The sequence below is a fragment of the Polynucleobacter asymbioticus QLW-P1DMWA-1 genome (assembly GCF_000016345.1).
GTDB classification, from domain to species: Bacteria; Pseudomonadota; Gammaproteobacteria; order Burkholderiales; family Burkholderiaceae; genus Polynucleobacter; species Polynucleobacter asymbioticus.
In genome coordinates this window covers 169,772-283,363 of the sequence record NC_009379.1, presented here as the reverse complement: position 1 = coordinate 283,363, position 113,592 = coordinate 169,772, and the positions used below count along the sequence as shown (strand labels likewise).

Genomic DNA, 113,592 nt, shown 5'->3' with positions numbered 1-113,592 from the left:
GCACTCATTAGTGGCAGTAGGTGGTGGCGTGAATTGGCATGACTTTGTATTGTGGTCGCTAGACAATGACTTACCTGGCCTAGAAAACCTGGCCCTGATTCCAGGAACGGTTGGCGCTGCCCCCATTCAGAACATTGGTGCATACGGCATTGAAGTAGCAGACTACATCGACAGTATCGAAGCCTTTGATGCACACACCGATTCCTTTGTCACCCTTCCAAAATCAGCATGCCACTTTGCATATCGCGATAGCTACTTTAAGCAACATCCCCACCGCTTTATCGTGACAAAGGTCGTTTTTAAACTCCCTAAGCAATGGCAGGCACGTATTCATTACGCAGATTTAGCAAATCAGTTTGCTGCTAATGCGACTCCTTGCCCAGAAGAAATCTTTTTAGCCGTGTGCAAAATTCGGACTCGCAAGCTGCCGGACCCTAAGGTCATTGGCAATGCAGGCAGCTTCTTTCAGAACCCGATTGTTCCCAATGAGCAACATGAAACCCTTTTGGGCAAACACCCAAACTTGGTTTCTTACCCAGATGCCCCAGGTAAACGAAAGCTCGCTGCTGGTTGGCTTATAGACCAGTGTGGCTTTAAAGGGGAGCGCATGGGCAATGTGGGCGTTTACGAAAACCAAGCCTTGGTATTGGTCAACCATGGTGGTGGCACAGCACAAGATATCTTAGGTCTTGCAAAATGCATTCAAGAAAAAGTGCGAAAAGAGTTTGGTGTCAGCTTAGAGATTGAACCCAATATTTTGTAATAGCAGTTTCTAACAATGCTTACTCATTAGCCAAAGCCAATAATTCCGGGTAGCGTTTAAGTAAAGCAGCCCTCCCCTGATTCAGTCTTTTAACCCAACCAGGCCCTCGTGATAGGGCATCTGACCACGCAGATCTCACAAGGTCTCCATTACCCATATCAAATAGTGCTTTAAAAATTGCTGCAGCCTGCCCCAAGTCTTTATTTGCTTTAGCGTGCTCATTTAATGGACGCTCTCCATAGATAATCAGTTTGTGAACAGCATAACGCTCAGGAGCTGGGATATTAACCATACAGGCGCCCTCTTTCGAAAGTAGAACAGTTTGAGTTGTACCCACTAAGGAATACTCCATAAACTTTAAGCATTCCAAAGTTAAACCCAAATTTGGCAATATCACGGGTCCACCATCGCGGGTTTGAGGAGTCACAAAATCCAAACGTAATTCTGGGTCTTTCGGATTGCGGTATTGAGCACCCGTCTTACCCGAAAATTCTGCAATAGGAAGTAAACCCATCTCCAGGGAATTGAGAGCGTCGTGTACTGAAATTTTGACATTAGCGCCCAGTGCAATCGATACATTTTTTCCAGCATGCGCAAAATCGACATCCATTGTTAAATTAGATGAAAGCCATTTCACGCCAAGCATATTGCCCATAGCAAGAAAAGCATGGGTTCCAATTAGAATGCTACCCGCTCTAAAAAAACCATACTGATCAAGACGATTAACCACTCTAAAATGCTTAGTTAAGGTGCTAGCACAACCCAATGCCTCAGCAGATTTAGCCAAACCCTTGATCTTTTGACTTAACTCATCACCCTTTAACGCTTGATGCTTTTGAATTAACTCATTTACACGCTGATCCTCTGGGCCCACATATGCCATCCGCCCAGAACCATCTAAATCACGATAGCCATAGTAAATGTAAGACTTCCCTTTTTGAGTTTGCTTGTGAAACGCACCAGGCAAGACTCTAAGACGATCAATATTGTGTATACGTAGCTGATCCTGTAACTCCGCATAAGCAGTTTGTGCAGTTAGGGAGAGTGGCTTATAGAATGAGTTTATCATCTAGTTATTATACAGAAAAATATTTGTATAATAACTAAGAAAATACCACTATTTACTATCTGAATTAGCCTTCGCCACCTCAGCAACTCTGATATCCACGCGCCCACCAGCTAAACGTATCTGGTAAGTATTTTGGGTATTAAGCTCAGCAGGATTACGCACTGCATGTAGCTGATCATTTTCCTTATTCAAGATCACTGCATATCCACGCTCTAGAGTTCTTTGTGGATTAAGCATCTCTAACTGCGATTGATAGTATGTTTGATTTCGTTTCCAGTTTTCCATACGCACTGACCAAGCTTGATTTAAGCGCTGTTGCCAACCAGCAATCTGCTCTCGCATGCGATCCGGATTTGGCAACGCATGACTCAAACGAAGTGCCAATTGATCTAAAGTCTGAGCCTCACGCTCTATACGCTGGTTGATGCGCTGTAGCAAAGCTTGCTTGATAGCCTCGAGCTCTTGCAACATCTGGTCCTTGCGTGGGGCAGCCAGCTCTGCAGCCCCTGTTGGTGTGGGTGCACGTAGATCTGCTACGAAATCGGCGATCGTGAAATCCGTTTCATGTCCAACGCCGCTCACCACCGGAATACTAGATTGTGCAATTGCATATGCTAATTGCTCATCATTAAATGCCCAGAGATCTTCAATGCTACCCCCACCACGCACTAACAAAATGACATCAACTGCTTGCTCTTTTTCGGCAGCCTTTAATGCTTTAATAATTCCGGCAGATGCATCAGGGCCTTGCACAAGAGTTGGATAAATCACAATTGGAATATGCGGTGCGCGTCTTGCTAATGTACTAAGTACATCTTTTAATGCTGCTGCTTGTGGTGAAGTGATGATGCCAATCGAACGGGGATGCGTTGGAATCTCACGCTTACGCCCCTCGTCAAACAATCCTTCTTTAGCAAGTTTGGCTTTGAGTTTTAAAAAGGCTTCGTATAAGCCACCCATACCAGCACGTCGCAAGGTTTGAATCGTGAGCTGAATATCACCGCGCGGGACATACATGCCCAAACTGGCGCTAACTTCGACTAAATCTCCTGATTGGGGCATAAAGCCTACTTGGCCATTGCGCCCTCGGAACATGACACAACGAATCTGGCCTTCTTCATCCTTCAACGAGAAATACCAGTGCCCGCTGTCATATGCCTTGAAGTTGGAAATCTCCCCGCTAACCCAAACGGTATCGAAGCGATCCTCTAAAGAGGCCGCAATGGCACGGTTTAGATCGCCAACACTCAGAATTTCCCTAGTCATTTCCGACATTTTTTCTCTTTATTCCCAGCACCGCCTGCCTTGGCGAGCAATAAATATCCACAGAGGCCCATTGACCCTTGGTTTAACGACAAGAAGTAAGTAATTACTGACCCAAAACGTCTCATAAATCCAACAGATAATTTTCAACCCATTGATTTATATCGGTAATTTTTTCCATCCATTGATGGGACTTTGGGCATCTTCCCGCCCCTTTCACCATCAATCAAGGACTTACACCACCTATAACAAAAAGTTTTGCACAGAGTTATCCACAGGCTAGCTTTCTGAAATGGGCATCTCAATTCAGCTAAAGTACTGACCTTATGTACTCAATCTTACTATCTGCCGGTTGGCCCATTTGGCCTCTTTTGATCATCTCTATTATCGGCCTAGCGATTGTGATTGAGCGTAGCTGGTACCTGCGCCAAATTCATATTTTTCCAAAGGGTAGTCTAGAACTCACTTTTGGCATGTGCAATCAGATCGCCAACCAAAAAAACGTTTCTGAAGCCCAAGTTACCGAATTAGCACAGCTTTCTCCAGCCACTCCTTTGTTTGCCTGTGTATTAAAAGAAAAGCTTAGTGGTAGTAGTGCTGCTGTCGCACTAGAAGAACTACAAGCACTTGCACAGGCTACTTGGTTAAAACTTGATCGTTATCTAGGTGCGCTGGCTACCATTGCTACTGTTGCCCCTCTATTAGGTTTATTTGGCACAGTAGTAGGCATGATTGAAATCTTTGGCAGTCAAGGGGCAGTCAATGGCGTAGCGGGCAGCCCACAAGAACTTGCGCACGGCATCTCAGTAGCGTTGTACAACACAGCCTTTGGTTTACTCATTGCTATTCCTGCTTTAGCCGCATGGCGCGGTTTACGCGCAATGGCAAATCAGCGTCAACGTGAATGCGAAGAGTTCACCCGTCAATTATTCAAAAAACTCTATCCAAGTGATGCTGCGCAGTAAGTCATCCATGATGAGCTCTTTGCAATGAGTTGGTTAGATACCCACCCACACTCCAGAAAAAGATTTTCTTTAGGGGCGAGTTCTGTCTCTACAGAACCAGAAATTAATCTGATCCCGTTTATTGATGTGTTGTTAGTCATTCTCATTTTTTTGATGATTTCAACGACATTTACTCGCTATCAAGAATTAGCCATTAGCCTTCCTAGTGCCAACGGCAGTGAAAATCAGGCAGAGGTAAAGCAAATTCATATTGCCGTTAGTCGTGATGGGCGCTTTGCAATTAACGGCAAGGTGATTAACCCAACACAAATGAGCACCGCTTTAATGCAGCTCACCGAACAAGGCGGCAACAATCTTCAAGTCAATATTGATGCCGATGCCAAAGCACCACATCAAGCAGTCATGACTGCCCTAGAAGCCGCAAGAGATGCTAATCTGAGTAATATCGTTTTTAGTAGTCAAACGAAAAAATAAACTCAGGCCAAAAACCCATCATGTCATTCTCACTCTTTCGTAAAGCACCCAAGTTTTGGGAAAGACGTGGGCCAACCAGTCTGCTGCTTTGGCCTCTATCCTGGCTTTATGGTTTGATCCTGCGCGCCCGCAAACTCATCCACGATTTAGGTATCGTTAGAACCAAACCTACACCAGTACCCATCATTATTGTGGGCAACATTCGCGTAGGTGGCACAGGAAAAACGCCGATTGTGATTGCCTTAGCTAAGCGCTTAAGTCAATTGGGATGGAAACCTGGAATTATTAGTAGAGGCTACGGTTCTTCTTCCCAAACTGCCCCGCTATTAGTACGCAGCGATTCCAGCCCAAGCTTAGTCGGTGATGAGCCAGTGTTAATCGCCAAGCGTACTGACAATCAATTCCCGATTTGGGTTTATCCAAAGCGTCAACAAAGTATTCAGGCTTTACTCAAACATTCACCTGAGGTGGATGTCATCATTAGCGATGATGGCTTGCAGCACCGAGGGCTAACTCGCTGGCCAGCACGTGAAGGCGGCCGCGATATTGAATTTGTTGTGCGCGATAGCCGCGGCGAAGGAAATCGTTTTCTACTTCCAGCGGGGCCATTGCGTGAACCTGCCACTCGCGACCGTGATGCAACCCTCTTTACTGGTAACCCAAGTTTTAATGAGAAAAAAACTGGCATTCTGGATGAGTATTTCTTGGGGAGACGTGCTTTTTCTTTAGGCACTTACTTGGGTAGACCTTATCAGCTGATTGATCATGCCAATACCCAGTCCTTAGAGCAGATCGCTGAGCAATTTTTACCAAAGAGCATGACAGCGATCGCAGGTCTGGGTAATCCACAGCGCTTTTTTGATGACCTAGCAAAACAAGGTGTCACCTGCAAACAGATTCCTTTGCCTGATCATGCACAATACACGCCAGAGTTTTTCGCCAAAGTGAAAGCCCAGTGCCTTCTGATTACAGAAAAAGATGCGGTTAAATGCGCCGAAATATCAGATGAACGGATCTGGGTAGTACCGATGTCACTCCATCTGCCAGAAAACTTCGTCGAGTGGCTGCAATCCATCTTACAAAGACCCGATCCCCATCGGTATACCCTATAGCTATATAGCGCTAAACTAGTTTAATAATTACGGACTACAAACTAGGCTCACACTGTTCACGGAAGAAAATGATGGATAAACGCTTACTCGACATTTTGGTTTGCCCTCTATGTAAAAGCCAACTGCATTTAGATACTGAAAAGCACGAGCTCATTTGCAAAGCAGATCGCTTGGCTTACCCCATTCGTGACGACGTGCCTGTCATGTTGGTAGATGAAGCTCGCAGCCTCAGCGCTGACGAAGTTGCCTAGATTTATATTGCTATGAGCACTGCACCTAAAGCGCCTGATTTTTTAGTGGTCATTCCGGCCAGACTGGGATCTACTAGACTGCCTCGAAAACCTTTAGCCGATATTGGCGGTAAACCAATGGTAGTACGCGTTGCAGAACGCGCTAAACAATCACTCGCACACAGTGTTATTGTGGCGACAGACTCTCCGGAAATACAAGCAGCCTGTGATGAGCATCGCATTGAATGTTTACTCACTAGCCCAGATCATCCTACTGGTACTGACCGCATTGCAGAAGTTGCGCAACTACTCAAACTTCCTAGCAATGCATTAGTAGTCAATGTGCAAGGTGATGAGCCGCTTATTCCACCAGAATTAATTAACCAAGTTGCGCAGACCTTAGCTGAACATCCTCAATGCGCTATCTCGACAGTTGCCGTTCTGATTAGCGAACCATCAGAAATTGATAATTCCAATGTAGTCAAAGTAGTACTGAACAGAGAAGGCGAGGCATTATATTTTTCTCGCGCCCCTATTCCATACGTTCGAGACCCTCAAGAATTGATCAAAACAGAACATCTTCGGCACTTGGGCATTTATGCCTATCGAGCTGACTTTTTGCAGGCCTATACCCGACTTGACCCTGCTCCACCTGAGCAAGCTGAGGCACTAGAACAGTTACGCGCCCTCTGGAATGGGTACCGAATCGCTGTTCATACGGCCCCAGAGGCCCCTCCAGCAGGGGTGGATACCCTTGATGACCTAGAAAGAGTCAGGCAGCTTCTAGGCAATACCTAGTCTCTAGAGGAGTCTCCGGCCTACTCGGGGATAATCCTAGGCGTTAGTCAATAAGGATCCCCACAAAATACGGGACAATGTCAGCTCTTCTAAGGGGAAAACAATGCGGTTGATTCTGCTCGGTGCACCGGGTGCTGGAAAAGGCACACAAGCTCAGTTTATTTGCGAAAAATTTGCGATTCCACAAATCTCGACAGGCGATATGTTGCGCGCTGCCGTGAAAGCAGGAACCGAATTTGGTGTCGCAGCTAAAAAAATTATGGATGCGGGCGGCTTAGTTTCTGACGACATCATTATTGGTTTAGTGAAGGATCGCTTAACTCAACCGGATTGCAGCAAAGGTTATTTGTTTGATGGTTTCCCAAGAACCATTCCTCAAGCACAAGCCATGAAAGATGCTGGCGTTCCAATCGATTACGTTTTAGAAATCGATGTTCCGTTTGATGCGATTATTGATCGCATGGGTGGACGTCGTGTTCACCCTGCATCAGGCCGCACTTACCACATCAAATACAACCCACCTAAGGTGGAAGGTAAAGATGATGTGACTGGTGATGCATTGATTCAGCGTGATGACGATAAAGAAGAAACCGTTCGTAAGCGCTTGCAAGTGTATGACGATCAGACTCGTCCACTCGTTGAGTACTACTCTTCATGGGCCGCACAAGCCAATGCAGCTGATAAGGTCAAGGCACCAGCCTATCGCAAGGTCAGCGGCACCGGTAGCGTAGAAGACATTACCACTTCAATCTTTGCCCAATTGAAATAACAATCATCTAGTCATAACAACTAGCAAAAAAGGACTGCAATGCAGTCCTTTTTTATTTCCGCTCTTTAGCGATCACCGTTAGTTATTTCAATTCTTTAAGTGCGCTCTCAAAGGATTCAATATCTGCAAAGCTGCGATAAACCGATGCAAAGCGGATATAGGCCACTTTATCAAGACGCTTGAGCTCACGCATGACCAACTCACCAACGCGTTCGCTAGGGATCTCTTTTTCACCTAGGCTGAGGAGTTTTTCTTCAATGCGGGCAATGGATTCATCAACAGAATCCGATGAGACTGGGCGTTTCCTGAGAGCTAGCTTCAGAGAGCTTGCTAACTTATCATGACTGTATTCCACACGACTGCCGTTCTTCTTCACAATCGCAGGCAATACGAGCTCAACCCGCTCATAAGTAGTAAAACGCTTGTCGCATTTGGCACAACGGCGACGGCGACGAATGGTATCGCCCTCATCCGATACCCGGGTATCTAGAACCTGGGTATCGTCGTTATGACAAAAGGGGCAGCGCAAGGTCGGATCTCTAACTGATCGCTGTTTAACCGTAAACCGGGAAGCGCTTCGTTAACTCAGCAACTTGAGCGCGTACCTTAGCAATATTCTCTGGATCATTTGGGTTATCTAAAACATCAGCAATGAAGTTGCCCACTTGAACTGCTTCAGCTTCTTTAAAACCACGCGTAGTCATTGCTGGTGACCCTAAACGAATACCACTAGTCACCATTGGTTTTTCTGGATCATTCGGAATGCCATTCTTGTTACAAGTGATATGCGCTTCACCCAAAACATGTTCCGCTTCTTTACCAGTCATTTTCTTAGCACGCAGATCAACGAGCATCACGTGAGAGTCAGTACCACCTGAAACAATGCGCAGGCCGCGAGCAATTAATGTCTCAGCCAATGCTTTGGCATTCGCTACAACTTGCTTTTGGTAATCTTTAAAACCAGGCTCTGCTGCTTCTTTAAATGCTGCCGCTTTACCCGCAATCACATGCATCAAAGGCCCGCCCTGCAAGCCTGGGAAGACTGCAGAGTTAATGGCTTTCTCATGCTCAGCCTTCATCAAGATGATGCCGCCACGAGGGCCGCGCAAACTCTTGTGAGTAGTCGATGTGACGATGTCAGCATGTGGCACTGGGTTTGGATAAACGCCTGCAGCAACTAGACCAGCATAGTGAGCCATGTCCACCATAAAGATTGCGCCCACTTCTTTAGCCAACTTACCAATGCGCTCAAAATCAATTTTTTTAGAGTAAGCAGATGCACCAGCAATAATCAATTTTGGTTTGTGCTCACGAGCTAAACGCTCCATTTGCTCGTAATCAATTTCTTCATTTTTATCTAAGCCATAAGCAATTGGGTTGAACCACTTACCACTCATATTCAGAGCCATACCATGAGTCAAGTGACCGCCTTCAGCCAAGCTCATACCCATAAAAGTATCGCCAGGTTTTAAGAAAGCCAAGAACACCGCTTGGTTAGCAGATGCTCCGCAATGAGGTTGAACGTTGGCCGCCTCAGCACCAAACAATGCTTTAACGCGATCAATTGCTAATTGCTCAGCTACGTCGACAAATTCACAGCCACCGTAATAACGCTTGCCCGGATAACCTTCAGCGTACTTATTGGTCAATTGGGAGCCTTGGGCTTCCATGACAGCTGGAGAAGTATAGTTTTCAGAAGCAATCAGCTCAATATGGTCTTCTTGACGCTTGTTTTCGTTCTGAATAGCTGCCCAGAGTTGCGGGTCGGTTTTGGCAAGGGTGTTTTGACGGTCAAACATAGTAATAATCCTGAATAAGTTCGATTGCTGAGTTAATTAACTTAGTAAAATCAACCTACATCATACAAAATCCACCATGACCTCCACACAAGACCTCTCATTCCTCTCCCTCGTCCTCAATGCCAGCCTATTAGTCCAGTTAGTAATGTTGTTATTACTAGGGATGTCGGTTGCCTCTTGGACCATTATTTTCAAGAAAACCGCTGTTTTACGAGGGGTTAGGCAAGATACCGAGCGTTTTGAGCGGGATTTCTGGTCGGGCGGGGATCTCAATACCCTTTTAGAGGCGGCTCAGCGCAATACCCGCAGTGATGCCGTTTTGGAGCATATCTTTGAAGCCGGTATGCAAGAGTTCATGAAAGTACATGAAATTGATGCCGCCCGCCGCGCAATGAAGGCTACATACCAGCGAGAAATGGATACCTTAGAAGCTAATCTACCTTTCTTGGCTTCCGTTGGCTCTGTCTCTCCTTACATCGGCCTCTTCGGCACTGTGTGGGGCATTATGCATTCCTTCCGCGGTTTAGCCAATGTGCAGAACGCGACACTCTCTGCTGTGGCTCCAGGTATTGCCGAAGCATTGATTGCGACAGCGATTGGTTTGTTTGCTGCGATCCCTGCAGTGGTTGCATACAACCGCGCAGCAACAGATGTGGATCGTCTCTCGATTCGCTTTGAAACTTTTATTGAAGAGTTCACCAACATTTTGCAACGTCAAAATTCAGGACGCTAAGCGAACATCATGGCCGGTTCTTCTTTAAGAAAAAATAAACGTCGGGCAATGTCCGATATCAACGTCGTACCTTACATCGATGTGATGTTGGTATTGCTGGTGATCTTCATGGTGACTGCACCAATGGTGAACCCTGGAGTCGTGAACCTGCCGACTGTTGGCGGTGCTAAGGTGCAATCTTTGCCGCCCGTGTTTCTTACTATCGATGCCAATGAAAATGTGATTGTTCGCAAAGACGGTGATCCCGTGCAAACCCTGAACAAATTTGAGCTTGGTGCTTTTGCTAGATCGCAAGCAGAGAAGTCTGCTGATCAACCGATTGTGATTGCCGCTGACAAAACCATTAAGTATGAAACCGTGATGGATGTCATGTCCAAGCTGAAAGAAAACGGCATTAAACGCGTTGGCCTAGCAGTCAAGACTCAATAAGGATTGGCCAGTCTTTAATTGCACATGAATAGCGCGCAAACTTTCCCATCATCTTCTGCTCCGTTTAAGCGGGGACGCTTTACCAAACAAGAAAGTACAAAGCGCGCATTTACATTTTCACTAATCGCGCACTTAGGTTTACTCGCGTTTCTCATGATTGGTATTAGCTGGAACAACAGCACACCCGCTGGTGTTGAAGTTGAACTGTGGGACTCTGCTCCACAAGTGGAGACTCCGCCAGAGCCAGAGCTCAAGACTGCTATTAAAGAAGAGGCCGCAGATATTGCTTTAAAGAAAAAACCGGTAGAAAAAGAGCCGCCTAAAAAGGTAGAGGCAGCTAAAGAGACTCCAAAACCAGTTAAACCAGTCCCGCCAAAGGAAAAAGAAAAACCTAAGCCGGTGGAAAAGGTAAAGCCTGTAGAAACACCCAAAAAAGCGGAAGCCCCTAAAAAAGTAGAGGCAGTATCTCCAGCCGAAACCAAAGCTAATGCTGCGGCAGAAAAAGTACGCGCTGATCAATTAGCCCGTTTACGCGCCGCTGCGGGCGCTGAAGGCGGCAAAGGTGGTACGGTTGGTAGCGGTGTAGGGGGCGGCGGTAATGCCCCTCCTGGCTGGACAGACAAAGTCATTAAAAAGGTGAAGCCTTTAATCGTCTTTAATCCCGAATCTGTCAGCGGTAATCCAGCCGCAGTCATTCAGGTAAGCCTTGCTCCTGATGGGGCTATTTTGAGCACCAGTATTTTGTCTTCCAGCGGTAATGCCAGTTGGGATCGCGCTGTACTATTGGCGCTGTCACGTGCTGAAAGCTTGCCGAAAGATGACAATGGCAAAATTCCACAGCGCGAAGTCAAATTGACCTTTAAACCCAAGGACTAAAGCATGTTGCAGTCGATGAATAAGATGATCTTGAAGTTACTGAGCTTAAGCGCAATCGTTGCCGCTCTACTATGTGGCTTTGCTACACCTGCATTGGCTCAAATGAATATTGAGATCACCGGGGTAGGTCAATCTCTTTATCCAATTGCGGTAATGCGTTTCAAAGATGAAAACAAATTACCTACCAACATCACTGAAATTATTCGCCAAGACTTAGCACGTAGTGGTTACTTTAAAAATACTGAAAATGGCAACGCCACTGAAAGTGATGAGGGCACACCGAATTACAAATCTTGGGCTGCACGTGGTGCCGATGCCTTAGTAGTGGGGTCAGTAGTGCAAACGGGCAATGGCCAATTTGATATTCATTACAAGCTGTTTGATATTCGTAAATCTCAAGGCTTGGGGGGCTTAAATCTCAATTCCAGCGCGGATAATCTGCGCGCTGTCGCTCACAAAATCGCTGATGACATCATCTTCAAATTATTGGGTGAGCGTGGCGTGTTCTCTACCCGCCTGTCTTACGTCATCAAGGATGGTAAGCGCTATCGCTTAGTCATCTCTGATGCTGATGGTCAAAATATTCGCAATGCCATGAATAGTAGTGAGCCTATTATTTCTCCATCCTGGTCACCTGATGGCAAGAAAGTAGCTTACGTTTCATTTGAAGATCGCAAGCCAGTCATCTACGTTCATGAGTTAGCTACTGGTCGTCGCATTTCTCTTTCCAATCAAAAAGGAAATAACAGCGCACCCGCTTGGTCACCAGATGGTAAAAAATTGGCCGTTTCCTTATCAAAGGATGGCAATACTCAAATCTACGGCATCAATGCTGATGGCAGTGGTTTGCATCGCCTCACTCGTGGGAATACCATTGATACCGAACCCCAATATTCTGCTGATGGTCGTTATATTTATTTCACAAGCGATCGTGGTGGAAACCCACAAATCTATCGCATGAGTGCTGAAGGTGAGCAAGTAGAAGGTGCTAAACGAGTTACCTTCAAGCAAGGCTTTGTCACATCACCAAGAATTTCACCAGATGGCAAATATTTAGCCTACATTGCCAATGTCGGAGGCGCTTATCGTCTCTACATTCTGAATTTAGCTACTGGCGACTCTCAAGCGTTAACTGATGGCACTAGCGATGAATCCCCCTCTTTTGCTGCTAACGGTCGTTACGTTCTTTACTCCACCAAAGTGGGCGGCAAAAGGGTCTTGGCAGCAGTTTCAGTAGATGGAAACTCTAAACAAGTGCTCAGCATTCCAGGATCTGACGTCCGTCAGCCTTCCTGGGGTCCATTTATGGACTAATGACCCTTTTATAAGAGACCCTGCTCTCAAAAACCGCATTCTGTAGGTCAAATACGTACTTTTAGTGCGCTTGGGGGCATAATATTGTCTATTGGCTATATGCCTCTCGAGCAACTTAATACAGTTAGTAGGAAAAAGGAAAATCATGAAAGTGTCTATCGCACGCCGTGCCGCAACATTCGCCCTGATTGGAGCTACCGCATTTTTAATGGCAGCCTGTTCAAGCGTGAAACTAGATGACGTTGATGGAGCTAACGGCAGTGGTGGCAGCGGGAGTTACGGCTCCCAGCCATGGAATGATCCTAAGAGCCCACTCTTTGAGAAGAGTGTCTACTTTGGCTTTGATGAATACACCGTGCAGACTAAATATCAAAAGATGTTATCTGCACATGCTAGCTACTTAAAGGCTAATCCAAAACAAAAAATCATTATTCAAGGTAATACTGATGAACGCGGTACAGCTGAATACAACTTGGCACTTGGCCAACGACGTTCAGACGCTGTTCGCAAATCATTGAACTTGATGGGTGTTTCTGACGATCAAATGGAAGCGGTCAGCTTTGGTAAAGAGAAACCAAAAGCTGAAGGTGATAGTGAAGCCGCTTTTGCAGAAAACCGCCGCGCTGACATTGTTTATATTACGAACTAAATGAAAACTTCTTCACAAGCTTTCAAACAAACGCTCTCACGAGCGTTTTGTTTAAGTGCCGCCGTCATTTGCTTGGGCGCATCCAATAGTGCATGGGCACTCTTCTCAGATGATGAAGCACGCAAGGCCATTCTCGACTTACGTAAGTCACTGGCTACCACGCAACTGGAATTACAAGGCGAGATTGACAAGCTCAAAACAGAAAATGCTGAGCTGCGTGGCAAGCTTGAAAATCTCGAAAAGCAAGGTGAAGACATCTCCAGTAGCCAAAAGACGTATTACCAAGATCTGGATACGCGTCTAGGTAATTTTGAGCCTCGCACAATCACCATTGAAGGTCTGAGCGGCACCGTGCAGCCTGGCGAGAAAAAAGCGTATGACGATGCCTTAAAAGCATTCCAGGCAGGCAATCTCAAAAAGGCAGATGAAGGTTTTTCCGCCTTTGCAGCAAAGTATCCTAAGAGTCCTTATTTGCCTCTCGCACTTTACTGGAGCGGCAATAGCAAATACGCCAACAAAGATTATGCTGGCGCGATTAGCCAACTTCAAAGCCTCATTAAGCGCTATCCCAACCATCCTCGTATTCCTGCGGCCATGGTGACATTAGGCAATTCGCAATTAGAGAGTGGCAACAAAGCAGCGGCCAAAAAAACCTTTAGTGAAATTATTGCTAAATACCCAGACACTGATGCAGCTAAAGATGCGCAGCAACTGATGGCTGCTACGAAGTAATCTGTACTATGTCTTCGTTATCAGCTGCATATCAAAATCTAGCGCCACGTAAAGATGGCGCGCCAGCTGTTATTTTATTTTCTGGTGGTCTAGATTCCACTACGGTTCTAGCTCTTGCAAAAGATTTGGGTTACACCCCTTATGCGCTCTCCGTAGGCTATGGTCAGCGTCATTCATCTGAATTAGCTGCTGCTAAACATATCGCCAAGCAAATTGGTGTCGCTCGTCATGAGGTGGTAAATTTAGATTTAACCCGCTTTGGTGGCTCAGCCTTAACTGACTCATCCATTGCCGTTCCTACGACCCCAGGCAAAGATCAAGAGATCCCTGTCACTTATGTCCCTGCGCGTAATACGATTTTGCTATCACTTGCTTTAGGATGGGCTGAATCACTAGGTGGCTTAGATGTGTTTTATGGGGCTAACTCAGTGGATTACTCGGGCTATCCAGATTGCCGTCCCGAGTATGTAGCCTCTTTTGAAACCATGGCTAATCTAGCAACTAAGGCCGGTGTTGAGGCCATTAATAATGAAAATCGCTTTCGGGTACACGCCCCGATCATCAGCTTAACTAAGGCTGAGATTATTCAACTAGGCAGCACGCTTGGGGTAGATTACTCGCAAACAGTATCGTGCTATCAAGCCAATGACTTAGGTGAAGCTTGTGGTGAATGTGAATCTTGTCGCCTTAGGCAAATTGGCTTTAAGCAGGCCAATGTGATTGACCCAACTCGCTATCAAAAAAAATAAAGTAGAGGCTTTAAAGATTAGAGCGTATTACTTTGCTTGAGTTTCAAGCATACGTGCAACATAACGCGCAATTAAATCCACCTCAAGATTCACTGCATCACCTTGCCTTAACATACCCAGGGTGGTGCTTTGTAAGGTATGAGGAATGAGGTTGATATCAACAACACAAGCACTGGCACTGTCTGCTGTTTTATTGACCGTCAAAGAAACGCCGTTGACTACGATCGAGCCCTTATAAGCCAAAAACCCCGCTAAAGATTTAGGTGCCTCTATTCGCAGTAGCCATGAGCCATAGGCATCATTTGCTACTTGCGAAAAATGAGTCACTTTTCCAACGCCGTCTACGTGCCCGCTCACCAAATGACCGCCCAAGCGATCATTTAAACGGAGTGCTTTTTCGAGATTCACTGGACCTGTTTTGTCTAGGCCAATCGTTTTATTTAAAGACTCTCGAGAAATATCAAGCGCAAAAGTATTGCCCTCAAAATTCGTTGCCGTCATACAGGCACCCTGTATCGCAATGCTATCGCCCAAAGCAACGTCATCCAAATAGCCGTCTGGCACCTCAACGACCAAATGTAAGCCATCGCCCTTGGGTTGGGTGCTTTTGATTTGACCTACGGCAGTAATGATTCCTGTAAACATACGGGGATTTTAATTCTTTATTAGTCTAATGCGTAGATCAGTACCGATCATGCTTTGATCGAGAATGCGCCAGTCTTCTCGCGTACTTAAATTAGGCAATGTTGGCACGTTAGCCATCCCTATACCCTCACCCATGAAAAATGGTGCGTAATAGAGTAAGAGCTCATCCACACAACCTTCTCTGAGCATCGATCCGTTGAGCTTGAAGCCGGATTCAATATGAATTTCGTTCATCTCACGTTCTTGAGCAAGATAAGTAAATAGTTTGGGCAAATCAACTTTGCCTTGAGGGTTTGCAAAAGCAATGACCTCAATGCCACGCTTCTGAAATTGCTTTGCTTTTGCTACTTTATCTACGTCATCCAAAGCGGCGCAAACAATGATGACTCCCGAATCTTGAAGATCATTCAAAATCTGGGCATTGGGTGGGGTCTCTAATTTGGAGTCGACGATGATGCGCCAAGGTTGACGATGCGTGCTCACCTCTCTCACATTGAGACTAGGATCATCCTCTTTAACTGTACCAACGCCTGTAACAATCGCACAGGCTTGTGCGCGCCAATGATGTCCGTCTGCTCTCGCAAGCGGACCGGTAATCCACTGACTTTGACCATTAGGCAATGCAGTCTTGCCATCAAGACTGGCAGCGATCTTCATGCGCACCCATGGCAAGCCCCTGGTCATCCGAGAAATAAATCCTCGATTGATTGCTTGTGCTTCAGACTCCAATAAACCACATTGCACTTCGATGCCTGCATCTGTGAGTCTTGCTAATCCCCCGCCAGAAACCAATGGGTTCGGATCCAACATGGACACAATCACCTTGGCTGGCCTTGCAACCACAAGCGCATTAACGCAGGGCGGTGTACGACCAGTATGGCTACAAGGCTCTAGAGTGACATAGATGGTTGAGCCGGCAATATCTTTTCCGTTAGCTTTTGCATCGGCAATCGCCTGAATTTCTGCATGCGCGCCACCGACCCTTTGAGTGTGCCCGCGTCCTATGACTTGCCCATCTTTAACGATGACACAACCCACTCGTGGATTAGGATTAGCTAAATAGAGGGCCTTTTGAGCCTCGCCTAAGGCCTCGCCCATCCATTGGTGATCAACAGCGCTGTACATGGGTCTATTAAACCATTCAATGGCAACGCTTTGCATCTCTTTGAGGATCACAGATGCGCCAACGTCCTCCACTCCCCAAGATCAACTGGCGCTCCAAGTCCACAAGGCGGTGATGACCTAAGATCAAGCGATTTGCTACAAACCCACCCTGCGCCGTCTTGGCTGCCCCGGCAGCATTAAATAAAATCCCAAGCTTTCCAGTGTGAGGGTCAGTAAATTGCTTACCCCCTCCCTTAAAGTAAACGGGGTCTATCTTTCCTTGAGAAAACCAAGGTTTTGGAATACATCTAGCGAGAACTGTTTTACCTATGCATCCACTAGAGACGACCCAGCCGCTTTCCCAATGATTTAATGGATGTGGCGATAGTCGTACCGGCTCACCTAGATGAAGAGCTTGCTGACGGGCGAAGTGGGCATGAGCAATAAATCGGCGTGCAACAGTATCGATTTCTCGAACAGCAATTTGCTGCTGAAGTAAGGGCATAGTGATGACGGCCAATATGGCAATAATCAAAATCACTGCCATGAGTTCTAGCAAACTTGCTCCAGAATCACATAAAGAAAAGTGCCGTGGTTTATTCAAATACTTGACGCCAATTAAGGCGAGTAATAAACCCAGTAGTTTCATCCATATTCACATATACCTGAATGGTCGGTTTTTCCTTACTAGAAATGCGCCACTGATTTTTTCCTGTAGGCTCGATAAAACAAGCATTGTCTTGGAGCTGAGATAAATGACTCAAATTATTTTGGCAATCCAATATGGCCTTTTCTGATGCCATCAATTTTTTCTGTGAGAATTCGATAGTGTTTAATTCAATTATTCTTAAAGCAGTCAACTTTTCGAGATGTATCACCAGCGATGAGCACAACAGTAATAAAGAAATGACCCAAGCCAAGATCACAATAGATTCCTGGTCCTGAAGGTCCGTTCTAGCCTGAGGTTTAATGAAGCCCCATCTGTCATCTCTAGCCCCACCTTGAATAAGCGCTCCCCGCTGTCCTTGGCTACATCAAGCTCCTCAATTAACAGGGTGTTCACGCCATTCATCAAAGTAGTGTTTTGTAAGCGTCCCTGGCGATCTAGTGACTGGCATATCAATGAACCTCCGTTCGCCTTCACTCCTTTTGGAGCCGATGCTTGCCTATCCACCAAAAAACCCTGAAGGGCTAAATGATTTTTTGTGCGATCCACTGTTAAGTTATTTCCAATGCAATCAAAATCAATGCCATCAGATAATTCATGTCTCACTGTTATTGCATCAGACCCACGAAAGCCCACTCTCTTACTTAGTTCTATCCATTGAATTTGGGCTTTATTGCTAGCAAGATGTGATGACTTGATGTTGCGGTAACCTGCAATACGAATAGCGCGACCGATTATTTCAAATGCCCGATCTGCCTCTGAAATCAGTAATTGCTTTTTTTCATACTGAATTTGATGGACGACTAAATCAGCGGCGGATTGGAGTAACGGAGTGAGCAGAATTGTGCACAGCGCGATTCCGACTAGACACTCGAGAAGACTCATTTTTTGCGCCTTTATGAATAAGATTGCCGCTATTTGAATGACTACTCGAAGTCTCGTAAGCATCGAAAGCCTTTCTCAACTCGTGTCGCCTAGCCTCATCTTGGGTTGAGCGAAGGGCTAGGCCTTGGAAGACCCCCACCGATACCATCCAGGACCCTAGAATCAGACTCATCGCAATTAACACTTCTAACAAGATGAAGCCATTCGGTATGGGTGGGCGCATGAGCTATTTTCCAAGACCCTAAAAACCATCAAAACCCCGTTCTCAAGCTTTTACCGTCAGAAAGCGAGATTTTCACTGTAGGAGGACCACGATTTTGACCTCATCAGCTTAAAATAGAGGGCTATGCCAAATAAGCTCGCCCCTACTGAAGAAATCATTGCCGAACTCCGTGCCGGCAAGATGGTCATTCTCGTTGACGAAGAAGATCGTGAAAATGAAGGGGATCTAGTTCTGGCTGCAGATCATGTCACAGCCGAAGCAGTCAATTTCATGGCCAAACATGGCCGCGGCTTAATCTGTCTCACCCTCACACGTGAGCGCTGCCAGCAACTCAATCTTCCGCTGATGGTGCGCGACAACGGCACATCGATGGGTACCAATTTCACAGTCTCTATTGAGGCAGCAACTGGAGTAACGACTGGAATCTCTGCTGCAGATCGCGCCCTAACCATTAAAACAGCGGTCGCGCCCAATGCCAAACCGAGCGATCTAGTGCAACCTGGCCATATCTTCCCTTTAATGGCACAGCCCGGTGGCGTACTCATCCGTTCCGGTCATACCGAAGCAGGTTGTGATTTGGCTGCCATGGCTGGATGCTCTCCTACTGCTGTCATCTGCGAAATCATGAAAGATGATGGCAGCATGGCACGCTTGCCTGACCTTCTCAAATTTGCAGAAGAACATCAACTTAAGATTGGCAGCATTGCGGACTTGATTCAATACCGCAGTCAACATGAAAGTATTGTGGTTCGAGAAGGCCAAAGAGAATTTGTAACGCCTTGGGGAAAGTTTCAAGGAATTATTTACCGCGATACTCCCAGCTCTTGCATTCATATTGCACTCGTGCACGGCCAGCCATCTGAAGCACAAGAAACCTTGGTACGAGTTCACGAGCCCGTTACCGTATTAGATTTTTTAGATGCCGATGTCAGCACCCATTCATGGCCCCTGGCTAAGGCCCTAGAGCAGTTAGCTAACTCTCCAGCTGGTGTAGCAGTACTCCTTAATGCTTCAGGCATTGCAGCGCCTAACGATGCAGATTGGTTGGCGCAGTTTCAAAAGCTAAATCAAACACAAGATGAGACCAAAATCCCATTAACCCGCAAAACTGATTTCAGAAGTTATGGAATTGGCGCGCAAATCCTCAAGGATATTGGTGTTGGCAAGATGCGCTTGCTAGCAAACCCAAGCCCTACACCAAGCCTTTCCGGATATAAATTAGAAGTGACAGGCTACGCTCCTTATCAGCCAGTTACCAAACCCGCTTAATTTTTTGTACAGATAAATAGAAATCCATCATGACCAATTCAAACAATGACTTTGTAGGCGTATTAGAAGCTGACTTGAATGGCCAAGATTTACGTATTGGCATTGTGCAAGCCCGCTTTAATGAAGAGCACTGTGTTGCTTTAAGCACTGCTTGCATCACTGAATTACTTGCTTTGGGTGTGACCCAGGCAGACATTAAATTAGTAACTGTGCCTGGCGCGCTGGAAATTCCATTTGCACTGCAAAAGCTGGCTGCAACTGGCGAGTTTGATGGCTTGGTTGCATTAGGGGCTGTCATCCGTGGTGAGACTTATCACTTTGAATTAGTTTCTAATGAATCTGCTGCCGGCATTACCCGCATCTCGATTGACTCTGGCTTACCTATTGCCAATGGCGTGCTTACTTGCGAAACTGATGAACAGGCTAGCGTTCGAGTTAATCTCAAAGGCGCAGATTGCGCTAAAGCAGTAGTAGAGATGGCCAATCTTGCTTTGGCACTGACACCTGATTTTGATATTGAAGTTAACGCTGGCGAAGAATAAAAACATGAGTAAATTGATTCCAACACCCAGCCAACTAGCAGTAGGGAAAGAAACTAAGGTAGACGCTAAATCAGCGGCGCCAAAGCGCTCCCTCACTCCACGTCGCCGTGCGCGTGAATACGCCTTACAAGGCGTCTATCAAAGCCTAGTGATGCGCCGTGCAGGTAGCCTTCCTAATGCTGCTGCAATTGCCAAGCAATTAGGCGAAGATCCTGCATTTCGTCGTTGTCAGCTCGATTTATTCCAGGGAATTTTTGATGGCGTTCTAGAGCGTACAGATGAGTTAGAGGCGATTATCACTCCCGCTTTAGATCGTCCCATCAATGAACTATCGCCAGTGGAGCATGCAGCCCTCCTCATTGGAGCCTATGAATTGGCGATAGACCTCTCAGTTCCATATAAAGTCGCTATTAATGAGGCTGTGGAGCTAGCCAAAACCTTTGGCGGTACAGACGGTCATAAATACGTCAATGGTGTTTTGGATCTGCTGGCACAGAAATTACGAAGCGCAGAAATACAGGCCGGCTAAACCAAACAAAGCCGCCTTAAACACATATGCCCACCTTTACCAGCTGGGGCATTTTTATTCCAAGAGGGATAAAATCATTTCTACCGCAGTATTAACTTCAGCATTACTTTGGCAGTTCATCATTATTTGCCTTTAAACGATTGGTAGAGCCCCTATGCAAAAGATTGACATTCGCAGTTTCTTAAAAGATCCAAGCCTATTTAAAGAACAGGCGTTTATTAATGGGCAATGGGTTGGATCCAAAGAAAATTTTAATGTTCAAAATCCAGCGACTGATGAGCTTATTGCTTCAGTAAGCAACCTTGGGCCGCAAGATGCGGAACTCGCGATTGCCGCGGCAGAAAAAGCGCTTCCAGCATGGCGCAATAAAACGGGCAAAGAGCGTGCCCACATCATGCGCAAGTGGTTTGATTTGATTACTGAGAGTACTCAAGACTTAGCGACAATCATGACCTTAGAGCAAGGTAAGCCCTTGGCAGAAGCTGCCGGTGAAGTCGCTTATGGCGCCTCATTTGTTGAATGGTTTGCTGAAGAAGCAAAACGAGTCGCTGGCTCAATACCTGCCACTACCTGGGGTGATAAGCGCATGATGGTACTCAAACAACCGATTGGTGTTTGCGTTGCCATCACCCCCTGGAACTTTCCAATAGCCATGATCACCCGCAAGGTAGCGCCAGCGCTAGCGGCTGGCTGCACGATTGTCATCAAGCCTGCTGAACTCACTCCGCTGTCCGCATTGGCACTTGCTGAATTAGCTATTCGTGCAGGCATTCCGGATGGCGTGATTAATATTTTGACTGCGGATGCCAATCAATCCATTCTCATTGGTAAGACGCTTTGCGCCTCACCCACAGTAAGGCATCTCTCCTTTACAGGCTCTACTGAGGTAGGTCGCATTTTGATGGGGCAATGCGCGCCTACTGTTAAAAAATTGGCTCTTGAGCTTGGTGGGCATGCGCCATTTATCGTGTTTGATGATGCTGATATTGATGCTGCAGTAATTGGCGCTATTGCTTCTAAATTTAGAAACTCTGGCCAAACCTGTGTTTGCGCCAATCGCTTTTATGTTCACAAGAAAGTGCATGACCAGTTTGTTGAAAAATTTGCTCAAGCAATTACAAAAATTAAAGTAGGCAATGGTATGGAGCCAGGCGTTACTCAAGGCCCGCTGATTGAAACGGCTGCTTTAGAAAAAGCGGAGAAGCACGTAGCCGATGCCATTAGTAAAGGTGCCAAATTAGTCACTGGCGGAAAACCTACCACCCAAGGAAAAAACTTTTACGAACCGACCATCTTGGCCAATGTAAACAGTGACATGCTCATTACCCAAGAGGAAACTTTTGGACCTGTTGCCCCCATTATTCCGTTTGAGAATGACGAAGAAGCGGTTGCCTTAGCAAATAACAGCCCATTTGGACTGGCGTCCTATTTTTATAGTCGCGACATTGGCCGTATTTGGAAGGTAGCCGAAGCTTTGGACTATGGCATGGTAGGCGTGAATACCGGCCTCATTACTAATGAAGTTGCGCCATTTGGAGGGGTAAAGCAATCCGGATTAGGTCGAGAAGGCAGCGCTTATGGAATGGATGAATACCTAGAAATGAAATATGTTTGCGTAGGCCTTTAAATCCTTCACAGAGCGGCACGTCTAGAACTTATTTCTTGCGGTAAACCAAATCCCAAACACCGTGGCCCAGCTTGATGCCACGGTTTTCAAACTTCGTCGTAGGTCGATAAGCAGGGCGCTCGACATAACCAGGATGCTCAGAGCTTAATTGCTCAGCGCTTGGTTTAAATTCTTTTAAATCTTTTTCAGATCCTTCCGGGGCGATATCTTCAGGGGTAAAGGTTTCGACTTTTACTTTTTCAGCTGAAGTATTTTGAAGGGTGGGTTCGGCATTTAACACTAAAAGCATTTGCTCGGCATAGTTATGCCAGTCTGTGGCTAGGTGGAGATACCCACCGCTTTTCAAACGAGACACGAGCAACTTTACAAATTCCGCCTGAATGAGGCGACGCTTGTGATGGCGCTTCTTATGCCAAGGATCAGCAAAGTAAATATGAATACCATCTAAAGAATTCGGGGCAATCATATTTTCAAGGACCTCAACCGCATCGTGGCGTATGAGTCGTAAATTAGTCAGTTGATTTTCGCCAATCAACTTCAGAAGAGCCCCAACTCCAGGGGGATGCACCTCAATCGCCAAGAAATCATCCTCGCTACGCAAGGCGGCAATTTTGGCAGTGGTCTCACCCATACCAAAACCAATTTCCAGAATCTTAGGCTTGGTGGATCCAGCAAAAGCGTCAACCAAGTTCAAGATCTGATCTTGATAGGGCAGCAAAAATTGAGGGCCTAATTCATCTATAGCGCGCTGCTGACCGGCAGTTGTTCTTCCAGCCCTGAGAACAAATGAGCGAATCCGCTCAAAACGCTGTACTCCTGGCTTACTGTTTACTTGCTCTGTCAACTTAAGCTACAACTTTCCTAAAGTAAGCAATTGTCTCTTTCAGCCCATCCTCTAGATTAACTTTAGGCTCCCAGCCGAGTTTTGCTTTAGCCAACTCGATATTAGGTTGGCGTTGCTTTGGATCATCAGAAGGCAATGGCTGGTGAATGATCTTGGATTTACTGCCTGAGAGTTTAAGAACTGTTTCGGCTAATTGCAGCATAGTGAACTCACCTGGGTTACCAATATTGACTGGGCCGGTAAAGCCATCTTCTGAGTTCATCATTTTGACCATCGCATCAATCAGATCATCGACATAGCAAAAGCTACGCGTTTGCTGACCATCACCATAAATCGTGATGTCCTTGCCTTGTAGTGCTTGCACAATGAAGTTGCTCACTACGCGCCCATCGTTAGGATGCATACGGGGGCCGTAGGTATTAAATATTCTGACTACTTTGATGTCAAGATTGTGCTGACGGTTGTAGTCAAAGAACAGGGTTTCAGCGCAGCGCTTACCTTCGTCATAGCATGAGCGAATACCAATCGGATTGACCTTTCCCCAGTACTCTTCTGGCTGGGGATGCACTTCTGGGTCACCATACACTTCGCTGGTTGATGCTTGCAAGATACGCGCCCTAGTTCTCTTGGCAAGGCCGAGCATATTGATCGCGCCATGCACACTGGTCTTGGTTGTTTGCACGGGATCATATTGATAGTGCACCGGGGATGCGGGGCAGGCCAAGTTATAGATCTGATTGGTTTCTACATATAGAGGGAAAGTCACGTCATGACGCATGAGCTCTAACTTTGGGTTAGGCAGCAAATGCGCTAAGTTCTCTTTGGTGCCTGTAAAGTAGTTATCCACTACCAATACATCATTGCCTTCTTTGAGTAACTTTTCAGTCAGGTGAGAACCTAAGAAGCCAGCGCCACCAGTGATGAGGATTTTATTCATAGTTTTAGTCGAAAGAAGCTGTAATTAATAATGTCTGGAAATATTCCAGCCAGCCGATCTATAGGCATACACCACCTCGGCTAGAACGATAGATAGAGATGTCATAAAGGATATCAGACCCAATACAAAGGTCCAAATAACATAAGAAGTTTGTAGAGAGCGTACCGCCCCTGCTTGAAAGAAAAACAGTTCAAGAACAGTGAGAGAGATGAAGACACCACTCAAGACATCAAAAAAGATAGCAGCAGTACAGAGACGCCCGCGTGTCTTTGCTTCCTCGGCTTCTTTGCGCATATTTAAAAGGGTTTTTTCGTCTTTTACGCTGCCCACATAAATTGCTGTATGAATGGAGCGCATCCGATCCACTGTTCTGGCAAGCCGTCCAGAAATGGCATTAATTAAGGTTGCGACTGCCGTCAATAAAAACACTGGTGCTAGTGCCAGCTGAATATTATTGGTAATAGCGTCTATTGATACATCCATGGGAATTTCCTATATTGGGTTAGTGATCGATGAGATCAATGCGACCAAGCGATTAAACCGCTATATGAAGTGACTAGCACTAATAAGCCAAACACAATTCTGTACCAGGCAAATGGGATAAAGTTGTGATGGGCAACATAATGAATCAGCCAGCGCACGCAGATGAACGCGGAAATAAAGGCTGCAACAAAGCCCACACCAATCGCCAAACCATAATCACCAGAAATTGTGACAGGCGCTTTCCATAGCTTCAGCAACTCATATGCCGTTGCCCCACCAATAACGGGTATAGCCAAAAAGAATGAAAATTCAGTAGCCACCACACGAGGCAAACCAAACAACATGCCACCAATAATGGTGGCGCCAGAGCGAGATGTCCCCGGAATTAATGCGGCGCATTGGGCAATTCCGACCTTTAAAGCATCTAGATAAGAAAGGTCGTCAACAGTATGAATGTGGGTTGAAGTAGTGCCTATTTTTTCTTGACGCCGCTCTGCCCAAAAAATGATCAATGCGCCTACGATGAAAGCGGTTGCCACCGGCACAGGAGAAAACAAAATGGCCTTGATATGTTTACCAAAAACAAATCCGAGTCCCATTGCTGGGGCAGAAGCAATTAATAAATTGAGAAAAAAGCGGCGGGAGTTGGCATTACTGGTTAATGAGCAAGCAACCTTAAGTAACTTTTCTCTAAATTCCCAGCACACTGCTAGGATGGCACCGAACTGAATAATGACCTCAAAAGCTTTGCCCCGCTCATCATTAAAGTCCAGTAAATCACCGACTAGGATCAGGTGCCCAGTACTCGAGATCGGCAGAAACTCTGTCAGACCCTCTACCACCCCCAAAATCACTGCTTTTATCAACAAAATAAGTTCCATAGGGCAAATTTTATAGGTATATGAAGATATGAAGAAGATTTGGCAAAATTGATCCAAATTAACCATCAAATAGGATTTGGCCTTAAACTTCAGGCACCTTAAAAGTAGATGAATTTGATGACCCCAGCCCGTTTTCGCCACTCCAGACTAACCATCTTTGGTTTGCTCCTGAGTCAGGCGCTCGGCCTCAATTCTTGGTATTCGAATGCTTTGGCCCAGACCCCTACTGGAGCAGCTAGATCAGCCTTGCCCAGCCTGGTTAGCCCATCTTCATTAACCGGTCTAGATCAGCCCCCGCAGATTGCACCCTTACCCAAGCAAGCGCTTCCGAGCCAAGATGCGCCTTCTTACCTGGGTAATGGCAAACAAAACAGCCAAGGGCAGTTAACCGATTTAATTGCCTTGTATCAAGATGCTGCCTTTAGTGATCCAGTTCTCACTGCGGCTCGCTTTAATTATCAAGCTAGTAAAGAGTTGTATTGGCAAGGTCTGTCTCTTTTACTTCCTCAGGCTATAGCTACGCCAGGAGCCACGCGCTACTACCAACATGGCGCAGGTACTACTGTTGTCTCGACTGGGCCAGGTAACTCCCGAGTATTTGACCAAAAGAGTTACACCGTCACACTTACTCAACCCGTGTTCAATGTAGGTGCATTAGAAGCTTTCAAACAAGGTGATCTGAATACCAAGATTGCTGATATGAATTTCTTTCAAGCTCAGCAAGATCTGATCTTAAGAGTGTCACAAGCGTATTTTGATGCTTTGACGAGCCAAGACAATGTGACTTTATATCGCAACAAGAAAGACCTGATTAAGCAGCAATTAGATGTGGCTCAAGCAAAATTCGATGCCGGCCTCGCAACGATTGTGGATGTGAATACCGCTCAAGCCAGCTATGACCTTACTGTGTCGCAAGAGATTGCAGCACAAGCTGATTTGGTTGTGAAGAAAGGGATTTTGGAGCAGCTGGTTGGACATCCAGTTGGGCCGCTAAAGCCATTGGTTAAGCAAGCAAAGATTGATGGTGTTCTCAAGGATCCACGCAGCAAAAGCAAAGACAACAAGACTACTCCTTTGGTAGAAAGCGTTAATCCACAGCTACCTCCAGGGCAAACATTGGAAGACTGGATTAACCAAACTGAAGCGGCTAATTTCAAGGTATTGGCGAGCCAACTATCGGTGAGTCTTGCCGAAAGTACTTATCGCGCCTCTATGGCTCTCAACTACCCCTCGTTAAACTTAGTAGGTACTTCGGGCTATAACACCTCTAATGGCACGCCAAATAGCTACACCCCTTCCCAAACCAATGTGTACAACAATACCTTGGGTTTACAACTGAGCATCCCATTGGTTTCTGGTGGCTACAACACCTCAGTTATCCGTCAAAACTCTGCATTAGTCGATAGCGCTAAAGCAAACTATGACAATGCAAGACGCACGGCAGCACAAAATACCAGGGCGGCATTTACTGGATTTTATGGTGGCCTAGCGAGCGTTAAAGCATTTGAGGCGGCTGAGAGATCATCTGAATCTGCTGTTGAATCTAGTAGACTAGGATTTCAGGTGGGGACCTTGATTAATATTGATGTATTAATTGCAGTAGATACTTTGTTCACTACCCGCTCTCAGCTTCAGCAAGCCCGTTACAACACCATTCTCAATGCGCTGCGCCTCAAAGCAAGTGCCTCTACTTTGACCGATGAGGATTTGCTAGCCATCAACTCTTTGATGCGCTAAATCATTTCTATAGTTGTAAAGATTACTGCAGCAACTCTGTAGCAGCGGCTAAAACCACAGCACCTGATGGGGGATCCTGAATATCACCCACATTACGAATGTGGTTTGACCAATACCCTTCAGTTTTCCAACGTGGTGAATCGCAATAAATTTCAATGGTTGGCTTATTCATTACCGCCGCTAAATGTGTAAGGCCTGTATCTACCCCAACCACTAAAGCTGCATTCCCAACAATCAAAAAGGCTTCTTGCACGGAAAATGGTTTGGGAACCATGGCGCCTTTTATTTTGCTTGCCAGCTCATTACTCACCACTTTCTCACTAGCATTACCCCATGGAAGAATGACCTGATAACCTTGGCCGGCCAACTCATTCCCCAAGTAAATCCAGTTCTCGTTAGACCAGCGTTTTGCCTCTCGCGCAGTCGAATGAAAGAAAAGAATATAGGGCGATTTAAAGTTCGAGGGTGATTGGTGTAAGACTGCATCAACGTAGCTCGACGGATAAAACTGGGCTCGCTCATCACGATTGATTAATGGCCAATTTAGTGCGGAACAGAGAACATAACGAGAGCGGTCTACTGCATGACACTGAAATGGCACCTGTACAGACTGGTTGTAAAACAACCTGGCTAGTGGTTCATAACCCGAATACTCAGTAGCATTCGCCAGGCCAGCAACTACTGCGTCGGATGTCTTTTTGGCTAGCGCGCAAACAAAAGCGGACTTTAATAAGCCTTGGGTTTCGATAACAACATCGTACGTAACCTTTTGGAGCTCTTTTTTAAAGGAAAAGAATTGCCTCCAAGAGGTCAAACTGAATAATGATTTTTTCCATCGACGTAAGCTAAAAGGAATGATTCGGTCAATCCCTTTGAAATTTCCTCGACTCAGAAGAGGTTGCAACAAATGAACGTAAGCCTCTTCAACCACCCAGTCAATTTGCGCATCTGGCAAACGAGCTCGTATGTCCCACACAATCGGTAAATTGTGAAGCACATCCCCCAAGGAGGAAAGCTTTACTAGCAGGATTTTGGGGGGCAAGCTCTTCAAATTAAAACTTTGGTGCCGCATCCCATGCAAGACCAGACATGTCTTTAGCATTCATATTGGGGTTCACACCTTCAGGTAGAGGCCATGCAATAGCCACCGTTGGATCATTCCAGACAAGGCAAGCTTCGCTTTGAGGGTGATAGTAATCCGTTGTCTTATAAAGAAACTCTGCTGTTTCTGAGAGAACTAAAAATCCATGAGCCAATCCAGGTGGAACCCATAACTGCTTATGATTTTGAGCGCTGAGTTCAATTCCAACCCATTTGCCATATGTTGGTGATTCTTTACGAATATCTACTGCCACATCAAAAACACTACCTGCTACCACTCGAACCAATTTGCCCTGAGTTTTCTCGAGCTGATAGTGCAAACCGCGCAAAGTCCATTGACGAGAAAATGAGTGGTTATCTTGAACAAAATTGACGGTTAATCCAGTAGCATCTGCAAAGTCAACGGCATTGAAAGACTCCGTAAACCAGCCACGCTCATCACCAAAGACTGTCGGCTCAATCACTAAAACATCATGAATAGCAGTCGGTGTAACTTTCAACTTCATTTATTGGCCTTCTTTGTAGAAAGTGAAATAGGCTGAGCACTATTATTTAATTCATTCACTATTTTGCTAAGGTATTGACCGTAACTATTCTTACTCAATTGGGCGGCAACCTTTTGGACGGTTTCAGCGCTAATCCAACCCTGACGATAGGCAATCTCTTCCGGACAAGCAACCATGAGGCCCTGACGTTTTTGTAGGGTGGCAATAAAACCAGCGGCATCCAATAATGAATCATGCGTACCCGTATCCAGCCAAGCAAAGCCGCGACCCATAATCTCGACACTCAATTCATTCTTTTCTAAATAGACGCGATTTACATCTGTGATTTCAAGCTCACCACGTGCGCTTGGCTTGATCGAGGCGGCAATATCGCAAACTTGATTGTCATAGAAATAAAGGCCGGTCACTGCGTAACTACTTCTTGGCTTTAATGGCTTTTCTTCAATAGAGAGTGCTTTGTAGTGTTGATCAAACTCTACGACACCATAACGTTCCGGATCGTTTACATGATAGGCAAATACCGTTGCGCCTGAAGCGCGATCGTTAGCGCTATCAAGCTGATCAACTAACTCATGGCCATAAAAAATATTATCCCCAAGCACGAGAGCACTTGGATTATTGCCAACAAAGTGTTTACCTAAAGTGAAGGCTTGTGCCAAACCGTCTGGAGATGGCTGTACGCAATACTCAATATTAAGACCCCATTGAGAGCCATCTCCCAATAGCTCAGCGAATCGCGGCGTGTCATGCGGGGTAGAAATTAACAAAATATCGCGAATACCCGCAAGCATTAAGGTAGTAAGTGGGTAATACACCATTGGCTTGTCATAGACGGGCATCAATTGCTTAGAAACAGCCTGTGTCACAGGATAGAGTCTAGTCCCAGATCCACCGGCCAAAATAATGCCCTTACGATTTACAGTCATGATAGCCCTAACTTATTTCAGAATCTTTAAATTTCGCCTCTAGAGGCAAGCCTACTTACATACTCTTGCACCATCTGTTCCCACTGCGGAAATTCTGGGCTTTGCTGAGCTTCATTATAAGATCTAGAACCACCTAGGGCTGATTGCAATTTATCGGTAGACATTCTTGAATTGGCAGGCCTAGGGGCTGGAAGTGGATATTCAGTCGCTGGAATTGGTTTAATCAAACCCGGCTGTACTTTCAGAGCAACCCCCGCCTTTATAGCCGCACTTACAGCCAAGGTCGCCAGACCATGCCAAGTGGTTTCGCCAGCAGGAACCGCGTGATAAATCCCCGAAGGAAAGTGTTTAATACTGCCATCCTGATTTAGAGTGAGGCCTAAACTCACTTGAGCCAACCACTGGGCACTAGTAGGCACACCATACTGATCTGCGATGACTTTCAGCTCTTCTCGTTCTTTAGCTAATCTCAAAATGGTTCGAATGAAATTCCCACCGTCACCATATACCCAGCTTGTTCTCAATATTGCGTATTGGCCAAGCTTACTATTGGCAAAAATTCTTGCAATACCCTCTTCGCCAGCAGCCTTGCTTTTCCCGTAGACGCCCAAAGGACTGCGTACATCATCCTCTAAATAAAATCCGTATTTTTCGCCATCAAATACATAGTCAGTTGAGTAATGCAAGAATGTTGCGCCATGCTCTGCGGCATAAGCAGCCATCAATTCTGGAGCTCTAGCATTAATAGCGTAAGCTAAATCTACTTCAGTCTCCGCCTTATCCACCGCCGTATATGCAGAGGAGTTGATGATGATATTTGGTTTGAATTTATCTAGCGTCGTGGCAATAGCTTCTGGGTTGCATAAATCACACTCAGCTCGACCCAAGAACTCTACATGGATTGGATGAGGGGGTGTTAGAGCGGAAAATACCTGCTGAAAGGCTTTGCCAAGCTGCCCATCTTTTCCAAAAACTAGCACTTTCATATTAGTTGTACTGCTTTTGCAACCAGTCACGGTATGAACCACTCACTACGCCTTCGATCCATGCTGGATTTTCGAGATACCACTGCACCGTTTTACGGATACCAGTGTCAAAGGTCTCTGCTGGACGCCAGCCTAAATCACGCTCGACTTTACTAGCATCAATCGCATAGCGACGATCGTGCCCTGGCCGATCTTTTACAAAGGTAATTTGCTCAGCATAAGATTTACCATCAGCCCTTGGTTTTAGCTGGTCTAATATTTGGCAAATTATTTTCACCACATCAATATTGGCTTTTTCATTCCAGCCGCCAATGTTATAGGTCTCTCCCAACTTGCCCTTAGCTAAAACTTCACGAATTGCAGAGCAGTGATCACCAACATACAGCCAATCTCGCACTTGCTGGCCATCACCGTAAATAGGTAAAGGCTTGCCATTGAGTGCATTCAAAATGACCAATGGGATTAATTTTTCGGGGAAATGATAAGGTCCGTAGTTATTCGAGCAATTGGTGGTCACCACAGGGAAGCTATAGGTATGAAACCAGGCGCGCACTAGATGATCAGAAGCAGCCTTTGAGGCAGAGTATGGGCTATTAGGCTCATAGGAATTGGTCTCAGTAAACGCAGGATCTGCTGCTGAGAGTGAGCCATAAACCTCATCGGTTGAAACATGATGAAAACGAAATTGCTCTTTTTCAGCACCATCTAATGAGTTCCAATATTCGCGAGCGCACTCGAGCAGATTAAAAGTACCCACAATATTGGTTTGCACAAATTCTGCCGGCCCATGAATAGAGCGATCCACGTGGCTTTCAGCCGCAAAGTTTACGATGGCTCGGGGTTTATATTGAGTTAGTAGTTTTGTTACAAGCTCTTTATCACCAATATCACCATGAATAAATACATGGCGAGCATCATCTTTGAGTGAATCGAGGGTAGCCAGGTTGCCGGCATAAGTTAATTTATCTAAATTGACTATTCCTTCAGCATTGGAGTTAGCCAACCAATCCAATACAAAATTCCCTCCAATAAAGCCAGCACCACCGGTTACTAAAATCATTTTTTTACCTTAATTCGCTCTATTAATTTTTTATCGGCTATTGTTAAAGCTTGTTCTTATTTTCTAAATAAAAAGATTCATAAGGATATTGTTTTTCATCCTCTAAAATTTGATTTACCTTCTTATCAAACATACCGCGATAACCACCCAAGAGAGTATTCTTATATTTCTGAGTCTGTAAAAAATCGCGGTTGAATTTAGAGGCTGTCCTAATACCCTTGGTATAGCCATCATCCGCTAAATCAGACTGAACATTATCAATTAAACCTATGTCCACACTTGGAATTTCTTTTTTGTATTTTTTATAAAAACGCCAGAAGAAATCACCATCTTCTTCACCTAAGCCTAAAAGGCGCTCATCAAAAAATCCGACGTCAATTAATTCTCGCTTATCCAAAATGAAATGAGAAAAGCTACCATTAATTTTAAAAGTACCCGCTTGACTTGCTAATGCAGTTTCCAGGCCATCAAAGAAACTGACGCCATTCTCAGTCTTCAGTTCCAAGTCGTCATTCAAAACGAGGGCGCGATTATGACTGGTATTCAAGGCTCCACGATTCCACATCTTGGCTAATGATTGAAAGCTAGGAAACATTGTTGGAAAAACTTGCGGGAACTGCGCAAGATAAGACAAGATGTGAGCACGATAGCCCTCATCAAAAGAACTTTTGGCTGGCCCATTGATAGTAACAATGACCTCAATATTAGGCCGCTGCGATTTGATTTGAGCCAATAAGGGTACAAAAAAAGCATCAAAGCGCTTATCAAAGGTGGTGATAACTACCGAATAGGGATCTAAATGCTCAGCCATAAAAATAAATTAGTATTAAGGAATGAGAAGTGTACGAATTTCGACAACTGGATGCCCTAGCGACTATTCGCGTGGCTTGTTTCCGATTATCGCTCAAAGTCTGGGCTATCAACTTCACTGGGTGAAGCCTACAGAGGCTGATTTACTCATATTGGGTCCCTTTTTGAACGGGGGTCGTAAGAAGCTGAGTTGGTGCCCAAAACCCTTGCGTCCTACCATGCAATCCATGATCAATCTAGTTCCAGCAAGAAATCATGAGCCCCTTAGGGTTTTCCATAGCGCAGAAAATCTTCGTCATGACACGGTGGCAAGTGATTACAGCATCACCTTTGAGCTCAATATCACCTCAAGCAATCATTTCCGACTTCCATACTGGATGGAAATGATCGATTGGTCCCATGAGGGAGTGGTCGGCAATGCAAACCCTCGTTATGGTCACCTCATGAAAATTGAGCGCCTCATGCAGCCACTTGGGGAGCGCTTTCTTGAAAAACCTAAAGCCGCCGCTTTTTTAAGTTCACACATTCGCGAGCCTCGAAAAACGCTTTTTGAAGCCGTGCAGAAAGTAATGCCCGTAACTGGATTTGGCGCTCATTTCAATCGGAATATTAAAAATCATCATCTGAGCGGTTTTTTAAAACAAGAGCTCTTGCAAGAGTTTGGCTTTAATCTTTGTCCAGAAAATGGCATGTATCCCGGCTATTACACCGAAAAAATTCCAGAAGCCTTCTTTGCGGATTGCCTTCCAATTTCCTGGACTGATGAAAATGTTAAAGTGGACTTTAACCCCAATGCTTTTATCAATCTGGCTCCGATGTCATGGTGCAATTACACACCTTTAGCTGAAATTATTAATACACCAAAACTACTCGAGGGCTATAGCTCCCAAGCCTTATTGCTTAAAGCCCCCAGCATTGAACCTTTTAAGAATTTCGTAAAGAACATTCTCGAAGACGCCTGCTCTTAAATCATGAAGATAGGCTTTCACACAAATGGTTTATCTCTAAGGGGAACTGAAATAGCCCTCTATGACTATGCTCGAAACAATCAAGATATATTAGGAAATCAATCGGTTGTTTTTTATAGAAAAAATAGTTCTGTCGAGCAATCAGTTTATGAAAAATTCTCTAAGCAATTTTCTCTGCGGCCTTATGACGGTCAAACAGAGCTGAATCACTTAATTGAGCAAGAAAAAATTGATTTAACTTATTTTATTAAGTCTGGAGAGCGTGATGACGCCATATGCGAAAGCTCTCCATCCGTTATCCATGCAGTATTTCCTACCAAGCCCGAGGAATTCCATGGTGATAAATATGCGTTTGTTTCGCAGTGGCTTTCAAAAGAATATTCAAATAATAAAATTCCTTTTGTACCCCATATGATTGAATTGCCTAACCATGATGGCAATCTTCGTAAAGAACTCAACATCCCAGAAACAGCTACCGTTCTCGGCTGGTATGGGGGCTCAGATAGCTTTAATTTGGATTTTGTCAAAAAAGAGGTGCTTGCAGCCGTTCAGAAGAGAAAAGACCTGTATTTCTTATTTATGAATATGGCACCATTTGCCCAACATGAAAGGTTGTTATTTTTACCGGGTAACTCTGACTTGATTTACAAGGTGAATTTTATTAACACCTGTGATGGAATGCTTCATGCACGGGGTATTGGCGAAAGCTTCGGCCTAGCCTGTGGTGAGTTCTCCATTAAAGGTAAACCCGTCATTACGTACGCCCTTTCACCCCAACGCAGCCACATTGAAATCCTGGGTGATAAAGCGATTCTTTATAAAGGGAGAAAAGATTTGGCGTCTATTTTTGAACACTACAGTCGTGATGTTCAAAGAGAGAAAAATTGGGATGCCTACTCACAAAATTTTTGCGCAAAAGAAATTATGCGCAAATTTGATGAGGTATTTATTCAAGGAGGGAAAAGAGAGGATATTTCTATTTCTTCGTTTGACCGCCTAATCATTCAAAAACATCGTTTCGAACGAAAGATTCGCAATCTTCAAAAAAAGCTTTACCTATAAACCACTAAAGCTTACTTAGGGAACCAGGGATTCTCAGAAAACTGACGATCTAGTGTTCGCAAAATAGATCTCTTTAACTTTGCCCACCCCTTGATGGGCAACCTCTCTGGCCTATCAGCAATCGTGCTTTGCACTCGAGTGATATCAACTGGGTATGGGCTGATAGCTAAAAATTCTACATGGTGCTTCTGATAATGCTCAAGAAAATGATCGAGAGGCTCATAAATATCATTCGAAGCAGCGATCAGTTTTTTTGCAGCGGTGGGCTTCAGAAGGTAGGCCGTCGCCCCCACCGCATCCCCCACATTCCTAACCAAACTCATTTGACCATTTTCTAAAATGCACTCCTGAGGGACATCACTTAAACCTTGAAGTCTTATCGCATCCCAATCATTGCATTGCGTAGATAAAAAATGTATAGCTTCTTCAAAGTGTGGCAAGAAATAAAAGTCATCTTCAAAAATAATGGTTGGAATATTTTTATCTACGCATTCTTGCCAAGCTTTTTTATGCGATAAAAAACATCCTAGTTCGTTTGGAGTCAATTCAAACCCCAATAAGGCTTTTACTTTCTCGGGCTTGTATTCCGCAGGAACTTCCACAAGGGCCGACCCCCTCACCGCATCTAAAAATCGCCATTCTAGGTGAGTTTTCCCAAGCTCAGCCCTGACCTTCTCTTGGCGAGAATCAGATCCTGCTAATGAGATAACTAAAGCTTGAATATCAGACATTTACAAATAACTTTGAAGTTGACGAAGAGTGCGTTTAATATTTTTTAAGATACGGGATGGCAATGATTTTTGCTTTTCCCCGAAGCTTAAGTTGGACTCCCAATTCGATTGGTATAGAACTCCAAGAAAATTTGTCTTTAACTTTTCTTCTGTCTCGCCGAGACGCTTTAACAAAAAATATTGCCAGTCATAGTGATACACCCTAAAGAGGGGCTCAATCGCCAGTAGTGGGATAGCGCGATACTTTAACAGCGCTTCTCCATAAATTAACGTTTCTGGATATTGCGGAGTCACCATATCCCATAGCGTTATGCCCTTAGGCTGTAAACACTCTCGATCCAGAGATTCCCACACTTTTGCCGACCAAATAAATGGTGCTGGAGCGCAATAAAATTCCGGTCCCACGCGACCAAATAAACCTTGTACCCTCTGGGCTTCTTCTTGCAAGTTCTGCATAACCTTTAATTGCCCACGATCCACGGACAATTGAAAGTACTCTTTATTTTGATGTAGGACTGTCAATGGCACGCCTTCAGGGGTCATAAAGTCAGCCCTACCAAATGGACGAATAAATACGCAATCGGAATCTAAGCATAAATAATTCTCAGCTAAACCTAAGCGCCAAAATTCAGACTTCACAATAGCCTGAGATAGCCCTCCGGGCATCGCTTGATATTTTTCGAATGGCGCTCTTGGGTTTGCCACTACGATATCTTCATCAGCAACCCATAGATAACCGGCATTGCCAATCGCTTGAACTAATTCTGCTTTATCAGCACGTGGAGTAGAAATATAGAAGGGTAATTTCTCAGAATTGAATTGCTCAATTGAAGATAACAATCTTTTAAGACGCAAAAAATCATTGCGATACGATTTGCAATAAAGAACTAAGTCTTTCAATTCGCTTCCCATTTCTTCTATGACTGCCACTGAATTTCAGTGAGAATTTTTCGGACTGCTTGATCAACCCCCATTGGCGATCCTAATGGCTGATGCAGTTTTTGTTGCTTCCAGTCTAACCAGATTCTCTCGAGTGCTGTAGCAATTCCTATTGCGTCACCTTCTTGACTCAGGTAAGCGCCCCGTTCCTCGAGCATTTGGTCCAACTGGGGGTTGCGATGAGTGATTCCCCAAATCGGCCTTCCTGTCCAGAGGTATTCATAGAATTTAGAGGGGATATATTCTGCGCACCACTCATCATTCCCGTGCAGCAAAATCAATACATCAGCTTCTTGCATTTTTTCAAGCACCTGCTCACGCCCAGACTTGCCTGTAATGGGGTCTTTTTCTAAGCGCCCATGAGCCAATAACACATCATTAAATCCCAAAGTTTTGATAGCTTGGATAGTCAAGGGATCTAAGGCTGCACCATAGGCATGTACTTGAATATGATCCCTTGCTACAGGGTACTTTTCTAATAGAGGGACTAATGCGTTCAAGATGGTAGACAAAGAACGATCGTTTGCCAAAGAGCCAAAATGACACAAATTTAATTTCTCTGAATATCTATGAGGCTTTTCTGCAGTTACTCCGCCCGGAGGCTCGGCGCCTGGCAACACCATAAAACCATGGGCATTTTCAGGAGTATTCAGATTAGGATTGCGAACTTTTGCATAATGCACGGCGCCATCTGTAAACCACCAGACGTGATCAGCATATTTCGTTAACTGCCGCTCTAGATAATGTCGAAAGCGCGCATCACGATTTTTGGGTTGCTCAAAACCCTGGTCATTTGGATTCTTACGGATAACCAAAGGATCATGAATTTCTGCAATCCAAGCAATTCCAGTCCATTTTTTTAACCAAAGACCTGCCAAGTGAGCAGACCAAGCGCCGCCAGTACTAAAAACTAAATCTACTTTGCCGGAGCGAACTAATCCCAAGCCATGAATAAAGGCAGGCATCGCCCAGGACCACTGACTGGAGTAACCCAGAATCAGTTTCTCCAAGCCGATAAAAGGTGCGAGAACAATGGAAACGGTTCGAGTGAGGAGCTTATAAATAAAACCGCGACCATATTGATTAGCAATCCAGTGCCGAAAATCAAACCTAAATGCTGCTGGGCCCCACGCCAAAAAACGGCGATGCGGAAAACGTTGATCCTGAATACCGGTGATTGCGCTAAATACAATCGGCTGAATACCAGCTTCTAATAAATAAGGAATCTTGTCAGTAATGGTCTGGCTAGACGCCCTGCCATCCATATTGAATCCATGTGACAGAATCAACCAGGATTTTTTTTCAGACATCGGACCTTTTGTTTGACTCACGTGCAATTACTATTAATTACCAGCAACGATTGACATCACTGCCATACGAACTGCAATGCCAAATGTCACCTGATTCAAGATGACTGATTGAGGTCCATCTGCAACAACGGAATCAATTTCTACGCCACGATTCATTGGGCCAGGATGCATCACGATTGCATCAGACTTTGCCAATGCTAAGCGCGTCGGTGTCAATCCATATTGATTAAAGAACGCATCCCCTTCGGGCACTTGGCCTGCCTCCATGCGCTCCTTCTGAATACGCAGCGTCATCACAACGTCTACGTCTTTTAAGCCTTCTTCCATGCTGTGATACACCTTAACCCCCAGCATGTCGAGATCGCTTGGCAACAAGCTTTCAGGACCGATCACACGAATATCTTCACAACCTAAAGTAGTCAGGGCATGAATGTTCGACTTGGCAACACGGCTATGAACAATATCACCAACGATAGCGACTTTGAGGCCTTTGAAATTTTGCTTAAAGTGGCGCATCGTATACATATCCAACAAACCCTGTGTTGGATGCTGATGACTACCATCGCCCGCATTCACTACGTGTACATGAGTAGGTACATGATTGGCAATTTCAATGGGCGCACGCGAAACACTATGACGCACTACAAAAATATCGGCCTGCATTGCTACTAAGTTATCAATCGTGTCGAGAAGACTTTCACCTTTCGCAGTTGAGGATGTAGAAATATCTAAATTAATCACATCTGCCGATAAGCGTTTTGCTGCAATCTCGAATGTAGTTCTAGTGCGCGTAGAGTTTTCAAAAAAAAGATTAAAAACACTTTTTCCACGCAGCAGGGGAACTTTTTTAACCTCACGAGATGGATCAGTAACACTGACGAACTGCTGGGCAGTATCCAAAATATGCAAAATTTGCTCTTTTGGTAGTCCTTCTAGAGTCAGCAGATGGGTCAACTCCCCGGCTGCATTAAATTGATTCACCAAGTTAGCGCCGGCATTGTTTTCTGAGCTCATTCTGCTCGCTCCTCAAGTTGGAAACTGAATTTTCCAGCATTGTCTTTTTCTAAAACCAAAATTTGATGGTCAGGCACTTCAATGTTCTCGCCCACAAAATTGGCTACTACTGGCAACTCGCGATTTCCACGATCAGCAAGCACCATGAGTTCGACTTGCGCAGGTCGACCAAAATCAAATAATTCATTTAAGGCGGCGCGCACTGTTCTGCCGGTAAACAGAACATCATCAATCAAAATAATGTGAGCCCCATTGACATCGAAAGGTAGATGCGTAGACATTGTGCTGGCTGTTCGCAAAGCAGTCATCCCCTTTTCCGCATAATCATCCCGATGAAAAGCCACATTAATTATTCCGTAATGCTGCAAACTCAGATCTTGAGCTAAACGTTCAGCTATCCATGCACCGCCCATTGCTAGACCAGCGAGCTCAAAAGAACCCCGTTCTAATCTTGTGCGCAAAACGCCTAATAATTTGTCATACAACGGTTCAGCATTCATTCTTTAATTCCAAGCATTAATTAGATTCATTAGTATTTGGTTGCTCTGCAAAATATTGCTCCAAAATAAGCGCAGCAGAGTGGGCATCTAGATTGTCCTGCATCTTGGCATCGCCCTCCAAAATTGCAGAGGTATAGCGCTCATCAACCCAAGAAACTGGCAAGGCAAAGTGACCATGGAGCTGATTTCCAAATCGGCTAGCTTTAGCGGTCATCTCATGGGGGGTTCCATCAGGGTGAAGAGGGCGACCAACGACCAATTGATCGGGCTGCCACTCCTTTAGAAGGGAGGCAACTTCCAGAAAAAGAATCTCGCTATTGGCTGCCGCAATTGTTTTTAAAGCTTGCCCTAATTGCGTTACTGAATTTCCAACTGCAACCCCTACTCGGCGCGTTCCATAGTCAAAGGCCATCACCGTTATAGATTTAGGCATGCCCCGCCTCACCAGAGAGGTGCGACAAATCAAATCCCAGATGATTCATTGTCTTTTCATAACGCTGACTTGGTGGGGTATTGAAAATGATCTCCATCATCTGTTCGCGTGAAAGCGGAACATTCATCCAGCCATTTAAAGTAATTTCCTCTTCAAGCTGACCAGCGCTCCAGCCCGCATAACCCAAGGTCATCAAGAATTTACGTGGGCCATTTCCAATAGCGACAGCTTCGAGAACATCTTTGGAGGTAGTCATTGTCAACCCCCCTGGAATAATCAGGGAAGAGCTATAAGAGAGATTTTTATTGGATTCATGTAAGACAAACCCACGTTCAATTTGAACGGGGCCACCAAAATACACTGGCTGCTCGAGCAATGGCGCTATCTCTAACTTCAGTTCAATCTTGTCAAACAAGGTGGCTAAATCTACTTCAGTAGGTTTATTGACTACTAACCCCATTGCGCCTCTGGCATTGTGCTCAAACAAGTAAATGACTGAACCAGCAAAATTGGCATCGACCATGCCTGGCATAGCAATCAAAAATTGATTTGCTAAATGATCTGCAGAATAGGAAATCAAAGACCCGGGGTCTGAATCATAGGGGGCTTTATTGGCCGTAGACATATGGGTCTATTTTACCGAATATCTATAGTTTTCCAGTAATCCAATAAGCCAGAAGACCAACCACCTCATGAACCAATTTATGCCAGTTTTGAGTACCATCTTCCAGATCAAATGAGGTCCAATTCAAACTATTGGCAGTTTGGTAATCCACTGGAACAGGAATAACTTCAATCCCCTGCATCTGAAAGATCTTTTCAGCACGATACATATGACTAGCGGAAGTAATTAATAGCCAGGGCTGTATTGCCCCAGACTCGCTCCTCGCACCAAAGTCTTGCATCATTGGCCTTAAATACAGCACATTTTCATAGGTGTTACGAGATTGATTCTCATAATGCGCAGTCTTTTCAGTTTCTTGACTCAGGCCCTGCTCTGCAATTAGCTGTTTAAATGCGTCTGCTTCAGATAAGCCCTTTGGGTTGAGACGACCAGAGTAACCGCTGAATATAAAGGGTAAGTTGGGGTACTTTCGAATCAACTCAAGAGCTTTGGTAACCCGTTCTGCTGATGACTGCAGTGGTACCTCCCCTCGATCTAGTCCAATCATGCCGCTTTGTATGGCACCACCCAAAATAATAATTCCCCCGATATCGCTGTCTGCTATCTGAGAGAGGTTGGTTTTTGGTACCGCATTCTCAAGGGCTCTTAAAAACACTTCAGAGCTCGGTAACCAACCAACAATAAGTAGATCAAATAAGGTAAGCAGCAAAAAACGCTTACATAGATGGGGTTTTCTGAGTGATAAAAAGAGGAGGCTCAATGAAACAAAAATAATTACCCAATTGAGGGGCTCAATACAGAATTGCACTACCTTCGAAAAAATAAAAAAGATCGTATCCATAGTTAATAAAGATCTTAACTCTTTTACATGGGGTCTCTTTCAACAAATTTACTCAATTAGCCCTAATATATGGGCTATGCAAAAAGGACTTGTTTGGCTTCGTCGAGATCTTCGCCTGTATGACAATGCAGCGCTCCATTACGCCCTCAAGGAGAGTAAACAGGTTTGGGTAACCTTTATTTTTGATGAAGAGATTCTCAAGCCCCTACTCAAGGGAGAGCTAGATGCTCAGAGATTAAAACATGACCGCCGAGTCGACTTTATCTGGCAAGGTCTAGAGCAAATCGATGAGGAACTCCGCAAACAAGGAGGTGGTCTGATTGTGCGCTTTGGTAAGCCCGTCGAATGCATTCCCCAAATTGCCAAAGACCTTGGTGTTGATACCGTATTCACCAATCATGATTACGAGCCATCTGCTATTGCCCGTGATGAAGCAGTAAAGACATTGCTAGCAAAATCTGATATTCAATTTGAGAGTTTCAAAGATCAAGTCATTTTCGAGAAAAAAGAAATTTTGACCAACTCGAATACGGTTTTCTCCATCTTTACGCCTTATAAAAACAACTGGCTTAAAACCCTTCAAGAAAAAGATTTAGTGGCTTATGAATGCTCTGCAAAGCCGGGACAATTCGCTGCCATACCAAAAAAACTGGCTCAAGAAATTCCCACCTTAGAATCTATGGGCTTTTGCAAGACTGGTATAGAAGCCTATTTACCGCCGGGCGCAGAGGGTGGTCAAGCTTTTTTAGAAGACTTTCTTCCGCGGATTGATCAATACCAGGTTGGGAGAGACTTTCCTGCTATCAAGGGAGTTAGTTATCTCTCAACTCACCTACGCTTTGGCATGCTATCTATTAGAGGCTTGGTTCGCGAAGCACATCGCAGAATGTTAGCGGGCAGCATGGGTGCAACGATTTGGTTAAGCGAATTGATTTGGCGTGATTTCTATTTCATGATTTTGGCAAATCATCCACGTCTTGCAAAAGGCGCGTCTTTTAAACCCGACTACGACAATATTGTTTGGGAACAAGGCAGTGTTGCAAAGAAATTATTCGCCGCCTGGTGTGAAGGTAAGACTGGCTACCCGCTAGTCGATGCAGCTATGCATCAACTGAATCAAAGTGGCTATATGCACAATCGTCTGCGTATGGTGGTAGCTAGCTTCCTCACTAAGGACCTAGGAGTCGATTGGCGCTGGGGTGAGGCGTATTTTGCAGAACACCTCAATGACTTCGAGCTCTCATCCAATAATGGGGGATGGCAATGGGCATCTTCTTCCGGCTGTGATGCACAGCCCTATTTCCGCATCTTTAACCCCATTACTCAGTCAGAGAAGTTCGATCCTGAAGGTAAATTTATTCGTCGTTATTTACCTCAGCTCAATCATTTATCGAAAAAATCCATTCATGCGCCCTGGAAAGCTGGCCACATTGAGTTAGAGGCGGCAGGTATTACTTTGGGACGCGATTATCCACTTCCAGTTGTGGACCATGACGAAGCCCGTAAAAAAACCTTAGTGCGTTATAGCGTCGTTAAAAAAGTTACCGAGGCATAGAACCATCTCCCTCATTCGGCTTTAAGATAGCGTATGAGCAAGATCTATGCGGTGGGTGACGTTCAAGGATGTGGACCCTCTCTTAAAAACCTCGTTAAAAAGATTCCAAAAAAATCAAAACTGATTTTTTTGGGAGATTTAGTTAATCGCGGACCCGACTCACTCGGGGCACTTCGCCAACTTAAATCCCTTCAAGAGGCTGGTCGCGCCGAATGCGTTCTTGGAAACCACGATCTCCATTTGCTTGCGATTGATGCGGGCATACGAAAAACTAAAGGATTAGATACTGTTGAATCCATTTTGAAGGCTCCCGATCGTGCCGAGCTTTTGGATTGGGTCAGAAATCGTCCTCTAGCCCTGAGTAATGGAAAAGTACTGACCGTGCATGCCGGTGTTCTTCCGCAATGGGATTTACAACAAACCATTGAATGCGCTCACGAAGTAGAAAAAGTCCTTCGTGGCAAATCCTACAAACGCTTTTTAGAAAATATGTACGGGAATACGCCCAACCAATGGAGCAACTCCCTTAAAGGGTATGAGCGACTGAGAGCCATTACCAACTCACTCACCAGAATGCGTTTTTGCACTCCCAACGGAAAAATGGAGTTTGAAAGCAAGGAAGGTTTGAATGCTGCGCCCAAAGGTTACGTTCCTTGGTTCAAGGTGCCCAAACGAAAAACCCGTGACACCTTGGTTTACTTTGGCCATTGGTCAACCTTGGGGCTATTACGTGAACAAAATGTTATCGGCCTAGATACTGGCTGCGTCTGGGGTGGAAAGCTCACTGCCATGGAAATTCCAGACTCTAATAAAGACAGCAAAGATTTAGAAATCATTCAAGTGGACGGTTATGACCATCCACTCAGAATGTAAGTTCTATTTGAAATTTTTAACGCAGTTGCGGGAAGGACTTTTCTGCAGCATCAATAATCACTTGCAATACCGCATCATCATGTGCAATAGAGGTGAAACCAGCCTCATAAGCGGATGGAGCTAAATACACACCTTCATCTAACATGAGATGAAAGAATTTCTTAAAGGCATCAATATTGGTTTTGGTAACTGCCTCATAGGTGCTTGGCACAGCATCAGCAAAATAAAATCCAAACATTCCACCAACACTATCTACAGCAAATGGAATTCCTGATTTATCGGCTCCTTGCTTTAAACCCAACATTAACTTTTCTGTTTGAGCGCTTAAGCATTCATAAAATCCAGCACGAGAAACAATCTCCAAGGTCTTCAGTCCCGCAGCAACTGCTACTGGGTTGCCCGACAAAGTTCCCGCCTGATAAACATTGCCTAATGGGGCAAGTTTAGACATGATCTCTTTTTTTCCACCAAACGCAGCCATCGGCATACCACCGCCCATGACTTTGCCCAAACAGGTTAAATCAGGAACTATTCCTTGTAATGATTGAGCACCGCCCAGAGCGACTCTAAAGCCAGTCATGACTTCGTCATATATCAGAACACTACCGTATTGACTCGTTAAATCTCGTAGGGCCTTTAAAAATTCTGCTGAAGGCTTAATTAAATTCATATTGCCCGCAATGGGCTCTAAGATCACTGCTGCAATCTCATTGCCTTGCTTTTTAAACACAGCCTCAATTGCCTCTACATCGTTGTAAGGCAAGACTAAGGTGTGCTTGACCAGATCTTGAGGTACACCACCAGATGAGGGTGCATTTTGAGTCGAGTCCGCAAAGGTCAGCAAACCCGAACCTGCTTTTACTAACAAGCTATCAGCGTGTCCGTGATAACAACCTTCAAACTTAATGATTAAGTCGCGATTCGTATAACCACGCGCTAAACGTAATGCACTCATGGTCGCTTCGGTTCCACTTGAAACCATTCGGACTTGCTCAATACTGGGCACTAAGGCACAAATACGTTCTGCCAGTTCTATTTCACCTTCGGTAGGTGCACCATAACTAAAACTGGTTTCAGCTGCCTTCTGAACTGCTTCTACTACCTCAGGATTGGCATGGCCAGCAATCATGGGACCCCAAGACATAATTAAGTCGATATAACGCTTATTTTCAGCGTCCCAAAAGTAGGGGCCTTTTGCTTTAGAAATAAAACGGGGTGTACCGCCCACCTGACGAAAGGCGCGCACTGGAGAATTCACGCCACCGGGAATCGTCTTTTGCGCACGCTCAAATAAAACCTCGTTTTGATCTCGTTTTGTCACTATTTACTCCGATTAGATCGCCATCATTTCAAAATCTTCTTTGCGGGCACCGCACTCTGGGCATGTCCAATTCATTGGAACATCCTTCCAAAGTGTCCCTGGGGCAATACCTTCTTCCGGCAAGCCAGCAGCCTCATCGTAGACCCAGCCACAAATAAGACACATATAGGTTTTAAATTCCATTGCTTTACTCTCCACTCTGATGGGCTATTGAACTACTGTATTTCATTTTAAAACGCCTATTCTTTCTCAGAATCATTTGCTACAGAACGTTTGGCATGCATTTCAAATTTAAATAAACGACATTCCAAAGGACCATTAAATAATGGGGTGCGCTTAGACTCTTTAATACGTAACTGTCCTGGTAAAGCCATATCGGCAGTTAATACAAAAATATTCCACCCGCCAAATGCCTCTTTAAGATGCTGCCCAAACTGACGCAAGAACTCTACAAACTTAGGATCTTGCTCTTCTTGAGCCTGCAATTTTTTCAAAGACTCTCGACTAGATCGTTTAGCGCTTTGACGTCCTGTTTCTAGATTGAGCTCAAAACGATTTTCAGGCTCTTCAGATTCATCATATGATTCTTGAGCGTTGCGATCTTGACCGCGACCACCCTTGATAACCAAGCGCTCACCATAAGGCGGGTTTAACAGCATGACTCCAGAATCGGAGTTCACTGGGGGTCTAGAAGCTAAAGCATCAATTTGGCGAACCACTGGCTGTTCTGGTAATTGGGCTCTTTGCCAATTCCCCTTAAACATAGCAACCAGCTTCTCATTAATGTCACCACCGCTAATTCTTAAACTTTCAGCGCTCGGATATTGCTTGCGCTGAGCCAAAATTTCATTGAGCGAGCCTTCTTTTAAAGCAGCCCAACGCTTTTGCTCAGCAACCTCATTAAATGGCTTCAGTCTCTGAAAGCCAAATCCATGAACTGAAGTCACTAACGGGCGATACGCCAGACGGCTAGGTTTAGCGTCATCACCATACATTCCAGCACGAATAGCACCAGGCGGAATCGCAAGCGTCTTTTGAGCAGCCTCAATTAAAAAAGTGCCGCTTCCACACATGGGATCAAATAATATTTCGCCAGACTTCCACCCAGTAATTGACAAAATACCTGCAGCTAAGTTTTCTTTAAGGGGTGCGTCCCCTTTTTCATCACGCCAACCTCTTTTGAATAGCGCTTCACCTGAAGTATCTAAATAAATCGTCACTTGAGTAGCAGTGAGATGGGCTTGCACGCGCACATCTGGAAAAGCGGTATCAATACTGGGGCGATCGCCCGTGACATCGCGCAAACGATCCACAATCGCATCTTTTATTTTGAGTGTCGCAAAATTCAGACTCTTTAAAGGTGAGCGATGTGCTGTTACGTCGACTCGCAATGTTTGCTTAGAAGTAAACCAGTCCTCCCAAGCCAAGCCACTAGCCAGTTTATAAAGATCTTCTTCCTGCCTGTAGGGTGCTTGCGCCATTTGCAGCAATACTCGACTCGCAATACGGGAGTGCAGGTTCAAAGCCATTGCTGCTGATAAAGGTCCTGCTAAGCCAACTCCACCTGTAGGGCTTGTCGGGGTGGGGTCGATAACCCAAGCCCCCAATGCTTTGGAATCGGGGCGCTGAGCAATCTCTGCTAGCTCCTGTGCGAGCGGCACTTCTAGGCCGCCTGGGCAAACAACGAAAAATCTCATGGGGCTAACAATCTATAAAAGGAAACAAAAAAAGTCTCTGATGGGTTTAAGGCTTAAAAATGACTAAAGCAACAATCACCAGCAACAAGATGACGGGAACCTCATTAAACCAGCGATACCAGACATTGGATTTGGTATTCACACCAGCGCGAAACTTTTTCAATAAGCTCCAGCAAGCATGGTGATATCCAATTACCAAAATGACAAACAGGAGCTTGGCATGCATCCACACCTCGCCCTTACCAATGCCAAAACCCAAAAAAAGTACTAACCCCAACAATACCGCGGGGATAGCCAAAATAGTCATAAATCGAAAGAGGCGATCTGCCATACCCAAGAGACGTGCGTAGACCTCGGGATTTTTTTCCTCTGCCAAATTGACATAAATACGAGGCAGATAAAAGAGTCCAGCAAACCAAGATGTGATCAACACAATATGAAAGGTCTTTACCCAAAGATATGAATTTGTCATCGCTTATAGCTTCTTTTTATCTATTTATTTACTTGTAAATGCATTAAGTGCGAATTTCGCCATGGCCTAAGACCACATACTTTAGAGAAGTAAGGCCATCCAATCCGACTGGTCCACGAGCATGCAACTTATCGTTCGAGATTCCGATCTCAGCACCTAGCCCATACTCAAAACCATCTGCAAAACGCGTACTCGCATTGACCATCACACTAGCGCTATCGACTTCACGCAAGAAACGATCTGCCTGAGCTTTGTTATTCGTAATAATGGCGTCCGTATGTTTACTACCGTAATGCTCAATATGGTTCATGGCCTCATCTATATCCGCTACCGTCTTAATCGACAAAATAGGAGCTAAATATTCTGTCTGCCAATCTGCTTCAGTAGCATCTACTAAATTTTGAAAGCCATTCTGCTCTAGAGTTTGACGCGTCAAAGCATCTACCCTCAGCTCTACGCCTTTATCCTGATATACCTTACACAGACTTGGTAGCACCTTAGGAGCAATATCGCGATTAACCAGAAGGGTTTCCATGGCATTACAAGGTGCATACCTCTGAGTTTTCGCGTTATCGCAAACCTTGATGGCCATGGCAATATCGGCATCGGCGTCAATATAGGTATGACAGATGCCATCGAGATGCTTAATCATGGGAACACGTGCCTCCGCCATGAGCCTGGCAATTAAACTCTTGCCACCACGCGGAACAATCACATCAATGTATTGAGTCATCGTGATCATTTCACCAACTGCAGCGCGATCAGTAATGGTGACTACTTGTACCGCATCCTTGGGAAGTCCTGCTGCCGCAAGACCTTCTTGAATAATTTGCGCCAATAAAGTATTGGAATCAATCGCCTCAGACCCGCCCCGCAAAATCACTGCATTGCCAGATTTGAGGCAAAGGGCAGCTGCATCAATAGTGACGTTTGGGCGAGATTCATAAATGATGCCAATGACGCCTAAGGGCACACGCATTTGGCCAAGCTCAATTCCCGAGGCCTGTTTTTTTAATGTGCCAATCTTTCCAATAGGGTCATCTAATAAAACAATTTGCTCAAGTCCTAAAGCCATTGTTTCGATGGTCTTTGGAGTCATAGTCAGGCGATCAATAAAAGCAGCGTCCTGGCCATTTACTTTGGCGCGCTCAACATCTACCTGATTGACCTGCTGAATTTCTTCAGACTTTTGACGCACTACTTTTGCAATGTGTAGCAAAGCTTGATTCTTCTGCTCACTAGATGCGCGAGCCATGGCACGAGAAGCGCTACGAGCGCACTTGCCAATGTCTTGCATCATTTCTTTAATTGCAGAAGTCTTTTCTGTGCTCATCACTTAATTTCCATTTCACAATACTGTTCTTTAATTCTTGAATTACTTAGCGCAACAAATTCCCCACCAGGCGTAAACCATCCCAAGGGTCTGCGGGCAATTCAGCAGCAGAAAGGCCTTTCACCTGACGATCTAAGCCTGCGGCAACCTGCATAGCCCTTCTTAGTTTTAAAGGTTGAATACGCTTTAAGGCGCTTGGGTATAAACGCTCTTTATTTCCCCAAATGCGATTCGCGCGCATCAACTGTTGCATGGACTCGCCAGCATCACTAGCCATCTTTAGTTTAGATAGTAGCCTAAGCTCTTCAGTTACGCTCCACAGAATCAGCACCAGCGGCTCACCCTCACCTTTTAATCCATCCAACATGCGATTTAATCTTGGTAAATCGCCAGCAAGCATTGCTTCAGTTAGCTCAAAGACGTTATAACGCGCGACTTTCAAGATGGAAGAGCGTACTTGCTCTTCGGTTAAGGTACCACTAGGATATAGCAGGCCTAATTTCAAAATTTCTTGATGGGCAGCAATCAGATTGCCTTCAACCTGATCTGCAATGAATTCCAAAGCACGCTGACCCTCTGGTCCGCCCTCTACTTCTTGCTCTTGCTTTTTTAATCTGCCCGAAATCCAGTGAGGTAAATGGCCGCGATCCAATGAATCAATCTGTATTGCCATCCCCGCATCATCAAGAGCACTAAACCATGCGGAAGTTTTTGTTTTTCCATCTAAACGAGGCAACACAATGCATACCACCGTGTCCGGCCCATCTGATGAATTGGCCTGGGATTCCATTTGTGCTGCAAATTGTTTTAGAGCATCCGCCCCGTCACGACCAGGCTTGCCCGTTGGAATTCTGAGTTCAACCCAACGTTTATCTCCAAATAAAGACATCGTTTGGCCGGCATTTAACAAAGCGCTCCAATCAAACCCACGCTCCTGGAGTAACACTTCTCGCTCAGTAAAGCCCAATTTTTTGGCCACAGAACGCAGCTGATCCATTGCCTCCATCATAAGCAAAGGTTCATCGCCACTAAAAATATATAGAGATCCCATGACCCCACCCGCATTTAAAGATTTGAGATGTGTTTGCAGGGCATCCACTTTAACCATGCGAGTCTGTCTCTATTAAAAGGCTTTTGTTTGTGGCGCTCGCGCAGAAGCGGAAACACGACGCAAAATTTGAACAGCCAAGTCTTTGCGCATTTGCGTTAAGAATTGTGCCTGCTGAACATCGGTTGCCAACACAGTGGAGTTCGAGAAGTCCATATCCCGAGTCATATAAATTTCACTTTCAGGAACAATATCTGCACCAGATGTGTCGTAAGCTCTAAATCCAACGCGAATACTCAGGCGATAGGCAGAAACCTGTCCCGTTGATCCATAAGCTAAGATTTCGCGACCGCTTACATCATTTGTAATATCCAAAATGAGATCAGCATCTTTGGGGTTGATTGCTACCTTCGCATCCGTACCCGTCAAGATCGCAGTTTGAATATCCCCCCGTAATGGTGGTGACACACTACCAGTAATCGCTATAGCTTTAAAAGGCAAATCTACCATTCCACGGATACGAAAACCACAGGCAAGCAAACCCGCTAGAGGCACTATTGCGATAACACCCAGTAATCCACGTCGAGGTAGGTTGATATTCATCTTTTCTCTCTCGTGACCTTAGGCCACAATATTAATGAGGCGGCCAGGAACAACAATCACTTTTTTAGGTGCACCACCATTGAGTGCTTTTGTTGCTGGTTCACTCTGCAAGGCAATTGCTTCTATCTGCTCTTTGCTGGCATCTGCCGGAACCTTTAATTCACCGCGCAACTTGCCATTAATCTGCAACATGAGAGTGATCTCAGTTTGTATTAAAGCAGTCTCATCGACAGTGGGCCATGGTGCATCTAAAAGGGATCCAAAGTTCTCCGAATACCCCATGTCTTTCCACAAGACATGCGTTAAATGAGGAACTACGGGATATAACACGCGCAATAAGATGCTAAGGCATTCACGCAAAACAGATGCGCTAATTGGCGAATCTTGACCCAGCTTAATAGGCTCAAGCACATTTAACATCTTCATCGCAGCAGAAACCACCGTGTTGTACTGACGACGTTGATAGTCAAAGTTGGCCTGCTTCAAAATAGCATGCACCTCACGACGCAATTCTTTTTCGGCATCATTCAAAGTGCTTGGCAATGCATCCTGCGCATCCTTAATGGCACTCGCTTGGCTGCTGGAGTACATCCATACCCTGCGCAAGAACCGAGATGCGCCATCAACCCCAGCGCCAGACCATTCCAGCTGCTGCTCTGGAGGAGCTGCGAACATCACAAATAAGCGTGCTGTATCTGCGCCATATTGATCTATTAAAGCCTGAGGGTCGACACCATTATTTTTACTCTTGGACATCTTCTCGACGCCGCCAATAATGACCGGTGTTCCAGAACTATCGCCCTTGAGCTTTGCGCCTTGAGGGCGGCCTTTTTCATCTAGGTCTAATTCAACATCTAGAGGGTTAAGCCAAGTTTTTTTGCCCGATGCTTCTTCAGAGTAATAAGTCTCATTGAGTACCATTCCTTGAGTCAATAGATTTTGGAAAGGCTCATCAAACGTAATCAAATCTAAATCACGCATCACTTTAGTCCAGAAGCGTGCATAGAGTAAATGCAAAATCGCATGCTCAATACCGCCAATGTATTGATCCATTGGCATCCAATACTCATTACGCCCATCAACCATAGACGTAGCATCAGGACCTGTATAGCGCATGAAATACCACGATGAATCGACAAAAGTATCCATCGTGTCGGTTTCACGACGAGCAGGTTTACCGCACTGCGGGCATTTCACATTCAAAAAATCAGCGCGTTTGTTTAATGGATTACCGCTACCATCTGGAACACAATCTTCTGGCAAGACTACTGGTAAATCGGCTTCTGGCACTGGCACAGCGCCACAACCTGGGTTACCCTCATCGCCGCAGTGAATAATCGGAATCGGTGTACCCCAATAACGCTGACGAGAAATACCCCAGTCACGCAAACGATAGGTAGTTTTTAATTCTCCAATACCCATTTTCTCCAAATCGGAAGCAACTGTATTGACGGCCTCTTCATGAGATAGCCCATCAAACTTGCCACTATTAAAGCAAACTACATTCTCTTTTTGGGCATACCAATCTTGCCAATGTGTGCCATTAAACATCGGTGACTCATCTTTGAGTGCAATCACTTGCTTAATAGGTAATTCGTATTTCAAGGCAAAGGCAAAATCACGCTCATCATGAGCCGGTACACCCATCACCGCACCATCACCATAGGACATCAAAACATAGTTACCAACCCATACCGGTACTGATTCGTTAGTTAAAGGGTGCGTGACATAGAGGCCTGTGAACATTCCCTCTTTTTCTTGGGTTGCCAGATCCGCCTCAATGACGCTCCCGGTTTTGCATTTCTCGATAAAGGCTGCGAGTGTAGGGTTATTTTCTGCTGCTTTGCTTGCTAATGGATGTTCGGCAGCTACTGCACAGAAGGTGACGCCCATGATGGTGTCGGCACGTGTAGTAAACACATATAACAACCCATCCTGAATAAAATTGCCATGTGCATCTGCGATTTCATGCTTAAAAGCAAACCGTACGCCGCGACTTTTTCCAATCCAATTTTGCTGCATCGTCTTGACGCGTTCAGGCCATCCAAGACCATCTAAACCAGAAAGTAACTGCTCAGCATAAGCGGTGATATTGAAGTAGTAACCCGGAATCTCACGCTTCTCAACTAATGCGCCTGAGCGCCAACCACGCCCATCAATGACCTGTTCATTTGCCAAAACAGTTTGATCAATTGGGTCCCAGTTCACCACTTGGGTTTTGCGATAGGCAACACCCTTCTCAAGCATCTTCAGAAAAAGCCATTGATTCCAGCGATAGTAATCAGGACTGCAGGTAGCTACTTCACGCGACCAATCAATCGCTAACCCCATCGCTGCCATTTGCTTTTTCATGTAAGCAATGTTGTCGTAGGTCCACTTTGCCGGCGGAACCTTATTCTGAATGGCTGCATTTTCTGCTGGCATACCAAATGCATCCCAACCCATAGGCATAAGAACGTTGTAGCCTTGCATACGTAACTGACGTGCCATCACATCATTAATGGTGTAGTTACGTACATGACCCATATGCAACTTACCCGATGGGTAAGGGAGCATTGAACATGCATAGTACTTTGGCTTTTTCTTGCCAGAGGCATTTACTGCATTCTCAGTGACTCGATAGACTTGCGTGCGCTCCCAATCAGCCTGGGCTGCCGCCTCAATGCCGCGATGGTCGTAATCCTTACTCATTCAAAACAACTCTTTTCTTTTGATGCTATTGATTAATTAGGTGGAACTTTTATTTACGTAAACCCAAGACATCCTGCATGTCATACAGTCCAAAGGTTTGATTCTGTAAAAAACGTGCAGCGCGTAAGGAGCCTTGCGCATATGACTGGCGGCTCGAGGATTTATGACTAATTTCAATACGCTCACCATCACCAGCAAACAATACGGTATGGTCACCAACAATATCGCCACCGCGAATAGTTGCAAAGCCAATCGAGCCCGGTTTGCGCTCACCTGTATGACCTTCACGTGCATAGACTGCGACATCATCCAGTTTTTCACCCAAGGCTTCTGCAATGACTTCACCCATCTTCAACGCTGTGCCTGAGGGTGCGTCTACTTTGTGACGATGATGCGCTTCAACTATCTCAATGTCGTAACCCTCATTCAACATCTTGGCGGCAATTTCTAACAACTTAAATGTAGCATTTACACCAACACTCATATTGGGTGCAAACACAATTGCCAACTTAGCAGATGCTTTTTTTAAATCCCCAATCTGCTCGCTGCTTAGCCCTGTTGTACCAATAATCATTTTGGTACCCGTTTTTTCTGCCACAGCTAAATGGGCCATGGTGCCATCAGGTCTTGTGAAATCAATTAAAAACTCTGCATTTGCTAACACCGCTGCAACATCTGAAGAAATGATGACTCCTGTTTTTTTGCCTAAAAATGAACCAGCATCTTCGCCTAATTGCGGACAGGAGTTATGCTCCAAGGCCCCTACGAGTTGAGCATCCGGTGAATTGAAAACAGTCTCAATTAACATTCTTCCCATGCGGCCAGTTGCACCAGCAATTGCAATCTTCATCATGTTTTTTCGCTTCTATTTAAAAATATCCAAGGATGCCTCTTAGCATCCATACAAAAGTAATTTTTTACTGCTTTGCTTCGCTAGCGGGCGGAATATTTAAATCGCCAGGCCCCAGTGTTTCAGATTGCGGCAAGGGTTGCGTAGCCGAGTCTTTACTTGAAAAACTCAAGAAGTCCCAGAAAGAACCGCTGCTAGCACTATCGCTTGAAGACGTGGCTGCTGGCAACGGTGTTCCTGCTGGCAAGTTATCTACTGGGCTAGGCTCCATTATTTCTGGTTGCTGCAACGGTGGTGTAATTGGTGGCTTATTGGTACCAGTAATCACTTCCCAAAAAGAACGCTTTGATTTGGAGTAATTATCAATCTCTGCAACCAACTCAACATCTGTCGGTAATGCATCACCTTCGAATTTCACAACTTTATCGCCGTCAAAAAATACTGTGACATGGCGTTCATCTCCCACGCGCTTTCCCGCACGCTTGAATTCAAAAACGTAGTCCCAGCGGTTTGCATGAAAATAACTTGCTAATAAAGGTGTACCCAAAATTTGACGCACTTGCTCACGACTCATGCCAAGTTGTAACTTGGCATATTGCTCGCTAGAAATAAAATTGCCCTGAACCACGTCTGGAACATACGGTCTAAAAATGTAGTTCATCCAAGCACGTTGCGTATCATTTACCGCTGATGTGCATCCGGCAACAGTCAGAAGGCCAAATATAGCCAAAGTGATATATCCAGCTCTGGCAGAGCTAGAAACGCCCCTTAAAAAGTGGCTAAAAAAACGATTAAAAAGTTCAAGGCAATTTTGCATGGCTGGCCGTATCATTAAGACATTGATTTTAGCTCCCAAAGCCATGACTACGAACCAAAACCCCACTCCTGAAAATTTACGCGATATTGGCTTAAAGGCGACTGGTCCGCGCATGAAAATCCTGGACTTTTTTCATCAGAATGGGGGCACCCACTTTAGTGCCGAAGACATCTTTATGGCCCTTGCCAAGGATGATCAAGAGATAGGCTTGGCTACGGTATATCGGGTTTTGACCCAATTTGAGCAAGCAGGCCTTTTACTGCGCAGCCATTTTGAGTCTAGTAAAGGCGATAGCAGGGCTATCTATGAACTCAATGAAGGACGTCACCACGACCACTTGGTCTGCTTGGATTGCGGGCACGTGGAAGAGTTTGTAGATGACGCCATTGAAAAAAGACAGCAAGATATTGCTAAATCCCTTGGTTTTAAGCTTCAGGAACACTCTTTAGCCATGTATGGCCACTGCACTAAGAAAAACTGTCGAAATAAGCAAAAATAAAGCCTATTTTCAGGGAGAAAATACAAAAAAGACCTCAAATAGAGGTCTTTTTTGATTACTTAGGTAATTTTAGCTATTTTTAAGCGCTTTTAATCACTTTACAGCCATTAAAGCCTCTGCGGCATTCAACATTTGGACTGAATAGCCCCATTCATTGTCGTACCAAGCTAAAACCTTGACCAACTTGCCGTCTGCAGAAACGCGGGTTTGAGAAGCGTCATAGATGCTTGGGCGAGGGTCATGATTAAAGTCGATAGAAACTAGCGGCAAAGTGTTGAATCCTAAAATGCCTTTGAGCTCTCCTTCGCTGGCTGTCTTCAAGATAGAGTTCACTTCATCAACGCTAGTGGCGCGGCTAGCAGCAAAAGTCAGGTCAACCACAGAAACGTTAATTACTGGAACACGCATCGCAAAGCCATCAAAACGACCAGCTAAAGCGGGTAATACAAGACCCACTGCTTTTGCTGCGCCCGTCTTAGTTGGAATCATACTGGTGACAGCAGAACGCGCACGGCGCATGTCCTTGTGATACACATCCGTTAACACTTGGTCATTCGTAAAAGCATGAATCGTAGTCATCAAGCCAGATTCAATGCCAATTTTTTCTAACAATGGTTTTACTAGTGGCGCTAAACAGTTGGTTGTACAACTCGCATTAGACACAACCACATCGCTTGGCTTGAGAACATTTTGATTTACACCGTAAACAATAGTGGCATCAACATCTTTTTCACCAGGAGCAGAAATTAATACCTTCTTCGCGCCCTGAGAAATGTGCACCATGGCTTTTTCTTTAGAGGTAAATTTGCCGGAGCACTCAAGCACCAGATCAACGCCTAGCTCACCCCATGGAGTTTCCAGTGGATTGCGGGTGGAGAACATCTTGATGCGATCGCCATTAACCACCATGTGATCGCCATCAACTGATACCTCTGCAGGAAAACGCCCGTGGGCTGAATCGTATTGGGTTAAATGGGCATTGATATCAATATCTCCCATAGCATTAATTGCTACGATTTTGATATCACGCCTTGGTTTGCCGTTTACCTGATCTTCGTATAAGGCACGCAGTACCATACGTCCAATACGTCCATAACCATTGATTGCAACACGAATTGTCATTTATTTCCCCTTGCTAATATTGAATTTATTTATTTGCAATGCACTGCTTAACAGTTTTCGAAATCTGATCGGCCGTTAAACCAAAATACTCATACAGTTGTGGTGCAGGCGCTGACTCACCGAAGGTGTCAACACCGTGAACTGCTGCGCATCCATACTTCCACCAGAAATCACTGACGCCAGCTTCAACAGCAATACGTGGAATCTTGGCGGGCAACACTGTTGATTTGTAAGCAGCATCTTGCTGATCAAAGACAGTGGTTGATGGCATAGAAACGATGCGAATACCCAATCCTTCTTTTTCTAGCTGCTGCGCTGTTTGCAATGCCAGTGCAATTTCAGAACCGGTAGCAATGATGACTGCGTCTACTTTTCCAGATTGAGGATCAAGCAATACATAGCCACCGCGCGCAATATCTTTAATTTGCGCCGCAGTACGGGATACAAATGGGCAATTCTGACGACTAAAAATTAAGGCGCTAGGGCCATTTTTTCGCTCAATTGCCGCCCCCCAAGCCACAGCACTCTCAGTAGTGTCGCAAGGACGCCAAACCATTAAATTAGGGATCAAGCGCAAACTGGCCACTTGCTCTACGGATTGATGGGTTGGGCCATCTTCACCCAGACCAATAGAGTCATGAGTAAATACAAAGATGCTACGCAATTTCATCAGGGCAGCCATGCGCAAGGCATTGCGACTGTAGTCTGAGAAAGTTAAGAAGGTTCCGCCAAAAGGAATATAGCCGCCATGTAAGGCAATGCCATTCATGATGGCACTCATTCCAAATTCGCGCACACCATAGTTAATATGATTTCCCCACTGATCAGCACGCACTGCTTTGCAGGTTGACCAGTTGGTTAGATTGGAACCCGTTAAGTCAGCAGATCCGCCCATAAACTCTGGCAGTGCTGGCGCCAAAGCCTCAATCGCATTTTGACTTGCCTTACGTGTGGCAATCGTTTCTGCTTTTGATTGGCAAGTTTTTAAATAGGCATTTAAGGTAGCTGAAAAATCTTTTGATAACTCGCCTTCCATGCGACGCTGTAATTCAGAAGCCAATTCCGGATATTTATTTTTGTATTTTTGAAACTCTTTATTCCACTCATGCTCTGCTGCTTGTCCACGCTTTTTAAAATCCCATGCAGTGTAAATATCTTTAGGCACTTCAAAAGGTGCGTACGGCCAATTTAAGGCAACACGAGTTGCTGCAATTTCAGCAGCACCGAGTGGGGAGCCATGCACTTTGTCGCTCCCAGCCATATTAGGCGAGCCTTGGCCAATCGCTGTCTTGCAGCAAATCAAGGTCGGTTTGTCACTCTTTTTGGCTTTTGCAATCGCTGCTGACACTGCTTCAGCATCATGCCCATCAACAGCGCGAATGACATTCCAACCATAAGCTTCAAAGCGCTTCGGCGTATCCTCGTTGAACCATGAAACTACTTTGCCATCGATTGAAATGCCGTTGTCATCCCACAAGGCAATTAATTTATTGAGCTTTAAGGTTCCAGCTAAAGAACAAACCTCATGACTGATACCCTCCATCAAACATCCATCACCCAAAAATACGTAGGTGTAATGATCAATGATGTCCATACCAGGGCGGTTAAATTCTTCTGCTAATAATTTTTCTGCAAGGGCCATACCCACTGCATTTGAAATTCCTTGCCCGAGTGGACCGGTAGTTGTTTCAACGCCAGGAGTAATTCCATACTCAGGGTGTCCTGGGGTTTTACTATGTAATTGCCGGAAGTTTTTTAACTCTTCAATCGGTAAGTCATAACCAGAGAGATGTAGGAGCGAGTACAACAACATCGAACCATGACCGTTGGACAATACAAAACGGTCGCGATCAATCCAATGCGGATCAGTCGGGTTATGTTTTAAATGCTCGTTCCAAAGTCCAACAGCAATGTCTGCCATTCCCATTGGCATACCAGGGTGACCTGAATTTGCCTGTTGAACTGCATCCATGGATAAGGCACGAATGGCATTGGCCATACGAATTTGAAGGTTTGACATCGTAAAAGTGGTCTCGAGGAAAATAAATTGGCTATATTTCAGTAATGCCTCAATTTTATCTTCCCGGACCATGGGAATCCCAAAAGCCTACCGCCCTCACCCCTGAGGTTGCCCATCATTTACGCGTCAGACGCATTCAGGTGGGGGAAACCTTTCCTGTTTTTGATGGACTAGGCCAAGTTGCCCAAGGTGAACTCCTCTCATTGAGCGGAAAAAGCGGTTTAGCCCAATTAAGCAATATTCGTAGCGATACCCATCGCGAAGCCCCTTACGCGATCACTTTGGCGCAAGGCTTGGCTGGTGGTGACAAAATGGATTGGATTGTTGAAAAAGCCGTCGAAACGGGCGCTCAAATCATCGCCCCCTTGCAGTGCGAACGTTCCATCCTGAAACTAACCCGCTCAAGCGACCTAGAACGCGCTCAAAAGCGACTTCTCCACTGGGAAGGCATCATTCAAGCAGCTTGTGAGCAGTGCGATAGGACTGTTTTAGCCAAGCTAGAGCCTATTCAGACCTTCAGCTCCTATTTACAAGATGGCGTAAAACCCAAACTCAAGCTTTTACTCAGCCCTGACGCAACTCAAAGTCTGTATTCCGTACTCATTGAAAACGAGCCGCAAAATATCATCCTCATGATCGGACCTGAGGGCGGACACTCACCTGACGAAGAAAAGCAAGCTGAAACAGCAGGCTACCAACTCGTCTCTTTAGGAGAGCGCGTGCTACGTACTGAAACGGCTGGAGTGGTAGCTATCACCGCCGTTCATAGTGTATGGGGCCCAGAAATGCAAAATCGCCTCAAATAGAGGCGATTGCAGCAATGATGTATTGATAGTTAAGCGAAAGAGTAAAACACACGATATGGTGTGCGACGCTCTGCCCAAAAATCTACCGCGTCACGGAAGACGTCTAATAGAGTCTCACGAGCCTCTTTGTCAAACTTCTGAGTACAAGGTAGGCCTTCGAGCACCACTACAAATCCTGGCTGTGGGCCAGTCTTATCAATAGTCGTAGTTAAAGCATCTAACAAAGGATCAAAATTCTTTGCTTGTTGCTTTGTAAATGAGTATGCAATCGCAATAGACTCCAAAACCTCGCCTTTAGTCATTGCATTTGCACAATTTGCATAAATGAAATGTTGGCCAAGTTCTGTAGCGGCTTCCTGTAAATCTGGAGTACGGAAAGCTCGTATAGATTGCACGATGTTAGTGCGCACACTGCGCAACATTGCCGGCGGTCCGGCATCACGAACGGCCAAAGCGGCACGCCAAGAAGCTGTCACTTTTTTCCCCGAAACTTGATTTGCTGCATAGGTTTGTAAACGAGATAAACCGCCCTGAGCATAAATATTGGCAGCTGACGATTCGGTTTCTAGACGATCATTGCTGTCCCAACTTTCAGCCCGGCTATGTTCATCGAAACTGGCTGTATTGGTGTTTTCAGAGCGATTATTCATGATGGGTGCTAGGTTACCCTTAACACGCCATCAAATCAAGCCCAAATACAGGGCATTTTCTATAACCCTATGATTTATATAATATTAATTTATGTAAGTAAATGCTAACTTATATAAATTAAAAGGGATTAAGAAATGCCCCTAGCGTTACTTGCCGCCTCAACGACCGCCAAAGTGGTCACATTCACGATTCGTCGTACGGTCGCGGCTGGAGTCAGAATATGAATTGGCTTGGCAACACCCAACAATAACGGTCCGATAGCAATGCCATTACCCGCTGCAGTTTTTAACAAATTGTAAGAAATATTAGCTGCATCAATATTCGGGAGAACTAATAAATTCGCATCACCTTTTAACGTTGATGAAGATACAGCCCCCTCACGAATGCTTGCATCTAAAGCGCTATCCCCATGCATCTCTCCATCTACTTCAAGAGTTGGGTCGGCTTTTTGCAGCAACGCTAATACTTCACGCATCTTGATTGCAGAAGGCGCATTGCTTGAGCCAAAATTGGAGTGCGATAAAAGTGCAACTTTAGGTATGAGACCTAACTTACGCATCTCACTAGCAGCCATTAAAGTTAAATCCGATAACTGCTGAGCAGTTGGATCAATATTGATGTGGGTATCCACCAAGAATACTTGACGGCCTGGAAGAATCAAACCAGACATTGCGCCATAGACATTCGCCCCTTCCTCATGACCAATTACTTCATCAATATATTTGAGGTGAGTAGCAATGTTGCCAACAGTGCCAGAAATCATGCCATCAGCCATCCCCTTTTCAATCAATAGACTACCGATCAAGCTATTACGGCGACGCACTTCTAGTTTCGCAAAAGATTGAGTTACACCTTTGCGCTCAGTAAGGCCCAAATAGGTTTGCCAGAAATCGCGGAAACGTAAATCATTCTCTGGGTTAACGATCTCAAAGTCATCTCCAGCCTTCATGCGCAGGCCAAATTTTTCAATGCGGTGCTCAATAACTGCAGGCCGCCCGATCAAAATAGGGGTTGCCAAATGCTCATCGAGAATAATTTGTACGGCACGCAATACGCGCTCATCTTCACCTTCAGCAAACACAATGCGTTTTTGATTTGCTGGAACTCTCTTCGCAATACTGAAGAGGGGCTTCATCAAAGTACCAGAGTGGTACACAAATTGCTGTAACTGATTGCGATAAGCGTCGAAGTCTTTAATCGGACGTAAGGCAACGCCATCATCCATGGCAGCTTTTGCCACTGCAGGGGCAATCACGGTTATTAAACGTGGGTCAAATGGTTTTGGGATTAAATACTCTGGACCAAAAGAAAGGTTTTCAATTCCATAAACTGAAGTCACCACTTCGCTTTGCTCTGCTTGTGCCAACTCTGCTACAGCCTTCACAGCAGCCACTTCCATGCCACGGGTAATCGTTGTTGCACCGACGTCTAATGCACCACGGAAGATAAATGGAAAACACAACACGTTATTGACTTGATTAGGATAGTCAGTGCGGCCAGTTGCCATTACTGCATCCGGGCGAACTGCCTTGACTTCTTCCGGCAGAATTTCTGGGGTTGGATTGGCTAAGGCGTAGACCAATGGCTTGTCTGCCATCTTCTTTACCATCTCTGGCTTGAGTACACCGCCAGCTGATAGACCCAAGAAAATATCCGCACCTTCAATTGCCTGATCTAATGTTCTCAAATCAGTTTCTTGGCAGAATGGCTCTTTCTCAGGATCCATTAACTCCTTGCGACCCTTGTAAGCCACACCAGCAAGATCGGTTACCCAAATATTTTTACGCGGAATACCCAGATCAACCAATAAGTCTAAGCAGGCTAAGGCAGCTGCGCCAGCTCCAGAGGTCACCAGCTTCACATTACCCACGTCCTTACCAACCACCTTTAAGCCATTAAGAATGGCAGCCGCCACCACAATTGCCGTTCCATGCTGATCATCATGAAAGACTGGAATCTTCATGCGCGCTTGCAATTTGCGCTCTACAACAAAGCAATCTGGCGCTTTGATGTCTTCTAAATTAATACCACCAAAGGTTGGCTCAAGCGCAGCAATAATTTCTACTAACTTGTCAGGATCGTTTTCGTTTACTTCGATATCGAAAACATCAATGCCAGCAAATTTCTTAAACAGTACCGCTTTGCCTTCCATCACTGGCTTACTAGCCAATGGTCCAATATTTCCCAAACCCAGAACTGCCGTTCCGTTTGTAATAACACCAACGAGATTTCCTCGGGCTGTGTATTTAAATGCATTCGCTGGATCTTTAACAATCTCTTCACAAGGTGCAGCAACACCTGGCGTATATGCAAGCGCTAAATCGCGTTGATTTGTGAGTTGTTTTGTGGGGGCAATTTCGATTTTTCCAGGGACTGGAAACTCGTGGTACTGGAGGGCGGCCTCTCTTAAGGCGGCGATTTGTTGTTCTTTATTGTTTTCTTTGCTCATCGGCTTGCTCTTTGGTAAGACATATTCAAGCTTCTAATTCTATTCCTCTCGGATACTCAAGTCACAACAGCCATAAAATGGGGTATGCACTCACCATCTAACCCCATAGGGGAATTTGACCTGATTGAACGTTTTTTTAAAACGGGTACGAGTGCGACTGAACAAAATGAAAACATCCCCCTTGGAATCGGTGATGATTGCGCCCTAATCAAGCAAGCTACGGACTCAGAGATAGCCATTACCACCGATATGCTGGTCGAAGGAAGGCACTTTTTTGCTGGCGCCGACCCTGAGCAATTAGGCCGCAAAGCCTTAGCAGTCAACCTTTCCGACCTAGCAGCCATGGGCGCTGAGCCGCTTGGCTTTACCTTGGCGATAGCGATGCCAAAAGCGGATATTGCTTGGCTAGAGGCTTTTTCAAAAGGTTTGCTGGACAGTGCAAACCTCTATGGTTGCCCACTCATTGGGGGCGATACCACTGCCGGCCCGCTGACTTTGTCGATCACTGCACTGGGCAATATTCCCCAAGGGAAAGCCATTCGCAGATCAGGGGCAAAGATTGAAGATGATGTGTGGGTTTCTGGCAACGTTGGGGATGCAAGACTTGCTCTTGCTGCACTGCGTCATGAAATCCCCCTTTCCGCAGAAGATCTAAAACAAGTTGAGAAACGCATGCATCAACCGACCCCAAGAATTGAATTGGGAATAGGTTTGCGAGATATTGCTACTGCCGCACTCGATATTTCAGATGGCTTGCTCGGTGATTTGAATCATGTCTTAAAACAATCTCAGGTTGATGCGCAAATTTTCTTAAACCAAATACCGAAGTCAGAGACTTTAAAAAAACAAAGTACTGATATACAAAATCAATTTGCTGCGAGCGGCGGTGATGACTACGAGATTTGCTTTACTGCACCAAATCATCAACGTGAGGCCATTAAAAAATTAAGCAAGTCTCTCGATTTACCTTTGACTCTGATTGGTCGAATCATCCCCATCAAAAATAAAAATCCCCAAGTCCATTTAATTAATTCGGATGGAGCCACTATGAGTGCCATCGAGAGCAAAAAACTGCTTCAATCATTCGATCATTTTTCATCATGAACCAAACACCAGATCAAGAAGTAAAGCCTGGATTTAAGTGGATGATCCAAACCGCCACTCGCACCCTAGCCTTTGGTTTTGGTAGTGGACTAAGCCCTGTTGCCCCAGGTACTGCTGGGACCCTATGGGCTTGGGCGGCATTTTTACTGGGGGAGTATCTCTTCACCACCGAAGACTTTTTCTGGATTATCGGAGGAGGCATTCTGCTGGGCTGCTGGATCTGTGGGCATGTCAGCGAAGAGTTGGGCAAGAAAGACTTTGGTGGGATTGTTTGGGATGAGATGGTTGCCTTTTGGCTGGTTCTCATTTTCGTCATGCCGACAAGCATTTGGATGCAAATCATTGCATTTATTCTCTTTCGCTTTTTTGATGCCGTTAAGCCAGGTCCTATTGGCATGATTGATCGGCACTTCAAAAATATAGATTCTGGCAATGCGCCCTCCACCCTATTACAAATTCTTTGGCGAGGATTTGGGATCATAGTAGATGACCTCGCCGCAGCTTTCTTTACGCTATTGATATTTGCTGCAATACAAGCCATTACGCAACAACTTGGGTGGGTCTTATGAGCACAAGCGAAACCGTTCTAACCTTAGCCGCAATTTTGAAGGCAAAACAATGGCGCTTAGCTTTGGCAGAATCCTGCACAGGCGGTTTAGTCTGTGCAACCCTCACTGAGCTAGCTGGCTCAAGCGATTGGTTTGAGCGGGGCTATGTCACCTACAGTAATGAAGCTAAGACCGAGTGTCTGGGCGTGCCAGCTGAGCTCATTCAATCTTTTGGGGCTGTGAGCGAGCCAGTGGCTAAAGCCATGGCTGAGGGCGCTCAACTCAATGCCGGGGTAAACGCTGCCATCTCTATCACTGGCGTCGCCGGCCCCAGCGGTGGGTCAGCAGAAAAACCCGTTGGCACAGTTTGCTTTGCTTGGGCCATTCAAAATGATGCTGGAGAAAACAGGGTGCCAAGCAAAACCATGTACTTTGTTGGAGATCGCCAAGCAATACGCGAGCAGGCTTGCCAATACGCACTGAGTGAATTGGCAAAAATTCTCGAAGACTAAATTATTTCATCCAGCCTTTGTGATGGAAGTACCACAGAGGAATAATCGCAGAAATTAACATTGCAACCAGGGCCATTGGATACCCCCAAGATAAATCCAACTCGGGGATATTTTTATAATTCATCCCCCAAATGCTAGCAAGCAAAGTAGGTGGCATTAAGGCAACAGATACCACCGAGAAGATCTTAATAATCTTGGACTGGTTCAAATTAATAAAGCCGACCGTTGCATCCATTAAGAAGTTGATCTTATCGAAGAGGAAGGCAGTATGGTTTTCCAAGGAATCAATATCGCGCAAAATTTGACGCGCTTCCTCTTGCTGCTCATCTGATAGGAGTTTGCTCCGCATCAAAAAGGATAAGGCTCGGCGGGTATCCATCACATTGCGCCGAATACGTCCATTGGTATCCTCTTCTTTTGCGATTGTCTCGAGCACTTGCTCTGCGTCAGCATCGTTAATGTCGTCTTGCAAGACTTGTTTCCCAGCAGCCTCTAGATTTTCATAAACTTCCTCTAAGGCGTCTGCAGAATATTCGGCATCGGTTGAGTAGAGATCTAGCAATACATCTTTTGCATTGCTCACTGATCCAGGGCGCAGACGAGCGCGTAAACGGACTAGGCGGAATACCGGTAAATCTTCATCATGAATTGAGAACAAGACATTCTTGGTTAGCACAAACGCAACTCGAACGTTGCGAGAAGTTTCTTCTTCATCCAACAAGAAATCAGTGCGAATATGGAGATGGCCGTCATCGGCCTCAAAGTAACGAGCAGATGCTTCTAAGTCGCCCAAGTCATCTAGTTCTGGCAAAAGAACGCCAAAAGCCTCTTTAATCCAAATAAGCTCTTCCTCCTCTGGATCAACAACGTCGATCCAAATAGGATTAGCATATTGCAACAATTCATTGCGATCTTCGACTTGCTCTTGAGAGAGGCGGCCATTTTGCAGGACGAACAAGTTGATCATGGTGAACTCCTAAGGAATGTGCGCTAGTTTATCCTATAGCACATGACAGTTTCACTAAAATAAGCCAAATCCAATGAACTCTCGCTCAAACACCTTTCACCAGCAACTCCAGTCCGCATGGGCTTCGCAAGGCAGCATGCTGTGTGTGGGTTTTGACCCGGATCCTAAGCGTCTACCTCTGCCCCTCCAAGGAAAGTCTGAGGGGATCTTTGAGTTTTGCCGTGATATTGCTGATGCGACTGCGGATCTGGTCTGCGCATTCAAGCCCCAATTTGCTTACTTTGCCTCTCAAAGAGCTGAGGCCCAACTAGAAAAGCTCATCAAGCACCTCAAAGATAAATATCCTCATATTCCTGTCATCCTAGACTCAAAGCGCGGAGATATCGGGACTACTGCTGACCATTACGCTTTAGAAGCATTTGATCGCTATGGCGCTGATGCCGTCACAGTCAATCCCTATATGGGATTTGACACAATCGAGCCCTATCTACGACATGCTGGCAAAGGTGTAATCGTCCTCTGTCGTACCTCTAACCCTGGCGGCTCTGACCTGCAATTTCTCAATACGGCGCCAAGCGGTGAACCGCTCTACCTCCATGTTGCCAAACTCGCAGCGCAAGAGTGGAACAGCTCAGGGCAAATTGGCCTCGTGGTGGGCGCTACCTTTCCAGATGAAATCGCTAAGGTAAGAGCGATTGTTGGTGAGATGCCTTTATTAATTCCAGGTATTGGTGCTCAAGGTGGAGATATTGACGCCACCGTTAAAGCGGGTGCAATTCCAGGAAAACCAGGTATTGGAATGATCATCAACTCCTCTAGAGCCATTTTGTATGCCAGTTCAGGCGCTGATTTTGCTCAAGCAGCTAGAAATGTTGCCTTAAGTACTCGGGAGGACCTCAGGACTGCGACAGCAAAATAGTTTCTATTTCCCACTTTTGGGATAAGGGGCTAAAGCAACTCGATCCATATTTTCCAAAATAAATTCTTGGCGGCTTGAATAGTTAATACTTCCTCGACGGCAATACTGCTGCTTATCAAAACACTTAGGTGCAGGCAAAGCAGATGCTAAAGCCGCTGCTTGTTCGCGATCCAATACAGTTGGGGAAGTGTTGTAATAGTGCCTAGAGGCAGCACCAACTCCAAAGATCCCTTCTCCCCACTCTACTGAATTTAAGTAAATCTCAAACAAGCGCTGTTTAGAGAGAATTAACTCTAAAAAGCCTGTAATGATGAGCTCTTGTCCTTTGCGGAAATAATTTTGCTCTGAGGATAAGAAAAGATTTTTTGCCAGTTGTTGCGTAATAGTAGAGCCACCGCGCAGAGCTACTTTAGCTTTAGCGCCCGCTTGTGTTTTTTGTTGATTCTTCTCCCAGGCCTTTTGCATATCCTCTACTCTCACCCCTTTGTGCTGAAAGAAAATATCATCTTCGCTGACCAATACTGCCCGTTTGAGGTTATTGGAAATCTGGGTGTAAGGCGTCCATGTGGAATACACAGGGCAGGACCAATGCAAGCCACATAAGCGCCAGCGCTCAGCCCTTTGAAAAGCGGTAGTACTGGGATCTAGGGTCGTCCATAAAGCAATCTGGATTGCAAAAAAGAGTTGCATAGCCAAAAAGGCGCAGCATAAACATTTGATTGGATAAGAAAGCCAACGCATGGCGAAATTTAACGACGTAATTCGGCCAAAATGCTGCGTGGATCAATTTTGCTAGCAAGCTGTGTGCCCCGCCACAATAAAAATGCATCGGCAGCCTGTTCAACCAGCATACCCAAACCATCACTAATACGAGCACCTCGTTGAAGCGCTTGCTGCATAAAGGCCGTTGTTTTGCCGTAGACCATGTCATAAGCAAATGAACTTGGCATGAATACATTACTGACTGCCTGAGCACTCAATGGAGATTGATCCGATAACCCAGCCGCGGTGGCATTAATTACCAAATCAAAAGGGTGTTGGGTTTTTTGAGTGTCCTCTAGGTCGGCTAAAGTACGCGACTCGATCGCAACCTCTTTAGAAGCAGCTAAGTTTGCAAATAAGCCAATTAATTCATCAGCCTTAGCGCTAGAGCGATTAGCAATCACAACACTTTTAGGTGATTGCTCGAGTAAGGGTCCAATCACTCCACGCGCTGCACCGCCAGCACCAAGAAGCAATATTCGCGATTTTCCAATCACTATGCCTTGAGCCAGCAGATCTCGTACGAAACCTGCACCATCAGTGTTATCGCCATGGATTTTTCCATCCACCATCCAAAGAGTATTTACAGCGCCGGCCAATTGAGCGCGTGCGGTCACTTGATCAGCCAATGCCTGGGCATCTAACTTAAATGGAACGGTGACATTCATCCCTTTGCCACCTGCGGAAAAAAACGATTTGGCAGTTTGGGCAAAAGAGTTCAACTCTGGCTGCAAGCGCCCGTAATACATTTGCTGCCCCGCTTGCTGTGCGAAACGCTGATGAATTGCAGGTGACTTGCTATGCGCTATTGGATTACCAGCCACAGCATAGACATCCAAGCCAGAATAAACGCTTGGATCGGTATGCAAATCAATAGAAGTATGTGAACTCATGATGGATACAGAATAAGCGAATTTCTAAACTATTTTTCTAAAAAGAGTTTAATGACGCAATTCAAGATGGTCATTGCCATCTCGGGTGAATTCAAAGGTAGAGATCCAATCCAGTACATCGATTTGTTGGCGCATTTCAGCAGGAAATGGCCCAAACGGAGCCGAAGACCGAACAATCGCTAAAGCTTGGCGGTCCAACTCAGGGTTGCCTGAGCTACGTCCAATCGATAATCCTTCCTTACCCTGAGGATTGGTAGTGATTCCTCCCTGAGAATCAACACTCACAACGATGACTAAGCTGCCATAAAGAGGTCGCCCATTTGCTCTGGGGAAAAATGCACTGCCATACGCTTCAATTTTTTGTCGCATCGCATCGTAGTAATGCGCAAAGGTGACAGCCTTGGTATTGGCACCAGTCATTACTTTACGTCGAGGTTCACGCCCCTCAACCTGTAAGCGTTTAGCCAGCTCTGCCTCTAAGGAGTTAAGTTGGGAAACCATTTTTTGTGCATCCCCACTCTTGCGTCCACGTGATTGGGTACGCTGCTCATCTAGCTTAGCCAACATTTGGCGCTGTTGTTTTTCTAAAATCTCCAAACGCGCTTCAGCCCCCATTCTTGCGCGATGCAGTGCAGTGGCATCTTGCGTTTCCGTTTTACCACCTCCCTGCAAGTCCGCCTGCGCCAATTTGTTGGCTTGCTTAGGGGGTAGCTTGTTGCTGGCATTGACCAACACAACACTTAAGGGGGTATTGAGGCGCCGATTTTGAACTTCACCAACGCCCCAGCGAAATGACAAAAAAAGAATATGAATCAGCAGTGATAAACAAAGAGCCAATCGCAGAGGGTGGCGCTGCCAAGTATTTTGTAAATACTGATAAACACCCTTGAGCTTATCGGGGCAAGTAAATTCAAAGAATTTAATCTGTGCCAGCATCTTCTTCGGAATTCTCTGAGGCTTCTGGAGTTACTTCCACTGTTTTTTCAGGTGCATCTTGCTTAACTTCAATCTCAAGCACTCTAACTGCCGCACTCAATTGCAATAAATCTACATCCGAAATCAAGACTTGTGCGCGTGTCATACGTGGATGACTTGCTAACTCAGGAACAGGCAGATGCAATGGCACCAACTCTAGGCGAGACATACCCTCTTTGAGGTGACGTACAAACACACCCTTCGAGTCATCATCTTGGGCTATCCAACGCAAACACCAATATTTTTCTAGGCGATCTTGATATTCCCCATAGGCTTGATAGCATGACTCGAAATCTGCAGCAATCCCCATCAGTGTTGCATCACGCGGAGGAAATGGCGCGACCATCTTGGCAGTCACACCGTGCTTTGCTAAGGCAATTAACTGCCATTGATTAACTAAGTCGGAATAGCGGCGCAATGGCGAAGTGCACCAGGCGTAATAGTCCAAGCCCAATCCCTCGTGGGGTCCTGGGGTGGTTTGCATACGGGTGCGTAATGGTCCCCAGCCTTTCTGGGTTCTAAATAAGCCTGGCAAACCATGATCTGCCAATAACTGCCCAGAAGCGCTGTTACAAAAAATCATCCACTCCGCAACAATCGTATCCAAAATAGATCCGCGTTGCCGGGGCACAATCTCAACATGCTGAATGCCATCTTGGTCTTGAATCTGAAAATAAAAGTCTCTTGCTAAGGCATTGGGATCAATCACTCCCAATTGCTCAGCACGCAGACCATTAGCCACACGTTTTTCTTGACGGCCCGCATGTAACAGTTTGGCAGCCTGCCACAGTATTCCTAATTCTTTTCGGTAAGGATAATTCTCCGATTCATCAAACAAAGTCTCTTCGCTCACCAGATGCTCTAAATCTTCTAGACGCAAATTGGCTGCCATAGGCACCCGCTCTGCTCGCATTTGTAATGTCTCGCGTTGAACAACACCATCCTCATCTATATCTACATAGATCGACAAAGCAGGCCTTGCTGAGCCCTCATCCAATGAAAATTGCTCGATGACCACATCGGGGAGCATCGTAATTTTGTCACCAGGGAAGTACACCGTAGACATGCGATTGCGGGCCACTTGATCTAGCGGGTCATCTTTAGCGATCGCTAATCCAGGAGCGGCAATATGAATACCAATACGATGTCCACCAGCAGCTAGAGTACTTACTGATAGGGCATCATCAATTTCAGTGGTTCCAGAATCGTCAATGGAGAATGCCTTTACATCTGCCTCTGGAAGCGCGGCAATCGCTTGCGCATAAGTTGATTCATCCACCCCAATATTCTGATGAGTCGAACCATTTGGAAAATGTGCCTTGAGGAACATCCCTTGGTGATATGCCAAAGGTGAATCAATCGCACCACACCGAATCATCAGTTGTGGTGGAGACTCTCCTGTCTCAGTACAAGCGGCGATAAGCGCTTTATAAGCAAATGTATTTTTATCTGGTGAAAAAAGTAATTGCTGCGCTGAAGACCGCAATGTTTCTGGAAAGTTTCCGGCAACCATTTCTTTCTGCCAGATAGCCTGTTGCTCTAACTCTTTTTGTTTGCGCTCAAGAGCAGCCAAACCTGCCTGGAGCTGCTCAAGAGGGGCCCTTTGAAATCGCCCCCGGCCCTTACGCCGGAAAAAGACAGGGGCTCCCTGCAAGGCAATGGCTAAAGCAACTTGTTGAGGGATGCTAGCTTGCGCGCCAAAATATTCCAGCGAAACATCCACTAAACCAAACTCCTCGTCAGGAGCGCAATCCCAAAGTAACTGCAAGTCGATGTCTTTAGATAAAACCTGGGCTTCATCCATAACCGCCTGTGCTTCAGGCTTTTCAAAGCGCAGCCAAACCTCTTTGGCCTTGATCTTAATCTTCTTTCCAGAAAGACTAGTTGCCTGCCAAGATTCTGCGTCACCAGTTCCGGTTGATGACTGCACAGTGGCAATTTTGATATCGCCACCCTCTTCATATAAAAGATTCATATTTAGAGGGAGATCCCGCCGCTAGCCTCTAATGCAACTCCGTTAACGTAGCTTGCCTCATCGCTTGCCAAAAATAGGTATACGTTTGCCATTTCTTCTGGTGTACCCAAACGACCAAGCCAGCTGCGGCGCTCGATATCCTGAAGGATATTTTCTGGCATAGCCTTCACCATTTCTGTGGCAATAAATCCAGGGCAGACAGCATTCACCCGTATACCCTTAGGGCCTAACTCGCGCGCCCAGGTTTTTGTAAAGCCAATCACACCAAATTTAGTTGCTGAATAATTGGTTTGGCCAAAATTTCCGTATAGCCCAACTACGCTAGATGCATTCACAATAGCTCCAGAGCCAGCCTCCAACATATGCGGGACTACTAATTGAGTGCAATTAAATACACCTTTTAAATTGACATCAATCACCGTGTCAAATTGCGCTTCTGTCATCTTAATCAAGCGCGCATCCTGAGTGATACCGGCGTTATTAATGAGAATATCAATTCGCCCATGACGCTGCATGATCTCACCAACGGTGGCTTGAATGCTGGCACGATCCGTCACATTCATTGCATAAGCTTCCGCATTCGGTATTTTTGCAGCTGCACCCTTAACGGCCTCTAGATTGATATCAGCAATCATTACCTTGGCGCCCTCTTGTGCAAAACGCAGAGCTGTAGCAAAACCGATACCCTTTGCAGCACCAGTAACAATCGCTATCTTGTCTTTTAATCTATCGCCCATCATTACTTTCTATTTAATTAAATTAAGCCAATATGGCATTAAGTATCTTTTGATGTACGCCACCAAAACCACCATTACTCATGACTAAGATGTGATCCCCAGGCCTAGCTTCTTGAGCAACCACATTTACCAAAGCATCGAGATCATTAAAAGCTAGGGCTTTACCTGCTTCTGTTTGGTTTAAGGGGGAAAGCACATCAGGAAGATCCCATCCCAAAGATTCCTTACCGGTGCTAGCACCGTAGGCAAAAACTTTATCTGCAGCCATCAAGCTTCCTGGTAATTGCGCCTTCATAACGCCGAGCTTCATCGTATTTGAACGGGGCTCCAGAACAGCCAAGATGCGCGCCTTTCCAACTCGTCGACGAAGACCGTCCACAGTAGTTGTAATTGCTGTTGGGTGATGCGCAAAATCGTCATACACAGTAACGCCATTGGCAACGCCAATAGTTTCTAAACGTCGCTTCACATTTTTAAATTCAGCCAAAGCACGCGCGGAATCTTTTGGGGATATTCCAATGTGATTTGCTGCAGCAATCGCAGCCAGTGCATTTAATTGGTTATGTCTTCCCATCACCCCAGAATCTGGCGCCCAAGCAACAGTAGCTACTTCTTTGCCATGCTGACGCACAATAAAACCGTCGGACGCTTGCGATACCAAGGACCATGCATTTTCTAGGTCCTGTCCAAAGCGCTCTACTGGTGCCCAAGCGCCACGGGTAATTACTCTCTCTAGCGCAACTTCTTCACCATTGACCACAAGCAAGCCATCACCAGGTACCGTGCGAACCAAATGATGAAACTGGGTTTCGATTGCAGCGAGATCTGCAAAAATATCTGCGTGATCAAACTCTAAATTATTTAATAGAGCTGTGCGAGGACGGTAGTGGACAAACTTGCTGCGCTTATCAAAAAATGCAGTGTCATATTCATCGGCTTCGATCACAAAATATTGACTGTCGCCTAAGCGAGCAGACACTGTGAAATTGAGCGGTACTCCACCAATTAAATAACCGGGCTTATATCCGTTAAATTCCAAAATCCAGGTGAGCATGGCTGAAGTAGTTGTCTTGCCGTGTGTACCTGCAACAGCCAAAACATGTCGGCCATAGAGAACTTGTTCGCCCAACCATTGCGGGCCTGAAATATAAGGAAGACCTTGGTTCAGAATTGCTTCCATCAAGGAATTACCGCGAGAAACCACATTGCCAATAACAAATAAATCGGGCATGGTCTCAAACTGTAATAATTGGTCAGGCGAGAATCCCTCAATCAGCTCAATGCCTTGCGCTTCAAGCTGAGTGCTCATTGGTGGATACACGTTAGCATCACAACCAGTAACGCGATGTCCAGCCTGACGAGCGATTGCGGCAATGCCGCCCATGAAAGTACCGCAAATGCCCAAAATATGTATATGCATCTGCGAATTTTAGCGAAGGAGTTGCAATGAACCGAAGACAATGGATCACCATCACCGGAATTAGTCTTTTGGCACTCTTTGCGGGCATCCTCTCATCGCGGTGGATTTCCAAAACGGGCTTGGCAAGCGACCCCTCGATCAAGGCTTTTTTTGCTAATACTTGGCAAACTCCCGATGGGAAAGTGGTCGATACCAAAAATTGGCAGGGGAAAGTGCTGGTAGTGAACTTTTGGGCCTCATGGTGCCCTCCCTGCGTTGAAGAAATGCCTGCTTTAGACAAGCTTCAGCAAGAGTATTTACAGAAAAATGTCTTATTTGTTGGTATCGGTATCGATTCACCCTCTAATATCCGCGAATTTCTGCAAAAAACACCTGTTTCCTACCCCATTGTTATTGGTGGCCTGGAGGGAAGTAATCTCTCCAAACAAATGGGGAACTCACAAGGGGCCCTTCCTTATACCGTGATCATCAGCCCTAACGGAAAGTCTACTTATACAAAATTAGGTAAGATAAGCGAAGAAGAGCTCAGAAAAGCAATAAATTCTGCTTTATAAGTTTTTTTATTGAATATTAAGGTATTTTTACGTACTTTTTTTGATTGCCTTAGAGGGTATTTTTGACTTAATTCTCAACAATTTCGTCTAAAAGTGGGGAAAATTACTTTTTCTTTCCATTATTTTTGACTTCCCCAGCCCTGCACCAAGGTATACTCCCTCCTGTAGCAAGTGAAGCATGATGTGTGCAAGTGGCCAAAAGCCAAATTAAACAATTGACACCTAACTGCCTCTAAAAATAGGGATCTATGTCTAAAAAAGCTTCAATTCTCGTAATTCAGGGACCCAACCTCAATCTATTAGGGACCCGTGAGCCAGACGTCTACGGCAAAACTACCCTAGAAGATATCCATCAAAAGCTTGGCGAACTAGCCAAAGCTCAGTCAGTCGACCTCAGCACATTCCAAAGCAATCATGAGGGCGAGTTAATCGACCGCATTCAGAAAGCCAAACAAGACGGAGTTGATTTCATCATCATCAATCCAGGCGCCTTTACCCATACCAGTGTCGCTCTGCGTGATGTTTTGGCTGGAGTCGCAATCCCCTTTACTGAAGTCCATTTATCCAATATTCATCAACGCGAAGAGTTCCGTAAACACTCCTATTTGTCCGATATCGCTAATGGGGTGATTTGCGGCCTTGGCGCCATTGGATATGAGTTAGCCCTTCAAGCAGCAATTGCCCGTTTACAAAGATAAGCTTAATTAAAGAATCACAAGAGAGGAAGCACTTGTATGGATCTAAGAAAACTAAAAACCCTGATCGACTTAGTTTCTGAGTCAGGCATCTCCGAATTAGAGGTTAATGAGGGTGAAGACCGTGTTCGTATTGTGAACGCCGGTTCACCAGCTCCTGCAGGACAAGTTGTATATGCAAATCCAGCTCCACAACATGCACAAGCTGCTCCAGTTGCAAGTGCGGCTCCTGCTGCTGTGCCTGTTGTCGAAGCTGCTCCAGTTGCAACAGGATCTGTAGCACGTTCACCAATGGTGGGTACCTTCTACCGCGCACCCAATCCTGAGTCTCCAAACTTTGTAAACATTGGCGATACAGTCAAAGTTGGCCAAACTCTTTGCATCATTGAGGCGATGAAATTACTCAATGAAATTGAATCAGAGCATGCAGGTGTTGTTAAAGAAATTCTTTGCGAAAACGGACAGGGCGTTGAGTTCGACCAACCTCTTTTCATCATTGCTTAATTTTTCAGCCTTTCTTTTAAATCCTTTTCACCTAACTCAGAGCCGACATGTTCGATAAGATTCTGATTGCCAATCGGGGAGAAATTGCTCTCCGCATCCAACGCGCGTGCCGCGAGTTGGGAATTAAAACTGTAGTGGTGTATTCCACTGCGGATAAAGAAGCGAAGTATGTGAAGCTAGCCGATGAGGCAGTTTGCATTGGGCCCGCACCTTCACCACTGAGCTATCTCAATATGCCAGCGATTATTTCTGCAGCAGAAGTAACCGATGCAGAAGCGATTCACCCAGGCTATGGCTTTCTTTCTGAAAATGCGGACTTTGCTGAACGGGTTGAGAAATCCGGCTTTGCATTTATCGGACCAACAGCAGCTTCCATTCGCCTCATGGGCGATAAAGTTTCTGCAAAACGCGCCATGATCAAAGCCGGCGTGCCTTGCGTTCCTGGATCAGAAGGTGCCCTACCTGACAATCCAAAAGAAATTATTGCAACCGCAAAAAAAGTAGGCTACCCAGTCATCATTAAAGCCGCAGGCGGTGGTGGTGGACGCGGTATGCGTGTTGTACACACTGAAGCAGCGCTGCTCAATGCTGTCAATATGACCAAAGAAGAAGCAGGTCGTGCGTTTGGCAATCCAGAAGTCTATATGGAGAAGTTTTTAGAGAAACCTCGCCATGTAGAAATTCAGATCCTGGCAGACACTCATGGCAATGCCATTTGGTTGGGTGAGCGCGATTGCTCTATGCAGCGTCGCCATCAAAAAGTGATTGAAGAAGCGCCAGCACCAGGAATTGATCGTCGTCTCATCGCTAAAATTGGTGAGCGTTGCGCAGAAGCTTGTCGCAAAATTGGCTATCGTGGCGCCGGAACTTTTGAGTTTCTCTACGAAAACAACGAATTCTTCTTTATTGAGATGAATACTCGCGTTCAAGTGGAGCATCCAGTTACCGAAATGATTACTGGCGTCGATATTGTTCAAGAACAGATTCGTATTGCCGCTGGACTAAAGCTCGCTTATCGCCAAAAGGATATTGTTTTCCGTGGACATGCGATCGAATGTCGCTTAAATGCAGAAGATCCTTTCAAGTTCACTCCAAGTCCTGGTCGCATTGGTTCATTCCACATGCCTGGCGGCCCCGGCATTCGCGTGGACTCGCATGCCTATAGTGGATATGTGGTTCCATCAAACTATGATTCCATGATTGGTAAATTAATTTCTTACGGAAATACCCGTGAACAAGCAATCCGTCGCATGCAAATTGCCCTTTCAGAAATGGTGATTGACGGCATTACTACCAATGTTCCATTGCATCGTGAACTCATGCTTGATCCCAACTTCATGGAAGGTGGCACCAGCATTCACTATCTGGAGCATCGCCTGGAAGAGCAAGCAGCTAGTCGCGGTAAATCCTAATTGATGCGAGCCCTCTATGTCTTATCGTGAGCTGGTATTCACGGTAGCCGCTGAAACTGCTGAACCTTTAGGTGATGCCCTACTCGATTTAGGCGCACTTTCTGTCACAGTTGAAGATGATGCTGCAGGTGGATATGATGAAAATCCGCTTTATGGGGAGCCTGGCCTATCGCCAGAAGTCCAAGCATGGGATAGATCTGCTGTCACTGCGCTGTTTAATCCCGATATTGATGCCTCAGGTAGCGCAGAATTTATTCCAGAACTTCTCGTTGCGCTCAAGGAGGCTGGGTTTCAGTTAGCACACCCTCAAGAAAAAACAGTTGAAGAGCAAGACTGGGTGCGGCTGACACAAAGTCAGTTTGCCCCGATTCAAATTGGTGAGCGTATTTGGGTAGTTCCTTCATGGCACGAAGCGCCGACCGATCCAAATGCCATTTGCTTAGCAGTTGATCCAGGTCTTGCATTTGGCACAGGCAGTCATCCAACCACCCATTTATGTTTGTTATGGCTAGAGCAAAACAGTCATCTGCAAAACCAAAGTTTGCTCGACTATGGATGCGGCTCAGGCATTTTGGCAATTGCCGCAGCAAAACTAGGCTGTAATCCAGTAATCGGTACAGATATCGATCCTCAAGCGATGGTAGCAGCGCGTAGCAACGCAGAAATCAACAACACCGTCATTCGTTTTGTTCTGCCCAATGAAAATGCGCCAGAACTTGCCGCAGAAACCAAATATGACATCGTGATGGCCAACATTTTGGCTAATCCACTTCAAGTGCTTGCTCCCGCACTAGTAAATAAAATGTGCCCAGGCGGTCAAATCGTTCTTTCTGGAGTGTTAGCAAGGCAAGCAGACGAGGTAATCGCTACTTACAGCCAATGGCTCAAGCTTTCTGTTTGGAAAGAGAGTGAAGGTTGGGTTTGTCTACACGGAACTCTTGCAAAAGAGGACAAAAAAAGTATCTCAGCCCTTCCAGCTCAAAAAAAAAGTCTTAAGTTAACGCTTCTTTGTGGGTTTTTTCTTTTGCTCCTCGTGTTCGGAGAGCATCTTTCTAGAAATTCTCTACTTCCAGCATTAGCACCACGCGTTGATGGCAGCTCAAATGCATTTTCAGTTGGTGCATTTTCAGTTTTACAAAAAATTGATCAAAAATTGTGTCGCGCACTAGGCTGTCTAAATCGCCCCGTAAGCGATTTTGCTGCTTGGAAAATAACTTTGGCTGTCATGTCACCAGAAAACGGGCTAGAGGGCCTTAAAAACGCCAGCAATCCATCTATGATGCAAGTTGAAATACAAAATCGCTTAGCAATCGCAGTTTTACCTCCTCATTTGGAGATCATGCTAACCGATGCTGAAGAATCTGAAATCCAATCGATTCAACTCACTCCAAAAGAATGGTTGCCAGTCGCTTTGCAAGAAAAGCATCCCGAATATTTGCGAATTGGCATACCGTCGGGCGATCTCATTGAAGCGGAACTACCGATTTCTTTACCGCAAAACACTGCAGGCTATCGCGTGCGTGCCCTTTACCCTTAATAAATCACTTAAACCGACTACCCCACCCTTACAGAAAGTAATTTATGGCTAGCCTGATCTGCGGTTCAATCGCTTACGACACCATCATGAACTTTGAAGGCAAATTTGCCGATCAAATCCTGCCTGAGCAAATTCATATTCTGAATGTCGCCTTTCTTGTACCTACCATGCGAAGAGAATTTGGTGGTTGTGCTGGCAATATTGCATACAACCTAAGCCTTTTGGGTGGCGACCCCATCATCATGGCAACTGTAGGCGGCGACGCTGCACCCTACATGGATCGCTTAGAGGAACTCAAGATTGATGCCAGTCACATTCGTCAAATTGATCATGCATTCACCGCACAAGCAATGATCACCACCGATCAAGCCAACAATCAAATCACCGCATTCCATCCAGGCGCTATGGGTGAATCCCATCTCAACCAAGTATCTGATGTAGTTGCAGAGCGTAGCAAAAACTCAAAAAGTGCAGCCAAGCTAGGTATCGTTGCGCCAGATGGTCGCCAAGGAATGTGGGAGCACTGTCATCAATTAGCTGATGCCAATATTCCCTTTATTTTTGATCCAGGCCAAGGTTTGCCTATGTTTAACGGCCCTGAGTTACTGGAATTAGTGGATATCGCTAGCTACTTAGCTGTGAATGACTATGAAGGCGAGATGCTTTCACAAAGAACTGGCTTAAGCCTGGCAAAGGTTGCAGAAAGAGTCAAAGCACTCATCGTAACCAAAGGTGCTGAAGGCGCTGATATTTACACTGACGGCAAATGCATTGCGATTCCGCCTGTTCCCGCTACGAAAGTCATTGATCCAACGGGATGTGGTGATGCATTTCGTGGTGGATTATTGTTTGGCCTTGAAAATGGCTTAGACTGGGAAACTACCGGTCGCCTCGCCAGCCTCATGGGCTCGATCAAAATCACCCATCAAGGACCACAAAATCACCAACTTAGCCACGATCAGATCGCTGCGCAATTTAAGTCGGCATTTGGATTTAGCCTCTAAGCACCCAAAAATACGGCAATAAAAAAAGGGGTCTCGTGAGAGACCCCTTCTAGTAACACCCGTCCGATTAAGGACGTGTGCCAGTTGGGAAGGGCCAAGCAGCGGCAGATGTTGCTAGCGCAGCTTTCTTAGCCACGGGCTTTTTTACAGCAGAGCCCGCTTTCTTCGCAGCAGGCTTACTTACTTTTTTTTTGCTACTTTACGAGCTACTTTTTTAGCAGCAGGCTTCTTAGCAGCAACTTTGCGAGCTACTTTTTTAGCAGCAGGCTTCTTAGCAGCAACTTTGCGAGCTACTTTTTTAGCAGCAGGCTTCTTAGCAGCTACACGCTTCTTAGCTACTTTTTTAGCAGCAGGCTTCTTAGCAGCTACACGCTTCTTAGCAACTTTTTTAGCAGCAGGCTTCTTTTTAGCTACTTTTTTAGCAGCTGGTTTCTTAGCGGCTACTTTTTTAGCAGCTGGTTTTTTTGCAGCAGGTTTTTTCTTGGCGATTGCCATAGTATTGCTCCTTCACGTGAGGATTAGTACAAACTACCGATTAAGAAGACCCGACCATTCATTTCCACCTGATTTTGCAATCTTTTGGATTTGACGAGCGAGCCATTCATCGGCGCGCGGCTTGATGCTAAGTGCTGCACGCTAATGAATCTTGGAAAAAAAGCCGTGGTCCCAAAGGACAACGGCTTCTTAAATGTGCTGGAAAAAATAGAGAGAATAGCCCAGGCACCCTTAAACAAGGGTTTTCGGATTTGAGTCTGGTTTTGCTGACTTTTAAAACTATCCAACCGTCTAATCTCCTATTTAACCAATGTTGCGCTGCATTACTTAAGTACTACTCCCAACTTAGCGCACCACCGGTTTGATACTCAATAACGCGTGTCTCAAAAAAGTTTCTTTCTTTTTTCAGATCAATCATTTCTGACATCCATGGAAATGGATTCTCTTCATTTGGGAACATCGCGTCAAGTCCTATTTGCAAACATCTGCGATTACAAATGTATCTTAGGTACCCTTTGAACATCGGAGCGTTCAATCCGAGCACTCCGCGAGGCATCGTATCTTCGGCATAACGGTACTCTAATTCGACTGCTTTTTCGAAGATAGATTTGATCTCATCTTTGAACGCGGAAGTCCATAACTGCGGGTTCTCCAGCTTTATTTGATTAATTAAATCGATACCAAAATTGCAGTGCATTGACTCGTCACGAAGGATGTATTGATACTGCTCAGCAGCACCCGTCATTTTATTTTGGCGACCCATTGCAAGTATTTGCGTAAAACCAACATAAAAGAATAAACCTTCCATCACGCAAGCAAAAACAATGAGTGAGCGGAGCAAAGTTTGGTCAGTTTCTAATGTGCCAGTCTTGAAATTTGGATTGGTAAGTACATCGATGTAAGGAATCAAGAACTCATCTTTAGCGCGAATGGATTCAATTTCGTTGTACGCGTTGAAGATTTCGCTCTGATCTAAGCCCAAAGATTCGACAATATATTGATACGCGTGAGTATGAATTGCCTCTTCAAACGCCTGGCGCAACAGGTATTGACGGCATTCTGGGGCGGTAATGTGGCGATAAGTCCCCAAAACAATATTGTTTGCAGCCAAAGAATCAGCGGTAGTAAAAAAACCAAGATTGCGCTTAATAATGCGCCGCTCATCTTCTGTAAGACCATTTGGATCTTTCCAAAGCGCGATATCGCGATTCATGTTGATCTCTTGTGGCATCCAATGGTTTGCACAACCTGCCAAATACTTCTCCCAAGCCCACTTATATTTAAATGGCACGAGCTGATTTACGTCAGTCTTGGCGTTAATCACGCGCTTATCAGCAGCATTGACACGCAAAGCTGCGCCACCAGATAAATTAGCGGCTTCAACAGGCGCAGGCGCCGTTGTTTGCGGTGCTATTGCTACTTGATCTGGCTGTGGGCGTTGTGGCTCCACTGCAACCGGCTGCGGTGCAAGACCAGCTTTCGCTAGTGCTGGAGCAACTTCTTCTTCCCAATTCAACATAACTTTCTCCTAATTTCTTCTAATTCTGACCAATAAGCAAATTGCTTATTGGCATGCTTCACATTCTTCAAATCCAGCATCACCTGGACGCATTGTGCAAACCGGGCCATCAGCCTCAACTCCACCCGCAGCACTTGCGGCAGTTGCATCAGTACCATTTACACCGCCACCACTCGAAACCGAGTTCAACTGGCCGCTAGCAACAGTCGATTTCTCAACGTGAGTCGCTGCCATCGTGCGGAGGTAGTAAGTAGTCTTCAAGCCGCGCAACCACGCCAATTTATAGGTGTCATCCAATTTCTTACCAGAAGCACCACCCATGTAGATATTGAGTGACTGCGCTTGGTCAATCCACTTTTGACGGCGGGAAGCTGCCTCAACCAACCAGCTTGGCTCAACCTCGAAGGCAGTCGCATACAAATCACGCAAATCTTGTGGAATACGATCAATTTTAGACAAAGTACCGTCAAAGTACTTTAAGTCAGCAATCATCACTTCATCCCAAAGGCCGCGATCTTTCAAATCACGTACCAAATACTCGTTTACCACTGTGAACTCACCAGAAAGATTGGACTTCACAAACAAGTTTTGGAAGGTTGGTTCGATACAAGCAGATACGCCAATAATGTTAGAAATCGTTGCTGTTGGTGCAATTGCTACGCAATTGGAGTTACGCATACCGTATTGCTTGATACGCGCGCGCAAACCACTCCAATCCATAGTGGAGGAGTTATCTACTTCCAGATATCCGCCACGCTCTTGCGCTAACAATGCTACAGAGTCTTGTGGCAGGATGCCGCGATCCCATAGGGAGCCTGTGTATGTACTGTAAACGCCGCGCTCTTCAGCTAATTCATTAGACGCTTGATAAGCGTAGTAGCAAACCGCTTCCATAGAAGAGTCGGCAAATTTCACTGCCTCTTCGCTAGCATAAGGAATACGCTGCATGTGCAAGCAGTCCTGGAAGCCCATGATGCCCATGCCGACTGGACGATGCTTCAAGTTCGAATTGCGAGCCTTGGCAACCGCGTAGTAATTGATATCAATTACGTTATCCAACATACGCATTGCTGTACGCACAGTTCTTTGGAGCTTCTCATGATCCAACACCAATTTACCGTTGGCATCAGTCGTCATGTGGGCAGTCAAATTCACAGAACCCAGGTTGCAAACCGCGATTTCAGTCTCATTGGTGTTCAAAGTAATCTCAGTACACAAATTAGATGAGTGCACTACGCCAATATGCTGCTGTGGGCTGCGAATATTGCAAGGGTCTTTGAAAGTGATCCATGGGTGGCCAGTTTCAAACAACATGCCCAACATCTTGCGCCATAACTGCTGCGCAGGAATTCTGCGGAAGGGCTTCAATTCACCACGATCCGCCTTTTGCTCATAAGCAACATAAGCCTCTTCGAACGCTTTACCGTACTTGTCATGCAAATCAGGGGTATTAGATGGAGAGAACAATGTCCAGTCACCGTTTTCCATGACGCGCTTCATAAACAAGTCAGGAATCCAGTTAGAAGTATTCATGTCATGCGTACGACGACGATCATCACCGGTGTTTTTACGCAATTCCAAGAATTCTTCAATATCTAAGTGCCATGTTTCCAAGTAGGCGCAAACAGCACCTTTACGTTTACCGCCTTGGTTTACAGCAACAGCAGTGTCATTTACTACTTTGAGGAATGGCACTACGCCTTGTGACTTACCGTTGGTGCCCTTAATATGGCTGCCCAAGGCACGTACGTTAGTCCAGTCATTGCCCAAGCCGCCTGCAAACTTGGATAGCAAAGCATTCTCTTTCAATGCCTCATAAATTCCATCGAGGTCATCTTCTACAGTCGTCAAATAGCAGCTAGAGAGTTGTGGACGAGTAGTTGCTGAATTGAACAAGGTTGGTGTGCTGGACATGAAATCAAATGTGGAGAGGATTTCATAGAACTCGATTGCACGACGCTCACGGTCCAATTCATTTAAGGACAAGCCCATTGCCACGCGCATAAAGAAAGCCTGTGGCATTTCGATACGACGGTCTTCAATATGCAAGAAATAGCGGTCATACAAAGTCTGCAAGCCAAGGTAATTGAACTGCAAGTCGCGGCTGGCATTCAAAGCAGCAGCCAAACGTGGCAAGTCAAACTCACGCATACGTGGATCTAACAATTCAGCAGAGATACCTTCGTTAATGTACTTGGCAAAGTAAGTGCCGTACTCAGACTGCATATCGCCTTGCAATACTTCCTTGCCTAGGATTTCTTTACGAATCACATGCATCAAGATACGAGCTGTTACCTGGCTGAATGCAGGATCTTTCTCAATCAAAGTACGTGAAGCCAAGATAGCTGAGTCATAGACTTGAGCCATCGGTACACCATCGTACAAATTCTTGATGGTTTCAGTAATGATCGGGGTGGCATCAATATGATTGCCCAAGCCTTCGCAAGCTGCTTCGATCACAGTGCGGAGTGCCGCCATATCAAGCCACTTTTCAACGCCATTGTCAGTAACCTTGATACCGGATTCAGTAGCTTGACCGGCTGATTGTGATTCTTGAGCCACTTCTTGTTGAGCCGCACGCTCTTGATTGCGCTTTTCGCGATAAAGAACATATGCGCGAGCAACGTTGTGCTCACCACTACGCATTAATGCTAATTCAACTTGGTCTTGAATATCTTCAATGTGGAAAGTGCCGCCATTTGGACGACTGCGTAATAAAGCGCGCACCACTGAATGAGTCAGTTGCTCCACTTGCTCGCGTACGCGCGCAGAAGCAGCACCTTGGCCACCGTTAACCGCTAAAAATGCTTTAGTTACCGCAATGGCAATCTTGGATGGCTCAAAAGCCACGACTGAACCGTTGCGACGAATGATCTTGTAATCTGACAATTGAGTAGCTTGATTACCCCCAACACCACCAGCGACAAAACCGGCAGATGGCGTCTGATTCATTGCCCCTGCGCCACCCATTCCTGGATTATTGGCTCCACTTGGCTGGCCTGCTGTCTGGGGATTTGCGTATGTCATGTTGCTCCTGCTTATATATAGTTATTTGGACAAAATATCGTTAAAAAACAATGCTCTATTGCTGAATTCAAACACTATATCTAGTGTTTTGAAGTGAATTTGACACTAAGTATAGGGAATTATTGAATATTTGGTAAGCTTTTTCTGACAAATCTTTATCAGTATTTTTACTAATATTTAGACTTATTTTGGGGTCATTTTGGTGCGCGATTTTTACCTTGTTTTAGGTAAAGGCTAGCGAAGTAAGCGTACGCTCACATACAACAATTGAGTTACCGGGATGCAAGCCCAAAAGGTAGTTTATCTAGGGAAAGTCCTGTCTCTTTTTGGAACCTTTTCCAGTCGAAAGAGATTCCCGGATCCGTTTTTCTTTCGGGAGCAATATCGCTATGTCCTGCGAACTGCAAGCTTGGATAAGTGGCGCTTAATTTTCCAACTGTTTCTGACAATACCTTGTATTGAATCTCTTCAAATGGAGTCTCACCATCACCCTCTAGCTCAATACCAATTGAAAAATCATTGCACTTTTCTCTCCCCAAAAAGGAAGACAGTCCAGCATGCCAAGCCTTGTGTTTCGTAGAAACAAACTGAATCAAACGTCCAGAGCGCGTAATCAAAAAATGGCTGGAGACTTTTTGCCCCTCGATCTCAGCAAAATAAGGATGTCTGTTGGGATCAAGCCTATTTTGGAAAAAATCAATAATGTATTGGCTAGAGTCTTGGGCTTTAAATTCACCCGGAGGCAAACTAATGTGATGAATTACCAGGAGATCGGGCTCAATATTTTCTGGTCGCGCATCTTGATTAGGTGATTCACGCCATTGGGCAAAGCCTAACCAACCTTGCTCATCTAAGCTGTGAAGATGCTCAGCCGAGCAATAGAAACGCTGCTCGTTGGCAATGGCATCTGCTTTAGGAAGATGTACCTTGCAATGCTGACACTGCACCATTAACTCAGGCTCTAGAGTACGGGCAGCCTTTACAGAATCAGGATTAGCAGGGGTTTTAGGGGTTTGTTTACCCTTAAACCACCGATAAAAAAGGTAGGCGCCTACGCCGATGATGAGCCATTTAAACAAAACTCATACTCTCTGAAGAATGACTTCCAGTACAAAGCGGCTTCCAACATAAGCCAAGAGTAAGGCAGTGTATGCGCTCAGTACCCAGCGGACAGCTGCCCTTCCCCGTAACCCCACACGCCAGCGGGCCAAGAGTAAACCGGCAAATAAAAACCAAGAGATCAGCGCAAAAATTGTTTTGTGATCAAAGACCAATGGCTTACCAAATAAGGTTTGGGAGAAGAGTAAGCCAGAAAAAACTGTCAAGCTCAAAAGGGCAAAGCCCACATAAAGCAAATTAAACAAAAGACTTTCCATAGTCATTAATGGTGGCAAGTCTTCTAACCAATGGGCAATTCGGCCATTTGGGGCAATTGCTAACTGACGATGTAAGGCGCGGTCTTGCACACTCATCAACATGGCATGAATGGCTGCCAAGCTCAGCAAACCTACCGCAATCGTGGCAACAATGAAATGCCCCTTAAACCACGGATCCGAAACTGCTTTTGGTGAAATTAATGTTCCAGGAAATAAATTTGGCAAAAGTGAGCACGCCAAGGCAAATAAGATGACGAGCCAGCGTAAGCTCGAGATTGGCAAAAACCAAGACTGGAACCAATAGAAAGCCAGACCAACCCAAGCAATCAGGGATAAATCTTGAGCAAAACCAAATACAAAGCCTTGTGGAGTAAATACGGAATCGTGTAATTGCAGCCCATGAATCAGCAAAACTACGAAAATAAAGGCCTGAACCAATATCCCCGAGAGCGGAGAGACCGCCTTATTCCTTGAGCTCAGGCTCAAAAATAACAAAAGAAAGAAATAAAGTACGGCTGGGAGTAATCCGTAACTTGAGTGACCTAAAATATCCATCTGGAAAGTCTAATCGATAAATGCTAGAAAACCTCACCGATCGTCTATCTCGCGTTGTTAAAACAATGCGGGGTCAAGCTCGCCTCACCGAAGACAACACTGCAGAGATGCTGCGGGAGATCCGACTCGCCCTCTTAGAGGCTGACGTAGCCCTGCCAGTAGTTAAATCCCTGTTAGAGCAAATTAAATTTAAAGCTCTTGGTGAAGAGGTGGTTGGAAGCTTAAGCCCAGGGCAGGCGCTAGTAGGGGTTGTACAGCGCGAACTCGCCCAAGTCATGATGGGCGACACCAATCAAAGTGGTGAACTCAATTTAGCTACCCAGCCACCAGCAGTCATTTTGATGGCTGGTTTGCAGGGCGCAGGTAAAACTACCTCAGTTGGAAAGCTAGCCAAATGGCTGCAAGAGAAAAAGAAAAAGAAAGTTCTCACTGTTTCTTGTGACGTATATCGTCCAGCAGCGATTGAGCAGTTAGAAACGGTCACTAAACAGGTTGGCGCTGAATTTTTCCCAAGTAACGTCAATCAAAAACCAAACGATATAGCGACTGCCGCTCTTGATTGGGCGCGACGCCATTATTTTGATGTGGTGATTGTCGATACCGCAGGTCGCCTAGGTATTGATGAAGCACTCATGCAAGAGATTAAAACCTTGCATGCCAGCTTAAACCCCATTGAGACATTATTTGTTGTTGATGCCATGCTTGGTCAAGATGCGGTCAACACTGCCAAAGCCTTCCATGAAGCATTACCACTTACTGGCGTGATCTTGACCAAGTTGGATGGCGATTCACGCGGTGGCGCGGCGCTTTCTGTTCGACAAGTGACTGGTGTGCCCCTCAAATTTATCGGTGTTGCCGAAAAGATGGATGGCCTAGAGGCGTTTGATGCTGAGCGTATGGCCAATCGCATTTTGGGCATGGGTGACATCCTCGCTTTAGTCGAACAAGCCCAACAACACGTTGATGTAGCCAAGGCAGAGAAGTTGGCAAACAAAATCTCTAAAGGGGGTTTTGATCTAGAGGATTTTCGCGATCAGTTGATGCAAATGCAAAAAATGGGTGGCATGGCCAGCCTGATGGATAAGCTGCCGAGCCAAATGGCACAAGCAGCATCTAAAACAAACATGAATGCTGCGGATAAACAAACCAAGCGGATGCGCGGCATCATCGATAGCATGACGCCCCGCGAGCGAACAAAACCAGAACTTCTTAAAGCCAGTCGCAAACGGCGGATTGCCGCTGGCGCAGGTGTTGAAGTGCAAGAAGTCAATCGCCTATTAGCTCAATTTGAGCAAATGCAGACCATGATGAAGCAATTTAAAGGCGGAAAAATGGCTCGCACGATGGCGGCCATGGCGGCCAAAGGAGCCGCCAAAGGGATTGGCGGACTTTTTAAGAAGTAATTTCTAGGTAAGGCACCCCGGTTGGGGTGCCCAAATTATGCGACTGCGTTTTTTGCAGCTTGAACAGCTGAAATCACTTTTTCCTTGATTTGCGCCAAAGGAATATTTTGTGAATCCGCATCTGTCCGGCCTTTGAACTCAACCTGTGAATCAGCTAAACCCCGGTCCCCAATAACTACACGGAATGGCGCGCCGATCAACTCCCAATCAGCAAACATCGCCCCTGGTCGTTCATTTCTATCATCCAGAATCACATCGATACCAGCAGCAACAAGCTCATCATGCAATTGATCGCATGCTGCCTTCACTGGCTCTGATTTTTCGTAACCCATTGGACAAATCACAACTTCAACCGGAGCCATAGAGATCGGCCAAATAATCCCGCGCTCATCATGACCTTGCTCAATCGCTGCGCCTAGTAAGCGTGTAACGCCAATCCCATAGCAACCCATCACCATTGGCTGGGCTTTACCTTGTTGATCCAAATAGGTACAACCCATTGCTTCTGAATAACGGGTGCCCAATTGGAATACATGGCCCACTTCAATACCGCGACAGATATCCACCACACCTTTTCCATCGGGAGAAGGATCGCCAATCACGGCATTACGAATGTCGAGCACCAGAGGCTCAGGTAAATCGCGCCCCCAGTTCACGCCGGTCAGGTGATGGCCTGCATCATTAGCACCGCAAACAAAGTCAGCCATATTGGCAACAGTACGGTCAGCAACAATTGTCACTTCAGCACTCACACCAACAGGACCTAAGTAACCTGCAGGTGCATTACAAGCCTGCTTGATTTCAGTCTCAGTGGCAAAACGAGATTCCGTCATGCCAGGAACTTTGCTAGCCTTTACTTCATTTAATTCATGATCACCACGCACAAGAAGCATGAACAACTTAGCTGGTCCAGACTCTTGATCTGCAGCAAACAATAGCGATTTAACGGTTTGCTCTAACGGCAGATTAAGTAGCTTAGCTACATCTGCACAATTTGTCTTATCAGGGGTTGGAACCTTCGCCATTGTCTGAGTGGCGGCACCACGTGTAGCGTTCAAGGCCAGTGACTCTGCAGCCTCAAGATTGGCTGCGTAATCAGAACTTGGGCAATACACAATGGCATCTTCACCAGTATCTGCAATGACGTGAAACTCTTGACTGCCAGAGCCACCAATGGCACCGTTATCTGCGGTGACCGCACGGAACTCAAGCCCCATACGCTTAAAGATCTGGGTGTATGCCTCAAACATGGTTTGATAGGATTTTTTCAAGCCCTCGGTATCACGGTCAAAAGAGTAAGCATCTTTCATACTGAACTCACGACCACGCATGATCCCAAAACGTGGGCGGCGTTCATCCCGGAACTTCGTTTGAATTTGGTAAAAATTCACTGGGAGCTGCTTGTAGCTTCTGATCTCATTACGAGCCAAATCGGTGATTACCTCTTCAGAGGTCGGTTGAATTAAAAAATCACGGTCATGGCGATCTTTAATGCGCAGTAATTCTGGCCCCATCTTTTCCCAGCGACCAGTCTCTTGCCACAATTCAGCAGGTTGAATCATCGGCATCAATAGCTCGATTGCGCCAGCGCGATTCATCTCCTCGCGAATAATATTTTCTACTTTACGAATAACCTTTAATCCGAGCGGCAGATAGTTATAGATACCTGCGCTGATTTTGCGAATCAGGCCTGCCCGAACCATGAGCTTATGCGAAACCACCTCAGCGTCAGAGGGGGCTTCTTTTAGCGTGGCGAGAAATGATTGTGAAGCTTTCATGTATGGATATAATCAAATCATTGATTTTAAAGGATTTGGGGCACGATCATGCTTGACCGTGAAGGGTATAGACCCAATGTCGGCATTGTCCTCCTTAACAGCCGCAACGAGGTTTTCTGGGGAAAACGCGTTGGGCAGCATTCGTGGCAGTTCCCGCAGGGCGGGATTCAGCATGGCGAGAGCCCTGAACAGGCGATGTACCGCGAATTGCATGAAGAGGTTGGCTTGCTGCCGGAACATGTCCAGATTATTGGACGAACCAGGGACTGGTTACGCTATGACGTCCCTGAGGAATATTTACGCCGTCAACACGCCACTCGCGTTCATCGAGCCGCCTATCGGGGTCAAAAACAAATTTGGTTCCTCCTACGCTTAGTGGGACTGGATAGTGACATCCAGTTGCGAGCTTCAGAGCACCCAGAATTTGATGCTTGGCGCTGGGTTCCTTTCTGGATTCAATTGGATGCAGTTATTGGCTTTAAGCGCGAAGTCTATGAACTTGCACTGTCAGAACTAGCGCGTTACCTTTCAAGAGGGGTACGCATGCACCAATTGGCCTGGGGTTCGCCTTTAGACTTACTTCAATCTTTTTACTCAAAAGGCGAAGAGGGCTCCCCCGAATCTTCCAAAACGGATAAATCAAAATAATATGAGCAGACTCTTACGAACTCTAAGCAACTACAGTGCTTGCATGGCATTGGCTGCAACATTAATTGCCTGTGCTGGTGACCCAATGGAAAGTGGAATGGATCCATTTGCGCCAATGGTGTTTAAAGAAGGTAGTACGAAAATGCCTGAGAGTCCGCCCAATAAATCTAGCTTACTTTCCTTTTACGTATCCCCTTCAACCATCTTCAAATTCTCGGTTGATACGCAATCGATCTCGATTGGGGCAGATGGTGTGACACGTTACATCGTCGTTATCACCAACCCTAGTGGTGAAGAGCAAGCTCAGTATGAGGGCATCCGTTGTGATTCATACCAATGGAAACTGTATGGAAATTTTGAGAATGGTCAGTGGAAAGAAAATCCATTGGCCGAGTGGAGAGATATCAAAATGAAAGTGGCAAATCGCTACCAAGCAGCGTTAGCGCAAGGTGCATTCTGTAATTTTAATAGTCAAGAGCAGAGCATGAACACGGTGATGAAGTCCCTCAACCCCAATTCTTTTACTGGCGGTACAAAGCCCAGCAATTCAAACGGGGTAATTATTGGCTACTAAGTAAGGTACCAATACTCTCGCCATTTAATAAGCGAGTGAGTACCTTAGGCTCATGTCCAGAGGCAATAACAGTGGATGCTCCTGTTTGCACGGCGATTTTTGCAGCCAATACTTTGGTGAGCATACCGCCCTTACTCAATTCACTAGCAGCACCGCCAGCCATCTTCTCTAAAGCAGGATCTCCTGCTGTTGCTGTAGCCAATAAAGTTGCATCTGGGTTTTGACGAGGATCAGCGGTAAATAGACCGCCTTGATCCGTCAAGATAACCAATAGATCTGCATGCACTAAGTTTGTGACGAGCGCTGCCAGACTATCATTATCACCAAATTTAATTTCATCGGTTACTACTGTGTCGTTCTCATTAATAATGGGGACCACACCAAGCTTGAGCAAGGTATCTAAGGTTACTTTTGCATTTGCATTGCGCTCTGGATGAGCCAAGTCAGCATTAGTCAATAATATCTGCGCACTGCGTAAATTAAAGCGAGCAAAACAGCTTTCATAAACCTGTACCAAGCCCATCTGACCAACAGCTGCGGCAGCTTGTAGTTGGTGAATGTCTTGGGGACGTTTAGCCCAACCCAAACGTTGCATGCCCTCAGCAATTGCGCCCGAACTGACCATCAACACTTCGTGGCCAGCTTGCAAAAGCGTGGCAATTTGCTCGGCCCATAAAGCTATGGCAGCATGATCTAAGCCCTCGCCATTATTAGTAACGAGGCTAGAACCTACTTTGACAACAATACGTTTTTTTTGCTTAAGATCCATAACAAATGCAGTTTTAAACAGCGCTTTAATCTGGTGACTTATCAGCCGCCTGATCTTGATAACGAGGATCTGCAGCGCGCTCCTCAGCATCATCACGATCGCGACGCACAGAATCTAAATAATCTTGTAGTGCATAACAAAGCTTATCGCATCCAAGCCCGGTTAATGCAGATATCTCAAAGACGGGGCCTTTCCACTTAAAGCGCTTGATGAAGTCCGCAACCACCTTCTTGCGATCCTCTTCAGGAATCATGTCGACCTTATTGAGCACCAACCAACGTGGCTTTTCAACCAGTGCTTCATCGTATTTGCGCAATTCGTTGACGATAGCAACAGCATCGGCTACAGGATCAATATTCTCATCAAATGGGGCGATATCTACCAAATGAAGCAACACACCTGTACGCTGCAAATGGCGTAAAAAGCGATGTCCTAGGCCCGCACCTTCAGCTGCACCTTCAATTAAACCTGGAATATCCGCAATCACAAAACTACGCTCATTACCTACGCGAACCACACCTAAATTCGGGTGCAATGTAGTAAAGGGATAGTCAGCAATTTTTGGACGCGCATTTGAAACCGCAGTAATCAAAGTAGATTTACCCGCATTAGGCATTCCCAATAAACCAACGTCCGCTAATACCTTCAACTCAAGCTTGAGCTTGCGACGTTCACCTTCTTTGCCATTCGTCTTCTGACGTGGCGCCCTATTGGTACTGCTCTTAAAGTGAATATTTCCCCAACCGCCTACTCCGCCTTGCGCCAAACATAAGCGCTCACCATGCGTAGTTAAGTCGGCAATAGGCTCACCAGTTTCGTAATCGGAAATAATCGTGCCAACGGGCATACGTAATTCAATGTCATCACCTGCGCGACCATAACAGTCAGCGCCACGCCCAGGCTCACCATTTTTGGCGGTATGGGTTTTTGCGTAACGATAGTCAATTAAAGTATTGATATTGCGGTCAGCAGTAGCCCAAACACTTCCACCTTTGCCACCGTCACCACCATCGGGTCCGCCAAATTCAATAAACTTTTCGCGGCGCATAGATGCGCTCCCGGAGCCACCCTGGCCGGCTATAACTTCAATGCGTGCTTCGTCTATAAATTTCATGAATAAAAAAGGCCTCGCTTAGCGAGGCCTGTTCCTAAGAGTTAAATTCGGAATGAATCTGAATCAAACGTGTCTCAGTCAGGCTGCCTTATGAACGAGGCAGAACTGAAACCTGGGCCTTCTTCAAAGCACCCTTAACGCCGAATTCCACTTGACCGTCAATTAAGGCAAACAAAGTGTGATCCTTACCAATACCAACGTTAGCGCCCGGATGAACACGTGTACCACGTTGACGAATGATGATGCTGCCAGCATTAATATGCTCGCCGCCAAATACCTTAACGCCTAAGCGTTTCGATTCTGAGTCGCGGCCATTTCGTGTTGAACCGCCGCCTTTTTTCTGTGCCATATCTTTCTCCTGCTGTGAATTAGGCTTTAATCGTGTTGATCAAAATTTCAGTGAAATTCTGACGATGGCCTTGGTGCTTTTGATAATGCTTGCGACGGCGCATCTTAAAGATTGTCACTTTATCGTGACGTCCCTGGGAGACGACAGTGGCCATCACAGCTGCACCATTAACCAATGGATCACCTAATTTCAGTGAAGCGCCTTCGCCTACGGCGAGGACTTGGTCAAGAGTGATTTCGCTGCCGATTTCCGCTGGTATCTGTTCTATTTTCAATTTTTCGCCTGCAGCAACTTTATACTGTTTGCCACCGGTTTTTATGACCGCGTACATGGTTTGAAACCTCAATTAATATCTACATTTAAGCTAATCCACCCTGGATAAGCTAAGCCCATTATTATATCTTGCATGACGAGCACTGTCAAAACCAATGAACTAAGCCAAATCTTAGCCCCAATTTCCTTAGAATTCAAGGGGTTAGATGAGGTTATTCGCCTTAGGCTAGCGTCAAAAGTCGCCCTCATTGACCAAATCTCCACATATATCATCCAGGCGGGCGGAAAGCGGGTTAGGCCGGCCCTCCTCATGCTGGTAGCCAAGGCTCTAGCCAATGGCAAAGAATCTGCACACACTTTAGAGATGGCGGCGGTAGTCGAGTTCATCCATACCGCCACCCTTCTGCACGATGACGTAGTTGATGAATCTACCCTCAGAAGAGGTCGAGAAACTGCCAATGCCGCCTTCGGTAATGCAGCAAGCGTTTTAGTGGGCGATTTTTTATACTCCAGAGCCTTCCAGATGATGGTTGCTCCAAATGACCTGAGAGTCATGCAAATTCTTTCGGATGCTACCAACACGATTGCTGAAGGCGAAGTCTTGCAGCTCTTGAATATGAATGACCCAGAAGTAGATGAAGCCAGCTACCTACAAGTCATTCGCTATAAAACTGCCAAATTATTTGAGGCCTCTACTGAGCTTGGCGCGATATTAGCCAGCGCGACAGATAGCCAACGTGAACAGGCCGCTGCATTTGGTCGTCATATTGGCACAGCATTTCAGCTCATGGATGATTTGCTGGATTACACCGCCAATGCTGCTCAAATGGGTAAAAACGCTGGCGATGATCTACGTGAAGGTAAGCCAACGCTTCCGTTAATTTATTTATTGGAAAACGGTAGCAATGAAGAGCGTCTTTTAGTACGCGCTGCCATTGAACAAAATCAAGATTTACCAGAAGACGTGTTCGCTCAAATTTTAGGTGCTGTACAAAGTTCCGGCGCCCTCGACTACACGCAGGCCGTCGCAAAACGAGAAGCTGATTTAGCGTTAGATTGCATAAGTGAATTTCCAAGCAATGAGGCTACTACGGCATTGCGTGACTTGTGCACCTACTCCCTCGCGCGACAAACCTGAGACCCCATATTTAACTTTAGAGGAATGCATCATGGCTCAATGGCTTAGATTTCAGCACCAAGGTAAAAGAGGCTTAGGACAACTACAAGGCGATCAGGTGGTGGTTTATGAGGGCGATTTATTTAATCAACCTAGAGCCACAGGCGCAACCCTCAAATTAAGCGATATCACAATTGACATCCCTTGTACCCCCTCAAAAATGGTGGCAATTGTAGATAACTTTCATGCATTGGTTGCTAAGCTAGAACATGCAGTTCCCGCTGAGCCTTTGTATTTTTTGAAAGGCAATAATTCTTTCTTAGCCACAAACCAAGTTATTCGAACCCCAAAATCCTACTCAGGAAAAGTGGTTTACGAAGGCGAACTAGGAATTGTCATTGGCAAGCGCTGTCATGAAGTTGATGAGGCCGAAGCTGCAAAGGCTATCTTTGGCTATACCTGCATCAATGACGTCACTGCAATTGAAATTCTCAATCGTGACCCGGGATATGCTCAATGGACTCGGTCTAAGAGTTTCAATACTTTTGGCGTATTTGGTCCTTACATCACTACTGATGTGGATCCCAGTACATTACATATCAAGACCATTTTGAATGATCAAGAGCGTCAAAATTATCCGATTGCAGACATGATTTTTCCACCCGCCAAACTCGTTAGCCTGATCTCGCAAGATGTGCCGCTTGAAGCCGGTGACATTATTGCCTGTGGTACTTCAGTGGGCGTTGGCTCAATGAAGCCCGGCAGCAATGTCAGCATCATCATTGACGGTGTTGGTCGCCTGGATAATCGATTCGAGTAACTAAACACCTTAAAAACAAAAAACCCTTGCTAGCAGTAGCAAGGGTTTTTTTCCAGCCAATCCAACGTCTCGCGAATCTGGAAACAGGTTTACCTTAGTAACCAGAAACAGATGGCAGAGCCAAACTTCCTTTGGAAGCCTGCACATTTTCATCTAAGTATTTGGTCAGAGCGAATACCGTATTTAAGCAAGGTGTCGAAGTCTGAGTAATCTTACCGAGTTCAATGACCGAGCCCAATAAGGCATCGATTTCTAAGCTCCGACCCGCTTCTAAATCTTGCAACATAGATGTCTTGTGCTTACCCACCTTTTCAGCACCAGCAATTCGACGCTCAATATCAACACGGAAGGTAACGCCCAACTTTTCAGCGATAGTCTGTGCTTCAGCCATCATGTTGCGAGCCAACTCTTTGGTCAATGGGTACTGACAGATGCCTTCGAGTGTTCCATGAGTTAATGAGCTAATGGGGTTAAACGTCATATTGCCCCAAAGCTTCAGCCAAATTTCAGAACGGATATCGTCCAAGATCGGTGACTTAAAGCCTGCAGCGCCCATCATTTCAGAAATCTTCTGAATGCGCTCAGTGGTTTTGCCATCTAACTCACCTAATGGAAAACGATTGCCTTCCACGTGACGGATGACGCCAGGAGCTTGAGTGAAGGTCGCTGGATAAACGACACAACCAATAATATTGTTTGGATTAATTGTCTTCTTAGCAAGACCGCCTGCATCGACAGTCTCCACTGAGTGATCCTGGTATTCACCATTCAGTTTTTGGAAATACCACCAAGGAATTCCGTTTTGCATTGGAATCAAAATAGTGTCAGGACCCATGATGGCTGCTAAGTCATTGATGATGGGCTCTACCTGATGGGCCTTCACAGCCAAAATCACCACATCCGGTGTTTCTGCGTCTCTAATTTTTTCAACTGCTTTAACTTGTGCAACTAAGGGCTCTGGCTGGTCATCCATGATCAATGCCAAGCCGCGCTCTTTAATAGCCGCTAAAGTAGCGCCGCGCGCAACTACAGTGACATCATTACCCGCTCGCGCCAACATGACAGCTAAGTAGCCGCCAATAGCGCCACCCCCACCGATCACACAGATTTTCATAGGAACTCCATAAGAACAAAAAATTACGTATTACTGTCATATTAGATGAGAATATTTTGCAGTGCAACAATTTATTATCTGCCTAATTTTTAAGCAAGAAGCGCTTTAAACTGCCTTTAATAGATCTTTTGGCACTAAGCTGCCCAAAATCATGCCCGCAATACTGGCTAATAGACCAGCGAGTTGAGGGGGAACAATCGCATTGGGAGCCAAAATTTCTGAGCTAATCCAAATAGTGAGTCCACCTACTACCGCCAGCAAGCCGCCCAAAGAATTCGCCCTAGACCAATAAATGCCAAATGCCAAGGGAACAAATGCAGCAACCAAGGTCACCTTGTAAGCGCTTTCCACCATTTTAAAAATAGAGAGTTCCGAATTGATCGCAAAAAATGTCACCACTATCGCAAAACATAAGACCGTGATGCGCATAATTTTGAGTAATTGACGATCAGACAAATGTTTGAAAAAGCCCCTAACAATATTTTCTGCGAATGTTACCGAAGGTGCCAATAATGTTGCGCTCGCACAGCTCTTAATCGCAGAAAGCAGGGCTCCAAAAAACATGACCTGAGCAATTAGAGGAGCATGATTCAAAATCAGCTTTGGCAGAATCATTTGTGGATCGGTATCCAGATACTCTTTGACTAAATCAGGGCTAATGAGGGTAGCTGAGTAAGCCAAGTACATGGGGACAAAAGCAAAAATAAAATACAGCACGCCACCCAGAATGGCTGCATTGACGGCAATATTGACGTTCTTACTAGAGGTGATGCGCTGGAATACATCTTGTTGGGGAATGGAGCCCAGCATCATGGTGCATAAGGCTGCCACAAAACCTAAGATCGAGGCTAAATTCATATCGGGCCAGAAATTACTAAATTGCCCTGCCGCCGCTGCATGCTCAATAACGACACTAATCCCGCCGGTCTGGGTTGACATTTCATTACCGATATACAGCATTCCAATCACAATAATGATCATCTGAATAAAGTCGGTAATCGCTACCGACCACATCCCCCCAAATAAGGTATAAATCAGCACACTTGCTGCGCCGATCAACATGCCACCTGTTTGAGTAATGCTTCCCTCCGACACCACATTAAATACCAAGCCCAATGCTTTAATTTGGGCAGCCACCCAACCCAAGTACGACACCACAATGCAAAGCGTTACTAAAACCTCCACGGTGCGGCCATATTTTTCGCGGAAAAAATCACCAATCGTGAGCATACGTCGGTTGTAGAGATGTCTTGCGAAAAAGAGGCCTACTAAAATTAAGCAGAGTGATGATCCAAAGGGATCAGCAACAACACCACCTAAGCCCTCCTTCAGGAAGGTTGCCGGAATTCCCAGAACTGTCTCAGAACCAAACCAAGTTGCAAAAACGGTTGCGGTCACAATGGGCATCGGTAAGCTATGCCCAGCTGCAGCAAAGTCTGCGGTGTTTTTGACGCGCAGAGCAGCCCACAGGCCAATGCCTACAGATACCACCCAGTAAATGATGACGAACCAAATAAGCACGCCTAATTTCTCCCTCGAAAATCTGCTGAAATTATATGACCATGTCACTTTTAGCAATAAGGGAATTAGCGCCAATTTAGAGCGGTCTGGTCTGACATAATCCAAGGGTGCAGATCCCAAGAAAAACCTCCATCGGAAGCTCAGAGAGCGATCTAAGCTACCAAAAAGCCATTTTGGGTTCGGTCTCACGTACCTTCGCGCTTACCATTCCCCTATTGCCTCCAGATATTGAAATAGTGGTGGGCAATACCTATTTGCTATGTCGCATTGTTGACACCATTGAAGATGCAGCCGACTTAAGCCCCCAAATAAAACAAGATTTATCTAAACTATTTCTGGATGCAGTTCTAGAAAAATCCCCTGTCGAGACTTTTGTTGAACCTTGCCTTACTCACTTGCGTCATTACGGCAATTCTGATGAATTGGATTTGATTGCAAATACGCCAACGGTTTTACGGATATTGCATACCTGCTCCGCCAACGATCAAGCTGCTGTCAGTCGCTGTGTTTCCATCATGTCCGAAGGAATGTCTCGCTTCCATGGAAAACAAAATGAGGCTGGACTTAAAAATCTGACTGAGTTTGAAGAATATTGTTATGTCGTTGCGGGTGTAGTTGGGGAACTTTTAACCACCATCTTCAGCAACCATTCCCAAGCCTTTACTAAAAACATCGTAGGTCATGAGGAGCTTGCTATTGCTTTTGGTCAAGCATTGCAAATGACTAATATCCTTAAGGACTCACCAGAAGATAAAGCACGGGGCGTCTCATGGAAGCCAGCTAATATGAGCCAAACAACCTTATTGGCGATTGCTTATGACAAGCTAAAGGACTCTCTGAACTACATCCTACTCATCCCTAAGACGGATTTGGGGATGCGCCGCTTTTGCTTTCTTGCCTTTGGCCTAGCGGTAATGACACTCTCGAAAATCGCCAAACGTGACAAATTTAATTGCAAAGATGAGGTGAAGTTATCTCGAAAATCGGTGATGGCTTTTTATGCCTTTACTAAGGTCGCAGTTAATAGCAATCTTCTGATGAAAGTATTTTTTCAGGTTTATGCAAAACCTCTTAGGACGGCAGTTTCAAAAAGCTAAAGTACCCCTTCATGCTGTAAAAGCCACAACTTAATTTGCCTATATAGGCCAGGCGCATTCTCCTTCATAAAACCCCCAATACCTTGGGTTGACACCACCCGATGGCAAGGAGAAATTAGTGGATATGGATTGGCGCCACAGGCCGTTCCTACTGCACGTGGTCCGCTTTTAATTTTGGCGGCTAATTCACCATACGTTTGTGTTTTCCCTACTGGTATTGCTTGAATATGTTTCCAAACTTTTTGTTGGTGAATAGTTCCCGCCGGCTTTAATGGCAAATCAAATTGATACAGAGGATCTGCAAAATAGGCTTTACATTGCCTGGCCACCTCTTTAGCCAATTCATTCTTGGGGGTCGACAAGGGGGCTTCCTTAGACAAGTAATCAACCTTAGAAACCATCAGACTGCCTTCAACTAACTCGGTCAATATACCTAAGCGCCCAAAAGGGGCCGCTATGACGCAGTACTGCGCGCTATTAGAGGATGCGGGCTGTTGAGAGAGCTTCATGATGCCCATTCTCACATAAATAAATAGAAGCTCTGACACCCCATTCCATCCTGGCTATAGCTAGTGAAAGGTCACTTTGCTATATTGAATCACTCTTACTTTTTGCAGGCTCGTTCCATGGATACTTTTTTTGACGATTGGCCGCTTTATGCCCAGGCCGCCTTAGTCATATTTTTGCTAGCGCTTTCTGGTTTTTTCTCCATGGCAGAGACCAGCATGTTGTCATCGAATCGCCATCGTCTCAGGGCGATGGCCAATAACGGCAACTCTGGTGCATCCTTAGCGGAGAGATTGTTGAAACGGGTTGATTCATTGCTATCGGTATTGCTGATATCCAATAACCTGATCAACACCATCCTCCCGATTCTGGTTACTGGCATAGCTTTACATCTTTTTGGTGACAGTGGTCTAGTACTCTCAATTGCCACTCTCGTAGTCGCGCTACTCATCATTATCTTCAGCGAAATTACGCCTAAAGTGATTGGCGCAGCCTTCCCTGAAAAAATTGCTTCTAATGTTGGATGGCTCATTCTCCCTCTGACCGTCATTCTCAAGCCCCTCCTGTGGTTTATTAATAACTTTGTCTCGGGCCTAATGAAAGTGTCAGGTTTGCACTCATCCTCTGATAGCCGGGTGATGAGCAAAGAAGAGTTGCGGAGCTTGGTGCTGGAATCGAATCGCTTTGTTTCCAATCACCATCGCAATATTTTGTTAAATCTATTCAATCTTGAAAACATCACTGTTGATGACGTGATGACTCCTCGCTCAAAAATCGAAATCCTGGATCTCTCTAGACCTATTGATGAGGTTGTACAACAACTAGAAACTTGCTATCACAATAAATTACCTGTGTGCGATGGCGACTCCGAGAAAATTATTGGAATCTTATCGGTGAAGAAAGCCTTATCCCTCCTGGGCGACACTGATTTGAAGCATGGGGATTTCCGCTCACTGGTGAATGAGCCCTACTTCATTCCTAGCGGTACTCCTGTTCTACAGCAAATGCAGTTCTTTCAAGATAACCAGCAACGTCTGGGTTTGGTCGTTAATGAATATGGCGAGGTCTTAGGTTTGCTAACTTTTGAGGATATTGTCGAAGAATTAATTGGTGAGTTCACCACCTCATTTTCTAATTTATCAACTGATCCTCATTGGTTAAAAGATGGAACCTACCTTGCTAGTGGAAGCGCTTCTTTGCGAGACTTAAATCGTCTCCTGAATCTCAATCTACCTTTAGATGGTCCTCGCACTTTAAATGGTCTTATTCTTGAAAAACTAGAAGCAATTCCCGACCATGATGTCAGTGTTCGTATTGCCGGGATCGTCATGGAGATCGTGCAATTCGATGATCAGGGCGTTAAGACAGTCAAGCTCTATCAACCAGATTACAGTCAAAATCAAGATTGAGTAGTGCTCATGACGACTCACTAATCATTCGGACCTGGTATGAGATAGCCGTTAATGCACTCCATGCCAGAGCTAGTGATATTCATATTGAAGCGGGCCCCCAAGATACCTTAGTGCGCTTTCGGGTTGATGGGCTACTCAACAAACAAGCTCGTTACTCTGTAGACCTGCATGAACGATTAATCACACGTATCAAAATACTGGCTCGCCTTGATATTGCAGAAAAGCGGTTGCCCCAAGATGGGCGACTGTGCATAGGCCATGACTTTACTAAACCTGATGTTGATTGCCGGGTGTCCATCATTCCTACACTGCATGGAGAAAAGGCAGTCATCAGGATATTACTCAATCATCTCGAAGAGCTAGCCTTGGAGCAAATTGGTCTCTTGCCAGAGCAGCTAGCAATCTTTCAAAAGGCGCTCAGTCAGCCTAATGGACTCATCTTAGTCACAGGCCCAACTGGTAGCGGAAAGACCAGAACCCTGTATAGCTGCCTACAAGAACTCAATCAAATTCATCGCAATCTTTGCTCTATTGAGGATCCGATTGAAATTCGTCTTCCTGGCATCAACCAAGTTGCCTATCACCCCCGTGCCGGCCTCGATTTTCCAGTCATTATTAAAGCCCTACTAAGGCAGGATCCCGATGTCATCATGATTGGAGAAATCCGGGATGGCGCCACCGCACAACTTGCTATACAAGCAGCGCAAACAGGCCATCTCGTTCTCAGCACCCTACATACTCGTGATGCCAGAGGAGCGCTGGCTAGACTAAAAAACCTGGGCATAGATCAAGAAGCTCTTGAGTCAACCTTGCTGAGTGTGAGCTCTCAACGATTGCTGCGCAAGATCTGTACTGAGTGCTCCCAAAAAATACCTACTCCACCCCTAGTCAACTGCTCGATGTGCATGGGTAAGGGGTATTGGGGTCGAATTGGTGTTCATGAAGTTCTGAGCGCTAAACATCTATTCATCCCCTCATTGCCTTATTTGAGTATGTATGAGGCAGGACTCCACTATGTCAAAACTGGTGAAGTCAACCAGGCATCATTGAATAATGAGGTCAGTGCATGGCGCTAAATAAACAGAGTCAATTAGACTTTGCTCAGCAACTCTTGGCACTGTTAAATGCAGGCTTAGCCTTACTAAACGCCATTGAACTTATTCAGGAATCATCCCAAAAAAGTTGGCAACCCTGGCTAAAAGGCCTGTTAAGTGAACTCAAGAAGGGAAATAGCTTTTCTCAAAGTCTCAAATCCCAGCATAATCAATTCTCTGTCGAATTTATCAATCTCATTCGCGTAAGCGAACGTACCGGAGATATTGAACGCGCCCTCAGAACAATTTGTGCGCAACTGGAATCCCAAATTGAGTTGCGACGCAAAATACAACAAGCTCTTAGCTACCCTCTCATTACTTTAACTAGCTCACTTTTGCTAGTGGTAGTAATGATGATTTGGGTGGTTCCCGTATTTAAGGATGTCTTTGCACATTTTCAGGCGGAATTGCCACCCCCAACCAAAGCCCTCATTCAGGTCTCGAACCTCATCAATCACTATTTTCTAGAAATCAGCATTTGCCTAATCAGTAGCTCAATCTTTTTTCTTGTAGCCTGGAATAGATCATCCACACTACAGAAAATGTGTGACCAATGGAGTTTTCGCATCCCGCTTATCGGGAAACTACTTCGCCTAGCGACATTAACGTATTGGTGCCGCACATTAGGACACTTACTAGAATCTGGTCTTCCACTTCCAGATGCCCTAAGGGTGACTGCCCAATCATCCAATCACTGGCTTAGCCATGACTGCAGTGCAGAGGTATTTAAACATCTCACCCAGGGATGGCCTTTGGGTGAGGCCCTCAAGAGAGGAGATCCAAAAAGCCGTTTGTTTGATCATGAAACTCTACAACTACTCCATATCGCCTCAGAAAGTGGCTGCCTTTCCCAAATGCTAAACAAACGCGCCATGACCTTAGGCTCACAATTAAGTAATCGTCTGAATAGCCTAAGTCAGACTTTAGAGCCATTATTAATTATCGTAGTGGGATTCATTATTGGTAGCCTAGTCATTATTCTGTATCTACCAATATTTAATTTAGGGCAGATTGTTTAATGGGTTTTCTCACTTCAAGCGTCTTTATTCGTGGCCTGTTCATTCTTGCGTTGATTTATCTTGCTTATCAAGATGCGAGAACTTTTCGTCTTTCCGACCGCGTAACTTTGCCGCTTTTAGTATTGGGCCTTGTTTTCAATAGCTTTGACAGTACCCGATTGGTAAGTTTCCCAGATGCTCTTACTGGAGCTATTCTTGGATATTCATTCTTTTGGCTTATGAATTTTTTATACCGTCTAATCAAAAAGCAAAATGGCATAGGAATGGGGGATGCCAAGCTATTAGCAGCCCTTGGCGCCTGGTTGGGGTTTAACGCATTACCCGATGTCATACTGATTGCTGCGCTGAGTGGCACGTTAGGAGGTTTTATTTGGCTTAAAGTCCAAGACCAACGTCATCGCGCACCCTTTCCATTTGGACCATTTCTGGCATTTGCTGGCATCATTGAACTGTTATGGCCACACTTTCTTCAAACCTTCATTCTGATCAATTTGATTTAGGCGATTTTAAGGGCCAGATTTTGCTGGTTGGCCTAACGGGTGGAATTGGCTCAGGGAAAACAGCAGTAAGTGATTTGCTAGGCCAATTAGGTGCCGGCGTTATCGATACCGACTTAATTTCACATCAGATCACCGCAACCAATGGCAAAGCCATTCCTGCCATTCGCCATGAATTTGGCCCTGAATTTATTAACAATGATGGCGCATTAGATAGGCCCAAAATGCGAGCCCTAGTATTTGCACAGCCTGAGGCTCGTAAGACTTTAGAGGTCATTACCCACCCCCTCATCAGACAAGAGGCCGTCAAACAGGCTGAGGAGCTTAGCAAGGCTGGCGTCCCCTACCTTGTTTTTGCAGTACCCCTCCTGATCGAGTCGAAAGGCTGGCAAAACCTAGTTGACTATCTGGTGGTCGTAGATTGCCCGGAGGAAGTCCAAATTGAAAGGGTGATGCACCGCAACAATTTATCCCGGGAAGAGGTTAAAAAAATCCTTGCAGCCCAAACCTCTCGGCAAGAGCGTCTGGCCTGCGCAAATGCGGTGATTGAAAATCAAGGTAGCCCAGACCAATTGGCCAGCCAAGTGCGGCAATTAAATCAAAAAATACTGCAGATTCAGAAAGATTTGCTCAGTTCGTCATAGAATATGGGCTTGTGATTGTCTACGAATACCCCTTCAATGAATTAGTTCGAAGCATGCTTCGACTGGAGTATTTATTCGCCCGTTTCAATCACTTTATTCGCTCAGATGATCCTGAGTTACATCACAACGCAATCTCCACGTTATTTGATCTAGGAGATATTGGGGCACGTGGCGATATTAAGTCTCTCCTACTGAAAGAATTTGAGCGCCAGAAATATGCATTAAATGGTCTTAAATCCTCACAAAAGGTAGACCAAGAAGCATTGGGTCAAACTTTAGCTGAAATTGATTTGGTCGCAAGCAAAATAAACCAATCTTCTGGAAGGCCAAACCAAATCATTACTGAAAGTGAATGGCTCAATGCCATTCGTACTCGCCTTAATATTCCAGGCGGCACAAGCCCGATTGATTTGCCGAGCTATCACGCATGGAAAAATAGCCCTTCTTCTGAGCGTCGTCAATTACTTGAAAATTTTGTCAGTCCTTTGCTGCCTTGGCAGGATGCATGCCAATTATTTTTGCGTTTATTGCGTCAGTCTGGAGAAGCAAAAGATGTTGTTGCTCATAGCGGCGCTTTCCAACAAGCGCCTTCTGGAAAAGTCTATCAACTGATGCGCATCGCCGTTGAAGATGACACTCTTTATTCTGAAATTAGCGCCAATAAATATTTGCTTTCTGTACGTTTCTTGCAATCCGATCGCGATCGAAAAGCTCAACCAGTTACCAAAGATGTGTCATTTAAACTGACACTCTGCCAGTTCTAGGCCAATAAGGCTCGAAGCCTTTCCAGCATTGGCCAGGCGGCAGGTAAAAGCGGAGAAACACTCGGTTTTTCAGCGCCAAGGAGTTCCCAAGATAATGTCTGGCCCTCACACCCCTTAGGGATGCCTGACCACTCGCGAATGACGCTCACATGTAAGCGTACATAAGCATGCGGGTAGTCATGCTCCAATACGGTTAATTCTTCGCTTGAATGAATATTGATACCAAGCTCTTCCTGAAGTTCACGTCGAAGGGCCTCAAAAACAGATTCTCCAGCTTCAATTTTTCCACCAGGCACTTCCCAATATCCAGCATACGGTTTTCCTTCAGGTCTTTGACCTAAAAGATAGCGGCCAGATTGATCTAGCAATATTCCTGCAGCCACTTCAGTTACTGGACGATTTTCGTGATTCATCGGATCAATTTAGGCGCGTGAACCAGCCCAGTGTTTTGCAAATTGCCATGCAACACGACCCGAACGAGACCCGCGTTCTAATGCCCACACCAATGCTTCAGGTCGGGCCTCTTCGATTTGCTGAGCACTCAAACCAAAATGTTCTAACCAATGGGCAACAATTGCTAAATACTCATCTTGCTTAGGGGGATAAAAGGAGAGCCATAAACCAAAACGCTCAGATAAAGAAATCTTCTCCTCCACTACCTCACCCGGATGAATCTCACCATCATCGCCATGCACATAACCTTCGTTATCTTTCATGTACTCGGGCAATAGATGGCGACGATTAGAGGTGGCATAAATCAAAATATTGTCTACTTGGGCAGAAACTGAACCATCCAAAGCCGATTTCATGGCTTTATAGCCTGATTCCCCGTCCTCAAAAGAGAGATCATCGCAAAAGATAATGAATCGCTCAGGGCGATCAGCCAATAGCTCAGTAATATCCGCTAAATCTGCAAGATGCTCTTTTTCCACTTCAACCAGACGCAAGCCTTGGCTGGCAAATTCATGCAAACTGGCTTTAATTAGAGATGATTTACCCGTACCGCGAGCACCCGTCAAAAGGATGTTATTCGCCGGTTTTTGTAGAATGAAATTTTTTGTATTGTCGCGAATAGCATCGCGCTGCCGGTCGATATTTTGCAAATCTTCGAAAGTAATATCGGAAACGTGCTTTACAGGTTGCAGAAAACCGATGCTCCCAAAAATACTATCTCGACGACGCCATCTAAAAGCAACCGAAGATTTCCACTGATCGTCGCTTAGAGGTTTAGGTAAAAAGGTTTCCAGATGCTCCAGCAAACGGTCTAATTTCTCATTCATATTATTAATTTCTTTTAAGAGCGATAGTCGGCATTAATTGAAACGTAGTCATGAGATAGATCACAAGTCCACATTGTTTGGCTTGCAGTACCACGTCCTAAATCAATCTTGACAGTGATTTCTGGGGCCTGCATTACCCTTTGACCATCAGCCTCTTGATAGCTTGGATTGCGGCCACCATCTTTAGCAACCCAAACATCTCCCAACCACATCTGAACATGATTCACATCCAAATCAGTGATACCAGCATAACCAATGGCCGCTAAGATACGACCCAAGTTAGGATCGCTTGCAAAAAAAGCCGTCTTAACCAAAGGAGAGTGGGCTACAGCCTTAGCAACTAAACGACATTCTTCGGCCGTTTTACCGCCCACTACTTCAATCGTCATGAATTTTGTAGCGCCTTCGCCATCACGCACAATCATTTGCGCTAGCTTTCGGGCCAAGCCAACTAAAGCATCTCGCACGATGGCATAAGCAGGATCAGAAATGGATTGAATTTGAACTGATGATTGGCCAGTCGCCATGATGATAAAAGAATCATTAGTAGACGTATCACCATCAATTGTGATGGCATTGAATGACAAGTCAGCAACATCACGCGTCAGATCGCCCAGCAGACCAGGCGCAAATCCAGCATCGGTTGCGATAAAGCCAAGCATGGTTGCCATATTAGGATGAATCATGCCGGCACCCTTACAGATACCCGTAAGTACAACTGAACCGGCAGGGGTTTGAATCGTGACCGAGCTTGCCTTGGGTTGTGTATCGGTAGTCATGATGGCTTCAGCAGCATCTAACCACTGATCGTCACCTAAATTGGCTACTGCGGCTGGCAAGGCAGCAATAATTTTTTCAATTGGCAGGGGCTCCAAAATCACGCCAGTTGAGAACGGCAATATCTGCGCAGGATTGATACCAAGATCCTTAGCTAATGCCGCACAGGTCTCTAGGGCATGTTTCATGCCCTGCTCGCCGGTTCCCGCATTAGCATTTCCGGTATTGACTACTAAGGCCCGAATTTCTCCGTGACGACCCTCTTGCGCCAAATGCTCGCGGCAGACTTGCACCGGGGCAGCGCAGAAACGATTGAGTGTGAATACGCCAGCAACCTGAGAGCCAGGCGCCAATCTCATCACTAGCAAATCTTTGCGGTCAGCTTTCTTAATGCCAGCTTTAGCAATGCCCATCTCAAAACCTTTGACAGGCTTGAGTTCGGATTTTTGGGGGAGAGGTAAATTAACTGTCATAGTCTGATAATTGTAGATGAGCCCTAAAAACAAAGCGCGCCAATGAGAGGCGCGCTTTTTCTTACTTCACTTCGTGTTTTACGCTTTTATTGGTAATTCCCGTATCCGCTTACCAGTAGCTGCCGCAATGGCATTAGCCAATGCCGGCGCCACCAAAGGTACGCCAACCTCGCCCAACCCACCTGGTTTTTCCTGGCTGGGGATGAGATGCACCTCAACAATCGGAACTTGATTTTGACGCAAGCTAGGATAGTTATTGAAATTGTTTTGCTGAATACGTCCATTTTCAATAGTGATCTCATTAGCTAAAGCAGCACTAAGTCCATAAATCACACCACCAGTCAGTTGAGCCCGGGCTTGGTCTGGGTGCACAGCAATACCGCAATCGGAAACAAAAGTGACCTTCTTTACCTTTGTGCTGCTAGCAGTAGGATCCAATTCAATTACACATGCGGAGTAGGTGTCATAGCATTCCATCTGGGCTACGCCAAAACGCTTGCTGCTGGCAGAATAGCCTGACTTTTTAACAGCCAATTCCAAAGCTGCCTTTGCTCGTGGATGCTTATCAAGAGACGCTAAGCGAAACGCTACAGGGTCCTTACCCGCAGCTTTTGCTGCTTCATCAACAAAACTCTCGATAGCAAATGCATTTAGCGCGTTACTCACAGAACGCCAATAACCTACCCGAACACCAGTATCTGTAATGACGTTAGTAATCTCCATATTTGGAATTTCATAGGTAACGTTGTTTGAGCCCTCCACCATAAAGGGGTCAAAGCCATCTTTTACAAAACCCGGGAATGCGCGAGCAGTGACAGATTGCGAAACCATCTTGGCTTTCATGGTCTCTAGTTGTCCATTTGCCCCTAATACGCCCTCCACTTTATGAATACTCATTGGACGGTAGAAGTCATGAGTAATGTCATCCTCTTTAGTCCACAGCATTTTCACGGGCATCCCAGCCGCCTTAGAAATCTCAGCGGCCTGACGTATAAAGTCCAGCTCGAGCTTACGCCCAAATCCACCACCCAAGAAGGTAGTTTCAATCGTGACGTCCTCAGGCTTAACACCTGCAGCTGCCGCAGCAACCGCTTCACCACCCTGTTGAAATTGGATGGGTCCAATAATTCTGCACTTGCCATTAGATACATCTGCAGAGCAATTGACTGGCTCCATCGTAGAGTGGGCCAGGTAAGGTAAAAAGTACTGTGCACTAACCGTTTTACCATTGGCTACGGTAGCATTAATATCGCCCACTGTTTTGATAACGGCACCTTTTTTAGATAAACCCTCTTCCAAAGATTTCCTAACAACAGCATTGCTGAGAGTGGCATTTGCACCCTCATTCCAAGTAATTTGAAGCGCGTCTCGCCCTTTACGTGCCGTATAGAAATCTTTAGCCAATACAGCAACGCCATCAGAAATCTGTACAACTTTAATAACGCCAGAAACTTTAAGTGCAGCAGATGCATCATAGGATGTCGGCGTTCCACCAATTACAGGGCACTGCGCCAACGAGGCAATTGCCATGCCTGGAATCTTGACATCGATTCCGTAAACAGCTTTACCTGCCACCTTGATTGGCGTATCCAAGCGACGCATGGATTCTTTACCAATCACCATAAAGTTAGCAGGAGACTTCAGCGCAGGCTTCTCGGGAAGCGGTAACTTAGCGGCATCGGCAGCTAACTCCCCATATGTCGCAGACTTGCCGGAGGAATGAGTAACCTTGCCATTCATTGCCTTACAGTCAGATGCAGCCACATTCCAACGTTGTGCTGCCGCCTCAACCAACACTGAACGTGTGGCTGCGCCTGCAGTTCTCAACTTATCAAATGCTTCACGCACAGAAGTTGAACCACCAGTAATTTGACCGCCCAATAAGGCATTGATATAAACCGGGGCAACACCTGCAATCTCGACTTGAATCATCGAGAGAGGCAAATTCAATTCTTCTGCCAAAAGGGCAGGCATGGAAGTGTAGACGTCTTGCCCCATCTCTGAGCGAGCGCAGATAAGGGTAATTTGATTGCTTGGAGTAATACGAATCCAGGCATTAGCTAAAGCTGGTTGCTGACCAGCGCTGGTTGCAGCTTCACTAGAGAGCGGTAGGTACATCCCAACTACAAAAGCGCCTGCTGCAGTCGCGGTTTGCTGAATAAATTGGCGGCGGCTTTGATTTTTTAAAGAATGATTTTTCATATATTTTCCCTTTACGCCAACTTGTCAGCAGCACGTTTTACTGCTTTTTCAATGCGGGAATAAGTTCCACAGCGACAAATATTGCCGCTCATGGCATTTTTAATCTCATCGCTACTGGGTTGTTTTTTCTTGGCTAATAAATCAGCGGCAGACATCATTTGACCTGTCTGGCAATAGCCGCATTGGGGCACATCAAACTCAATCCAAGCATCTTGAATGGCTTTACCCATCTTTTCTGCCAAACCCTCAAGGGATGTCACTGCTTTACCCGCAGCCGCAGAAATTGGAATCGAACAGGAGCGAATTGCAGCGCCCTCTAGGTGAACAGTACAAGCACCGCAGAGGCCAGCACCACATCCATACTTTGGGCTAGTGACATCTAGGTGATCGCGTAAGACCCACAAGATAGGAGTTTCAGGATCTCCCTCAAAATTGACGGCTTTACCATTGAGAGTAAAAGAAATGGCCATAGAGCCTCCTTCATGAAATGAAAAATAAATGCTAGATTAGTAACTTAGGTACTCACAGATCATGACAGATCTAGCGAATTCTTGCTGAAAAGTGGGACTAGGGTTTCTCCCAAGTAAAAAGGCCCAGATAAATCTGAGCCCTTTTAATCACTAGTTAGTAGCGGGAGATTTAACTCAATGCTCCGCAGCAATTTTTGTATTTCTTACCGCTGCCACAACTGCAAGGATCATTACGGCCAATCTTTGGACCAGAACGAACTGGGGCTGGCTGAATATCAAGAGCCGCACCACGATCACCAGTTGAGCCAGCAACTTCCATATCTGGATCAGCATGTTGATATTGAACATCGGAGAGTTTTGCCAAGTCTTCATTCATGGACTCTGCTGCTTGATCTAACTCGCTAGCACTCCGAATCTCTACCGTCATGATGTTCTTCACCACATCATTTTTAATCACGTTCAGCAATTCACCATAAAGCTCGAATGCCTCACGACGATACTCCTGCTTAGGATCCTTTTGTGCATATCCACGCAAATGAATACCTTGACGCAAATGATCTAAAGCGGCCAAATGTTCGCGCCAATGAGTATCTACGCTGTAGAGCAGTACTGAGCGCTCAAAGCCAGCAAATGATTGGCGACCCGAAAGATCGACCTTCGCATCATAGGATTCTTTGGCCGCCTCAAGTACGCGATCGACGATCTCAACATCATCAACACTATCAGAACCTTCAACCCACTTCTGTAGATCGACCTTAAGGCCCCACTCGCTAGCCAAGGCATGTTCAAGTCCAGCCAAATCCCACTGCTCCTCCATTGACTCCAAAGGAACATAAATTGAGCAAATAGTACGCAATACATCTTCACGTAAGTTGGCAATCAATTCGCCAATATCAGCACTTTCAAGCACTTCATTTCTTAAGCGATAGGTTTCTTTGCGTTGATCGTTTGCTACGTCGTCATACTCTAATAATTGTTTGCGAATATCAAAGTTACGACCTTCGACTTTACGCTGGGCAGATTCAATTGAGCGTGTAACCATGCCTGCTTCGATTGGTTCGCCATCTGGCATCTTCAAGCGTTCCATCACTGCGCGCAAGCGATCACCAGCAAAAATGCGCAGAAGTGGATCATCCAAGGAAAGATAGAAGCGTGATGAACCTGGGTCACCCTGACGACCAGAGCGGCCTCTTAACTGGTTATCAATACGACGGCTTTCATGGCGCTCTGTGCCGATGATATGTAAACCACCAGCGGTCAACACTTGATCATGAATACTTTGCCACTCATCCTGCAGGCTCTTAATCTTTGCAGCTTTTTCTAAGTCACTCAGAGCCTCGTCGACTTGAATTAAAGAAGATTGCTTACCAACATTACCGCCAAGTACGATGTCAGTTCCACGACCAGCCATATTGGTAGCGATCGTAATCATTTTTGGACGGCCAGCTTGAGCAATAATTTCAGCTTCGCGAGCATGCTGTTTGGCGTTCAACACTTGGTGAGGAAGCTTGCGCTTATCCAACAAACCAGCAATTAATTCAGAATTTTCAATCGATGTAGTACCAACCAGCACAGGCTGCCCACGTTGATAACAGTCTTCAATATCCTTAATTACGGCATCGTAGCGCTCACGTGAAGACTTGTAAATTTGGTCTTGCTTGTCTTTTCTTTGGCTAATCCGATTGGGCGGAATAACTACGGTTTCAAGGTTATAAATTTCCTTGAACTCATATGCCTCAGTATCGGCGGTACCAGTCATGCCAGCCAGCTTTCCATACATGCGGAAATAATTCTGGAAAGTAATCGTCGCTAGAGTCTGATTCTCATTCTGAATCGCAACCCCTTCTTTTGCCTCTACTGCCTGATGCAATCCATCTGACCAACGACGTCCTTGCATCAAACGGCCTGTGAATTCATCAACAATGATGACTTCACCGTTTTGAACGACATATTGTTGATCACGGTGATAGAGGGTATGTGCACGTAAGGCTGCATAAACGTGATGCATCAAAGTAATATTTTGTGGTGCGTATAGTGAAGCGCCATCATCTAATGCGCCCAACTGCACTAAAACTTCTTCAGCCTTATCGTGGCCACGCTCAGTAAGGTAAACCTGCTGAGATTTTTCATCCACCCAATAGTCACCAGGCTTTTCAACACCGGTGCCATCAGACTTCTCTTCACCAATTTGAAGCTCTAGATGAGAAGGCAGAGCATTTATTTTGATGTAGAGATCAGTGTGATCATCGGCTTGGCCGGAAATAATTAATGGGGTACGAGCCTCATCGATCAAGATGGAATCCACCTCATCCACGATGGCATAAGCTAAGCCTCGTTGAACGCGTTGCTCCAAGTCCTGGACCATATTATCGCGTAGGTAATCAAACCCAAACTCATTATTGGTACCGTAGGTAATGTCAGCGGCATAAGCCTCTTTCTTGGTGGTGTGATCCATCTGTGACAGATTCACTCCAACTTTCATACCCAAGAAGTTGTACAAGGTAGACATCCACTCGGCATCACGTTGCGCCAAATAATCATTGACCGTAACAACGTGCACACCTTTGCCGGTCAGTGCATTTAAATATACGGGTAAGGTTGCCGTTAAGGTTTTACCTTCTCCAGTCCCCATCTCCGCAATCTTGCCTTGATGTAAGGCCAAGCCACCCATCAACTGAGCATCAAAATGGCGCATCTTCATCACGCGCACACTGGCCTCGCGCACAACTGCGAATGCCTCAGGCGCGATGCTATCCAAAGACTCGCCAGAAGCTAAGCGAGACTTGAATTCGTCGGTTTTAGCGGCGAGCGCGGCATCATCCAAAGTTTGCAGGTTTGCTTCAAAAGTGCCAACCTTAGCAACTACTTTGCGATACTGTTTTAAGAGGCGGTCGTTTCGACTGCCGACCAGGGTTTTAAGAAGACCGATTACCATGGGATATTGAAGAAAATTAAGTCCTTGAGTTTATCACCCGTCACCCTTTTTTTATGAACTTTGCAGCCAAACCATCCCGCAAGCAAACAGCCCATGAGTGGGTTGATTACCTGCGTGAATCTGATGGGCTTGGGGGTATTTTGGCCAAAACTGAAGATCTCGCTAGACTTCGCTCAATTCTTGGGCTCGCCTTAGCCAAAACGGGTCTTGACCACCTGCTCCCCAAAATCGAGGCTGGATGGCGCTCTGGAGGGCAAAATGAGCTCTTTTTATTGGTGGGTAGCGCGAGTATTGCCAGCCGGCTTCAGCAAACTTTACCTAGCATAATCAAAGAGTTAGATGGACTTGGCCTTCAATGTAGCGCCATCAAAGTGCGTGTAAAACCAGCTCCGCCGTCTTGGGAGGTCAAATCTCGAGCCCAAGACCAGAAGAACCAAAAACCGCAGGGATTTAATGAGGTTGCCAAAAAGTCATGGAAAGACTTGCTGGACAAACTTTCCCCTGACTCTGAACTCTATAAGACTGTTCAAAAACTACTTCAAAGCAAATAGAAATAAATCTTAAAAAGGTTTTTAGAAGAAAAGTGGCTGATTTTCTTGGGAATAGGCTGCCGGCGCCTTATTTTCAGCAAATGAGCTGATTTCATAAGTACTTGGATCATCCAGCAATTTACGCAATAGAGCGTTATTTAGAGCATGGCCAGATTTTTCTGCAATATAAGCACCCACAATAGGATGGCCAATTAAATATAGATCGCCAATTGCATCAAGAATTTTATGGCGAACAAATTCATCTTCATAACGAAGTTCTTCGTTATTGAGAATGCGATGCTCATCGAGCACAATTGCGTTATCCAAACTACCGCCTCGCGCTAAACCCATTTCTCTCAGCGCCTCGACTTCATGCGCGAAACCAAATGTTCTAGCTCGACCAATTTCACTACGATAAGCGTGTTCTGCAAAATCTACGATAAATCGTTGCCCAGTTTTATCAACCGCAGGATGCTTGAAGTCAATCGTGAAGTCCAACTTGAAACCAAAAAAAGGTTCTAGACGCGCAAGCTTATCGCCTTCGCGTACTTCAACTGCTTTCTTAATGACAACAAACTGACGTGGGGCTTCTTGTTCGGCGATGCCAGCAGACTCAATTAAAAATAAGAAAGAAGCCGCACTTCCATCCATGATGGGCACTTCTTCACCATCAAGCTCAATCAGAAGATTATCTAAACCCAAACCAGCGCAAGCAGAAAGCAAATGCTCGACTGTAGAAACACGAACACCATCTTTTTGTATCACTGATGCAAGGCGTGTATCGCATACAGCTAAGGCTGTTGCAGGCACCACAGACTGCTCTGGCGTATCGATACGCACAAATTGCACCCCTGAATTGATAGGCGCAGGCTTGATCACGATCGTCACCTTCCGGCCAGAATGCAAGCCAATACCAACAGTCTTGACTGGTGCGGCGATCGTACGTTGCTTCATCATCTGGCGGTATCTATATTCAGGGGAAGGTTAATTAAAGCTTTTTCAAGATAGAAGCAGCGTCACTAACCTCAAACTTACCTGGCGCTTCACGATCTAGGGTCTTGATGACACCATCTTCAACAATCATGGCATAGCGATCAGAGCGAACACCCAAACCACGGGCTACTAAATCCAACTCAAGACCCATCTTTTTAGTGAACTCACAACTACCATCGCCTAACATGCGAATTTTTTTACCTACTTTTTGA

The 113,592-nt window shown here is 45.6% G+C and carries 115 protein-coding genes and 3 pseudogenes (2 of these 118 only partly in view); 49 read left to right on the top strand and 69 right to left on the bottom strand.

The window, feature by feature from the left end:
- Nucleotides 1-763 carry the 3' portion of a UDP-N-acetylmuramate dehydrogenase gene (murB, locus tag PNUC_RS01520; RefSeq protein ID WP_011902135.1) on the top strand. It extends 275 nt beyond the left edge of the window, so the window shows 763 of its 1,038 coding nt (coding positions 276-1,038); its start codon lies beyond the left edge, outside the window; it ends in the stop codon at nt 761-763.
- 19 nt (nt 764-782) lie between these two features.
- Here murB and PNUC_RS01515 read toward each other — a convergent pair whose 3' ends face one another.
- A complete protein-coding gene (locus PNUC_RS01515; RefSeq protein WP_011902134.1) occupies nt 783-1,832 on the bottom strand; it encodes a nucleotidyltransferase family protein in 1,050 nt (349 codons plus the stop codon).
- 48 nt (nt 1,833-1,880) lie between these two features.
- Nucleotides 1,881-3,107 (bottom strand): exodeoxyribonuclease VII large subunit, encoded by a 1,227-nt coding sequence (gene xseA / locus PNUC_RS01510; RefSeq protein WP_011902133.1) that lies wholly within the window; start codon nt 3,105-3,107, stop codon nt 1,881-1,883.
- A gap of 314 nt (nt 3,108-3,421) precedes the next feature.
- Here xseA and PNUC_RS01505 point away from each other — a divergent pair, with 314 nt between their 5' ends.
- From PNUC_RS01505 to adk, 6 genes are all read left to right on the top strand, one after another.
- The gene (locus PNUC_RS01505) at nt 3,422-4,060 is read left to right on the top strand and encodes a MotA/TolQ/ExbB proton channel family protein (RefSeq protein ID WP_011902132.1); all 639 of its coding nucleotides are present in this window, start codon (nt 3,422-3,424) and stop codon (nt 4,058-4,060) included.
- A gap of 24 nt (nt 4,061-4,084) precedes the next feature.
- Nucleotides 4,085-4,534, top strand: coding sequence for an ExbD/TolR family protein (locus PNUC_RS01500; RefSeq protein ID WP_011902131.1), 450 nt, complete (start codon nt 4,085-4,087; stop codon nt 4,532-4,534).
- 20 nt (nt 4,535-4,554) lie between these two features.
- On the top strand, nt 4,555-5,646 hold the full coding sequence (gene lpxK, locus PNUC_RS01495) for a tetraacyldisaccharide 4'-kinase (protein WP_011902130.1): 1,092 nt from the start codon (nt 4,555-4,557) through the stop codon (nt 5,644-5,646).
- Between the two features lie 71 nt (nt 5,647-5,717).
- Nucleotides 5,718-5,897: a Trm112 family protein gene (locus tag PNUC_RS01490; protein ID WP_048812040.1), complete on the top strand. Its 180-nt coding sequence runs from the start codon at nt 5,718-5,720 to the stop codon at nt 5,895-5,897.
- 12 nt (nt 5,898-5,909) lie between these two features.
- Nucleotides 5,910-6,674: a 3-deoxy-manno-octulosonate cytidylyltransferase gene (gene kdsB / locus PNUC_RS01485; RefSeq protein WP_011902128.1), complete on the top strand. Its 765-nt coding sequence runs from the start codon at nt 5,910-5,912 to the stop codon at nt 6,672-6,674.
- A 103-nt stretch (nt 6,675-6,777) separates the two neighbouring features.
- A complete protein-coding gene (gene adk, locus PNUC_RS01480) occupies nt 6,778-7,443 on the top strand; it encodes an adenylate kinase (protein WP_011902127.1) in 666 nt (221 codons plus the stop codon).
- A gap of 82 nt (nt 7,444-7,525) precedes the next feature.
- On the opposite strand, the gene nrdR is transcribed toward adk, so the two are convergent.
- Both nrdR and glyA read right to left on the bottom strand, forming a co-directional pair.
- Nucleotides 7,526-7,972 (bottom strand): transcriptional regulator NrdR, encoded by a 447-nt coding sequence (gene nrdR / locus PNUC_RS01475; RefSeq protein WP_011902126.1) that lies wholly within the window; start codon nt 7,970-7,972, stop codon nt 7,526-7,528.
- Between the two features lie 25 nt (nt 7,973-7,997).
- Nucleotides 7,998-9,242, bottom strand: a complete 1,245-nt coding sequence (gene glyA / locus PNUC_RS01470) for a serine hydroxymethyltransferase (RefSeq protein ID WP_011902125.1) — start codon at nt 9,240-9,242, stop codon at nt 7,998-8,000.
- Between the two features lie 76 nt (nt 9,243-9,318).
- Here glyA and tolQ point away from each other — a divergent pair, with 76 nt between their 5' ends.
- The 7 genes from tolQ to queC all read left to right on the top strand — a co-directional run bounded on the left by tolQ (nt 9,319) and on the right by queC (nt 14,724).
- Complete coding sequence (tolQ, locus tag PNUC_RS01465) at nt 9,319-9,975, top strand: protein TolQ (protein ID WP_011902124.1); 657 nt, start codon at nt 9,319-9,321, stop codon at nt 9,973-9,975.
- Between the two features lie 9 nt (nt 9,976-9,984).
- Nucleotides 9,985-10,404: a protein TolR gene (tolR, locus tag PNUC_RS01460; protein ID WP_011902123.1), complete on the top strand. Its 420-nt coding sequence runs from the start codon at nt 9,985-9,987 to the stop codon at nt 10,402-10,404.
- Nucleotides 10,405-10,428: 24 nt separating this feature from the next.
- Nucleotides 10,429-11,280 carry an energy transducer TonB gene (locus tag PNUC_RS01455; RefSeq protein WP_011902122.1) on the top strand — a complete coding sequence of 284 codons (852 nt, stop codon included), beginning with the start codon at nt 10,429-10,431 and terminating at the stop codon, nt 11,278-11,280.
- Between the two features lie 3 nt (nt 11,281-11,283).
- Nucleotides 11,284-12,594, top strand: a complete 1,311-nt coding sequence (tolB, locus tag PNUC_RS01450) for a Tol-Pal system beta propeller repeat protein TolB (RefSeq protein ID WP_011902121.1) — start codon at nt 11,284-11,286, stop codon at nt 12,592-12,594.
- A 145-nt stretch (nt 12,595-12,739) separates the two neighbouring features.
- Nucleotides 12,740-13,243: a peptidoglycan-associated lipoprotein Pal gene (gene pal / locus PNUC_RS01445; RefSeq protein ID WP_011902120.1), complete on the top strand. Its 504-nt coding sequence runs from the start codon at nt 12,740-12,742 to the stop codon at nt 13,241-13,243.
- Nucleotides 13,244-13,975 carry a tol-pal system protein YbgF gene (gene ybgF / locus PNUC_RS01440; RefSeq protein ID WP_011902119.1) on the top strand — a complete coding sequence of 244 codons (732 nt, stop codon included), beginning with the start codon at nt 13,244-13,246 and terminating at the stop codon, nt 13,973-13,975.
- A gap of 8 nt (nt 13,976-13,983) precedes the next feature.
- On the top strand, nt 13,984-14,724 hold the full coding sequence (gene queC / locus PNUC_RS01435; protein WP_011902118.1) for a 7-cyano-7-deazaguanine synthase QueC: 741 nt from the start codon (nt 13,984-13,986) through the stop codon (nt 14,722-14,724).
- 27 nt (nt 14,725-14,751) lie between these two features.
- On the opposite strand, the gene PNUC_RS01430 is transcribed toward queC, so the two are convergent.
- The 5 genes from PNUC_RS01430 to PNUC_RS01410 form a co-directional block, all read right to left on the bottom strand.
- Nucleotides 14,752-15,369: a riboflavin synthase gene (locus PNUC_RS01430; protein ID WP_011902117.1), complete on the bottom strand. Its 618-nt coding sequence runs from the start codon at nt 15,367-15,369 to the stop codon at nt 14,752-14,754.
- A 9-nt stretch (nt 15,370-15,378) separates the two neighbouring features.
- Complete coding sequence (ribD, locus tag PNUC_RS01425; protein ID WP_011902116.1) at nt 15,379-16,494, bottom strand: bifunctional diaminohydroxyphosphoribosylaminopyrimidine deaminase/5-amino-6-(5-phosphoribosylamino)uracil reductase RibD; 1,116 nt, start codon at nt 16,492-16,494, stop codon at nt 15,379-15,381.
- Nucleotides 16,495-16,510: 16 nt separating this feature from the next.
- Nucleotides 16,511-17,077 (bottom strand): GspH/FimT family pseudopilin, encoded by a 567-nt coding sequence (locus tag PNUC_RS01420; protein WP_223245936.1) that lies wholly within the window; start codon nt 17,075-17,077, stop codon nt 16,511-16,513.
- On the bottom strand, nt 17,070-17,276 hold the full coding sequence (locus PNUC_RS11080) for a hypothetical protein (protein ID WP_223245935.1): 207 nt from the start codon (nt 17,274-17,276) through the stop codon (nt 17,070-17,072). The genes PNUC_RS01420 and PNUC_RS11080 overlap by 8 nt, the downstream gene beginning before the upstream one ends.
- A 119-nt stretch (nt 17,277-17,395) precedes the next feature.
- Nucleotides 17,396-18,025, bottom strand: coding sequence for a hypothetical protein (locus tag PNUC_RS01410; protein ID WP_143070012.1), 630 nt, complete (start codon nt 18,023-18,025; stop codon nt 17,396-17,398).
- 346 nt (nt 18,026-18,371) lie between these two features.
- Here PNUC_RS01410 and ribBA point away from each other — a divergent pair, with 346 nt between their 5' ends.
- The 4 genes from ribBA (at nt 18,372) to PNUC_RS01390 (ending at nt 22,215) form a co-directional block, all read left to right on the top strand.
- A complete protein-coding gene (gene ribBA, locus PNUC_RS01405; RefSeq protein WP_011902112.1) occupies nt 18,372-19,517 on the top strand; it encodes a bifunctional 3,4-dihydroxy-2-butanone-4-phosphate synthase/GTP cyclohydrolase II in 1,146 nt (381 codons plus the stop codon).
- A 29-nt stretch (nt 19,518-19,546) separates the two neighbouring features.
- Nucleotides 19,547-20,059: a 6,7-dimethyl-8-ribityllumazine synthase gene (gene ribH, locus PNUC_RS01400; RefSeq protein ID WP_011902111.1), complete on the top strand. Its 513-nt coding sequence runs from the start codon at nt 19,547-19,549 to the stop codon at nt 20,057-20,059.
- Between the two features lie 4 nt (nt 20,060-20,063).
- Nucleotides 20,064-20,588 (top strand): transcription antitermination factor NusB, encoded by a 525-nt coding sequence (gene nusB / locus PNUC_RS01395; RefSeq protein ID WP_011902110.1) that lies wholly within the window; start codon nt 20,064-20,066, stop codon nt 20,586-20,588.
- Between the two features lie 154 nt (nt 20,589-20,742).
- A complete protein-coding gene (locus PNUC_RS01390; protein WP_011902109.1) occupies nt 20,743-22,215 on the top strand; it encodes an NAD-dependent succinate-semialdehyde dehydrogenase in 1,473 nt (490 codons plus the stop codon).
- A gap of 28 nt (nt 22,216-22,243) precedes the next feature.
- Here the strand turns inward: PNUC_RS01390 and trmB are convergent, their stop codons facing one another.
- The 4 genes from trmB to PNUC_RS01370 are packed head-to-tail and all read right to left on the bottom strand — an operon-like array spanning nt 22,244 to nt 25,360.
- A complete protein-coding gene (gene trmB / locus PNUC_RS01385; protein ID WP_011902108.1) occupies nt 22,244-23,059 on the bottom strand; it encodes a tRNA (guanosine(46)-N7)-methyltransferase TrmB in 816 nt (271 codons plus the stop codon).
- Between the two features lies 1 nt (nt 23,060).
- Complete coding sequence (locus PNUC_RS01380; protein ID WP_011902107.1) at nt 23,061-23,996, bottom strand: UDP-glucuronic acid decarboxylase family protein; 936 nt, start codon at nt 23,994-23,996, stop codon at nt 23,061-23,063.
- A gap of 24 nt (nt 23,997-24,020) precedes the next feature.
- On the bottom strand, nt 24,021-24,479 hold the full coding sequence (locus PNUC_RS01375) for a DUF2721 domain-containing protein (protein WP_011902106.1): 459 nt from the start codon (nt 24,477-24,479) through the stop codon (nt 24,021-24,023).
- Nucleotides 24,480-24,514: 35 nt separating this feature from the next.
- Complete coding sequence (locus PNUC_RS01370; RefSeq protein WP_048812197.1) at nt 24,515-25,360, bottom strand: undecaprenyl-diphosphate phosphatase; 846 nt, start codon at nt 25,358-25,360, stop codon at nt 24,515-24,517.
- Between the two features lie 108 nt (nt 25,361-25,468).
- Between PNUC_RS01370 and PNUC_RS01365 the strand changes: the two genes are divergently transcribed.
- A complete protein-coding gene (locus PNUC_RS01365) occupies nt 25,469-27,097 on the top strand; it encodes a TolC family protein (RefSeq protein WP_201721416.1) in 1,629 nt (542 codons plus the stop codon).
- A gap of 22 nt (nt 27,098-27,119) precedes the next feature.
- Here the strand turns inward: PNUC_RS01365 and waaC are convergent, their stop codons facing one another.
- From waaC to PNUC_RS01335, 6 genes are read right to left on the bottom strand one after another with little or no spacing between them, the layout of a single operon-like run.
- Nucleotides 27,120-28,148: a lipopolysaccharide heptosyltransferase I gene (gene waaC, locus PNUC_RS01360; RefSeq protein ID WP_011902103.1), complete on the bottom strand. Its 1,029-nt coding sequence runs from the start codon at nt 28,146-28,148 to the stop codon at nt 27,120-27,122.
- A gap of 1 nt (nt 28,149) precedes the next feature.
- Nucleotides 28,150-28,704 (bottom strand): dTDP-4-dehydrorhamnose 3,5-epimerase, encoded by a 555-nt coding sequence (gene rfbC, locus PNUC_RS01355; RefSeq protein WP_011902102.1) that lies wholly within the window; start codon nt 28,702-28,704, stop codon nt 28,150-28,152.
- Nucleotides 28,701-29,630 (bottom strand): glucose-1-phosphate thymidylyltransferase RfbA, encoded by a 930-nt coding sequence (gene rfbA / locus PNUC_RS01350; RefSeq protein ID WP_011902101.1) that lies wholly within the window; start codon nt 29,628-29,630, stop codon nt 28,701-28,703. The genes rfbC and rfbA overlap by 4 nt, the downstream gene beginning before the upstream one ends.
- Nucleotides 29,631-29,656: 26 nt before the next feature.
- Nucleotides 29,657-30,616, bottom strand: coding sequence for a dTDP-4-dehydrorhamnose reductase (gene rfbD, locus PNUC_RS01345; protein WP_011902100.1), 960 nt, complete (start codon nt 30,614-30,616; stop codon nt 29,657-29,659).
- A gap of 1 nt (nt 30,617) precedes the next feature.
- On the bottom strand, nt 30,618-31,676 hold the full coding sequence (gene rfbB, locus PNUC_RS01340; RefSeq protein WP_011902099.1) for a dTDP-glucose 4,6-dehydratase: 1,059 nt from the start codon (nt 31,674-31,676) through the stop codon (nt 30,618-30,620).
- A gap of 43 nt (nt 31,677-31,719) precedes the next feature.
- Nucleotides 31,720-32,487: a glycosyltransferase family 2 protein gene (locus PNUC_RS01335; protein ID WP_011902098.1), complete on the bottom strand. Its 768-nt coding sequence runs from the start codon at nt 32,485-32,487 to the stop codon at nt 31,720-31,722.
- A gap of 22 nt (nt 32,488-32,509) precedes the next feature.
- Here PNUC_RS01335 and PNUC_RS01330 point away from each other — a divergent pair, with 22 nt between their 5' ends.
- On the top strand, nt 32,510-33,454 hold the full coding sequence (locus tag PNUC_RS01330) for a glycosyltransferase family 10 domain-containing protein (RefSeq protein WP_011902097.1): 945 nt from the start codon (nt 32,510-32,512) through the stop codon (nt 33,452-33,454).
- 3 nt (nt 33,455-33,457) lie between these two features.
- Entirely contained in the window at nt 33,458-34,516 is a 1,059-nt protein-coding gene (locus PNUC_RS01325; RefSeq protein ID WP_011902096.1) for a hypothetical protein, read from the top strand.
- Between the two features lie 11 nt (nt 34,517-34,527).
- On the opposite strand, the gene PNUC_RS01320 is transcribed toward PNUC_RS01325, so the two are convergent.
- The 8 genes from PNUC_RS01320 to PNUC_RS01285 all read right to left on the bottom strand — a co-directional run bounded on the left by PNUC_RS01320 (nt 34,528) and on the right by PNUC_RS01285 (nt 40,909).
- On the bottom strand, nt 34,528-35,247 hold the full coding sequence (locus PNUC_RS01320) for a glycosyltransferase family 25 protein (RefSeq protein WP_011902095.1): 720 nt from the start codon (nt 35,245-35,247) through the stop codon (nt 34,528-34,530).
- Nucleotides 35,248-36,159, bottom strand: a complete 912-nt coding sequence (locus PNUC_RS01315; RefSeq protein WP_011902094.1) for a DUF6492 family protein — start codon at nt 36,157-36,159, stop codon at nt 35,248-35,250.
- A gap of 5 nt (nt 36,160-36,164) precedes the next feature.
- Nucleotides 36,165-37,517, bottom strand: coding sequence for a glycosyltransferase family protein (locus PNUC_RS01310; RefSeq protein ID WP_227717083.1), 1,353 nt, complete (start codon nt 37,515-37,517; stop codon nt 36,165-36,167).
- A 12-nt stretch (nt 37,518-37,529) separates the two neighbouring features.
- Nucleotides 37,530-38,510, bottom strand: a complete 981-nt coding sequence (locus PNUC_RS01305) for an aspartate carbamoyltransferase catalytic subunit (protein WP_011902092.1) — start codon at nt 38,508-38,510, stop codon at nt 37,530-37,532.
- Nucleotides 38,507-39,010 carry a bifunctional pyr operon transcriptional regulator/uracil phosphoribosyltransferase PyrR gene (gene pyrR, locus PNUC_RS01300; RefSeq protein WP_011902091.1) on the bottom strand — a complete coding sequence of 168 codons (504 nt, stop codon included), beginning with the start codon at nt 39,008-39,010 and terminating at the stop codon, nt 38,507-38,509. Before pyrR ends, PNUC_RS01305 begins: the two co-directional genes overlap by 4 nt.
- A gap of 16 nt (nt 39,011-39,026) precedes the next feature.
- Nucleotides 39,027-39,443 carry a Holliday junction resolvase RuvX gene (ruvX, locus tag PNUC_RS01295; RefSeq protein ID WP_011902090.1) on the bottom strand — a complete coding sequence of 139 codons (417 nt, stop codon included), beginning with the start codon at nt 39,441-39,443 and terminating at the stop codon, nt 39,027-39,029.
- Complete coding sequence (locus PNUC_RS01290) at nt 39,436-39,975, bottom strand: YqgE/AlgH family protein (protein ID WP_048812195.1); 540 nt, start codon at nt 39,973-39,975, stop codon at nt 39,436-39,438. The genes ruvX and PNUC_RS01290 overlap by 8 nt, the downstream gene beginning before the upstream one ends.
- 115 nt (nt 39,976-40,090) lie before the next feature.
- The gene (locus PNUC_RS01285; RefSeq protein ID WP_011902088.1) at nt 40,091-40,909 is read right to left on the bottom strand and encodes a YdcF family protein; all 819 of its coding nucleotides are present in this window, start codon (nt 40,907-40,909) and stop codon (nt 40,091-40,093) included.
- Nucleotides 40,910-40,985: 76 nt separating this feature from the next.
- Between PNUC_RS01285 and PNUC_RS01280 the strand changes: the two genes are divergently transcribed.
- Both PNUC_RS01280 and PNUC_RS01275 read left to right on the top strand, forming a co-directional pair.
- Nucleotides 40,986-42,464 (top strand): cryptochrome/photolyase family protein, encoded by a 1,479-nt coding sequence (locus tag PNUC_RS01280; protein ID WP_011902087.1) that lies wholly within the window; start codon nt 40,986-40,988, stop codon nt 42,462-42,464.
- A 33-nt stretch (nt 42,465-42,497) separates the two neighbouring features.
- Entirely contained in the window at nt 42,498-43,337 is an 840-nt protein-coding gene (locus PNUC_RS01275) for a symmetrical bis(5'-nucleosyl)-tetraphosphatase (protein ID WP_011902086.1), read from the top strand.
- Nucleotides 43,338-43,353: 16 nt separating this feature from the next.
- On the opposite strand, the gene hemL is transcribed toward PNUC_RS01275, so the two are convergent.
- The 10 genes from hemL to PNUC_RS01225 all read right to left on the bottom strand — a co-directional run bounded on the left by hemL (nt 43,354) and on the right by PNUC_RS01225 (nt 54,169).
- A complete protein-coding gene (gene hemL / locus PNUC_RS01270; protein ID WP_011902085.1) occupies nt 43,354-44,658 on the bottom strand; it encodes a glutamate-1-semialdehyde 2,1-aminomutase in 1,305 nt (434 codons plus the stop codon).
- Nucleotides 44,659-44,670: 12 nt separating this feature from the next.
- Nucleotides 44,671-44,841: a rubredoxin gene (locus tag PNUC_RS01265; protein ID WP_011902084.1), complete on the bottom strand. Its 171-nt coding sequence runs from the start codon at nt 44,839-44,841 to the stop codon at nt 44,671-44,673.
- A gap of 56 nt (nt 44,842-44,897) precedes the next feature.
- Nucleotides 44,898-46,355, bottom strand: coding sequence for a THUMP domain-containing class I SAM-dependent RNA methyltransferase (locus PNUC_RS01260; RefSeq protein WP_011902083.1), 1,458 nt, complete (start codon nt 46,353-46,355; stop codon nt 44,898-44,900).
- Between the two features lie 46 nt (nt 46,356-46,401).
- On the bottom strand, nt 46,402-46,827 hold the full coding sequence (locus tag PNUC_RS01255; RefSeq protein ID WP_011902082.1) for a CopD family protein: 426 nt from the start codon (nt 46,825-46,827) through the stop codon (nt 46,402-46,404).
- A 43-nt stretch (nt 46,828-46,870) separates the two neighbouring features.
- Nucleotides 46,871-48,160: a glutamate-5-semialdehyde dehydrogenase gene (locus tag PNUC_RS01250; RefSeq protein ID WP_011902081.1), complete on the bottom strand. Its 1,290-nt coding sequence runs from the start codon at nt 48,158-48,160 to the stop codon at nt 46,871-46,873.
- A 46-nt stretch (nt 48,161-48,206) separates the two neighbouring features.
- Nucleotides 48,207-49,268: a DNA polymerase III subunit delta gene (gene holA, locus PNUC_RS01245; protein WP_011902080.1), complete on the bottom strand. Its 1,062-nt coding sequence runs from the start codon at nt 49,266-49,268 to the stop codon at nt 48,207-48,209.
- Between the two features lie 15 nt (nt 49,269-49,283).
- On the bottom strand, nt 49,284-49,811 hold the full coding sequence (locus tag PNUC_RS01240; protein WP_011902079.1) for an LPS-assembly lipoprotein LptE: 528 nt from the start codon (nt 49,809-49,811) through the stop codon (nt 49,284-49,286).
- Between the two features lie 18 nt (nt 49,812-49,829).
- A complete protein-coding gene (gene leuS, locus PNUC_RS01235; RefSeq protein WP_011902078.1) occupies nt 49,830-52,502 on the bottom strand; it encodes a leucine--tRNA ligase in 2,673 nt (890 codons plus the stop codon).
- Between the two features lie 49 nt (nt 52,503-52,551).
- The gene (gene dapB / locus PNUC_RS01230) at nt 52,552-53,352 is read right to left on the bottom strand and encodes a 4-hydroxy-tetrahydrodipicolinate reductase (protein ID WP_048812194.1); all 801 of its coding nucleotides are present in this window, start codon (nt 53,350-53,352) and stop codon (nt 52,552-52,554) included.
- A gap of 67 nt (nt 53,353-53,419) precedes the next feature.
- Nucleotides 53,420-54,169: an outer membrane protein assembly factor BamE gene (locus tag PNUC_RS01225; protein ID WP_011902076.1), complete on the bottom strand. Its 750-nt coding sequence runs from the start codon at nt 54,167-54,169 to the stop codon at nt 53,420-53,422.
- 43 nt (nt 54,170-54,212) lie between these two features.
- Between PNUC_RS01225 and fur the strand changes: the two genes are divergently transcribed.
- Nucleotides 54,213-54,668 carry a ferric iron uptake transcriptional regulator gene (gene fur / locus PNUC_RS01220; protein WP_011902075.1) on the top strand — a complete coding sequence of 152 codons (456 nt, stop codon included), beginning with the start codon at nt 54,213-54,215 and terminating at the stop codon, nt 54,666-54,668.
- A gap of 93 nt (nt 54,669-54,761) precedes the next feature.
- Here fur and gap read toward each other — a convergent pair whose 3' ends face one another.
- Complete coding sequence (gene gap / locus PNUC_RS01215) at nt 54,762-55,790, bottom strand: type I glyceraldehyde-3-phosphate dehydrogenase (RefSeq protein ID WP_011902074.1); 1,029 nt, start codon at nt 55,788-55,790, stop codon at nt 54,762-54,764.
- A gap of 25 nt (nt 55,791-55,815) precedes the next feature.
- The gene (gene tkt, locus PNUC_RS01210; RefSeq protein WP_048812038.1) at nt 55,816-57,810 is read right to left on the bottom strand and encodes a transketolase; all 1,995 of its coding nucleotides are present in this window, start codon (nt 57,808-57,810) and stop codon (nt 55,816-55,818) included.
- A gap of 44 nt (nt 57,811-57,854) precedes the next feature.
- On the opposite strand from tkt, the gene PNUC_RS01205 reads away from it, so the two are divergent.
- Complete coding sequence (locus tag PNUC_RS01205) at nt 57,855-58,616, top strand: 16S rRNA (uracil(1498)-N(3))-methyltransferase (protein WP_011902072.1); 762 nt, start codon at nt 57,855-57,857, stop codon at nt 58,614-58,616.
- A gap of 29 nt (nt 58,617-58,645) precedes the next feature.
- Here PNUC_RS01205 and PNUC_RS01200 read toward each other — a convergent pair whose 3' ends face one another.
- Complete coding sequence (locus PNUC_RS01200) at nt 58,646-59,266, bottom strand: barstar family protein (RefSeq protein ID WP_011902071.1); 621 nt, start codon at nt 59,264-59,266, stop codon at nt 58,646-58,648.
- Between the two features lie 128 nt (nt 59,267-59,394).
- On the bottom strand, nt 59,395-61,716 hold the full coding sequence (locus PNUC_RS01195; protein ID WP_011902070.1) for an NADP-dependent malic enzyme: 2,322 nt from the start codon (nt 61,714-61,716) through the stop codon (nt 59,395-59,397).
- 84 nt (nt 61,717-61,800) lie between these two features.
- Here PNUC_RS01195 and thiL point away from each other — a divergent pair, with 84 nt between their 5' ends.
- The 3 genes from thiL to PNUC_RS01180 are packed head-to-tail and all read left to right on the top strand — an operon-like array spanning nt 61,801 to nt 63,880.
- Nucleotides 61,801-62,820, top strand: a complete 1,020-nt coding sequence (gene thiL / locus PNUC_RS01190; protein WP_011902069.1) for a thiamine-phosphate kinase — start codon at nt 61,801-61,803, stop codon at nt 62,818-62,820.
- Nucleotides 62,817-63,389, top strand: a complete 573-nt coding sequence (locus PNUC_RS01185) for a phosphatidylglycerophosphatase A family protein (RefSeq protein WP_011902068.1) — start codon at nt 62,817-62,819, stop codon at nt 63,387-63,389. Before thiL ends, PNUC_RS01185 begins: the two co-directional genes overlap by 4 nt.
- Nucleotides 63,386-63,880 carry a CinA family protein gene (locus PNUC_RS01180; protein WP_011902067.1) on the top strand — a complete coding sequence of 165 codons (495 nt, stop codon included), beginning with the start codon at nt 63,386-63,388 and terminating at the stop codon, nt 63,878-63,880. The genes PNUC_RS01185 and PNUC_RS01180 overlap by 4 nt, the downstream gene beginning before the upstream one ends.
- 1 nt (nt 63,881) lies before the next feature.
- Here the strand turns inward: PNUC_RS01180 and corA are convergent, their stop codons facing one another.
- The gene (corA, locus tag PNUC_RS01175) at nt 63,882-64,847 is read right to left on the bottom strand and encodes a magnesium/cobalt transporter CorA (protein WP_011902066.1); all 966 of its coding nucleotides are present in this window, start codon (nt 64,845-64,847) and stop codon (nt 63,882-63,884) included.
- A gap of 73 nt (nt 64,848-64,920) precedes the next feature.
- On the opposite strand from corA, the gene pyrF reads away from it, so the two are divergent.
- A complete protein-coding gene (pyrF, locus tag PNUC_RS01170) occupies nt 64,921-65,766 on the top strand; it encodes an orotidine-5'-phosphate decarboxylase (RefSeq protein ID WP_011902065.1) in 846 nt (281 codons plus the stop codon).
- 3 nt (nt 65,767-65,769) lie between these two features.
- On the opposite strand, the gene mtgA is transcribed toward pyrF, so the two are convergent.
- Genes mtgA through mpl form a run of 6 tightly spaced genes read right to left on the bottom strand, consistent with a single transcriptional unit; the run spans nt 65,770 to nt 72,528 of the window.
- On the bottom strand, nt 65,770-66,507 hold the full coding sequence (gene mtgA, locus PNUC_RS01165; protein WP_011902064.1) for a monofunctional biosynthetic peptidoglycan transglycosylase: 738 nt from the start codon (nt 66,505-66,507) through the stop codon (nt 65,770-65,772).
- Nucleotides 66,508-66,515: 8 nt separating this feature from the next.
- Entirely contained in the window at nt 66,516-67,421 is a 906-nt protein-coding gene (aroE, locus tag PNUC_RS01160; RefSeq protein WP_011902063.1) for a shikimate dehydrogenase, read from the bottom strand.
- Nucleotides 67,422-67,469: 48 nt separating this feature from the next.
- Nucleotides 67,470-68,357 carry a TonB family protein gene (locus PNUC_RS01155; protein WP_011902062.1) on the bottom strand — a complete coding sequence of 296 codons (888 nt, stop codon included), beginning with the start codon at nt 68,355-68,357 and terminating at the stop codon, nt 67,470-67,472.
- Entirely contained in the window at nt 68,341-70,371 is a 2,031-nt protein-coding gene (locus PNUC_RS01150) for a ribonuclease catalytic domain-containing protein (protein WP_011902061.1), read from the bottom strand. The genes PNUC_RS01155 and PNUC_RS01150 overlap by 17 nt, the downstream gene beginning before the upstream one ends.
- A gap of 2 nt (nt 70,372-70,373) precedes the next feature.
- Complete coding sequence (gene fabG, locus PNUC_RS01145; protein WP_011902060.1) at nt 70,374-71,111, bottom strand: 3-oxoacyl-ACP reductase FabG; 738 nt, start codon at nt 71,109-71,111, stop codon at nt 70,374-70,376.
- Between the two features lie 19 nt (nt 71,112-71,130).
- Nucleotides 71,131-72,528: a UDP-N-acetylmuramate:L-alanyl-gamma-D-glutamyl-meso-diaminopimelate ligase gene (gene mpl / locus PNUC_RS01140; protein ID WP_011902059.1), complete on the bottom strand. Its 1,398-nt coding sequence runs from the start codon at nt 72,526-72,528 to the stop codon at nt 71,131-71,133.
- A 26-nt stretch (nt 72,529-72,554) separates the two neighbouring features.
- On the opposite strand from mpl, the gene PNUC_RS01135 reads away from it, so the two are divergent.
- From PNUC_RS01135 to PNUC_RS01110, 7 genes and pseudogenes are all read left to right on the top strand, one after another.
- A complete protein-coding gene (locus tag PNUC_RS01135; protein WP_011902058.1) occupies nt 72,555-73,082 on the top strand; it encodes a TlpA family protein disulfide reductase in 528 nt (175 codons plus the stop codon).
- Nucleotides 73,083-73,330: 248 nt separating this feature from the next.
- Complete coding sequence (aroQ, locus tag PNUC_RS01130) at nt 73,331-73,780, top strand: type II 3-dehydroquinate dehydratase (RefSeq protein WP_011902057.1); 450 nt, start codon at nt 73,331-73,333, stop codon at nt 73,778-73,780.
- Nucleotides 73,781-73,816: 36 nt separating this feature from the next.
- Nucleotides 73,817-74,281 carry an acetyl-CoA carboxylase biotin carboxyl carrier protein gene (accB, locus tag PNUC_RS01125; protein WP_011902056.1) on the top strand — a complete coding sequence of 155 codons (465 nt, stop codon included), beginning with the start codon at nt 73,817-73,819 and terminating at the stop codon, nt 74,279-74,281.
- Between the two features lie 47 nt (nt 74,282-74,328).
- Nucleotides 74,329-75,693 carry an acetyl-CoA carboxylase biotin carboxylase subunit gene (gene accC, locus PNUC_RS01120; RefSeq protein ID WP_011902055.1) on the top strand — a complete coding sequence of 455 codons (1,365 nt, stop codon included), beginning with the start codon at nt 74,329-74,331 and terminating at the stop codon, nt 75,691-75,693.
- Between the two features lie 16 nt (nt 75,694-75,709).
- A pseudogene (gene prmA / locus PNUC_RS11075) lies at nt 75,710-76,630 on the top strand (50S ribosomal protein L11 methyltransferase); the annotation flags it as partial.
- Between the two features lie 87 nt (nt 76,631-76,717).
- The gene (locus PNUC_RS11070; RefSeq protein ID WP_328585708.1) at nt 76,718-77,230 is read left to right on the top strand and encodes a DUF3426 domain-containing protein; all 513 of its coding nucleotides are present in this window, start codon (nt 76,718-76,720) and stop codon (nt 77,228-77,230) included.
- A 44-nt stretch (nt 77,231-77,274) separates the two neighbouring features.
- Complete coding sequence (locus tag PNUC_RS01110) at nt 77,275-78,234, top strand: carbohydrate kinase family protein (RefSeq protein ID WP_011902053.1); 960 nt, start codon at nt 77,275-77,277, stop codon at nt 78,232-78,234.
- Nucleotides 78,235-78,301: 67 nt separating this feature from the next.
- Here PNUC_RS01110 and PNUC_RS01105 read toward each other — a convergent pair.
- The 5 genes and pseudogenes from PNUC_RS01105 to PNUC_RS01080 form a co-directional block, all read right to left on the bottom strand.
- Nucleotides 78,302-78,729, bottom strand: a pseudogene (locus PNUC_RS01105) (histone H1-like repetitive region-containing protein).
- A 334-nt stretch (nt 78,730-79,063) separates the two neighbouring features.
- On the bottom strand, nt 79,064-80,248 hold the full coding sequence (locus PNUC_RS01095) for a ribonucleotide-diphosphate reductase subunit beta (protein ID WP_011902051.1): 1,185 nt from the start codon (nt 80,246-80,248) through the stop codon (nt 79,064-79,066).
- A 45-nt stretch (nt 80,249-80,293) separates the two neighbouring features.
- Complete coding sequence (locus tag PNUC_RS01090) at nt 80,294-83,275, bottom strand: ribonucleoside-diphosphate reductase subunit alpha (RefSeq protein ID WP_011902050.1); 2,982 nt, start codon at nt 83,273-83,275, stop codon at nt 80,294-80,296.
- Nucleotides 83,276-83,547: 272 nt separating this feature from the next.
- Nucleotides 83,548-84,354 (bottom strand): 1,6-anhydro-N-acetylmuramyl-L-alanine amidase AmpD, encoded by an 807-nt coding sequence (gene ampD, locus PNUC_RS01085; protein WP_256205738.1) that lies wholly within the window; start codon nt 84,352-84,354, stop codon nt 83,548-83,550.
- Nucleotides 84,355-84,357: 3 nt separating this feature from the next.
- Nucleotides 84,358-85,206: a cytochrome C assembly family protein gene (locus tag PNUC_RS01080; RefSeq protein ID WP_011902048.1), complete on the bottom strand. Its 849-nt coding sequence runs from the start codon at nt 85,204-85,206 to the stop codon at nt 84,358-84,360.
- 20 nt (nt 85,207-85,226) lie between these two features.
- Here PNUC_RS01080 and ffh point away from each other — a divergent pair, with 20 nt between their 5' ends.
- Complete coding sequence (gene ffh, locus PNUC_RS01075) at nt 85,227-86,609, top strand: signal recognition particle protein (protein ID WP_011902047.1); 1,383 nt, start codon at nt 85,227-85,229, stop codon at nt 86,607-86,609.
- Between the two features lie 35 nt (nt 86,610-86,644).
- Here the strand turns inward: ffh and PNUC_RS01070 are convergent, their stop codons facing one another.
- On the bottom strand, nt 86,645-88,387 hold the full coding sequence (locus PNUC_RS01070) for a proline--tRNA ligase (RefSeq protein ID WP_011902046.1): 1,743 nt from the start codon (nt 88,385-88,387) through the stop codon (nt 86,645-86,647).
- Nucleotides 88,388-88,435: 48 nt separating this feature from the next.
- On the opposite strand from PNUC_RS01070, the gene PNUC_RS01065 reads away from it, so the two are divergent.
- Both PNUC_RS01065 and PNUC_RS01060 read left to right on the top strand, forming a co-directional pair.
- Entirely contained in the window at nt 88,436-89,035 is a 600-nt protein-coding gene (locus PNUC_RS01065; RefSeq protein ID WP_011902045.1) for an RNA pyrophosphohydrolase, read from the top strand.
- A gap of 43 nt (nt 89,036-89,078) precedes the next feature.
- On the top strand, nt 89,079-89,609 hold the full coding sequence (locus PNUC_RS01060) for a CNP1-like family protein (RefSeq protein ID WP_407635743.1): 531 nt from the start codon (nt 89,079-89,081) through the stop codon (nt 89,607-89,609).
- On the opposite strand, the pseudogene proB reads toward PNUC_RS01060, so the two are convergent.
- The 4 genes and pseudogenes from proB to rplU form a co-directional block, all read right to left on the bottom strand.
- Nucleotides 89,608-90,378, bottom strand: a pseudogene (proB, locus tag PNUC_RS01055) (glutamate 5-kinase); the annotation flags it as partial. The gene PNUC_RS01060 and the pseudogene proB overlap by 2 nt on opposite strands.
- Before the next feature lie 25 nt (nt 90,379-90,403).
- Entirely contained in the window at nt 90,404-91,492 is a 1,089-nt protein-coding gene (gene cgtA, locus PNUC_RS01050; protein ID WP_011902042.1) for an Obg family GTPase CgtA, read from the bottom strand.
- Between the two features lie 88 nt (nt 91,493-91,580).
- On the bottom strand, nt 91,581-91,841 hold the full coding sequence (rpmA, locus tag PNUC_RS01045) for a 50S ribosomal protein L27 (RefSeq protein ID WP_011902041.1): 261 nt from the start codon (nt 91,839-91,841) through the stop codon (nt 91,581-91,583).
- A gap of 19 nt (nt 91,842-91,860) precedes the next feature.
- Nucleotides 91,861-92,172 carry a 50S ribosomal protein L21 gene (gene rplU / locus PNUC_RS01040; protein ID WP_011902040.1) on the bottom strand — a complete coding sequence of 104 codons (312 nt, stop codon included), beginning with the start codon at nt 92,170-92,172 and terminating at the stop codon, nt 91,861-91,863.
- A 75-nt stretch (nt 92,173-92,247) separates the two neighbouring features.
- On the opposite strand from rplU, the gene PNUC_RS01035 reads away from it, so the two are divergent.
- On the top strand, nt 92,248-93,252 hold the full coding sequence (locus PNUC_RS01035; RefSeq protein WP_011902039.1) for a polyprenyl synthetase family protein: 1,005 nt from the start codon (nt 92,248-92,250) through the stop codon (nt 93,250-93,252).
- 31 nt (nt 93,253-93,283) lie between these two features.
- Entirely contained in the window at nt 93,284-94,051 is a 768-nt protein-coding gene (locus PNUC_RS01030; RefSeq protein WP_011902038.1) for a fumarylacetoacetate hydrolase family protein, read from the top strand.
- 94 nt (nt 94,052-94,145) lie between these two features.
- On the opposite strand, the gene PNUC_RS01025 is transcribed toward PNUC_RS01030, so the two are convergent.
- Together PNUC_RS01025 and PNUC_RS01020 are read right to left on the bottom strand one after the other, a co-directional pair.
- Complete coding sequence (locus PNUC_RS01025) at nt 94,146-95,165, bottom strand: 2-dehydropantoate 2-reductase (RefSeq protein ID WP_011902037.1); 1,020 nt, start codon at nt 95,163-95,165, stop codon at nt 94,146-94,148.
- 105 nt (nt 95,166-95,270) lie between these two features.
- Entirely contained in the window at nt 95,271-96,686 is a 1,416-nt protein-coding gene (locus PNUC_RS01020; protein ID WP_011902036.1) for a sodium:solute symporter family protein, read from the bottom strand.
- A 107-nt stretch (nt 96,687-96,793) separates the two neighbouring features.
- Here PNUC_RS01020 and PNUC_RS01015 point away from each other — a divergent pair, with 107 nt between their 5' ends.
- Nucleotides 96,794-97,783, top strand: coding sequence for a squalene/phytoene synthase family protein (locus tag PNUC_RS01015; RefSeq protein WP_011902035.1), 990 nt, complete (start codon nt 96,794-96,796; stop codon nt 97,781-97,783).
- Here the strand turns inward: PNUC_RS01015 and PNUC_RS01010 are convergent.
- Nucleotides 97,780-98,292 carry a methylated-DNA--[protein]-cysteine S-methyltransferase gene (locus PNUC_RS01010; protein ID WP_048812191.1) on the bottom strand — a complete coding sequence of 171 codons (513 nt, stop codon included), beginning with the start codon at nt 98,290-98,292 and terminating at the stop codon, nt 97,780-97,782. The two genes, PNUC_RS01015 and PNUC_RS01010, sit on opposite strands and share 4 nt — an antisense overlap.
- A 117-nt stretch (nt 98,293-98,409) precedes the next feature.
- Here PNUC_RS01010 and PNUC_RS01005 point away from each other — a divergent pair, with 117 nt between their 5' ends.
- The 6 genes from PNUC_RS01005 to zapD are packed head-to-tail and all read left to right on the top strand — an operon-like array spanning nt 98,410 to nt 103,720.
- Nucleotides 98,410-99,699 carry an HlyC/CorC family transporter gene (locus tag PNUC_RS01005; protein ID WP_011902033.1) on the top strand — a complete coding sequence of 430 codons (1,290 nt, stop codon included), beginning with the start codon at nt 98,410-98,412 and terminating at the stop codon, nt 99,697-99,699.
- Nucleotides 99,696-100,778 (top strand): GspE/PulE family protein, encoded by a 1,083-nt coding sequence (locus tag PNUC_RS01000; RefSeq protein WP_011902032.1) that lies wholly within the window; start codon nt 99,696-99,698, stop codon nt 100,776-100,778. Before PNUC_RS01005 ends, PNUC_RS01000 begins: the two co-directional genes overlap by 4 nt.
- Nucleotides 100,769-101,815: a type II secretion system F family protein gene (locus PNUC_RS00995; RefSeq protein WP_011902031.1), complete on the top strand. Its 1,047-nt coding sequence runs from the start codon at nt 100,769-100,771 to the stop codon at nt 101,813-101,815. The genes PNUC_RS01000 and PNUC_RS00995 overlap by 10 nt, the downstream gene beginning before the upstream one ends.
- Nucleotides 101,815-102,315, top strand: coding sequence for a prepilin peptidase (locus tag PNUC_RS00990; RefSeq protein WP_011902030.1), 501 nt, complete (start codon nt 101,815-101,817; stop codon nt 102,313-102,315). The genes PNUC_RS00995 and PNUC_RS00990 overlap by 1 nt, the downstream gene beginning before the upstream one ends.
- A 17-nt stretch (nt 102,316-102,332) precedes the next feature.
- On the top strand, nt 102,333-102,956 hold the full coding sequence (gene coaE / locus PNUC_RS00985) for a dephospho-CoA kinase (protein WP_048812190.1): 624 nt from the start codon (nt 102,333-102,335) through the stop codon (nt 102,954-102,956).
- An 11-nt stretch (nt 102,957-102,967) separates the two neighbouring features.
- On the top strand, nt 102,968-103,720 hold the full coding sequence (gene zapD / locus PNUC_RS00980; protein ID WP_011902028.1) for a cell division protein ZapD: 753 nt from the start codon (nt 102,968-102,970) through the stop codon (nt 103,718-103,720).
- On the opposite strand, the gene PNUC_RS00975 is transcribed toward zapD, so the two are convergent.
- The 6 genes from PNUC_RS00975 to secA form a co-directional block, all read right to left on the bottom strand.
- Nucleotides 103,717-104,133: an NUDIX domain-containing protein gene (locus PNUC_RS00975; RefSeq protein ID WP_011902027.1), complete on the bottom strand. Its 417-nt coding sequence runs from the start codon at nt 104,131-104,133 to the stop codon at nt 103,717-103,719. The genes zapD and PNUC_RS00975 overlap by 4 nt on opposite strands.
- A gap of 9 nt (nt 104,134-104,142) precedes the next feature.
- Nucleotides 104,143-105,000, bottom strand: a complete 858-nt coding sequence (locus PNUC_RS00970) for an ATP-binding protein (RefSeq protein WP_011902026.1) — start codon at nt 104,998-105,000, stop codon at nt 104,143-104,145.
- 14 nt (nt 105,001-105,014) lie between these two features.
- Nucleotides 105,015-106,250, bottom strand: a complete 1,236-nt coding sequence (gene argJ / locus PNUC_RS00965) for a bifunctional glutamate N-acetyltransferase/amino-acid acetyltransferase ArgJ (protein WP_011902025.1) — start codon at nt 106,248-106,250, stop codon at nt 105,015-105,017.
- Nucleotides 106,251-106,328: 78 nt separating this feature from the next.
- Entirely contained in the window at nt 106,329-108,452 is a 2,124-nt protein-coding gene (locus PNUC_RS00960; protein ID WP_011902024.1) for a xanthine dehydrogenase family protein molybdopterin-binding subunit, read from the bottom strand.
- 11 nt (nt 108,453-108,463) lie between these two features.
- Nucleotides 108,464-108,922: a (2Fe-2S)-binding protein gene (locus PNUC_RS00955; RefSeq protein ID WP_011902023.1), complete on the bottom strand. Its 459-nt coding sequence runs from the start codon at nt 108,920-108,922 to the stop codon at nt 108,464-108,466.
- Between the two features lie 169 nt (nt 108,923-109,091).
- Nucleotides 109,092-111,857, bottom strand: a complete 2,766-nt coding sequence (gene secA, locus PNUC_RS00950) for a preprotein translocase subunit SecA (protein WP_011902022.1) — start codon at nt 111,855-111,857, stop codon at nt 109,092-109,094.
- 53 nt (nt 111,858-111,910) lie between these two features.
- Here secA and PNUC_RS00945 point away from each other — a divergent pair, with 53 nt between their 5' ends.
- The gene (locus PNUC_RS00945) at nt 111,911-112,408 is read left to right on the top strand and encodes a hypothetical protein (protein WP_011902021.1); all 498 of its coding nucleotides are present in this window, start codon (nt 111,911-111,913) and stop codon (nt 112,406-112,408) included.
- A gap of 21 nt (nt 112,409-112,429) precedes the next feature.
- Here PNUC_RS00945 and lpxC read toward each other — a convergent pair whose 3' ends face one another.
- Nucleotides 112,430-113,344 carry a UDP-3-O-acyl-N-acetylglucosamine deacetylase gene (gene lpxC / locus PNUC_RS00940; RefSeq protein ID WP_011902020.1) on the bottom strand — a complete coding sequence of 305 codons (915 nt, stop codon included), beginning with the start codon at nt 113,342-113,344 and terminating at the stop codon, nt 112,430-112,432.
- A 31-nt stretch (nt 113,345-113,375) separates the two neighbouring features.
- On the bottom strand, nt 113,376-113,592 hold the 3' end of the coding sequence (locus PNUC_RS00935) for a peroxiredoxin (protein ID WP_011902019.1). It continues 284 nt past the right edge of the window; 217 of the gene's 501 nt are visible here — the last part of the coding sequence; its start codon lies beyond the right edge, outside the window — the gene reads right to left on this strand; the stop codon is at nt 113,376-113,378.

What these genes read in the sequence shown, in the direction of transcription:
- thiL (WP_011902069.1), top strand. Translation starts at nt 61,801, where the DNA reads ATGCACTCACCATCTAACCCCATAGGGGAATTTGACCTGATTGAACGT.
- PNUC_RS01110 (WP_011902053.1), top strand. Translation starts at nt 77,275, where the DNA reads ATGGCTAGCCTGATCTGCGGTTCAATCGCTTACGACACCATCATGAAC.
- PNUC_RS01150 (WP_011902061.1), bottom strand. Translation starts at nt 70,371, where the DNA reads ATGAATCTTTTATATGAAGAGGGTGGCGATATCAAAATTGCCACTGTG.
- PNUC_RS01070 (WP_011902046.1), bottom strand. Translation starts at nt 88,387, where the DNA reads ATGAAAGCTTCACAATCATTTCTCGCCACGCTAAAAGAAGCCCCCTCT.
- accB (WP_011902056.1), top strand. Translation starts at nt 73,817, where the DNA reads ATGGATCTAAGAAAACTAAAAACCCTGATCGACTTAGTTTCTGAGTCA.
- PNUC_RS01315 (WP_011902094.1), bottom strand. Translation starts at nt 36,159, where the DNA reads ATGGGAAGCGAATTGAAAGACTTAGTTCTTTATTGCAAATCGTATCGC.
- tkt (WP_048812038.1), bottom strand. Translation starts at nt 57,810, where the DNA reads ATGTCAAACCTTCAAATTCGTATGGCCAATGCCATTCGTGCCTTATCC.
- PNUC_RS00945 (WP_011902021.1), top strand. Translation starts at nt 111,911, where the DNA reads ATGAACTTTGCAGCCAAACCATCCCGCAAGCAAACAGCCCATGAGTGG.
- PNUC_RS01285 (WP_011902088.1), bottom strand. Translation starts at nt 40,909, where the DNA reads ATGGATACGATCTTTTTTATTTTTTCGAAGGTAGTGCAATTCTGTATT.
- PNUC_RS00990 (WP_011902030.1), top strand. Translation starts at nt 101,815, where the DNA reads ATGGGTTTTCTCACTTCAAGCGTCTTTATTCGTGGCCTGTTCATTCTT.
- glyA (WP_011902125.1), bottom strand. Translation starts at nt 9,242, where the DNA reads ATGTTTGACCGTCAAAACACCCTTGCCAAAACCGACCCGCAACTCTGG.
- fur (WP_011902075.1), top strand. Translation starts at nt 54,213, where the DNA reads ATGACTACGAACCAAAACCCCACTCCTGAAAATTTACGCGATATTGGC.
- leuS (WP_011902078.1), bottom strand. Translation starts at nt 52,502, where the DNA reads ATGAGTAAGGATTACGACCATCGCGGCATTGAGGCGGCAGCCCAGGCT.
- queC (WP_011902118.1), top strand. Translation starts at nt 13,984, where the DNA reads ATGTCTTCGTTATCAGCTGCATATCAAAATCTAGCGCCACGTAAAGAT.
- gap (WP_011902074.1), bottom strand. Translation starts at nt 55,790, where the DNA reads ATGACAATTCGTGTTGCAATCAATGGTTATGGACGTATTGGACGTATG.
- tolR (WP_011902123.1), top strand. Translation starts at nt 9,985, where the DNA reads ATGGCCGGTTCTTCTTTAAGAAAAAATAAACGTCGGGCAATGTCCGAT.
- ybgF (WP_011902119.1), top strand. Translation starts at nt 13,244, where the DNA reads ATGAAAACTTCTTCACAAGCTTTCAAACAAACGCTCTCACGAGCGTTT.
- secA (WP_011902022.1), bottom strand. Translation starts at nt 111,857, where the DNA reads ATGGTAATCGGTCTTCTTAAAACCCTGGTCGGCAGTCGAAACGACCGC.
- PNUC_RS01095 (WP_011902051.1), bottom strand. Translation starts at nt 80,248, where the DNA reads ATGTTGAATTGGGAAGAAGAAGTTGCTCCAGCACTAGCGAAAGCTGGT.
- PNUC_RS01275 (WP_011902086.1), top strand. Translation starts at nt 42,498, where the DNA reads ATGAGCAAGATCTATGCGGTGGGTGACGTTCAAGGATGTGGACCCTCT.
- PNUC_RS00960 (WP_011902024.1), bottom strand. Translation starts at nt 108,452, where the DNA reads ATGAAAAATCATTCTTTAAAAAATCAAAGCCGCCGCCAATTTATTCAG.
- aroQ (WP_011902057.1), top strand. Translation starts at nt 73,331, where the DNA reads ATGTCTAAAAAAGCTTCAATTCTCGTAATTCAGGGACCCAACCTCAAT.
- PNUC_RS00970 (WP_011902026.1), bottom strand. Translation starts at nt 105,000, where the DNA reads ATGAATGAGAAATTAGACCGTTTGCTGGAGCATCTGGAAACCTTTTTA.
- PNUC_RS01065 (WP_011902045.1), top strand. Translation starts at nt 88,436, where the DNA reads ATGCTTGACCGTGAAGGGTATAGACCCAATGTCGGCATTGTCCTCCTT.
- PNUC_RS00975 (WP_011902027.1), bottom strand. Translation starts at nt 104,133, where the DNA reads ATGAATCACGAAAATCGTCCAGTAACTGAAGTGGCTGCAGGAATATTG.
- holA (WP_011902080.1), bottom strand. Translation starts at nt 49,268, where the DNA reads ATGGTTAAAGTGGATGCCCTGCAAACACATCTCAAATCTTTAAATGCG.
- PNUC_RS01200 (WP_011902071.1), bottom strand. Translation starts at nt 59,266, where the DNA reads ATGAATAATCGCTCTGAAAACACCAATACAGCCAGTTTCGATGAACAT.
- pal (WP_011902120.1), top strand. Translation starts at nt 12,740, where the DNA reads ATGAAAGTGTCTATCGCACGCCGTGCCGCAACATTCGCCCTGATTGGA.
- rfbC (WP_011902102.1), bottom strand. Translation starts at nt 28,704, where the DNA reads ATGAAGTTGAAAGTTACACCGACTGCTATTCATGATGTTTTAGTGATT.
- PNUC_RS01260 (WP_011902083.1), bottom strand. Translation starts at nt 46,355, where the DNA reads ATGAGATTTTTCGTTGTTTGCCCAGGCGGCCTAGAAGTGCCGCTCGCA.
- PNUC_RS01305 (WP_011902092.1), bottom strand. Translation starts at nt 38,510, where the DNA reads ATGAGCTCAGAAAACAATGCCGGCGCTAACTTGGTGAATCAATTTAAT.
- aroE (WP_011902063.1), bottom strand. Translation starts at nt 67,421, where the DNA reads ATGAGTTCACATACTTCTATTGATTTGCATACCGATCCAAGCGTTTAT.
- ribH (WP_011902111.1), top strand. Translation starts at nt 19,547, where the DNA reads ATGACCAATTCAAACAATGACTTTGTAGGCGTATTAGAAGCTGACTTG.
- argJ (WP_011902025.1), bottom strand. Translation starts at nt 106,250, where the DNA reads ATGACAGTTAATTTACCTCTCCCCCAAAAATCCGAACTCAAGCCTGTC.
- PNUC_RS11080 (WP_223245935.1), bottom strand. Translation starts at nt 17,276, where the DNA reads ATGGCATCAGAAAAGGCCATATTGGATTGCCAAAATAATTTGAGTCAT.
- PNUC_RS01080 (WP_011902048.1), bottom strand. Translation starts at nt 85,206, where the DNA reads ATGGATATTTTAGGTCACTCAAGTTACGGATTACTCCCAGCCGTACTT.
- PNUC_RS01135 (WP_011902058.1), top strand. Translation starts at nt 72,555, where the DNA reads ATGAACCGAAGACAATGGATCACCATCACCGGAATTAGTCTTTTGGCA.
- PNUC_RS01500 (WP_011902131.1), top strand. Translation starts at nt 4,085, where the DNA reads ATGAGTTGGTTAGATACCCACCCACACTCCAGAAAAAGATTTTCTTTA.
- tolB (WP_011902121.1), top strand. Translation starts at nt 11,284, where the DNA reads ATGTTGCAGTCGATGAATAAGATGATCTTGAAGTTACTGAGCTTAAGC.
- PNUC_RS01430 (WP_011902117.1), bottom strand. Translation starts at nt 15,369, where the DNA reads ATGTTTACAGGAATCATTACTGCCGTAGGTCAAATCAAAAGCACCCAA.
- tolQ (WP_011902124.1), top strand. Translation starts at nt 9,319, where the DNA reads ATGACCTCCACACAAGACCTCTCATTCCTCTCCCTCGTCCTCAATGCC.
- corA (WP_011902066.1), bottom strand. Translation starts at nt 64,847, where the DNA reads ATGATCAACTTGTTCGTCCTGCAAAATGGCCGCCTCTCTCAAGAGCAA.
- PNUC_RS01180 (WP_011902067.1), top strand. Translation starts at nt 63,386, where the DNA reads ATGAGCACAAGCGAAACCGTTCTAACCTTAGCCGCAATTTTGAAGGCA.
- rfbD (WP_011902100.1), bottom strand. Translation starts at nt 30,616, where the DNA reads ATGAAAGTGCTAGTTTTTGGAAAAGATGGGCAGCTTGGCAAAGCCTTT.
- PNUC_RS01290 (WP_048812195.1), bottom strand. Translation starts at nt 39,975, where the DNA reads ATGCCAGGCATGGTCGATGCCAATTTTGCTGGTTCAGTCATTTACTTG.
- ribD (WP_011902116.1), bottom strand. Translation starts at nt 16,494, where the DNA reads ATGTACAGCGCTGTTGATCACCAATGGATGGGCGAGGCCTTAGGCGAG.
- accC (WP_011902055.1), top strand. Translation starts at nt 74,329, where the DNA reads ATGTTCGATAAGATTCTGATTGCCAATCGGGGAGAAATTGCTCTCCGC.
- PNUC_RS01410 (WP_143070012.1), bottom strand. Translation starts at nt 18,025, where the DNA reads ATGAGTCTTCTCGAGTGTCTAGTCGGAATCGCGCTGTGCACAATTCTG.
- PNUC_RS01330 (WP_011902097.1), top strand. Translation starts at nt 32,510, where the DNA reads ATGAGAAGTGTACGAATTTCGACAACTGGATGCCCTAGCGACTATTCG.
- PNUC_RS01010 (WP_048812191.1), bottom strand. Translation starts at nt 98,292, where the DNA reads ATGAAGCTCTCTCAACAGCCCGCATCCTCTAATAGCGCGCAGTACTGC.
- PNUC_RS01030 (WP_011902038.1), top strand. Translation starts at nt 93,284, where the DNA reads ATGGCTCAATGGCTTAGATTTCAGCACCAAGGTAAAAGAGGCTTAGGA.
- PNUC_RS01490 (WP_048812040.1), top strand. Translation starts at nt 5,718, where the DNA reads ATGGATAAACGCTTACTCGACATTTTGGTTTGCCCTCTATGTAAAAGC.
- rpmA (WP_011902041.1), bottom strand. Translation starts at nt 91,841, where the DNA reads ATGGCACAGAAAAAAGGCGGCGGTTCAACACGAAATGGCCGCGACTCA.
- PNUC_RS01365 (WP_201721416.1), top strand. Translation starts at nt 25,469, where the DNA reads ATGAATTTGATGACCCCAGCCCGTTTTCGCCACTCCAGACTAACCATC.
- kdsB (WP_011902128.1), top strand. Translation starts at nt 5,910, where the DNA reads ATGAGCACTGCACCTAAAGCGCCTGATTTTTTAGTGGTCATTCCGGCC.
- PNUC_RS01250 (WP_011902081.1), bottom strand. Translation starts at nt 48,160, where the DNA reads ATGAGCACAGAAAAGACTTCTGCAATTAAAGAAATGATGCAAGACATT.
- PNUC_RS01325 (WP_011902096.1), top strand. Translation starts at nt 33,458, where the DNA reads ATGAAGATAGGCTTTCACACAAATGGTTTATCTCTAAGGGGAACTGAA.
- lpxC (WP_011902020.1), bottom strand. Translation starts at nt 113,344, where the DNA reads ATGATGAAGCAACGTACGATCGCCGCACCAGTCAAGACTGTTGGTATT.
- PNUC_RS01335 (WP_011902098.1), bottom strand. Translation starts at nt 32,487, where the DNA reads ATGGCTGAGCATTTAGATCCCTATTCGGTAGTTATCACCACCTTTGAT.
- mtgA (WP_011902064.1), bottom strand. Translation starts at nt 66,507, where the DNA reads ATGCGTTGGCTTTCTTATCCAATCAAATGTTTATGCTGCGCCTTTTTG.
- cgtA (WP_011902042.1), bottom strand. Translation starts at nt 91,492, where the DNA reads ATGAAATTTATAGACGAAGCACGCATTGAAGTTATAGCCGGCCAGGGT.
- PNUC_RS01265 (WP_011902084.1), bottom strand. Translation starts at nt 44,841, where the DNA reads ATGGAATTTAAAACCTATATGTGTCTTATTTGTGGCTGGGTCTACGAT.
- rfbA (WP_011902101.1), bottom strand. Translation starts at nt 29,630, where the DNA reads ATGACTGTAAATCGTAAGGGCATTATTTTGGCCGGTGGATCTGGGACT.
- PNUC_RS00955 (WP_011902023.1), bottom strand. Translation starts at nt 108,922, where the DNA reads ATGGCCATTTCTTTTACTCTCAATGGTAAAGCCGTCAATTTTGAGGGA.
- rplU (WP_011902040.1), bottom strand. Translation starts at nt 92,172, where the DNA reads ATGTACGCGGTCATAAAAACCGGTGGCAAACAGTATAAAGTTGCTGCA.
- PNUC_RS01035 (WP_011902039.1), top strand. Translation starts at nt 92,248, where the DNA reads ATGACGAGCACTGTCAAAACCAATGAACTAAGCCAAATCTTAGCCCCA.
- xseA (WP_011902133.1), bottom strand. Translation starts at nt 3,107, where the DNA reads ATGTCGGAAATGACTAGGGAAATTCTGAGTGTTGGCGATCTAAACCGT.
- PNUC_RS00995 (WP_011902031.1), top strand. Translation starts at nt 100,769, where the DNA reads ATGGCGCTAAATAAACAGAGTCAATTAGACTTTGCTCAGCAACTCTTG.
- ffh (WP_011902047.1), top strand. Translation starts at nt 85,227, where the DNA reads ATGCTAGAAAACCTCACCGATCGTCTATCTCGCGTTGTTAAAACAATG.
- pyrF (WP_011902065.1), top strand. Translation starts at nt 64,921, where the DNA reads ATGAACTCTCGCTCAAACACCTTTCACCAGCAACTCCAGTCCGCATGG.
- nusB (WP_011902110.1), top strand. Translation starts at nt 20,064, where the DNA reads ATGAGTAAATTGATTCCAACACCCAGCCAACTAGCAGTAGGGAAAGAA.
- lpxK (WP_011902130.1), top strand. Translation starts at nt 4,555, where the DNA reads ATGTCATTCTCACTCTTTCGTAAAGCACCCAAGTTTTGGGAAAGACGT.
- PNUC_RS01195 (WP_011902070.1), bottom strand. Translation starts at nt 61,716, where the DNA reads ATGAGCAAAGAAAACAATAAAGAACAACAAATCGCCGCCTTAAGAGAG.
- PNUC_RS01205 (WP_011902072.1), top strand. Translation starts at nt 57,855, where the DNA reads ATGCCTCAATTTTATCTTCCCGGACCATGGGAATCCCAAAAGCCTACC.
- PNUC_RS01240 (WP_011902079.1), bottom strand. Translation starts at nt 49,811, where the DNA reads ATGAATATCAACCTACCTCGACGTGGATTACTGGGTGTTATCGCAATA.
- PNUC_RS01390 (WP_011902109.1), top strand. Translation starts at nt 20,743, where the DNA reads ATGCAAAAGATTGACATTCGCAGTTTCTTAAAAGATCCAAGCCTATTT.
- rfbB (WP_011902099.1), bottom strand. Translation starts at nt 31,676, where the DNA reads ATGATTTTAGTAACCGGTGGTGCTGGCTTTATTGGAGGGAATTTTGTA.
- PNUC_RS01090 (WP_011902050.1), bottom strand. Translation starts at nt 83,275, where the DNA reads ATGACATACGCAAATCCCCAGACAGCAGGCCAGCCAAGTGGAGCCAAT.
- PNUC_RS01375 (WP_011902106.1), bottom strand. Translation starts at nt 24,479, where the DNA reads ATGGATGTATCAATAGACGCTATTACCAATAATATTCAGCTGGCACTA.
- PNUC_RS01515 (WP_011902134.1), bottom strand. Translation starts at nt 1,832, where the DNA reads ATGATAAACTCATTCTATAAGCCACTCTCCCTAACTGCACAAACTGCT.
- ribBA (WP_011902112.1), top strand. Translation starts at nt 18,372, where the DNA reads ATGCCAAATAAGCTCGCCCCTACTGAAGAAATCATTGCCGAACTCCGT.
- pyrR (WP_011902091.1), bottom strand. Translation starts at nt 39,010, where the DNA reads ATGAATGCTGAACCGTTGTATGACAAATTATTAGGCGTTTTGCGCACA.
- PNUC_RS01320 (WP_011902095.1), bottom strand. Translation starts at nt 35,247, where the DNA reads ATGTCTGATATTCAAGCTTTAGTTATCTCATTAGCAGGATCTGATTCT.
- PNUC_RS01005 (WP_011902033.1), top strand. Translation starts at nt 98,410, where the DNA reads ATGGATACTTTTTTTGACGATTGGCCGCTTTATGCCCAGGCCGCCTTA.
- PNUC_RS01455 (WP_011902122.1), top strand. Translation starts at nt 10,429, where the DNA reads ATGAATAGCGCGCAAACTTTCCCATCATCTTCTGCTCCGTTTAAGCGG.
- ruvX (WP_011902090.1), bottom strand. Translation starts at nt 39,443, where the DNA reads ATGCCTAAATCTATAACGGTGATGGCCTTTGACTATGGAACGCGCCGA.
- PNUC_RS01155 (WP_011902062.1), bottom strand. Translation starts at nt 68,357, where the DNA reads ATGCTGGCACAGATTAAATTCTTTGAATTTACTTGCCCCGATAAGCTC.
- mpl (WP_011902059.1), bottom strand. Translation starts at nt 72,528, where the DNA reads ATGCATATACATATTTTGGGCATTTGCGGTACTTTCATGGGCGGCATT.
- fabG (WP_011902060.1), bottom strand. Translation starts at nt 71,111, where the DNA reads ATGATGGGCGATAGATTAAAAGACAAGATAGCGATTGTTACTGGTGCT.
- PNUC_RS01380 (WP_011902107.1), bottom strand. Translation starts at nt 23,996, where the DNA reads ATGAATAAAATCCTCATCACTGGTGGCGCTGGCTTCTTAGGTTCTCAC.
- PNUC_RS01225 (WP_011902076.1), bottom strand. Translation starts at nt 54,169, where the DNA reads ATGCAAAATTGCCTTGAACTTTTTAATCGTTTTTTTAGCCACTTTTTA.
- PNUC_RS01185 (WP_011902068.1), top strand. Translation starts at nt 62,817, where the DNA reads ATGAACCAAACACCAGATCAAGAAGTAAAGCCTGGATTTAAGTGGATG.
- PNUC_RS01025 (WP_011902037.1), bottom strand. Translation starts at nt 95,165, where the DNA reads ATGAAAATCTGTGTGATCGGTGGGGGTGGCGCTATTGGCGGCTACTTA.
- adk (WP_011902127.1), top strand. Translation starts at nt 6,778, where the DNA reads ATGCGGTTGATTCTGCTCGGTGCACCGGGTGCTGGAAAAGGCACACAA.
- PNUC_RS01060 (WP_407635743.1), top strand. Translation starts at nt 89,079, where the DNA reads ATGGCATTGGCTGCAACATTAATTGCCTGTGCTGGTGACCCAATGGAA.
- PNUC_RS01370 (WP_048812197.1), bottom strand. Translation starts at nt 25,360, where the DNA reads ATGGAACTTATTTTGTTGATAAAAGCAGTGATTTTGGGGGTGGTAGAG.
- PNUC_RS01280 (WP_011902087.1), top strand. Translation starts at nt 40,986, where the DNA reads ATGCAAAAAGGACTTGTTTGGCTTCGTCGAGATCTTCGCCTGTATGAC.
- PNUC_RS01255 (WP_011902082.1), bottom strand. Translation starts at nt 46,827, where the DNA reads ATGACAAATTCATATCTTTGGGTAAAGACCTTTCATATTGTGTTGATC.
- dapB (WP_048812194.1), bottom strand. Translation starts at nt 53,352, where the DNA reads ATGAAGATTGCAATTGCTGGTGCAACTGGCCGCATGGGAAGAATGTTA.
- PNUC_RS01505 (WP_011902132.1), top strand. Translation starts at nt 3,422, where the DNA reads ATGTACTCAATCTTACTATCTGCCGGTTGGCCCATTTGGCCTCTTTTG.